General features: G+C 60.9%; 99 protein-coding genes and 5 pseudogenes (1 of these 104 cut by a window edge). 56 read left to right on the top strand and 48 right to left on the bottom strand.

The genetic code is table 11. The features are described 5' to 3' along the window. Positions 1–114: 114 nt before the first annotated feature. Positions 115–330, bottom strand: a pseudogene (locus PDMSB3_RS31475) (transposase); the annotation flags it as partial. 236 nt (positions 331–566) lie between these two features. Here PDMSB3_RS31475 and PDMSB3_RS31470 point away from each other — a divergent pair. Then, a complete protein-coding gene (locus PDMSB3_RS31470; RefSeq protein WP_165189696.1) occupies positions 567–1805 on the top strand; it encodes an IS110 family RNA-guided transposase in 1239 nt (412 codons plus the stop codon). Positions 1806–1824: 19 nt separating this feature from the next. On the opposite strand, the pseudogene PDMSB3_RS31465 reads toward PDMSB3_RS31470, so the two are convergent. Further along, positions 1825–2886, bottom strand: a pseudogene (locus PDMSB3_RS31465) (IS256 family transposase); the annotation flags it as partial. Positions 2887–2993: 107 nt separating this feature from the next. After that, entirely contained in the window at positions 2994–3881 is an 888-nt protein-coding gene (locus PDMSB3_RS31460) for a phytanoyl-CoA dioxygenase family protein (RefSeq protein WP_165188896.1), read from the bottom strand. 1413 nt (positions 3882–5294) lie between these two features. On the opposite strand from PDMSB3_RS31460, the gene PDMSB3_RS31450 reads away from it, so the two are divergent. After that, entirely contained in the window at positions 5295–6773 is a 1479-nt protein-coding gene (locus tag PDMSB3_RS31450) for a cytosine permease (RefSeq protein ID WP_165188892.1), read from the top strand. Positions 6774–6933: 160 nt separating this feature from the next. Here PDMSB3_RS31450 and PDMSB3_RS31445 read toward each other — a convergent pair. Both PDMSB3_RS31445 and PDMSB3_RS31440 read right to left on the bottom strand, forming a co-directional pair. Continuing rightward, positions 6934–7703 (bottom strand): annotated as a pseudogene (locus PDMSB3_RS31445) (SDR family oxidoreductase). A gap of 371 nt (positions 7704–8074) precedes the next feature. Next, positions 8075–9187, bottom strand: coding sequence for an AraC family transcriptional regulator (locus PDMSB3_RS31440; protein WP_165188890.1), 1113 nt, complete (start codon positions 9185–9187; stop codon positions 8075–8077). Between the two features lie 295 nt (positions 9188–9482). On the opposite strand from PDMSB3_RS31440, the gene PDMSB3_RS31435 reads away from it, so the two are divergent. From PDMSB3_RS31435 to PDMSB3_RS31375, 13 genes are all read left to right on the top strand, one after another. Beyond that, the gene (locus PDMSB3_RS31435; RefSeq protein ID WP_165188888.1) at positions 9483–10955 is read left to right on the top strand and encodes a TetR/AcrR family transcriptional regulator; all 1473 of its coding nucleotides are present in this window, start codon (positions 9483–9485) and stop codon (positions 10953–10955) included. A 361-nt stretch (positions 10956–11316) separates the two neighbouring features. Continuing rightward, a complete protein-coding gene (locus tag PDMSB3_RS31430) occupies positions 11317–12285 on the top strand; it encodes an aminotransferase class IV (protein ID WP_165188886.1) in 969 nt (322 codons plus the stop codon). A gap of 307 nt (positions 12286–12592) precedes the next feature. After that, on the top strand, positions 12593–13408 hold the full coding sequence (locus PDMSB3_RS31425) for an SDR family NAD(P)-dependent oxidoreductase (protein ID WP_165188884.1): 816 nt from the start codon (positions 12593–12595) through the stop codon (positions 13406–13408). A 38-nt stretch (positions 13409–13446) separates the two neighbouring features. Beyond that, entirely contained in the window at positions 13447–14253 is an 807-nt protein-coding gene (locus PDMSB3_RS31420) for an SDR family NAD(P)-dependent oxidoreductase (RefSeq protein ID WP_165188882.1), read from the top strand. Between the two features lie 121 nt (positions 14254–14374). Beyond that, on the top strand, positions 14375–15856 hold the full coding sequence (locus tag PDMSB3_RS31415; protein ID WP_165188880.1) for a flavin-containing monooxygenase: 1482 nt from the start codon (positions 14375–14377) through the stop codon (positions 15854–15856). A 48-nt stretch (positions 15857–15904) separates the two neighbouring features. After that, on the top strand, positions 15905–16924 hold the full coding sequence (locus PDMSB3_RS31410; RefSeq protein ID WP_165188879.1) for an alpha/beta hydrolase: 1020 nt from the start codon (positions 15905–15907) through the stop codon (positions 16922–16924). A gap of 107 nt (positions 16925–17031) precedes the next feature. Next, complete coding sequence (locus PDMSB3_RS31405; RefSeq protein WP_165188877.1) at positions 17032–18189, top strand: iron-containing alcohol dehydrogenase; 1158 nt, start codon at positions 17032–17034, stop codon at positions 18187–18189. Between the two features lie 54 nt (positions 18190–18243). Next, positions 18244–19725, top strand: coding sequence for an NADP-dependent succinate-semialdehyde dehydrogenase (gene gabD / locus PDMSB3_RS31400; protein ID WP_165188875.1), 1482 nt, complete (start codon positions 18244–18246; stop codon positions 19723–19725). 314 nt (positions 19726–20039) lie between these two features. Next, the gene (locus PDMSB3_RS31395) at positions 20040–21365 is read left to right on the top strand and encodes an aspartate aminotransferase family protein (RefSeq protein ID WP_165188873.1); all 1326 of its coding nucleotides are present in this window, start codon (positions 20040–20042) and stop codon (positions 21363–21365) included. A gap of 186 nt (positions 21366–21551) precedes the next feature. Next, positions 21552–22019, top strand: a complete 468-nt coding sequence (gene gloA, locus PDMSB3_RS31390; protein ID WP_165188871.1) for a lactoylglutathione lyase — start codon at positions 21552–21554, stop codon at positions 22017–22019. 51 nt (positions 22020–22070) lie between these two features. Continuing rightward, positions 22071–22529 (top strand): cupin domain-containing protein, encoded by a 459-nt coding sequence (locus PDMSB3_RS31385; RefSeq protein WP_165188869.1) that lies wholly within the window; start codon positions 22071–22073, stop codon positions 22527–22529. A 119-nt stretch (positions 22530–22648) separates the two neighbouring features. Further along, a complete protein-coding gene (gene gloB / locus PDMSB3_RS31380; protein ID WP_165188867.1) occupies positions 22649–23479 on the top strand; it encodes a hydroxyacylglutathione hydrolase in 831 nt (276 codons plus the stop codon). A gap of 194 nt (positions 23480–23673) precedes the next feature. Beyond that, positions 23674–25047: an aspartate aminotransferase family protein gene (locus PDMSB3_RS31375; protein ID WP_165188865.1), complete on the top strand. Its 1374-nt coding sequence runs from the start codon at positions 23674–23676 to the stop codon at positions 25045–25047. Positions 25048–25135: 88 nt separating this feature from the next. On the opposite strand, the gene PDMSB3_RS31370 is transcribed toward PDMSB3_RS31375, so the two are convergent. The 5 genes from PDMSB3_RS31370 to PDMSB3_RS31350 form a co-directional block, all read right to left on the bottom strand. After that, positions 25136–25768, bottom strand: coding sequence for a hypothetical protein (locus PDMSB3_RS31370; RefSeq protein ID WP_165188863.1), 633 nt, complete (start codon positions 25766–25768; stop codon positions 25136–25138). Between the two features lie 146 nt (positions 25769–25914). After that, the gene (locus PDMSB3_RS31365) at positions 25915–27153 is read right to left on the bottom strand and encodes an NAD(P)/FAD-dependent oxidoreductase (protein WP_165188861.1); all 1239 of its coding nucleotides are present in this window, start codon (positions 27151–27153) and stop codon (positions 25915–25917) included. A gap of 23 nt (positions 27154–27176) precedes the next feature. Then, positions 27177–28478, bottom strand: coding sequence for an MFS transporter (locus PDMSB3_RS31360; protein ID WP_165188859.1), 1302 nt, complete (start codon positions 28476–28478; stop codon positions 27177–27179). 186 nt (positions 28479–28664) lie between these two features. Further along, complete coding sequence (locus tag PDMSB3_RS31355; RefSeq protein ID WP_165188857.1) at positions 28665–29855, bottom strand: thiolase family protein; 1191 nt, start codon at positions 29853–29855, stop codon at positions 28665–28667. Then, complete coding sequence (locus PDMSB3_RS31350; RefSeq protein ID WP_165188855.1) at positions 29852–30265, bottom strand: Zn-ribbon domain-containing OB-fold protein; 414 nt, start codon at positions 30263–30265, stop codon at positions 29852–29854. Before PDMSB3_RS31350 ends, PDMSB3_RS31355 begins: the two co-directional genes overlap by 4 nt. Positions 30266–30431: 166 nt before the next feature. Here PDMSB3_RS31350 and PDMSB3_RS31345 point away from each other — a divergent pair, with 166 nt between their 5' ends. The 12 genes from PDMSB3_RS31345 (at position 30432) to PDMSB3_RS31290 (ending at position 43090) form a co-directional block, all read left to right on the top strand. Then, positions 30432–31127: an SDR family NAD(P)-dependent oxidoreductase gene (locus tag PDMSB3_RS31345; RefSeq protein ID WP_165188853.1), complete on the top strand. Its 696-nt coding sequence runs from the start codon at positions 30432–30434 to the stop codon at positions 31125–31127. Next, positions 31127–31651 (top strand): bacteriohemerythrin, encoded by a 525-nt coding sequence (locus tag PDMSB3_RS31340; protein WP_165188851.1) that lies wholly within the window; start codon positions 31127–31129, stop codon positions 31649–31651. The genes PDMSB3_RS31345 and PDMSB3_RS31340 overlap by 1 nt, the downstream gene beginning before the upstream one ends. Beyond that, the gene (locus tag PDMSB3_RS31335) at positions 31648–32655 is read left to right on the top strand and encodes a fumarylacetoacetate hydrolase family protein (protein WP_165188849.1); all 1008 of its coding nucleotides are present in this window, start codon (positions 31648–31650) and stop codon (positions 32653–32655) included. The genes PDMSB3_RS31340 and PDMSB3_RS31335 overlap by 4 nt, the downstream gene beginning before the upstream one ends. Further along, positions 32652–34973 carry a CoA transferase gene (locus PDMSB3_RS31330; protein ID WP_165188847.1) on the top strand — a complete coding sequence of 774 codons (2322 nt, stop codon included), beginning with the start codon at positions 32652–32654 and terminating at the stop codon, positions 34971–34973. The genes PDMSB3_RS31335 and PDMSB3_RS31330 overlap by 4 nt, the downstream gene beginning before the upstream one ends. Before the next feature lie 43 nt (positions 34974–35016). Continuing rightward, entirely contained in the window at positions 35017–35754 is a 738-nt protein-coding gene (locus tag PDMSB3_RS31325; RefSeq protein ID WP_197740293.1) for an SDR family NAD(P)-dependent oxidoreductase, read from the top strand. 36 nt (positions 35755–35790) lie between these two features. Next, positions 35791–37065, top strand: coding sequence for an acyl-CoA dehydrogenase family protein (locus tag PDMSB3_RS31320; RefSeq protein ID WP_165188845.1), 1275 nt, complete (start codon positions 35791–35793; stop codon positions 37063–37065). 21 nt (positions 37066–37086) lie between these two features. After that, positions 37087–38139, top strand: coding sequence for a phosphotransferase family protein (locus PDMSB3_RS31315; protein WP_165188843.1), 1053 nt, complete (start codon positions 37087–37089; stop codon positions 38137–38139). A 39-nt stretch (positions 38140–38178) separates the two neighbouring features. Beyond that, positions 38179–38949, top strand: a complete 771-nt coding sequence (locus PDMSB3_RS31310) for an SDR family NAD(P)-dependent oxidoreductase (protein ID WP_165188841.1) — start codon at positions 38179–38181, stop codon at positions 38947–38949. 15 nt (positions 38950–38964) lie between these two features. Continuing rightward, positions 38965–39795, top strand: coding sequence for an SDR family oxidoreductase (locus tag PDMSB3_RS31305; RefSeq protein ID WP_165188839.1), 831 nt, complete (start codon positions 38965–38967; stop codon positions 39793–39795). Between the two features lie 122 nt (positions 39796–39917). After that, the gene (locus tag PDMSB3_RS31300) at positions 39918–40943 is read left to right on the top strand and encodes an amidohydrolase family protein (protein WP_165188837.1); all 1026 of its coding nucleotides are present in this window, start codon (positions 39918–39920) and stop codon (positions 40941–40943) included. 110 nt (positions 40944–41053) lie between these two features. Then, positions 41054–41998: a Rieske 2Fe-2S domain-containing protein gene (locus PDMSB3_RS31295; protein WP_165188835.1), complete on the top strand. Its 945-nt coding sequence runs from the start codon at positions 41054–41056 to the stop codon at positions 41996–41998. Between the two features lie 132 nt (positions 41999–42130). Continuing rightward, complete coding sequence (locus PDMSB3_RS31290) at positions 42131–43090, top strand: aromatic ring-hydroxylating dioxygenase subunit alpha (protein ID WP_232064368.1); 960 nt, start codon at positions 42131–42133, stop codon at positions 43088–43090. Positions 43091–43146: 56 nt separating this feature from the next. On the opposite strand, the gene PDMSB3_RS31285 is transcribed toward PDMSB3_RS31290, so the two are convergent. The 7 genes from PDMSB3_RS31285 to PDMSB3_RS31255 all read right to left on the bottom strand — a co-directional run bounded on the left by PDMSB3_RS31285 (position 43147) and on the right by PDMSB3_RS31255 (position 49328). Beyond that, positions 43147–44016: an alpha/beta hydrolase gene (locus PDMSB3_RS31285; protein ID WP_165188834.1), complete on the bottom strand. Its 870-nt coding sequence runs from the start codon at positions 44014–44016 to the stop codon at positions 43147–43149. A 7-nt stretch (positions 44017–44023) separates the two neighbouring features. After that, complete coding sequence (locus tag PDMSB3_RS31280; RefSeq protein WP_165188832.1) at positions 44024–44629, bottom strand: thiamine pyrophosphate-dependent enzyme; 606 nt, start codon at positions 44627–44629, stop codon at positions 44024–44026. Continuing rightward, positions 44626–45162 (bottom strand): thiamine pyrophosphate-binding protein, encoded by a 537-nt coding sequence (locus tag PDMSB3_RS31275; RefSeq protein WP_165188830.1) that lies wholly within the window; start codon positions 45160–45162, stop codon positions 44626–44628. The genes PDMSB3_RS31280 and PDMSB3_RS31275 overlap by 4 nt, the downstream gene beginning before the upstream one ends. 120 nt (positions 45163–45282) lie before the next feature. After that, a complete protein-coding gene (locus tag PDMSB3_RS31270) occupies positions 45283–46761 on the bottom strand; it encodes an aldehyde dehydrogenase (protein ID WP_165188828.1) in 1479 nt (492 codons plus the stop codon). A gap of 40 nt (positions 46762–46801) precedes the next feature. Beyond that, the gene (locus PDMSB3_RS31265) at positions 46802–47575 is read right to left on the bottom strand and encodes a fumarylacetoacetate hydrolase family protein (protein WP_165188826.1); all 774 of its coding nucleotides are present in this window, start codon (positions 47573–47575) and stop codon (positions 46802–46804) included. Positions 47576–47595: 20 nt separating this feature from the next. Next, positions 47596–48315: an RraA family protein gene (locus PDMSB3_RS31260; protein WP_232064367.1), complete on the bottom strand. Its 720-nt coding sequence runs from the start codon at positions 48313–48315 to the stop codon at positions 47596–47598. 65 nt (positions 48316–48380) lie between these two features. Next, entirely contained in the window at positions 48381–49328 is a 948-nt protein-coding gene (locus PDMSB3_RS31255) for a LysR family transcriptional regulator (protein ID WP_165188824.1), read from the bottom strand. A gap of 188 nt (positions 49329–49516) precedes the next feature. Between PDMSB3_RS31255 and PDMSB3_RS31250 the strand changes: the two genes are divergently transcribed. The 4 genes from PDMSB3_RS31250 (at position 49517) to PDMSB3_RS31235 (ending at position 54084) form a co-directional block, all read left to right on the top strand. Further along, positions 49517–50947 (top strand): aldehyde dehydrogenase family protein, encoded by a 1431-nt coding sequence (locus tag PDMSB3_RS31250; protein WP_165188822.1) that lies wholly within the window; start codon positions 49517–49519, stop codon positions 50945–50947. A gap of 48 nt (positions 50948–50995) precedes the next feature. Beyond that, positions 50996–51910: an NAD(P)-dependent oxidoreductase gene (locus tag PDMSB3_RS31245; RefSeq protein WP_165188821.1), complete on the top strand. Its 915-nt coding sequence runs from the start codon at positions 50996–50998 to the stop codon at positions 51908–51910. 175 nt (positions 51911–52085) lie between these two features. Then, the gene (locus tag PDMSB3_RS31240; RefSeq protein ID WP_165188819.1) at positions 52086–53477 is read left to right on the top strand and encodes an aromatic ring-hydroxylating dioxygenase subunit alpha; all 1392 of its coding nucleotides are present in this window, start codon (positions 52086–52088) and stop codon (positions 53475–53477) included. Positions 53478–53517: 40 nt separating this feature from the next. After that, entirely contained in the window at positions 53518–54084 is a 567-nt protein-coding gene (locus PDMSB3_RS31235) for a 3-phenylpropionate/cinnamic acid dioxygenase subunit beta (RefSeq protein ID WP_165188817.1), read from the top strand. 87 nt (positions 54085–54171) lie between these two features. Here the strand turns inward: PDMSB3_RS31235 and PDMSB3_RS31230 are convergent, their stop codons facing one another. Then, a complete protein-coding gene (locus PDMSB3_RS31230) occupies positions 54172–54888 on the bottom strand; it encodes a DUF2889 domain-containing protein (RefSeq protein WP_232064366.1) in 717 nt (238 codons plus the stop codon). 144 nt (positions 54889–55032) lie between these two features. On the opposite strand from PDMSB3_RS31230, the gene PDMSB3_RS31225 reads away from it, so the two are divergent. After that, entirely contained in the window at positions 55033–55833 is an 801-nt protein-coding gene (locus PDMSB3_RS31225) for an SDR family NAD(P)-dependent oxidoreductase (protein ID WP_165188813.1), read from the top strand. Between the two features lie 99 nt (positions 55834–55932). Here the strand turns inward: PDMSB3_RS31225 and PDMSB3_RS31220 are convergent, their stop codons facing one another. Beyond that, positions 55933–57579 (bottom strand): ATP-dependent acyl-CoA ligase, encoded by a 1647-nt coding sequence (locus PDMSB3_RS31220; RefSeq protein WP_165188811.1) that lies wholly within the window; start codon positions 57577–57579, stop codon positions 55933–55935. Between the two features lie 140 nt (positions 57580–57719). On the opposite strand from PDMSB3_RS31220, the gene PDMSB3_RS31215 reads away from it, so the two are divergent. The 5 genes from PDMSB3_RS31215 to PDMSB3_RS31195 all read left to right on the top strand — a co-directional run bounded on the left by PDMSB3_RS31215 (position 57720) and on the right by PDMSB3_RS31195 (position 62902). Next, complete coding sequence (locus tag PDMSB3_RS31215) at positions 57720–58535, top strand: TetR/AcrR family transcriptional regulator (RefSeq protein WP_165188809.1); 816 nt, start codon at positions 57720–57722, stop codon at positions 58533–58535. 341 nt (positions 58536–58876) lie between these two features. Next, positions 58877–59959 carry an amidohydrolase family protein gene (locus tag PDMSB3_RS31210; RefSeq protein ID WP_165188807.1) on the top strand — a complete coding sequence of 361 codons (1083 nt, stop codon included), beginning with the start codon at positions 58877–58879 and terminating at the stop codon, positions 59957–59959. Beyond that, positions 59956–60813, top strand: coding sequence for a fumarylacetoacetate hydrolase family protein (locus PDMSB3_RS31205; protein WP_165188805.1), 858 nt, complete (start codon positions 59956–59958; stop codon positions 60811–60813). The genes PDMSB3_RS31210 and PDMSB3_RS31205 overlap by 4 nt, the downstream gene beginning before the upstream one ends. Before the next feature lie 14 nt (positions 60814–60827). Next, positions 60828–61730, top strand: a complete 903-nt coding sequence (locus tag PDMSB3_RS31200) for a 3-hydroxyacyl-CoA dehydrogenase (protein ID WP_165188802.1) — start codon at positions 60828–60830, stop codon at positions 61728–61730. After that, the gene (locus tag PDMSB3_RS31195; protein ID WP_165188800.1) at positions 61727–62902 is read left to right on the top strand and encodes a thiolase family protein; all 1176 of its coding nucleotides are present in this window, start codon (positions 61727–61729) and stop codon (positions 62900–62902) included. Before PDMSB3_RS31200 ends, PDMSB3_RS31195 begins: the two co-directional genes overlap by 4 nt. 127 nt (positions 62903–63029) lie before the next feature. Here the strand turns inward: PDMSB3_RS31195 and PDMSB3_RS31190 are convergent, their stop codons facing one another. The 4 genes from PDMSB3_RS31190 to PDMSB3_RS31175 form a co-directional block, all read right to left on the bottom strand. Beyond that, the gene (locus tag PDMSB3_RS31190; protein WP_165188798.1) at positions 63030–63575 is read right to left on the bottom strand and encodes a glutathione peroxidase; all 546 of its coding nucleotides are present in this window, start codon (positions 63573–63575) and stop codon (positions 63030–63032) included. Between the two features lie 97 nt (positions 63576–63672). Continuing rightward, complete coding sequence (locus PDMSB3_RS31185) at positions 63673–64089, bottom strand: nuclear transport factor 2 family protein (RefSeq protein WP_232064365.1); 417 nt, start codon at positions 64087–64089, stop codon at positions 63673–63675. Beyond that, positions 64089–65120, bottom strand: a complete 1032-nt coding sequence (locus tag PDMSB3_RS31180) for a hypothetical protein (protein WP_165188796.1) — start codon at positions 65118–65120, stop codon at positions 64089–64091. The genes PDMSB3_RS31185 and PDMSB3_RS31180 overlap by 1 nt, the downstream gene beginning before the upstream one ends. Positions 65121–65198: 78 nt before the next feature. Next, a complete protein-coding gene (locus PDMSB3_RS31175; protein ID WP_165188794.1) occupies positions 65199–66485 on the bottom strand; it encodes a cytochrome P450 in 1287 nt (428 codons plus the stop codon). A 231-nt stretch (positions 66486–66716) separates the two neighbouring features. Between PDMSB3_RS31175 and PDMSB3_RS31170 the strand changes: the two genes are divergently transcribed. The 5 genes from PDMSB3_RS31170 (at position 66717) to PDMSB3_RS31150 (ending at position 72400) form a co-directional block, all read left to right on the top strand. Continuing rightward, positions 66717–67694 carry a helix-turn-helix transcriptional regulator gene (locus PDMSB3_RS31170; protein ID WP_165188792.1) on the top strand — a complete coding sequence of 326 codons (978 nt, stop codon included), beginning with the start codon at positions 66717–66719 and terminating at the stop codon, positions 67692–67694. Between the two features lie 126 nt (positions 67695–67820). Beyond that, the gene (locus PDMSB3_RS31165) at positions 67821–69239 is read left to right on the top strand and encodes a long-chain-fatty-acid--protein ligase (RefSeq protein ID WP_165188790.1); all 1419 of its coding nucleotides are present in this window, start codon (positions 67821–67823) and stop codon (positions 69237–69239) included. Positions 69240–69246: 7 nt separating this feature from the next. Then, on the top strand, positions 69247–70701 hold the full coding sequence (locus tag PDMSB3_RS31160; RefSeq protein ID WP_165188788.1) for an acyl-CoA reductase: 1455 nt from the start codon (positions 69247–69249) through the stop codon (positions 70699–70701). Between the two features lie 51 nt (positions 70702–70752). Beyond that, positions 70753–71487, top strand: coding sequence for an SDR family oxidoreductase (locus tag PDMSB3_RS31155; RefSeq protein ID WP_165188786.1), 735 nt, complete (start codon positions 70753–70755; stop codon positions 71485–71487). A gap of 157 nt (positions 71488–71644) precedes the next feature. Beyond that, complete coding sequence (locus PDMSB3_RS31150; protein ID WP_165188784.1) at positions 71645–72400, top strand: TetR/AcrR family transcriptional regulator; 756 nt, start codon at positions 71645–71647, stop codon at positions 72398–72400. Here PDMSB3_RS31150 and PDMSB3_RS31145 read toward each other — a convergent pair. Next, a complete protein-coding gene (locus PDMSB3_RS31145; RefSeq protein WP_165188783.1) occupies positions 72356–74002 on the bottom strand; it encodes a phytoene desaturase family protein in 1647 nt (548 codons plus the stop codon). The two genes, PDMSB3_RS31150 and PDMSB3_RS31145, sit on opposite strands and share 45 nt — an antisense overlap. Positions 74003–74197: 195 nt before the next feature. On the opposite strand from PDMSB3_RS31145, the gene PDMSB3_RS31140 reads away from it, so the two are divergent. Then, entirely contained in the window at positions 74198–75475 is a 1278-nt protein-coding gene (locus PDMSB3_RS31140; protein WP_165188781.1) for a cytochrome P450, read from the top strand. A gap of 77 nt (positions 75476–75552) precedes the next feature. Here the strand turns inward: PDMSB3_RS31140 and PDMSB3_RS31135 are convergent, their stop codons facing one another. The 7 genes from PDMSB3_RS31135 to PDMSB3_RS31105 all read right to left on the bottom strand — a co-directional run bounded on the left by PDMSB3_RS31135 (position 75553) and on the right by PDMSB3_RS31105 (position 82924). Further along, positions 75553–75876: a 2Fe-2S iron-sulfur cluster-binding protein gene (locus PDMSB3_RS31135; protein ID WP_165188779.1), complete on the bottom strand. Its 324-nt coding sequence runs from the start codon at positions 75874–75876 to the stop codon at positions 75553–75555. A gap of 75 nt (positions 75877–75951) precedes the next feature. Further along, entirely contained in the window at positions 75952–77076 is a 1125-nt protein-coding gene (locus PDMSB3_RS31130) for an acyl-CoA dehydrogenase family protein (RefSeq protein ID WP_165188777.1), read from the bottom strand. 78 nt (positions 77077–77154) lie between these two features. Beyond that, positions 77155–77952 (bottom strand): crotonase/enoyl-CoA hydratase family protein, encoded by a 798-nt coding sequence (locus PDMSB3_RS31125; protein WP_165188776.1) that lies wholly within the window; start codon positions 77950–77952, stop codon positions 77155–77157. Then, a complete protein-coding gene (locus tag PDMSB3_RS31120) occupies positions 77949–79040 on the bottom strand; it encodes an acyl-CoA dehydrogenase (RefSeq protein WP_165188774.1) in 1092 nt (363 codons plus the stop codon). The genes PDMSB3_RS31125 and PDMSB3_RS31120 overlap by 4 nt, the downstream gene beginning before the upstream one ends. Positions 79041–79046: 6 nt before the next feature. Then, on the bottom strand, positions 79047–80195 hold the full coding sequence (locus PDMSB3_RS31115) for an acyl-CoA dehydrogenase family protein (RefSeq protein ID WP_165188772.1): 1149 nt from the start codon (positions 80193–80195) through the stop codon (positions 79047–79049). Positions 80196–80380: 185 nt separating this feature from the next. Further along, complete coding sequence (locus PDMSB3_RS31110) at positions 80381–81694, bottom strand: amidohydrolase family protein (RefSeq protein ID WP_165188770.1); 1314 nt, start codon at positions 81692–81694, stop codon at positions 80381–80383. A 381-nt stretch (positions 81695–82075) separates the two neighbouring features. Then, on the bottom strand, positions 82076–82924 hold the full coding sequence (locus PDMSB3_RS31105; RefSeq protein WP_165188769.1) for an IclR family transcriptional regulator: 849 nt from the start codon (positions 82922–82924) through the stop codon (positions 82076–82078). Positions 82925–83269: 345 nt separating this feature from the next. Here PDMSB3_RS31105 and PDMSB3_RS31100 point away from each other — a divergent pair, with 345 nt between their 5' ends. Genes PDMSB3_RS31100 through PDMSB3_RS31085 form a run of 4 tightly spaced genes read left to right on the top strand, consistent with a single transcriptional unit; the run spans position 83270 to position 86160 of the window. Then, on the top strand, positions 83270–83500 hold the full coding sequence (locus PDMSB3_RS31100; protein ID WP_097392617.1) for a ferredoxin: 231 nt from the start codon (positions 83270–83272) through the stop codon (positions 83498–83500). Between the two features lie 20 nt (positions 83501–83520). Then, entirely contained in the window at positions 83521–84279 is a 759-nt protein-coding gene (locus PDMSB3_RS31095) for an SDR family NAD(P)-dependent oxidoreductase (RefSeq protein WP_165188767.1), read from the top strand. A gap of 43 nt (positions 84280–84322) precedes the next feature. Next, complete coding sequence (locus tag PDMSB3_RS31090; RefSeq protein WP_165188765.1) at positions 84323–85273, top strand: VOC family protein; 951 nt, start codon at positions 84323–84325, stop codon at positions 85271–85273. 2 nt (positions 85274–85275) lie between these two features. Continuing rightward, entirely contained in the window at positions 85276–86160 is an 885-nt protein-coding gene (locus PDMSB3_RS31085) for a fumarylacetoacetate hydrolase family protein (RefSeq protein WP_165188764.1), read from the top strand. 120 nt (positions 86161–86280) lie between these two features. On the opposite strand, the gene PDMSB3_RS31080 is transcribed toward PDMSB3_RS31085, so the two are convergent. From PDMSB3_RS31080 to PDMSB3_RS31070, 3 genes are all read right to left on the bottom strand, one after another. Beyond that, on the bottom strand, positions 86281–87621 hold the full coding sequence (locus PDMSB3_RS31080) for an MFS transporter (protein ID WP_165188762.1): 1341 nt from the start codon (positions 87619–87621) through the stop codon (positions 86281–86283). A 176-nt stretch (positions 87622–87797) separates the two neighbouring features. Then, positions 87798–88652 carry an SDR family oxidoreductase gene (locus PDMSB3_RS31075; protein ID WP_165188761.1) on the bottom strand — a complete coding sequence of 285 codons (855 nt, stop codon included), beginning with the start codon at positions 88650–88652 and terminating at the stop codon, positions 87798–87800. Between the two features lie 124 nt (positions 88653–88776). Next, entirely contained in the window at positions 88777–90330 is a 1554-nt protein-coding gene (locus PDMSB3_RS31070; protein WP_165188759.1) for a DHA2 family efflux MFS transporter permease subunit, read from the bottom strand. A gap of 115 nt (positions 90331–90445) precedes the next feature. Between PDMSB3_RS31070 and PDMSB3_RS31065 the strand changes: the two genes are divergently transcribed. After that, positions 90446–90907 carry a MarR family winged helix-turn-helix transcriptional regulator gene (locus PDMSB3_RS31065; RefSeq protein ID WP_165188757.1) on the top strand — a complete coding sequence of 154 codons (462 nt, stop codon included), beginning with the start codon at positions 90446–90448 and terminating at the stop codon, positions 90905–90907. Positions 90908–90976: 69 nt separating this feature from the next. On the opposite strand, the gene PDMSB3_RS31060 is transcribed toward PDMSB3_RS31065, so the two are convergent. From PDMSB3_RS31060 to PDMSB3_RS31025, 8 genes are all read right to left on the bottom strand, one after another. Next, entirely contained in the window at positions 90977–91720 is a 744-nt protein-coding gene (locus PDMSB3_RS31060; RefSeq protein WP_165188755.1) for an alpha/beta fold hydrolase, read from the bottom strand. A 44-nt stretch (positions 91721–91764) separates the two neighbouring features. Then, a complete protein-coding gene (locus PDMSB3_RS31055; protein WP_165188753.1) occupies positions 91765–92622 on the bottom strand; it encodes an SDR family NAD(P)-dependent oxidoreductase in 858 nt (285 codons plus the stop codon). A 4-nt stretch (positions 92623–92626) separates the two neighbouring features. After that, positions 92627–93454: an enoyl-CoA hydratase/isomerase family protein gene (locus PDMSB3_RS31050; RefSeq protein WP_232064364.1), complete on the bottom strand. Its 828-nt coding sequence runs from the start codon at positions 93452–93454 to the stop codon at positions 92627–92629. After that, a complete protein-coding gene (locus tag PDMSB3_RS31045) occupies positions 93455–94432 on the bottom strand; it encodes a VOC family protein (protein WP_165188751.1) in 978 nt (325 codons plus the stop codon). It abuts the gene before it with no gap. 39 nt (positions 94433–94471) lie between these two features. Beyond that, positions 94472–96979: an efflux RND transporter permease subunit gene (locus tag PDMSB3_RS31040; RefSeq protein WP_165188749.1), complete on the bottom strand. Its 2508-nt coding sequence runs from the start codon at positions 96977–96979 to the stop codon at positions 94472–94474. A 31-nt stretch (positions 96980–97010) separates the two neighbouring features. Beyond that, positions 97011–98138 (bottom strand): WD40/YVTN/BNR-like repeat-containing protein, encoded by a 1128-nt coding sequence (locus PDMSB3_RS31035; protein ID WP_165188747.1) that lies wholly within the window; start codon positions 98136–98138, stop codon positions 97011–97013. 122 nt (positions 98139–98260) lie between these two features. Further along, complete coding sequence (locus tag PDMSB3_RS31030) at positions 98261–99628, bottom strand: DUF1329 domain-containing protein (RefSeq protein ID WP_165188745.1); 1368 nt, start codon at positions 99626–99628, stop codon at positions 98261–98263. A 108-nt stretch (positions 99629–99736) separates the two neighbouring features. Beyond that, positions 99737–101437, bottom strand: coding sequence for a DUF1302 domain-containing protein (locus PDMSB3_RS31025; RefSeq protein ID WP_165188743.1), 1701 nt, complete (start codon positions 101435–101437; stop codon positions 99737–99739). A 919-nt stretch (positions 101438–102356) separates the two neighbouring features. Between PDMSB3_RS31025 and PDMSB3_RS38245 the strand changes: the two are divergent. Further along, a pseudogene (locus PDMSB3_RS38245) lies at positions 102357–102983 on the top strand (NAD-binding protein); the annotation flags it as partial. A gap of 98 nt (positions 102984–103081) precedes the next feature. Here PDMSB3_RS38245 and PDMSB3_RS31015 read toward each other — a convergent pair. The 3 genes from PDMSB3_RS31015 to PDMSB3_RS31005 are packed head-to-tail and all read right to left on the bottom strand — an operon-like array spanning position 103082 to position 106063. Continuing rightward, entirely contained in the window at positions 103082–103777 is a 696-nt protein-coding gene (locus PDMSB3_RS31015) for a hypothetical protein (RefSeq protein ID WP_165188739.1), read from the bottom strand. A 16-nt stretch (positions 103778–103793) separates the two neighbouring features. After that, positions 103794–105002 (bottom strand): hypothetical protein, encoded by a 1209-nt coding sequence (locus PDMSB3_RS31010; RefSeq protein WP_165188737.1) that lies wholly within the window; start codon positions 105000–105002, stop codon positions 103794–103796. Further along, entirely contained in the window at positions 104981–106063 is a 1083-nt protein-coding gene (locus tag PDMSB3_RS31005; protein ID WP_165188735.1) for a hypothetical protein, read from the bottom strand. The genes PDMSB3_RS31010 and PDMSB3_RS31005 overlap by 22 nt, the downstream gene beginning before the upstream one ends. A 401-nt stretch (positions 106064–106464) precedes the next feature. Between PDMSB3_RS31005 and PDMSB3_RS31000 the strand changes: the two genes are divergently transcribed. Continuing rightward, the gene (locus PDMSB3_RS31000; RefSeq protein ID WP_165188733.1) at positions 106465–106737 is read left to right on the top strand and encodes a DUF1488 family protein; all 273 of its coding nucleotides are present in this window, start codon (positions 106465–106467) and stop codon (positions 106735–106737) included. Positions 106738–107753: 1016 nt separating this feature from the next. Here the strand turns inward: PDMSB3_RS31000 and PDMSB3_RS30995 are convergent. Together PDMSB3_RS30995 and PDMSB3_RS30990 are read right to left on the bottom strand one after the other, a co-directional pair. Beyond that, entirely contained in the window at positions 107754–109673 is a 1920-nt protein-coding gene (locus PDMSB3_RS30995; RefSeq protein WP_165188731.1) for an AAA family ATPase, read from the bottom strand. 72 nt (positions 109674–109745) lie between these two features. Continuing rightward, positions 109746–110108 (bottom strand): hypothetical protein, encoded by a 363-nt coding sequence (locus PDMSB3_RS30990; protein ID WP_165188729.1) that lies wholly within the window; start codon positions 110106–110108, stop codon positions 109746–109748. An 894-nt stretch (positions 110109–111002) separates the two neighbouring features. On the opposite strand from PDMSB3_RS30990, the gene PDMSB3_RS30985 reads away from it, so the two are divergent. The 4 genes and pseudogenes from PDMSB3_RS30985 to PDMSB3_RS30970 form a co-directional block, all read left to right on the top strand. Then, positions 111003–111437 (top strand): helix-turn-helix domain-containing protein, encoded by a 435-nt coding sequence (locus PDMSB3_RS30985; RefSeq protein WP_165188727.1) that lies wholly within the window; start codon positions 111003–111005, stop codon positions 111435–111437. After that, positions 111409–111633, top strand: coding sequence for a winged helix-turn-helix domain-containing protein (locus tag PDMSB3_RS38000; RefSeq protein ID WP_165189686.1), 225 nt, complete (start codon positions 111409–111411; stop codon positions 111631–111633). Before PDMSB3_RS30985 ends, PDMSB3_RS38000 begins: the two co-directional genes overlap by 29 nt. Positions 111634–111671: 38 nt before the next feature. Continuing rightward, complete coding sequence (locus tag PDMSB3_RS30975) at positions 111672–112034, top strand: hypothetical protein (RefSeq protein WP_154558535.1); 363 nt, start codon at positions 111672–111674, stop codon at positions 112032–112034. A gap of 103 nt (positions 112035–112137) precedes the next feature. Beyond that, positions 112138–112488: pseudogene (locus PDMSB3_RS30970) on the top strand (winged helix-turn-helix domain-containing protein); the annotation flags it as partial. A 19-nt stretch (positions 112489–112507) separates the two neighbouring features. Here the strand turns inward: PDMSB3_RS30970 and PDMSB3_RS30965 are convergent. Continuing rightward, on the bottom strand, positions 112508–113413 hold the full coding sequence (locus PDMSB3_RS30965) for a dihydrodipicolinate synthase family protein (protein WP_007177868.1): 906 nt from the start codon (positions 113411–113413) through the stop codon (positions 112508–112510). A 350-nt stretch (positions 113414–113763) separates the two neighbouring features. Between PDMSB3_RS30965 and PDMSB3_RS30960 the strand changes: the two genes are divergently transcribed. Together PDMSB3_RS30960 and PDMSB3_RS30955 are read left to right on the top strand one after the other, a co-directional pair. Beyond that, a complete protein-coding gene (locus PDMSB3_RS30960) occupies positions 113764–114720 on the top strand; it encodes a 4-hydroxyproline epimerase (protein ID WP_007177867.1) in 957 nt (318 codons plus the stop codon). Beyond that, positions 114717–115343 carry the 5' portion of an NAD(P)/FAD-dependent oxidoreductase gene (locus PDMSB3_RS30955; RefSeq protein ID WP_165188725.1) on the top strand. Its footprint extends 504 nt past the window's final position, so the window shows 627 of its 1131 coding nt (coding positions 1–627); it begins with the start codon at positions 114717–114719; its stop codon lies off the right edge, out of view. The genes PDMSB3_RS30960 and PDMSB3_RS30955 overlap by 4 nt, the downstream gene beginning before the upstream one ends.

Raw genomic sequence — 115343 nt, 5'->3', positions numbered from 1 at the left:
GGAAATGACCATGATGGGCGATGGTCGCCACCTATACACACATTGTTTCGCGTATTTGTCGTGTGTCGGAGGCGCGACGGGGGTGTCCGGAATTTTGTGTAAACGGGTTGAGGTTTAACCCGGCACCAGCCGCTCTTCGAACTGGATCGTGAAGCGGTTCAGTGCGGCCTTCCAGTCACGGATCGGCATCGTCCACTTCTTGCTGATGTTGTTCAGGGCCAGGTAAAACAGCTTGGTGACGGCCTCATCGGTCGGGAACGAGCTGCGGGTCTTGATCACCTTGCGCAGGCTCATGTTGATCGATTCTATGGCATTCGTAACCGGCATGATATAGCCGGTGCCTCACGGTCCCTCGCCGTGCAGTTCTGGCGTATGGTGTGACCATCCGGGACAAGGGGCACCGGGGAGCACTTCGGGTGGGCAGGCCGTTGTTATACGATGAGCCGCGAGCTCGTGTTAGTAGTTGGCCGCCCCTGCGACCCGCCCGGTTGCGCTGCGAGCGCGAATCCGTAGTTGTCGTGCTGTCCCACCCGGCTCCCAACATTCATCTGGATGGGAGAACGGTTATGCGAATCATAGGACTGGATGTTTCGCGCTCCGTGGCCGAGATCGCGTATCTGGAGGACGGCGTGCTGCATGCTGGTGGCCGTGCCGGGCTCAGACGCGACGAACTGGAGCGCTTTGCCGCAAGCCTGCGCAGCACCGATCATGTGGTGCTCGAAGCGACGGGCAATACCGCCGCCATCGTCAACGTACTGCGCCCCCGCGTCGCGCGTGTCGCAATTGCGAATCCACTGCTGGTACGGCTCATCGCCGAGGCACGCGTCAAGACGGACAAGATTGATGCGGCAGTGCTGGCCCAACTGTACGCAAGCCATTTCCTGCCGGAAGTCTGGATGCCCGACGAGAGCACCCTGGCGCTACGTCGACAGGTCTCGCGCCGGTCACAACTCGTGCGGCAACGCACGAGGCTGAAGAACGAAGTGCATGCGGTGCTGGCTGCGAATCTGATCGAGCGGTGCCCCGCTACTGATCTGTTCGGCAGGAAGGGACGCGTATGGCTCATGGCCCAACCGCTGCCGATGGACGAGCGTCTGGGCGTCGAGCAACGCTTGCGGGAGCTGGACCGTCTTGGAGAGGATCTGCAAGAGGTCGACAAGGCCCTGGCGCAAGCCAGTATCGGCGACGAGCGGTTGCGCAGGCTGCTGACCATCACCGGCGTCAATACCACTGTGGCAATCGGCCTGCTGTCGGCAATCGGTGCCGTTGAACGGTTTCCCAATCCGGAGAAGCTGGTGAGCTACTTCGGGCTGAACCCATCGGTCTATCAGTCGGGCCCAACGCCCGCCAGGCATGGTCACATCACCAAGCGGGGACGTTCGTACGCACGGGCATTGCTCGTCGAGGCAGCCTGGGGCGCAGCACAGGCGCCCGGCCCTCTGCGCGCTTTCTTCCTGCGGGTACGCGACCGTCGCGGCCAGCAGGTCGCCATTGTCGCGACGGCACGCAAACTGGCGGTCATCGTGTGGTACGTGCTCACGCGCAATGAGCCGTTCGCCTGGGATCGTCCAGCCCTGACCGCACACAAGCTGCGCGCCCTGGAGCTGCAATCCGGCATGCCTGCACAACACGGCTCGCGCAAAGGATCGGCTGCAGCTTACAGCCTGAAGAGCGTACGCGACCAGGAACGGGCCGTTGCCGAGCAGGCCGAGCGCACCTATCAACGGCTGTTCTCGAGATGGAAGCAGGCGCGTCCCAACAAACGCGAGGTACCACTGGTGTGGCCGGGAACGCCAATCTCATAAAAATATCAGGCAGGGGCTTGTCGATTTCATCCGTGGTGTAAATTACCTTCCTGATCTCCGGCGGGTAATCGAAGAACGGAATCACACGTGCCCAGTTGCGTCGCCAGCTCTGTCCGATGGACGGATAGTCCTTGTCCCACCTGGCCTCGAAGGCGCCCAGCATCTGTTCGGCCAGTTCGACGGTCGATGAAGTGTAAATCGTCTTCAGGTCGGCGGCGACTTCCTGCTGCATTTTCCACGGCACGAAGTTCAGACTGTTGCGCACCATATGCACGATGCACAGTTGCACGGCCGCTTTTGGGTAGACCGCTTCAATGGCTTCAGGAAAGCCTTTAAGCCCGTCGACGCAGGCGATAAAGATGTCCTGCACGCCGCGCGTCTTCAGCTCAGTGACCACCTGCAGCCAGAACTTGGCCCCCTCGGTCTGGGCGATCCACAGTCCCAGGACTTCCTTGTGGCCGGCCATGTTCACGCCGATGGCCAGGTACACCGCCTTGGTCCGCACCGCGCCGCTGTCGCGCACTTTGACGTGAATGCAGTCGAGATAGACAATCGGATAAAGCGCGTCGAGCGCACGGGCCTGCCAGACCTTCACCTCATCACTGACGGCGTCGGTGACCGCCGAGATCAGCGTCGGCGAGACCTCCGTGCCGTACATTTCTTCCAGGTGCCCCTGGATCTCACGCACGCTCAGGCCACGCGCATACAGCGAAATGATCTTGTCGTCGAAGCCCGTCCAGCGCGTCTGATGGCGCTCCACCAGCTTCGGCTCGAACGACCCCTGACGGTCGCGCGGGATATTGAGCGGCAACTCGCCAAACTCCCCCTGCAGCGTCTTGGCGCTATGGCCATTACGGGTGTTGCCCGTGGCATTGGTCACCGTTTCGCTTTTGCCATGGCCCAGGTGTTCGGACATCTCCGTCTCTAACGCACGCTCCACCAGCATCTTGGTAAGCTGCTTGAGCAGGCCGTTCTCGCCTATCAGGTCTTCCGGCTTCTGGTAATTCGCCAGCAGGCTGTCTGCCAGCTTGACGAGCTCAGCATCGGGTTTCTCTCTTTTATTGCGTTTCGCTACGGTCATCTATGCTCCTGTTGCTGGCAGTCTCCTGCCAAATGACCGTTTACACAAAACCTTTTACACCCTCGGCGCGACTGGAGACGACCTTACGCCGTCGTCTCCAGGCAATCCTAGACCGCTGTGACTTCCGACTTGTTCAGCTCGAGAAAATCGCCCAACTCAAGGTAGTCGACCTGCCAGAGACTTCCGCCGCCGAGCTTGGAATTGTGGAAGGACCGGAAGCCCATGAGTTGCTGAGCTCTCGCACTCATCGTGCGAGCGATCTCAATCGGTACGACAAAGGGATAAGCCTCTTCGGGAACCAGCCATCCACAACAAAATGCCAACGCGAGCGCACGTCGGGGCTTGGTGCTTCGGTTTGCGCCGCCGCCGTGCAGCATCTTTCCGGAGTACAGGAGTGCGTCGCCTTTCTCCATCACGGCCGCAATAGTTTGGGATTGTTCGCCTCGGTCTTCGAAGTCGGCCCACCTGTGGCTGCCCGGAATGACACGGGTAGCGCCCATTTCTTCCGTGTAGTCCGAAAGCGCCACCAGGCAGTTGCACATGACTTCAGGTGCTTCGGCTCCATATTTGCGAAATATCGGGTAATTCTCAAGATCCCGATGCAGCATTTGAACTTTCTCACCTGGCTGAAGTTCGATCACTTGAGCCGCATTCATCCAGTACGAATCGGAGGTTTCGAGCATCATGGTATCGACATACGAGAGCATGGTTTCGTCGTCGATCATTTGCTCACGAAACACCTTGCTTCGTGCAACTAGCTGAGTCAAACGTTTGGTCTGTCGGCCAGCGAACTCCTCCATCCATTCATTGCCTCGGACCCCTTCATGCCACTTCGAAATGATGGGGTCAATTTCGGCGTTCATCGCGTCGACTTGCCTGGCGAACAAGCCCTTGATTATGACGCCGCCGTCGGCATCGATAATTCGTTTCACTTCGGTCGCCGGTGTGCCAGCTGGGACTTCCTGGAGGCGTGTTGTATTCGAGGTTGAGGACATGGGTTGGCTCCGTGACAGATATTCAGATAGTTTCGTTACGCTGATTCTTGGGATCCGAGCATCGATACTGTTTTTGCGTTTAAGTTGGTTGGCAACTCGTAAATCGCGGGTTAAGTCTAGTCGGACACATATCAATAACAATGTGCGCAAGGGACATTTGAGTTTGAGCACGGGCCTCAGCTCACAGATGCCGGCATTAACTCATTGGATTCAATGCGGAGGCTTTGCGGGCGCTTCAGGTTCAGGTGGGAGAAGTTCGGAAACTCATCGGCCAGGTAGACGCGGAAAGGCCGCAGCACACAAGTGATTGTCCGTTTCTAACCTCGCCGTGTTGAGGTTGCATGCGCAGAATTGATGGTGATCTGTGGCGCTTCTTTTGTACATGTGCAACGTTCTAATCGCCCAACGTGTTTACGTTGGAGGCTAGCCTCCATCATTCCAGGCCACACTTATGAATATCATCTTTCCTTGTTTGGACGACGTATCGTTTGAAGACGGACACGCCGTATTTGACGCTATCGTCGACGGTGAGTCAGTGAGTTGCCTGGTTACTGAGAGTGCACTGAGTGCAGCATCACGTGTCGACCATATCATTCCGAAGAGGGACGCATTTTCTATTGGTCAGTCGACCATCTTTGAGGCGATTACCCGGCTTATCAGGACCACCCCGGGCGTGTCGGTTGTCCTCACGTGGGCGGATCTTCCCATTCCGTCGGGCTTATTTTCCTAGGCGCACTAGTGTGGTACATCCGCATGTTCAATTCCCGCGGGCGGAGTTTGTCCTCTCGAGCGCTGCAAAGGCGGGTGTCTGAAATACATCTGGATCGGAGGAGGAGCAGCGCGCTCACAGGAACGACGTGCGCTCCGCGGTTAAGCTGTTTGAGCGCGCCACGTCCGGACGCTGCACGGGACGGTATGCAACTGACCGTTAATCACAGCCGGCAGGCCTTCGTGCACATTTCGGCAAATTTTTGTTGGCGATAGTCTGGCGTTGCGGTGATCTCCAACAGGGTGAAGGCCGCATTCGTAGGCAGGGTTCCACCCGAATTGCAGAACCCTCGGGCGCGCACCATCCTGTTAGGTCGAAGAGGCTGCACGCGCTTTGACTATTGCGGAAGCGCCGGCAGGCTCGTTTACCTTACTAAATGGTTTCGATTATGAGTAAGTTTCATGAGATTGTAAGCAAGGAGCAGCATCATCTGCACGACTTTTTCGTCAAGCCGGATGCGGACCTGGTTCATCGAGACCTCGAAGACAGGTTGCGAGCATTGAGCAACGACGAAGTCGCCGGCGCTGAGTCTTTCGAAGGGAGTGGCCGCATAGCGTTCGAGTCACTGCTGTGGTTAGTTCTCGCTGCTGCCGTATATGTCGCGACGTGGGTGATGGCTACGAATTAAGGGCAGGAGAATTCTGATGAGCACAGTGACTGACAATATTTCCGGTGGCTCCGGTTCAACGAGTGATTCGACTGCAGCGCGGCTGCCGACTCGGCCAGGTGAGCGCATCTATAAAAGTTATTTCTCATTCTTGTGGAGTGGTGTGGCGTTCAGCGCGTCGACTCTAACTTACGCTATCGGCGGTGCGCTCCCATTTGTCGGCAATACGTCGTTGGCAATCATCGGGTATCTCTGTGGTTTGATTATCTGCATGGTGCCGACCGTGTTAGCCGGCATGCCTTCATATCGATACGGTATCGATACGATGGATGCAGTCAAAACCGCCTTGGGGGTGCGCGGTGCGGTCGTGATGCTCTTCGGCATTCTTGCCTCAAGTCTCGGCTGGACTTTTGTCCTGCTGGCTTTGTCGTCGCGAGGATTTGGTGTTCTTGTCCACTCGGTGTCCGGGGTGGGGGGCGGTGTCAATGAGACATACGTCGTGGTCTTCGCTTTTGCGATGCTCTTGGTGTTGTGGGCCTTGTCAAACCGTGGTGCAAGCGGAATGGAGCGAGTGACGGCCATGGTCGCGCCGGGCCAATTGATTTCGGCTGCGATTCTGCTTGGCCTTTTGATTTACAAGTTTGGTTTGTCGGAGCTGTTCCACGCGAACGTGCCTGCCGACAAAGCTTACACTCATGATCCGGCTCAGAGCCTGGCGTTAGCATTCGAATTTGGTTTCGCAAATGTGCTGACGTTTATCCCCTTTGTCGGGGGATTGACCCGTCTTGTATCAAGCCGTAAGCACGTAATGGGGCCTATGGTGACGGGCTGCGGAATCGTCGGCGCGGGATTCGTGTCGATGGTCGCTTCGCTCGCGGCAGTCCTTAGCGGGACTGCCGACCCCACCGTTTGGGTGGTGTCGGTCGGAGGCCGGTGGTTTGGGTCCGCGCTTTTACTCTTTATGCTGCTCGCGAACCTGGGCACGATGGTTGTGTTCGTGTATATCGGAGCGGTCGCGAGTCAGCAAATTCGTGTCCTGGCAGGTATCCGCTGGTCGTGGCTCATCGCAATTCTTCTATCGCCAGGTGTCTACCTCGCTTTTAGAACGGAGTGGCTGCTTGAGAAAGTTATCGCATTCATGACATACAACGGTTTGTTCTTTGTTGGGATTCTAGCTGTGGTGCTGACGGACTACTTTCTCCTTCGGCGTCAGCGAATCAATGCCGCGCACGTGTTCACGCATTCGCACAACGGCGCGTACTGGTTCTGGGGCGGAGTCAACTGGATTGGAATCCTGATGGCAGCGTTTGGATGCGCTGTTTATCTGTGGATGTATGACCCGGTTTCACTCAGAACAGTTGGAATGTTCCGCTATATCGGCGCTGGCGTGCCCGCATGCTTGAGCACCGCGGTTGGATATTATTTGCTAATGAAAGTTTTCGTCGTGCGTGGTCGGAGAGGCGGATACCCGGAAGGAACACGGTACGAGAGTTCGAAGATCGAGGTCACGCTTTAAGTTGTAGTCGAAGGAAGGGCACTGGCGGCCGGACAAGTTTCTCGCCGGCTGTTTTGTTCTACCCATGCGCGGCAGGCTCCTTCTGCTCGCGGATACTAGATATGATTTGGCAGGAGATCATTCGCGAGACGCGCCATTCGACTGTCAATGGAAAGCCCCACTACTTGCCACCGGTGACATCGAGAAACGTGCCGGTGATGAAGGAAGCCTCGGCGCTTGCAAGCCACGGGATCGCATGCGCAACCTCTTCAGATTGCCCGCCTCTTCCCAGGGGGATCGTGTCCTTGACGCGATCCACCCGTCCCGGCTCTCCACCGGTAGCGTGCATGTCAGTGTAGATATGCCCAGGGCGAACACAGTTGACGCGTATCCCATCTCGCGAGACTTCGTTTGCAAAACCAATAGTAAATGTCTCAACGGCGCCCTTCGACGTGGCGTAGTCGACATGCTCGTTCGGACTACCGAGCCGGGCCGATGCCGACGAGATGTTGATCACGGCGCCGTCGCGCCCGTTGTGCCGATAGGACATCCGCTTTGCCGCTTGTTGGCTTGTTGTGCACAGAGGATAGGGCCGATCGAATTGACCGCGAAGATACGCTGCATTCGCTCGAATTCGAGATCCTCTAGCCGGAACTGCGGCGCGAGTACCGCGGCGTTGTTCACCAGTACATCGATCCGGCCGAATTCCTGATCGATTGTCGCGAATCGCCGTGCGACCTGCTCAGGATTCGCGCTATCCGCACGCATCGTTAAAGCCCGGCGTCCAGCAGCTTCTACATCAGCCGCTACCGCAAGCGCGGCAGACTCGTTGGAGACGAAGCTTATCGCTACATCGTAGCTTTGTACGGCAGCGAGCCGGGACGTTGCGGCACCTACGCCACGACCTCCGCCCGTTATCAGAATGAGCGGTGCCTGGGGGACGGAATCCATTTAGCGAGCCTTCGGGTAGTACTGGGAGAAATAGTTGGGTGGGCCAACCTGATGCCGGCGGCTCACCGGCGGCTTTGGCCGATCCGCCTCAACACGGGCAGACACAAGGATAGCCGCGGTGTGATGTTGAGGCAAAGCAGATTAACTGGCGGTCCGAGTTAGAAAAACTCTTTCGATGAAAAGCAGCGCGAACGTCTGCTCGACCAGTTGTCGTTTGAATTCGCTCGGAACGTTCAGGCGCTACCCACTGCTTCGTTCTTGTCGTCCTCGAGCGCGGCCAATTTGGCTCCCACCAATACATTTGGTGAGAGCCAAAAAAGATAACTCCACTGGCTGCTACCCGGAGAAAGCCGTAGCGAGGCGCTCACACCTTAAGCAGCGGTCTGAAGCAGATTGAAACGATATGAGGTGCGGGGAATGGCGAGTTTCGCTGCCGGCTCATCGATCGGGTGGTTCGACATTGCCCGATACTGTCGCGGAGCCTGACCTGTCCATCGTTTGAAAGCGTGGCTGAAATTGGCCGCGTCACTGTAGCCAAGTTTCTCGGCGATCATTTCGGTGGTCAGGCTAGTGGATGCGATATAGCGAATGGCCATCGTCTTGCGGACATCGTCGAGCAACTGACTATAGGAAGTGTTCATCGTGTCAAGCCGGCGCCTGAGTGTTCGTGCCGACATACACAAGGTGCTAGCCACTTCGGGTAGTGTCGGTATCGACGCGGAGGCACTCGCCAGAATCGAACGCACGCTCGACGCAAGGTCGAACTGGCAACCATGCGCTTCGAGCAGTTGATCGCAGGCCTCGAGGCAGGCTTTATGAGTATGTGGATTCGACTGCGATAACGAATGATCGAGCCATCTAGCGTCAAAGCGAATTTGCGTGACTGTATGCTGAACGACGCTATCGCAGCGAAGCAGGACGCCTGCTTTGTTACGGTGCTCTGCGGATGCCGAGTGCAAATGCAGCGATGAAGGCTTGAAATGAGGGATTTGAAGGTCTCGCAGGAACGTCAGAACTTTTGCCAATTCGAATTCGAGGCAGTATTCAGTGTCCTCGCCGGACAATCCGCCCGGTTCCGCAAATGAAAGCGTTGCCGTCGAGCCGACAACCGTCAAAGTTGGGCCACATTTCAGATTCAGCAGTGGCGCATACTTGCGTGCAACGGATAGGGCCTCGCGCAATGTGTCACCGCTCCAGAGCGCATATCCGACGATGCCGAAAGTAGTAAGGTGCGCGCGCGTTCCCGCCTTCAGCACGAGCAGTCGGTCACCTGTGAGCGTTACAGCATTCGTGAGTGCGATCACATGCTGCTGGACGGAAGTTTTGCCCTTGCCTTGATGCATTGCGGCAGGCGCCAGCCCCGTACCCTCCAGGATGGCGGAAGCGGGAATGCCTGTCGATGATGCCGTATCTGCGATTAGCGAAATTTCCGCCGGGTTCAGCGCGGCGAACGCAACAGCCGAATCTATGTGTAACCGTTCCATGCTCGCTCCGTAGGCGCTTTCAGCATTGTTGTCGTTCGCCTGCAACCAAAGGTGCATCAAATGACAAATAATTTGGTGAAGTGACCTAAGTCTAGAGGTGCGACGACCAAGAAATCAAGGGAAAAATAAAAGCGCGGCACAGGTAGAATCCCCTATATACGGGGATTCATGCCCTGAAGCAGTGCGTAATGAGTATCGTACGTTGGTGCTCTGTAGGAACAGATTGTTTTTTGTAAGATTGAATAGAATGGGTGTTTTGACCTATAATGTCCATTGGACATAGGGGAATGGTTCCGTGAGAGACGCTCACTTGCCGGCGAAGTCTGGTGCTCAAGTCGATTCAACAGAAACCCAGGATGGTGCCGCGGGCGCCGGTTCGGTGCAGCGGCGCAATCGTGAACGCCGTATCGCCGAAATTCTTGATGCCGCGACTCAAATTTTTCGGGAGGAAGGTTATGCGGGCTTCGCTACGCGGAAGGTTGCTGCGCGTGCCGGTCTCACCCTTAGCAATCTTCAGTATTACTTTCCGGACAAAGACGAACTGCTGTCCATCATCATTGAGAGATTCCTGAGGGGCTACCTTGAAACGTACCTCGGCATAGCGACGCGTGTCGGAGTGACCGCTCAGCGCAGGTGCGCGGCACTCATTGAGCAGATTTTTGAGGACATCAACAAGTCGTCCGACGCGGAGAAGTTCCTCTTCGAAACGTGGGCATTCGCCCAGCACGAATCGTACGTATCGGTGCTGGTCGAACGAGCTTACGAGGAGTACAGGGGCATATTTGCGAAGCTGCTTGCGGAAATTAACCCTGACCTCTCGCCTGACGAGTGCAAAGCGCGGGCATCCGTGCTTACAGCGCAGGCGGAGGGCATGATGATATTTGCGGCGCGTAGTGACGATTCCGAGAAGGATTTCGAGGAGTTCGCGCGCACCACCAAGCGAAGTGTCAAGGCGATTGCCGGTCTCGCCGGTAAGGGCCCAAGCAGTGAGTTCAGCGAAAAGCAGAACATTGGACCGGCAAAGGATCTGCCGCGCACGCAGAACGTCGCCCGGGAAAGCTTGTTTGGCTCCGAAACGCACATCAGCCGAGGGCACTACGAAATTACCGTTAGACGGAACGCCTCGGAGCCAAGTTATCTTCGCCCGACTATGCAGAGTCGCAAGCGTGAGGCGAAGATAAATGAAATTGTGGCCGCAGCAGCCAATGTGCTCGCGTCCGAGGGATACGGGAATTTCACACTGGCGCGCATCGCGAAAGAGGTTGGAATGTTGGCTTCAGGGCTCCAACATTATTTCCCGACTCATGACGACCTTCTGAGCTCTACCATCAATGCGCTGTTTTCCGCCTACTACGACCGCTGGTCGGAGATGGGTAAGCCGAGCGACAAGAATGCAATCGATCGTCTGCGCGAAATTATTGAAGACGTTTTCGTGGAGGCTTGCGATCCGCGTGTGTGCCGATTTTCCTTTGAGATGTTTGCCTTGGCCGAGCACTCCGCGATCACCCACCAGCTTCTGAGCAGGTCCTACGCCGAATATCGGCAGATTTACGTCAGTCTCGTCCGTGAGATCGACCCCGAAGCGTCCGGGCGGGAGTGCTTTGCGCGGGCAACGCTTATCGCGGCACAGCTTGAGGGTTTGATGGTCTACACATACAGCGCCGGGCGGTTGACCCCCGCGCTGGATGCTGTTTTGGACCTGATTACGAGTGTGTCGTTGGAGATTGCTCGCGGAGGGGCGGGCAAGGTCAGAGGCGGCGCTCTCTAGCTATTTTGGCGTCCGCTACTTGAAGTGGAATTACCGCCGCGCGGGTGTCGATGCTGCAATGCTAAAAATAGAAATCTAAGGCCGACAACCGTGAAACTGGCCTGATCGTTTGCTGACGACGGAATCCTGACGACAATAAAAATACAATCTCTGCTTTCGTTCAATGCAAGGGTCGAAGCTGCAAGTGCGCGATGGCCGATTGAAGCGGTAGCTCGATACCGCTAACGTGGCCACGGCGCGTCACCAGTTGGCCTTTCCCGACATGGCGCCGGTTGATTGCGGCCCTATCATCTATCGGTATGCCGGCGCATCTCGGACGCGCCGGCAATTTATCCTGAGCAGCAGTATGGACACGATAGCTATGACAATCACCCCCGCCGCAAACATCATGCTGACCGATCCGTTGCATGCACGTGTCGACTACGCGCCGGAATTCGACCATGGTAGCGCATACGTCAACGGCAAGTTCTGTCCCATTGATGAGGCTAGTATTCCGATTACCGACGGCGGATTCATGCAGGCCGACGGTGCGTACGATGTCGTGAGCGTAAGCAAGGGCTTATTCTTCCGGCTGGACGATCATCTCGACCGTTTCGAAAGCGCTTGTGAAAAGTTCTATCTGCGCAATCCGCATGACAGGAATGCAACAGCAAAAATCCTGAGCGAGCTTGTCGCGCTTGCGGGCACCCGCGAGGCATACGTTTGGTGGGCGGTGACCCGTGGCCCGACGCCCGCAAAGCGTACGAATCCGGCTAGCTATGAAAACCGGTTCTATGCATTCGCCATTCCCTACCGGTTTATCGCAAGCGACGAGCAACGTGAGCGTGGGCTGGACTTGCTCGTGAGCAAGCGGTACATCCGCATTCCGCCGAATTCGGTGGATCCGACGGCAAAAAATTTCCACTGGATGGACCTGAAACTGTCATTGTTCGAAGCAGGGGAGCAGGGCCGGGAGTGGAGCGTTCTGTGCGATGCCGATGGGAATCTTACCGAAGGACCAGGGGTAAATATCTTCTTTATAAAGAACGGAGAATTGTTCACTCCTGACTCTGGCTGTCTTGAAGGCATTACCCGAAAAACCACGCTGGAAATTGCCGCTGAGCTCGGAGTCTCCATCCACATCCGCGCCGTCAACGCCAGTGAACTGCGGGAGGCAGACGAGGCGTTTTTAACTTCGACTGCAGGCGGCATTATGCCGGTCAACAGCGTCGACGGAGTTGTTCTTGGCGGAGAGAGCGGGCCTGGTCCTCTGACGACGAAGTTGCATAACCTCTACTGGTCGAAGCGCTGGGACGGTTGGCTCGGCACAGAAGTTAAGTACATAAAGTAGCCTGAAACCGTTGGTTTTCCAATTCCGGGGGCCGACTAATCTTTTCGAACGTGCGTGGCGACCACACATCTGGCGGGTGGGTGGTGCGGCACCTCCACGCGTGCTCGCATCGCAAACGTGCCTGGTCGTCCCTGCAAGTGGCCACTGGTCGAAACATATTGGCCGTCTCGAACATGTCTTGTGAGGTCGCGACTGAATAATATTTTTAAAAGATCGGCACGGTGACTCCAGCTTATCTTGCGAAACACTTAGCGCATTTAAATTCGTCACCGCGCATCCATGAAATCCCTTGCAGGAGCACTCGTTAATGACGTTGAAATTACAAGGCCGCGTAGCCGTGGTTACAGGCGCTAGCTCTGGTATCGGCCGTGCGGTGGCACTCGCGTTTGCAAGGGAGGGAGCGTCGGTTGTGTGCTCGGACATTCGTAAGTCGGCAAATGCGGATGGCTACGAGCCCGACCTAAATATCGACACGGATGACCTGATCGTGCAGCGAGGCGGTTCCGCACACTTCGTGTCAAGCGATGTGACTCGAGCAAATGACGTTAAATCGCTAGTAGCCGCTGCGGTGGAAAGGTTCGGGCGCCTCGACGTGATGGTGAACAACGCGGGCGTCGCGTTCGACTTCGCTACGGTGGTCGAGGAACGCGAAGAAGACTTCGATATCACTATGGCCGTCAATGTAAAAGGCGTATGGCTGGGTTGCAAATACGCAATCGAGCAGTTCTTGAAGCAGGAGCCGGTCAAGTTGGCCAATGGCGGCGTTCTTCGCGGACGGGTTGTCAATATGGCATCGATGGCCGGTCTCGTCGGACTTGCCAAGGAGCCCGCATATTGCGCTTCGAAGGCGGCGGTTGTCGGGCTCACGAAGGAAATCGCAATCGACTTTGCCGAACATCGGATCAACGTGAACGCTATTTGTCCTGGCTTTCTCGCGACATCCATGGTTCGTTCCGCCCTCGAGGATGAGGCGACGAGCAAGTGGTTGCATGGACTCACACCATGGCCTCGTTTGGGCACGGTTGAAGATGTTGCGAAAGCAGCACTCTTTCTCGCATCGGATGACGCGGAATGGATGACTGGCTCCATGCTTACCGTGGACGGCGGATTCGTTGCCCGCTAATGCGGCTAGCAGAAGGTATTGAACGATAAAAGGCTGATATGAGTCGACTCAACGACAAAGTAGCGATCGTCACCGGTGCGAGCAGTGGAATCGGGCGCGCAATCGCGGTCCATTTCGCGAGAGAGGGGGCGAAAGTCGTGGTCGCCGACCTCCATGAAGGCCGTAATCCCGGAGGATTTGAAGATAAATCCGCCGCGACGACGGTGGAGGAGATTGCGAAGAACGGCGGCGAAGCATTCTTTGCAACTTGCGACGTAACAAGGCGGCAGCAGGTCTCGGAACTGGTCGATCGCACGATTGAACACTTCGGCAAACTCGACGTCATTGTGAACAACGCCGGCATCTATCGCGCGGGGAAGTTCGTTCACGAGTTTGACGAGAAGGACCTGGATGCATGTTGGGATGTCAACCTGAAAGGGACGTGGTTCGGCTGCCAGGAAGCCATCAAGGCGTTTCTGAAAAGCGGCGGGGGAACGATCGTCAATATTGTTTCAACTGCTGGCATCAGCGGACATCCTAAGCAGTCGGTCTACAACATCTCGAAGGGTGCGGTGTCGAGTCTGACTAAATGCGTGGCGATCGAATACGGAAAGGATGGTATTCGGGCCAACGGCATCTGCCCTACGTATGCCAAAACCTCTATGACCCGCGGGCATTTTGACGACTCCAACTACGTAAAGGCATTCGCTGAATCCATTCCGCTCAAGCGGTGGGGCGAAGTGGATGACGTCGCGAATCTCGCGGTGTTTCTCGCAAGCGATGAATCGAGCTACATCCATGGTGCACTGATTCCGGTCGACGGTGGTGAGACGCTCGGGCGTTACTCCGTAGAAGATGAGTTGTGACGTCGTGAGTTCGTCGCGGTAACGCGGACGCTTGTCGGAAATCAACGCAACGAGCAGCGTGCGTTTCGCCTTCCGTGTGAATTTAAAAAAGCTTTGTAGACTTAAAGACTGGAGATGTTGCATGAAGAGCCACCTCGATGTCATCGTTTTGGGTGCCGGTTTCAGCGGAATCGGACTTGGTGTGAAACTGTTGGAAGCAGGGAAGCGCAATTTCGCTATTCTTGAGCAGGCCGATGACATTGGCGGTACGTGGCGCGACAACACCTATCCGGGCTCTGGATGCGACACGGAATCGCATCTTTATTGCTTTTCGTTCGCTCTCCATCCGACTGTCAGTCGAGTTTACGCGCGGCAGCCGGAAATCCTCGCTTACATGAAGCGTATTGTCGACGATAATGGCCTTCGTCCGTATATCCGGTTGCGAACGAAGGTCACATCGGTAAGGTGGGATGACGAGAGGCTCCTGTGGAGTGTCGAGCTTGCCGATGGCAGCGTGCTAACCGCTCGCAATTTCGTCGCTGCGTGGGGGCAGCTCAACCGGCCGCAAACTCCAGTCATTGAAGGGCAAGAAACGTTCAAGGGTGTTCAGTTCCATTCGGCCCGCTGGAGACACGACATCGACCTGGCCGGCAAGCGAGTTGCGAGTATCGGCAATGCCGCGAGTGCCGTGCAGTACATTCCGGAGATCGCACCTATTGTTGGGCACCTCGACGTTTTCCAGCGTAGTCCCAACTGGGTTGTTCCCCGCATGGACCGTCCTTATACGGAGAAGGAAATCAGGGACTATTGCACGATCCCCGACTACTTCGCGACTCATCGCGAGGAACTGTTCGAATGGCGCGAGACCACGTTCCTGCGGATGAAACAGGGTAGCGCAGAGGCTGAGGAGCTTGAGCGTATAGCGATCGAGCATTTGCGAAACCAGGTGCCGGACCAGGAACTGCGAAAAAAGCTCACACCCGACTATCCGCTCGGCTGCAAGCGAATTTTGCGGTCCGACGACTACTTCCCCGCTATCCTGCGCGATAACGTATCGCTTGTTACGTCAGGAGTTTCTCGCATCGAGCCGGAAGGTATCGTCACAGCCGACGGCGAATTGCGTCCGGTCGACGTCATCATTTACGGAACCGGATTCGAAACGCAATCGTTCCAGGGACCTGTCGATGTTTTCGGGCGCGAAGGGCACAGCCTCCGGGATACCTGGAAGGAAGGCGCGTATGCCTACCTCGGGATGTGTGTGAGTGGGTTCCCGAATTTCTTTGTTATGTACGGCCCCAACACAAACCTGGGTCACAACTCCATTTTATCGATGCTCGAGGCGCAGTTCGGGTACGTTATTCAGGCTCTGGCCGCACAGGAGAACCTTGGTGTTGAGGCCTTGGAGGTACGGCCGACCGTCGTTGCCCGTTTCAACGCAGAGTTGCAAAGTGAAATGGACGACGCGGCGTGGTCGGGGGATTGCAATAGCTGGTACAAAAATGCGTCGGGGAAAGTTATCAACAACTGGTCTGGTACCGTACACCAATACCATGACAAGACTCGCAGCTTCGTTAGCGACGAATTCATGGCTTTGTCCGCTGCCGAGGCCATCCGCCAAAGCTGATATTGGTGAGGAGCGAGGCTTCTCTGAACCTTCAAAGGGAGGAGATACATGAGCTTGGAGCCGGACGTCCTGGCCTATCTGGACCTGGTGGAACGCGCTAAGCGGCCGCCATTGTTCCAGTTGCCCGTGCCGGAAGCGCGAGTCGCATACGCGCTGGGCTGCGAAATGAACGGATTACAGCGCGACGCCTCGGTAGCGACAGCAGACATGGTCGCGCATACTTCAACGGGGCCGCTTAATCTCCGCTCATACTGGACAGTGGAATCGGAACGGTCTTTGGCACCGGGACTTGTTTTCTTTCACGGCGGTGGCTGGGTCGTTGGCTCACTGGACACGCATGATTCGATCTGCCGTGAACTTGCGCGCGCGTCAGGCTGCCGGATAGTGGCGGTGGACTACCGGTTGGCGCCTGAACATCCGTTTCCAGCTGCTATCGATGACGCGCTCGCTTCATACCAGTGGATCGCGCAGAATGCAGACGGGCTGGGCATCGACGCTTCCCGGTTAGGTGTTGTCGGCGATAGCGCGGGCGGCTTTCTTGCGACATTCGTCTCTCTGTCTGCCGGCGATTACCCGAAAGAGATCCGGCCGAAGCTACAACTGTTGTTCTATCCGGTAACTGACCTCGCGGCTGAATCCGCGGGTTATTCTCGCGTTGCGTCCGGCTTGCCCTTCACGTCCGTCACCATGCGTTGGTTCCGTGACCACTACGTACAGCGCGCCCTTGACGCAGACGATGTGCGCCTCGCACCCTTGAATGCTCTGGATCTGACTGCATCGCCCGATACGTTGATTGTCACGTCGGGTTTCGACCCGTTGTGTGAAGAAGGCACGGCATACGCACGCCGACTGCAGGACGCTGGGGTACGTGTCAACCACCTCCATCTCGCAGACCAGATTCACGGGTTCCTTACGCTCGGTCTTCGTATGAACACGGCGCGGACTGTGCTCGACTGGGCATCGGCCTACACGCGGCAGAAGTTCATGCTGAACGACGTTCCCGTGCGCTCGCCATTGCGGCGAGACTCCACCGACACTACGTCGTCAGAAGATCAAGTGCGAGTCTGACAAAGTCCTCCCGCCTGCTCGGCGAACTGTTTCACCTGCGCATTGGGCGAAATGATCGAACCGATACGCAGCGAAAGAAGCAGTATTTAAAAATTCTAGAGGCAAGAATGGATCCCTTCTCGTTTGAAACCACGCCATCAATCCGCTGCGGCTCCGGTATCAGCAAGGACGTTGCGACAATCGTTAAACCGACGTTGGGACAACGGATACTCATCGTTACCGACGCCGGTATTCGCAAAGTGGGATTGCTCGCGCCGGTGGAGGAGAATCTCCGCGGTGCTGGCGTCGAGGTCAGCGTCTACGACGATGTCGCAGCGGACCCACCTGAGGCAAACATTCTGGGTGGGCTTGCGGTGGCGAGGGAGAGAAGAGTGACTGGCGTGCTTGGCATCGGCGGTGGCTCACCGATGGACGTAGCGAAGGTCGTAGCTTTGCTTGCCGGCAACAACGGCCACCTGACCGAAGCGTATGGAGTGCGCGTTGCTAATGGCCCGCGCTTACCGCTTGCGCTCATTCCGACGACTGCCGGTACTGGATCAGAAGTCACGCCCATTGCCATCGTTACGACGGGTGAATCGGAGAAGAAAGGCATCGTCTCTCCGCTGCTTCTCCCCGACATCGCGATCCTTGACGGAGAATTGACGCTGGGTCTCCCCGCAGCGGTGACAGCCGCGACTGGTATCGACGCAATCGTTCATGCGCTCGAAGCCATCACTTCGGCATCCACGAACAACAATCCGATTTCGAAAACTTTGGCGCTCCAGGCTTTGAGATTGCTGGGGGCGAATATTCGTACGGCGGTTTTTGACGGCGCAAACGCGGCGGCCCGCAATGCAATGTTGCTTGGCTCCTGTCTCGCTGGACAGGCATTCGCGAATTCACCGGTGGCCGCGGTGCATGCGCTCGCGTATCCGGTTGGCGCGCGCTATCACGTGCCACATGGTTTGTCGAATGCGCTCATCCTTCCACATGTTATGCGCTTCAATCTGAGCCATGCCGATGGCATGTATGCGGAGCTCGCTGCGGAACTGTTCCCGGAGCTGTCGCGTTGTCCTTTGCGTGAGCGCGCGTCCTCATTAATTGACCAAGTGCAGGCATTGAGTCGCGAATTGGGTGTCGCACAGCGTCTTCGCGACGTCGGCATCCCAGAGGATGCACTCGCAACACTGGCGTCAGATGCCATGAGGCAGACGCGCCTGCTGGTCAACAATCCTCGCGAGGTCACTGAGCAGGACGCCCTTGCGATCTATCAGGCAGCGTTTTGAACGCCTCAGTACGGACCTACGTCTCTAACGACTCTATTCCAGGTTGAAATCAACATGTCGACTGCACGATTTGGTACTGCCGTTGCTCTGAAAGACGAGAGTCTGGTAAAAAATTCCTGCTTTATCGATGGCGAGTGGACCGGTGCCGATAGCGGCGACGTTATCGAGGTCAATAATCCCGCCACCGGCGAAGTGCTGGGCACCGTGCCGAAGATGGGGGCCGCCGAAACCCGCCGCGCGGTCGAGGCCTGCGATCGGGCGTTGCCTGAATGGCGCTCGAAAACAGGTAAGGAGCGCGCTGCCATCCTGCGGCGCTGGTACGAGCTCATGCTGGAGAATCAGGATGATCTTGCGGTCATCATGACCGCAGAGCAGGGCAAGCCGCTCTCTGAGAGCCGAGGTGAAATTGGCTACGCGGCGTCGTTTCTCGAATGGTTCGCGGAAGAAGGCAAGCGTGTCTACGGCGACACTATCCCCGCTCATGCGCGAGATAAGCGCATTATCGTTTTGAAGCAACCCATCGGGGTTTGCGCAGCGATTACGCCGTGGAACTTCCCGGCGGCGATGTTGACTCGCAAGATCGGTCCTGCTCTCGCGGCCGGCTGCACAATGGTCCTGAAACCCGCCAGTCAAACGCCGTTCTCGGCGCTCGCCCTGTGCGTGTTGGCCGAACGCGCCGGCATGCCGAAGGGCGTCATTGCCTGCGTAACCGGTGCGGCTAGTGCTATCGGCGGTGAACTTTCGAGCAATCCCATTGTGCGCAAGCTGTCCTTTACCGGGTCGACTGAAGTGGGCAAGCTTCTATTGGCGCAGTGTGCGAGCACGGTGAAGAAGGCGTCTATGGAGTTAGGTGGCAACGCTCCCTTCATAGTATTCGACGACGCGGATCTCGATGCGGCTGTGATGGGCGCCATCGCGTCCAAGTATCGCAATGCAGGCCAGACGTGTGTGTGTGCGAATCGGCTGCTTGTGCAGGATGGCGTGTACGACGAATTCGTGGAAAGACTTGCTCGGGAGGTGTTGAAGCTCAAGGTCGGCAACGGATTGGAGACCGGAACGCTTGTCGGGCCGCTTATCGACCATAAGGCGGTCGCAAAGGTCGAGGAGCATGTGTCGGATGCCGTTGCAAAAGGCGCCACGGTCGTGCTCGGTGGAAAGAAGCATGCGGCTGGCGAGAACTTCTACGAACCAACAATCCTTTCCGGCACCACGCCGGACATGCTCATTTTCCGTGAAGAGACGTTCGGACCGGTCGCGCCTGTGTTCCGCTTCTCTACGGACGAAGATGCGATCCGGTTGGCCAACGATACGGAATTTGGCCTCGCGTCCTACTTTTATAGCCGGGACATCGCGCGGGTCTGGAAGGTCGCTGAAGCGCTTGAATACGGCATCGTAGGCATCAACGAGGGGCTGATATCGACGGAGGTCGCGCCGTTTGGTGGCGTAAAAGAAAGTGGCTTGGGTCGTGAAGGTTCGAAGTACGGCATCGATGACTACCTCGAATTGAAGTACCTCTGTATCGGCGGCGTGCAGTAAATCGATTTCTGCCATTGCCTCGCTGTCCGCTGCCTGTATCACTTAGCCTGCCGCTGCCTCTGGCTATGCAGGCACACCGCTTAAAGCCATCAATTGTTTGGCCCGCAACCGCAGAAGTTTGGCCGTCTCGAACATGTGCGCACAAATCGCACGCATTCATCATTTGCTAAACATCTACTGGTTGCCTCACTCTGCGCCTCTGGTACGGGAACATCCACCGCAGCCTGGGTCATGGCATCACGTCCGTTGTCGCAGCAGCCGAATGGTTCAAGCGCCACCTCTGACAAAGCCCATTGATTTCGAAGGAAGCATTTATGTCCGCTGCAAAATGGCCGGAAGCACATAGCCAGTCCAAGGCCCTCTACGACCGTGCCAGCAAAGTTATGCCCGGCGGCATTACCCGCATCCTGCCATGGCAAGAGCCCTTCCCGGTCTATGCCGGAAGCGGCTCCGGAGCCTATGTGACGGACGTCGACGGCACGCGCCGGCTCGACCTCCTGAACAACTTCGCCTCACTTATCCACGGCCATGCTCACCCGGCGATCGTGGCGGCTATTCAGGAGCAGGTCACCAAAGGCACCGCATTTACCCTGCCGACGGAACCCGAGGTGGCACTGGCGGAGACCATTTGCGCGCGCGCCCAAGGCTTTGAGTGGATTCGATTCTCTAACTCCGGTTCCGAAGCGGTGATGTGTGCGATCAAAGCCGCACGCGCAATCACCGGCCGCTCCAAGATTGTCAAGGCCGAAGGCGTCTATCACGGCTCCTACGATTACGCCGAAGTCAGTCTGGACTCGTCACCGGAAAACTGGGGCGATGACCCCAAGTCGGTCGGATATTCAAACGGTACGCCCGAGGGCGTCAAGAACGACGTTGTGGTGATCCCGTTCAACGACGTCGAAGCAGCGGAGCGCATCATCCTGGCGAACCGCGATTCCATTGCTGCGATCATTATCGATCCGGCTCCGAGTTACTTCGGCTTCGTCCCGGTATCGCAAGCCTTTATCGAAATGATCCGGCGAGTTGCAACCGAAATCGGCGCTGTGTTCATTCTCGACGAGGTCATCACTTTCCGTGTGCACAGCGGCGGTGCGCAGACGCGCTTCAATATCAAACCCGACCTGACCGTGCTTGCGAAAATTATCGGCGGAGGCTTCCCTGTGGGAGCCGTGGCAGGCCTGCGCAAATTCATGCAGGTGTTTGATCACCGCGAGGGCAAGCCGCTATTGCCGTGGAGCGGTACTTTTACCGCCAACCCAATTACCATGACCGCCGGCAAGATCGCTCTGGACCTGTATACCCAGGCGGAGTCGGATCGCATGGACGCGCTGGGAGACCGTTTGCGTACCGGCGTGACCCGGGCTTTCGCTAATGCGGGTTTTCCGGGTCAAGTCACCGGCTTTTCGTCGATGTTCATGGTGTTCGGTCATCAGCGTGAAATTAACGATTATCGCTCCGGTTATTCCAGCAAGGATGAAATGAAGCGGGTGACCAGGCTGCAAAGAAATCTGGTACTCGAGGGTTACCACATCGCCAAGACGGGTAAAGCATTCTTGTCCACTGTCATGACAGAGGGGGACGTCGACGGGTTTATTGCCGCGACCGAGCGGGCAGCGAAACGAGCTATGGCCGAGGTCTGACCAGCTACAAGCTCGGGTCACCAAGCGCGGAGAATTGACAGTGGCCTCCCTGAACCAGGCTGTGTCCCGCAGCAACATGTTGCTATGCAGCGCTGGCGTTTAAGCTGAGTCAATTCGTAAGGCACAGTCATGCGTATGCGTGACTCAATATGAAGTCGACGTTTTTTATTTGTTTGGAAATCCGTTATGAGTATCGTCCTGAATCACACCATGTTGCGTGTTCGCGACCCGCAGATTTCGCTGCGTTTCTATCAAGAAAATTTCGGTATGAAACTGGTTAATAAGTTCGATTTTCCTCAGGGAAAATTCTCGCTTTATTTTCTTGCCCCCTCAGATTCTGAAGAGAGTTCTGGCAGTGTGGATTGGATCCCGAAACAGAAGGGACTGCTGGAGTTGACTCATAACTGGGGAACCGAAGCCGATGTTGATTTTGCTGGCTATCACAACGGAAACGCGGAACCCCGTGGGTTCGGCCACATCTGCTTCTCGGTACCAAACGTGAATACGTTTTGCGACGAACTGGTCGAGAAAGGCGTGACGTTCGTGAAACGGCCGAACGACGGTTCGATGAAGGGCATTGCGTTTGTCGCTGACCCGGATGGTTACTGGATCGAAATCATTGATCAACAGTCGTTTGCGAGCGTTGTCTCGTGAGGGGCGACCGAACCCGTTAGCAGTCGTTTTTCTGGAAATAAGGAAACAGCCATGGCCCTTCAAGATATCACTCCGCTCAACCCCGCATTGATGGACACACTGGTAAAACATAGCGACACGGAGGGTTGGTATCCAGATCCGAATGATCCGGAACGCTCCTTTACGAAAGTCCTTTGGGCCGGTCACGAATCGGGGCGTATCGCCCTGTTGTATCGGTGGTTGAAGGGATTTCAAGCCCCTCCGCACAAACACATTGGAGCGTCGCACACCTGGATCATCAAGGGAAAGCTGCAGGTGCGTGATGCGGTGCTCGAGAGTGGCGACTACGTCTACGAACCGAACGGCATGATTCACGGTGCGACGACGGCGCTCGAGGACACTGAATACCTGTTCCTCATGGAAGGGGCAATCATTTTCTTTGACGAGAACGGCCTCCTCGGATACGAGAGTTGGGAAGAATATATTCGTCAACTGCAGACTCAACCGCGCCTCAGCGAACAGCGTGCTTGAGGCGACGCGATCGGCGTCGTGAACTCGGCCCATAGTCGTGCGTGAGTGACTGCCTTAACTCAATGCGACTTTGGGCCTCAGTCGACGGACCGGCCGGTTAAGACAACGCGAAAAGCGACATGGCAAAAAGCCTGGAATATATCCCTGTGCCGTTTCTTGACGATAATTATGCGTGGGTCGTTACCGACGGCACCTTCGCGATTGTCGTCGACCCAGGAGTGGCCTCACCAGTCGAGCGGTTCTGCAAATCAAGAAATCTGCTTATAAAGGCAGTGCTGCTTACGCACCATCATCGCGATCATGTTGACGGCGTTCGTGCAGTGCTTCGCTCTTGCGGACAAGCAGATACGCCGGTTTTCGGCCCTGACCGGGAGCCGATAGCGTGCGTCACACGGCGAATGGGCGATGGGTCTGAAGTTGAAGTGGGCGAATTGAATTTTCGCGCTTCAGTCATTGCTACACCTGGGCATACGCACGGGCACATCGTCTTCTTCCAGAGTGGCGTAGACGGTCAACCGGGCCATCTTTTCGCGGGCGACACGCTATTTGCAAGCGGATGTGGGCGACTTCTCGAAGGGTCGGCCGAAGAAATGCTTGCGTCACTGGATAAGCTTGCCGCGCTACCGGCGTCTACGCTCTTGCATTGCGCTCACGAATACACTCTGTCCAATTTACGGTTCGCAGCCGTTTGCGAACCAGGCAACGAGCAGATCCTTCGCTGGCAAGAGAAAGCCGCCGCACTCAGATTGGCGGGGCGACCGACACTGCCTACAACCATCGGGCACGAGTTCTCGGTCAATCCATTTCTGCGGGTTCAGCAGCGTGAACTTCAGGGTGTGCTTATCCAACGATTTGGATTGCCGGTGCCTCATCGACTCGCGGCCTTCATACTGCTGCGCGCGTGGAAGGACATGTTTCAGGGAGAGTACCCAGACCTCATCAAGCGATGACGTTTGGAGTTTAACGACTATCTGAAGAGTCCGAGTTCATTCAAACGTGTACTGCGGGAACGCGCCTGTCTAATGACTATTTGGCGCAGGCGGACGTTAGTCGATTCTGCCCGGCTGGGCAATCTGCCGGTAACCGCGTACACAGGGCACTGTCGCCCTGCTATGTCGTCGTTGTCAGAAACTCATGAGAAACCATGAATAAGCCAATCAGTGCTCTGTCGAAGGCAGACATCGCTTACCAGTTCCACCCATACACTAACGCTCGTCTGCACGAGCAAATCGGTCCGTTAGTCATTACACATGGTGAGGGCGTCTATGTTTTTGACGAACACGGTCGCCGCTACATCGAGGCCATGTCCGGACTCTGGAGCGTGGGTCTCGGATTCAGCAATGAGCGCCTGATCAGGGCTGCAGAGACGCAGCTCCGAACGCTGCCGTTCTACCATCTTTTTTCGCACAAGTCCCATGCGCCAGGCACCCTGTTAGCGGAAAAGCTTATTGAGCTTGCTCCGGTTTCAATGAGCAAGGTCTTCTTTACGAATTCCGGGTCTGAGGCGAACGATACCGTTGTCAAGATGATCTGGTATCGAAACAACGCGCTGGGAATGCCCGAGAAGAAAAAGATTATCAGTCGTTTGGGCGGCTATCACGGCGTAACAGTCGTCAGTTCGAGCCTCACCGGACTGCAGGGAAATCATCGCGGTTTTGATATTCCGCTTCCAGGATTTCTACACGTCAGCTATCCGCATCAATACAGATTCGGACTGACTGGGGAGACTGAGGAGCAATACGCAGACCGGCTTGCGGCAGAACTCGAAAGTCTGATTCAGAAAGAAGGGCCGCACACGATCGCTGCTTTCTACGGCGAACCCTTGATGGGGGCCGGTGGCGTTTTTGTCCCACCGAAGACTTATTGGGAAAAAATCCAGAGGGTTTGCCAGAGACATGATGTTCTCGTGGTAGCCGATGAGGTCATTTGCGGCTTTGGGCGGACCGGAAACATGTTCGGTTGTGAAACATTTGGAATCAAGCCCGATGTGATGGTTCTCTCGAAGCAACTGTCTTCCTCGTATCAACCTATTGCGGCGGTATTGGTGAGTGACAAGGTATTTCAACCGATCGCACAGCAGTCGCACGATTTTGGTACCTTCGGACACGGCCTCACAGGTGGTGGCCATCCGGTTGCTTGCGCTGTTGCGCTTGAAAACATTCGGATTATTGAAGAGGATGGTTTGGTCGTGCACGCTCGCGAGATGGGTCACCGTCTGCACAGTGCCTTGTCTTCGTTGATCGATCATCCAATGGTCGGCGAAGTCCGTGGAGTTGGTCTTATCGCTGGGGTTGAACTGGTTCTGGATAAAGCTGAGAAAGTTGCGTTTGCGGAGAAAGGTAGGTTAGGCCGGGAGTTCCTGGGTAGAGCACACGCGAATGGGATGATCGTTCGCGGCGTTCATGACACGATTGCGCTGTGCCCGCCGCTGATTAGTTCGCCGTCGGAAATCGACGAGATTGTTGAAAAGTTTGGGCGTACGCTAAATGAACTCAGGCTTGCGCTTCATTCTGCGTAATCGAATGACAAACAGGGCATCAACTGAGTCCATCGATGGCGGCTCGGCCAGATCGAGGATCGAATCGCTCGCTGGTCCGACCGAATGCTCAGTTGCCTGATATGCAACCGGGGCCGCCGACGATCCTCAGCGTATAAACCGTAGACGCACCTAGTTGCTGTGGCGCGATCGGCTCGACCAGCCACGAAGGCAACTGATTCAGGTCCAATTCGCTTGGGCCGAGTTCGACTTTGGCAGCTGCCAGTGTGATGACCAATGTCGGAAGAGCGGCATGGTTGAACACGACAAAAAACGGATCGTTATAGGCCAGGCCGCCGCTGGCGGTCGTCTCCTTCTGCGTTGTCACCATGCGCTTGGCTTTGTCAGCCTCGACGGACCAGGCGTGCGCACGGCCTCGGGTCCGAACCGCGAGTTGCAGCGTAGCCGCATCGATCTGCTGTAACGCAACTGAGGGCACGTGGGCCGGATCGGTCGCATCGTCGTCATGCAGCGACGGGTGTGTGAGTTCATCACCGGCAGGATCTTCGATCCGGTACAGATGGCTGTCGACTTGTTCGCGCCGGCACGAGGGATAACAGCTTGCCTGCGGCACGTCGATACGCATGATCAGATGTCCATCGGGGACAAGGGTGGTTCGATCGACAAACTCGATCACTTCATAGTGGCCCGCATCGCCGGTGGCGCAACGGATGGCTTGATCCCACGCCGCGCCGCCGGCCATAGGCGCGCCGGCATGCGCGAGCGCGATAGGCAAACACGAAGCTGCAAAGGCCCGTGTGAAGGCTCTCATCGACGCTCCAGCATGTGACGTTGATCCGCCATGTCGTTGCGCGCTCGCAGCCTCGTTCGAATCAGATTCAGATCGGTTCAGACCAGTTCGCGTGTGGCGGCCTCGAATTCCTTCAGATCGAAACCCGGTGCCGCTGCTTGCGCGATCGTTGGCAAGGCGGCGCGGGCCAGCAACTTGCGCGATGCCATATGGTCACCCGGCCTGTTACACGACTCCACGGCGATCAGGCGGCCGGCGCGGAAGCACAACACGCTCAATTGCCGGCTCTCGCTCGAACCGAGCAAGACCGTTTCGTCATGACCATCGGAGAGTCCCGCGATCTGCAGTTTCAGATCGCCCTGGTCGCTCCAGAACCACGGCAGCGCGGAGTACGCCACCGGCTTGCCCATCAGACGCGCCGCGACATTGCGCGCCTGGTCGACGGCATTCTGCACTGACTCCAGGCGAATCGGCGCGTCGCTCCAGACCGACGGAAAATTCACCGCATCGCCAATGGCTGAAATCGACGGATCGCTAGTCAGCAACTGGGCGTCGACGCAGATGCCGTTCTGCACAGCGAGGCCCGCGTCGGCGGCGAGTTCGGTGTTGGGCAGCACCCCGGTCCCATACACGACCAGTTGCGCGGGCAACTGGCGGCCGTCGCCCGTTTCCACACCCACCACGCGACCGTTTTCGCCGACCAGTCGCGCGACGGTCTGTCCGAAGTCGAACTTTACGCCCCAGCCTGTGTGCGCGGCGCTGAACAGGGTCGACATATGAGCGGAAAGGGCACGCGCCATCGGCCGTGTGCCCAGTTCGACAACGTGAACCGATAAGCCCTTGGCCGCCGCAACCGCCGCGAATTCGAGGCCGATGAAACCGGCGCCGATCACGACCACGTCGCGCACTGCCGATACGCGTGGCGCGAGTGCGTCAGCATGCTCTAACGTGCGAATGCCGAACACACCGTCGAGTTCGATTCCCTCGATGGGCGGCACGCGGTTGCGCGCGCCGGTGGCGAGCACCAGATGGTCGTACGGCACAGGCTCGCCACTGGCGAGTTCCACACGCTGCGCCTCGCGATCGATCCGCGCGACCCGCGCTTCGATCCGCGCGACCCGCTGCTGCTCGAACCATTCGTGCGTGCGAAAGCGCAGGGCGGTCGTACCGATCTTGCCGAGCAGATAGGCCTTCGACAATGGCGGACGTTGATACGGCACGCCCGGCTCGTCGCCGATCAGCGTGATGCGTCTTTCGAAACCTTCCTGCCGCAGCGAGGCCGCGGTCTGATATCCCGCCTGTCCCGCGCCGACGATGACAACGTTGTTCAATGACATGAGAGGATCGAGAGTACGAGTAATCAGGCCAGATTCAGCGAATCGAATTTCGGGTAACGGCCAAGCGGCAGCAGTGTGATCGCGCCGAGCAGAAAGGCGCCGCCGCAGATCGTCAGCATCGTCGTGTATGAGCCGGTCACGGTGTAGATCCGGCCGAACAGCCACGGCGCTAATGCCGACGCGATGGTGATCAGAGCGACGTGCACGCCGAACAGGCGCCCGTAATCGCGCATGCCGAAATAACGCGCCATCAGATAGGCGGCAATGTCGAACTCGGCGCCGGCGCCTAGCCCGATCAGCAGCGTGGCGAGCGCGAGCGTGGCGGCGTGATTGGCGCTGGTGGTCGACAGCAGCAGACATCCCAGGGCGGGCATGGCCAGCGCGACGGCAGCGACGGCAGGTGCCCACAGCCGGTCGATCAGATAGCCGACCAGCAGACGGCCACCTATCAGCGAGAGCCCGAAGCTGCCGAATATATGACTGGCTTCGGCCGCCGACAGCCCCTTGTCGCGCAAGAGCGGTACGGTGTTGCTGACCATGGAGACCGTTGCGGCCACGACGAGCGAAAGCGCGATGTTGAGTGTCCAGAAGCGTGCCGAACCAATTGCGTCGCGGAACGCGAGCCCCGTGTGCGCCCGCACCGGCGGCGCGGCGCGATGGCCGGCGGCACGCTTGCTATGGTCTTCGTGGGCGTCGTGCCTGCTCGGCGTGTGCAGCCACATCAGCACTAGCGGCAACACCAGAACCAGCGGTAACGCCGCGAGTAAAAGAAACGCGGCTTGCCAATTCCAGCGGCCGATCACCCAGGTCACCGCCGAAGGAATCAGAATCGCCGAGAGGCCGGTACCCGACAGCATCACGGCCAACGCCAGGCCGCGATTGCGCTCGAACCACAGATTGACGAGATGCGTCCACGTAATGTGCATCGTGCCCATGCCCGCGATCGGCAGCAGAGTGCACATCAGATAAAGCCAGCCAATCGAGTGGCCCATCACCTGCATCAGCGACATCAACGCGTAGACCACGGCAAGTCCGATCAACGATGCGATCGTCACATGCCGCATCCCATAGCGTTCGTTGAGCCAGCCGACGATTTGCGCGCCGATTACCGCACCGCCGAACAGAAAGCTGATTGCCGGTTGCAATTCACCACGGCTCCAGCCGAACGCATGTTGCAGCGGAATCACGAGCGAGCCGAATGCATACAGCAGCGAAGCGTTGGCGGCCACGCCGAGCCCGAGCATCGCCATCAGCACGGGGCGCCAGCCGGCGCGGAATTCGGTGAGGTCGATGGCGGCGGATCGAGACGAGTCAGAAGCGGACATCGGCGGTTCCTTTACGGTTCGGCAGGCGGGCACTGTGCTCGCAAGAGGCGCCTGGAAAGCAGTCGGCTGCCAGTTTGATATTCCACGTACAGAAAATAATTCTACCTATAGATTGATTCGGATAACTCGGTATCTCCCCTGGGATGGCGCGCGGTTGGCCGCGCAATCGCCTTGAATTGAACCGCGTCATTGCTTGACCAGCAACACACTGGCGCCGAGTGGGCCGCCGCCAGCCGCTGCAATCGCCACCTCGTGCGGCGCGACCTGACGTTCGCCGGCGCGGCCCCAGAGCTGCGTACAGGCTTCGTGCACATAGCCGAGGCCGTGCGTGCGTCCGCTGGACAACTGGCCGCCGTTGGTGTTCAAGGGCAACTGGCCGTCGCGCGCAATACGCCGTCCGCCTTCGATGAACGCGCCACTCTCGCCGCGCGGGCAAAGACCGAGGCCTTCCATCCACAGCATCGTCAGGATCGAAAAGCCGTCGTAGAGCTGCGCGTTGCCGACGTCTTTCGGCTTCAGATCGGTACGCGACCACAGCATGCGGCCGACGTCGAAGCAGGCGATCTCCGTCAACGAAATCTGGTCCCACGACCACGGCTGATGCAAAGCGGAGCCGATCGCTTCGAGCCGGATCGGTGCATTGGGTCCATTTCGCGCAAGGTCGGCGCGTGACAGCACGATGGCCGTGGACGCGTCGCAATGCACGTCGCAATCGAACATGCGCAGCGGCGTGGAGATCATGCGCGACGCGAGGTAGTCGTCCATCGTCATGGCGCTGCGAAACACGGCTTTCGGGTTAAGCACGGCGTTGGCGCGACACGTCATCGGGATCTGTGCAAGTTGCTCAGGCGTCGTGCCGTAGTCGTGAAAGTGGCGTTGCGCATACAGCGCCATCAGGTTGATGCCGGAGACGACATTGAACGGCGTGTACCACTGCCAGAAATAGCTGCCGTCGCGGCCCACGGTCTTGTTGGTGAGAGCACTTGCGGTTTTGCTTTTGAGACGCGCGCTCGCCTCGGTAATGGTGCGAAACACCAGGACGTGCTTGCACAAACCTGCGGCAATCGCCATCGCGCCGTTCACCAAACCTGTAAGTGGCCCCGGCCCTTCATAGCCTGCTCCGTACCAGTTCACCTTCAGGCCGAGCACATTCATCAGCGCATTCGGCCCGACCGGCGAAAACGGATTGCCATTGTCGTTGTCGCCCGGCCAGCACGAAATTCCGTCGATGTCCTCACGAGTGAGGCCCGCGTCCGCAATCGCTTCGAGCGCGGCATCGACGCTCAACTGCATGGCGCTGCGATTCGACGGGCGGCCCACTTCCGACTGGCCGATGCCGCTAATCGCGACGTTCTTCTCGAACAGGTTTTCGCTCATGCCGCGCTCCGTTCGGGGTCGGCTTCGAAGAGCGGCAGCCACACGTCTTCCTGCTGTTCAAATTTCACACGGACCGGCATGCCGATATGCATGTCGCTGACTTCACCGCCGACGATATTCGTCACGAAACGCAGGCCTTCGCGCTCCGCGAGTTCGACGATCGCGACGACATACGGGACCGGAAGATCCGGCAGCCACGCCTGATGATTGACCGTGAAACTCACCACCTTGCCGCGCCCCGAAACCGGCTTCGCGCCGACCTGCGACGACATGCAGCGCGGACAGAGCGGCGCCGGCGGGTGAAACAGATGGCGGCATGCATCGCAGTGGTAGACGTTGAGCAGGCCGTGTTCACCGCCTTGCCAGAACGGCGCGGTTTCAGCAGTCAGAAGAGGAAGTTTTCTCGGCATGGATGCGCTTGATTTCGTATTGCCTGGCAGTTGACCGTGTGTTGATGTCACCATAATATATGAACAGAAACGCGAAAAATGTATTAAATTAGCGAGAACGGTGCAGGGTTTTCCCGGCAGGGAAATCACTCAGAAGCCCGCTCAAACACAGGAGACAGGCGTTCATATGCCGACCAATCAACTTATCCATCGCAGGGTCATTGTCACGGGCGGTCTTGGCGCGCTGGGGCGCCAGGTCGGCGCTGAACTCAGCGCACGCGGTGCCCGCGTCGCGCTGGTGGATCGCGCGGCAAGCGTGGCGATCGATGGTGTCGAAGCAGTGTTCGGCGGCGTCGATCTTGGCGACGCGGCCAGTACGTCGAATGCGTTCGGGCAGATCTCCGAGCGGCTCGGCGGCATCGACGCGCTCGTCAATATCGCGGGCGGCTTCGCGTGGGAAACGCTGGAGTCGGGCAGCATCGAAACGTGGGATCGTCTCTATGCGATGAACGTGCGCACGGCGGCGATCGCTTCGCGTGAAGTCCTCGCGTATCTGCTGCGTGAGACGAGTGCGCGCATCGTGAATATCGGCGCGCTCGCCGCATTGAAAGCCGGTGCCGGCATGGGCGCCTACGCGGCGTCGAAGGCCGGTGTCGCGCGGCTCACCGAAGCGCTCGCCGAGGAATTGAAAGACCGCAACGTCACAGTGAATGCGGTGCTGCCGAGCATCATCGACACGCCCGCGAATCGCGCGGATATGCCCGACGCCGATACGTCGCGCTGGGTCGCGGCGGACAAGCTTGCCGCTGTGATCGCATTCCTGCTGTCGGACGATGCCAGTGCGGTGACCGGCGCGTGTCTGCCGGTAGCGGGGCGCGTGTAATGGGCGCCGCGCTATCTCCCGACCTGGCCATACAGCGGCAGCCTCGCGTCGCACTAAGCTGGAACGACAGTTTCCTGCTCGGCTTCGCGCCCATGGACGACACGCATCACGAGTTCGTCGATTGCGTCGCCGCATTGCAGCGATGCGACGAGGCGTCCTTACCCGAGACGCTCGCGGCTTTCGAAAGGCATGCGGTCGCGCATTTCGAGCAGGAAGAGCAATGGATGCAGCGCACCGGCTTTCCCGCCGCGCAGTGCCATGCGGACGAACATGCGGCGGTTCTGAACTCGGTGCGCGAAGTTGCACAGATGCTGCGCGACGGCGCTGCTTGCCAGGTGGCGCGCGAACTTGCGGAAGCGCTCGCCGACTGGTTTCCCGGGCACGCCGATTACATGGACGCGGCTTTGTCCCACTGGATGAGCAAACGCACCCACGGCGGCCTGCCGGTGGTGTTGCGACGTGCCATGCCGGGACTTTCCGCCGCTGTGCCCGATTTATCTCTTCAAGCCGGAGCCATCCGATGAGACTCGTGACTTTTCAATTGGCCGACGGCGTGCAGCGCTCGGGCGCGCTGTTCGACAACGACCATGCGGTGCTGGATTTGCGCGAGGCAAGCCGCATCGTGCGTGGCGGCGACAGCGTCGCGTTGGCGAGCGTGCAGGCCTTGTTGACGGGCGGCGATCCGCTACTCGAAGAAGCCCGCGCGCTGCTGGCGCGTGCGCCCGCCGACGCAGTGCGCGAACGCAGCACCGTGAAACTGCTCGCACCGATCCAACCGCCCACGCAGATGCGCGACTGCTCGTGCTTCGAACTGCATCTGCGGCAGAGCTTCGCTGCGGCTCGTCGCGCACGCGCCCTGCGCACGCCCGATCCGGAAGCGACATTGAAGGCGATGAACACGCGCGCCGACGATCGCGTGATCGACACCTTCAACCGTCAGCCGATCTACTACAAGTGCAACCGCTTCGCCGTGATCGGTCCCGACGACGATGTGATCTGGCCGGCCTATAGCAAGCTGCTCGACTTCGAACTGGAATTCGGCTGCTACATCGGCCAGCGCGCCAAAGACGTCTCGCGCGAGAACGCGCGGGCTCACATATACGGCTACACGATCTTCAACGACATCAGCGCGCGCGACGCCCAGGCCACCGAAATGGGCGGCTTGCTAGGGCCGGCCAAAGGCAAAGACTTCGACACGGCGAACGTGATGGGTCCGTGTCTCGTCACCGCTGACGAACTCGGCGATCCCTACGATCTGACGATGATCGCGCGCGTGAACGGTGAGGAATGGGGACGCGGCAACACGCGCGACATGCGTTGGCAATTCGAGGACGTGATCGCCCATATCTCTCGCTCCGAGACCTTGCATCCTGGCGAGTTCCTCGGATCGGGCACGGTCGGCAACGGTTGCGGACTTGAGCAGCTTCGCTATCTGAAACCGGATGATGTGGTCGAGCTGGAAGTGGAGGGGATCGGCATTCTGCGCAGCAGGATCGTGCGGCCGGTCCTGCAGGAAGTCGAAGCATGAGCGCCTTTCCAGCCGACGCCGGGCAGCCGGTGCAAAACACACAGGCGGGTCTGTTAGCCGGTTTGAAGGTGATCGACTTCGCCACCGGACTCGCAGGCAGCGCCAGCGCGCTGTATCTCGCCGAAGCCGGCGCGGACGTCGTGAAGATAGAGCGGCCACGCCATGAGTCCGAGCGCGACGCGGCACTCTTTCATGTACTCGATCGCGGCAAGCGCCGGGTGATCGATGGCGACCTTGCCGCGCAGCGCGACCTGCTCGATAGCTTGTTGCCGGATGCGGACGTGCTGGTCCACGACCTCACACCCGCCGAAGCGGCCGCATGGTCGCTTGACGACGCGCGATTGCGGCAACGCTATCCGGCGCTCATCGTCGCGAGCGTAGGAGGGTGGCCGCGCCGTCACGCGCTTGCCGACGCACCGGTGCGCGAAACGTTGGTGCTCGCGCGTCTGGGCATCCTCGACGAACAGCCGGGGCATCGGCCTGGTCCCGTATTTATCCGCATGCCGTTTGCGAGCTGGATCGCGAGCTGGCTGAGCGCAATCGGCGTCATGGCGCGTCTGATCGCGCGTGAACGCGACGGGCATGGCGGCATCGCACACACGAGTCTCGCGCAAGCCGCGCTCGTGCCGATGACGATGCACTGGTCGCGCGCCGCTCAGCCTACGCCGGTATTCGCCAAGGGACTCGACAAGAGCGTGCCGATTCCGTTGCACTGCTGCGCCGACGGCCGCTGGATTCATGTGCACTACTCGCCCGACGCCGCGCCGTGGATGGCCGAGACGCTCGCCGCGATGGGCCCGGACGAAGTGGCGCGCGCCAATGCGCAGTGGCCACCAAGCCATGTCGCGCCCAACTTCGGCGCGAACCGGGAAATCATCGCCACGCGCAACGCGCAGGACTGGGTCGAACATTTCTGGGCACACGACGTTGCCGCGCAGATCGCCGCGCCATTCGGCGAGATCTACGCCGACGAACAGGCGCGCCTCAACGGTTATGTGGTCGGCGTGGACGATCCGGATTTCGGCAGCACGTCTCAACCCGGACCGGCTTATCACGTCGACCCACCAGCAAGTGTGCGTGGACCGTTGCACGTTCCGATTGCAGCACGCGCTATCGGCTGGTCGGATACCAATCGCTTTAGCGCCGCTGCTCGTGCAGATTCTCATGCCGCAACTGGCGAGCCCATGTCGTCACATGCTGCGTCGGCTGCTTTACGTCCGCCCCTCGACGGCCTCAAGGTGCTGGACCTCGGTGCCTATCTCGCCGGTCCGTTTGCCTGCATGGTGCTCGCCGACCTCGGCGCTGACGTGATCAAGGTCGAGCCGCCCGCCGGCGACGCGATGCGCCGCCTCGAGCGCGCCTTCGCCGGCACGCAGCGCGGCAAGCGTGGACTGGCGCTCAAGCTCGGCGCCGAAGGCAGTAAACCGGTCATCGAGGCGCTCGCAAACTGGGCCGATATCGTCCATCACAACGTGCGCTTGCCGGCGGCGCGCAAGCTCGGCATCGCGCCCAACCAGTTGCGCGAGATCAAGCCGGCGCTCGTCTGCGCGCATGTCAGCTCGTATGGCCCGCAAGGTCCGCGCGCCGATTGGCCGGGCTTCGATCAGTTGATGCAGGCGGCGGTGGGCTGGGAGACGGAGTCGGGCGGCGAAGGCAATCCGCCGAGCTGGCTGCGCTTTGGCGTCGGCGATCATCTGGCGGCCTTGTCTTCGGTGTTCGCGGTCTTGCTCGCGCATCTCGCGCGCATGCGGACCGGCGAGGGACAGGTGGTTGCATCGTCATTGCTCGGCGCGATGACGATGACGGCGAGCGAGGCTATCGCGATCGATCAGGAGCACGCGTTGACGTCGATGGCGCATCTCGACGCGGGGCAGCATGGTATCGCGTCTACGCATCGCCTTTATCGCTGCAAGGATGGGTGGATCGCCGTGGCGGCACTGAGCGCGGCGGAAGCTGACGCTTTCGCGAACTTAGCCGGCGAAGAGCCCGAAGCTACGTTTGCCGCGCTCGATGTAGCGGCGGCGCTGGCCGCGTTGCACGCGGCTGGCGTACCTGCCGAGCCCGCATTGGAAGCGCAGAGCGACGCCTTCCTCGACAGCGCCGAGCATGCCGCCGCCGGCCTTCATGCCACCTACGGCCACGCGGTCTACGGTTCGCTGCAGCAGATCGGCGCGCTGTGGGATTTCGACGACCTGCCGCTCGTCATCGAACGCGCACCTCCCGCGCTCGGCGAGCACAGCCGCGAGCTGCTGGAGATGCTGGGTTTCGACGCGCAACACATCGACGAGCTGGCCAATCAGGGCGTCACGCGCATTTGAGCGCCACATTTGAGTGCCTCATTCGGGCGCCACGGAGACACTGATGAACGAACTGGATTTCACCGGCAAGAACGTGCTGGTGGTGGGCGGCTCGAGCGGTATCGGCAACGGAATCGCCCAGGCGTTCCTGCAGCGAGGCGCGACGGTGCACGTGTGGGGCACGCGTGCTTCGGTCTCCGACTACGCCGATTCGATCGATTCGAATCTGAAGGGCCTGCATTACGCCCAGGTGGACGTATCGGAGTCGGCCAATATCGAGCGCTGCGAACTGCCATTCGACAGGCTCGACGTGCTGGTGCAGGCGCAAGGAACGGTGCTTTACGACCGTCAGGAGTTCAAGACGCCGGGCTTCAAAAAGGTGCTCGACATCAACCTGACCAGCCTGATGGCTTGCGCGGACCGTTGCTTCGAATCGTTGAAAGCGGCGCGCGGCGCGATGATCATCGTCAGTTCGGCCGCGGCGTTTCATTCGACGCGTGGCAACCCCGCCTACAACGCGTCGAAAACCGGCGCCTTCGGTCTGACCCGCACGCTAGGCGAAGCGTGGGCACGCGACGGCATCCGCGTGAACGGCATTGCGCCCGGGCTCGTGGAAACCAAGCTCACGCGCGTGACGACCGCGGACCCGAAGCGACTCGAGGGCGCGCTGCGGCGCATTCCGCTCGGCCGCCTCGGCACGCCCGCGGATATGGCCGGCGGCGCACTGTTCCTTGCGTCGCCGCTGTCGGCTTACATGCTTGGCCAGACCTTGCTGCTCGACGGCGGCATGTTGCTCGCCTGATCTTTCATTCGCATGCTTACTTCGAAAGGCAACCGCATGTCCTGGGACTTTGAAACCGACCCTGACTTTCAGGCCGAACTCGACTGGATCGAGCAGTTCGTACGCGATGACGTCGAACCGCTCGAACATGTTTTGGGCAGCCCGTGGAATATCCACGACCCGAAGTTTCAGACGCTCGTGAAGCCGCTGCAGCAGCAGGTCAAGAATCGCAAGCTGTGGGCGTGCCACCTCGGCCCCGAACTCGGCGGCCCGGGCTATGGGCAGGTGAAGCTCGCGCTGATCAACGAGATTCTGGGGCGTGCGTTATTCGCTCCGATCGTGTTCGGCTGCCAGGCGCCCGATTCGGGCAATGCGGAAATCCTCGCGCATTACGGCACTGAAGCGCAGAAGACGCGTTATCTCGCGCCGTTGCTGGCGGGCGATATCGTCTCCTGTTTCGCGATGACCGAACCGCAAGGCGGCGCCGATCCAAAGGTTTTCACGACTCGTGCAGTGCGCGACGGTGACGACTGGGTGATCAGCGGGCAGAAATGGTTTGCGTCGAACGCGCGGTTCGCGGACTTTTTCATCGTGATGGCGATCACCGATCCGGACGTGTCCGCCTACAAGGGCATGTCGATGTTTATCGTGCCGGCGGGCACCGCGGGCCTGAACATTCTGCGCAATGTCGGCATGGCCGACGAGCCCGAAGCGACGCACGCCTATCTCAGCTTCGATCAGGTGCGCGTGCCGGCCGATCATATGCTCGGCGCGCCCGGCGAAGCCTTCGTGGTCGCGCAGGTGCGGCTCGGCGGCGGCCGCGTGCATCACGCGATGCGCACCATCGGCCTCGCGCAGAAAGCGCTCGACGCCTTGTGCGAACGCGCGCTGTCGCGCCACACGCAGGGCAGCGTGCTTGCGGACAAGCAGATGGTGCAGGAAAAAATCGCGGACTCGTGGCTCGAACTCGAGCAATTCCGTTTGCTCGTTATGCGCACCGCGTGGCGCATCGACCGCTATCAGGATTACCAGAAGGTGCGCAAGGACATCGCAGCCGTGAAGGCCGCGATGCCGAAGGTGCTGCACGACATTGCGGCGCGTGCGCTGCATGTGCATGGTTCGATCGGTGCTTCGTCGGAGATGCCGTTCGCCGGCATGATCTCGCGCGCCTTCCAGATGGGTCTCGCCGACGGCCCGACCGAAGTGCACAAGGTCACCGTCGCTAAACAGTTGCTGCGGGAATATGAGCCCTGCGAAGACCTGTTCCCCGCTTACCACCGGCCGACCGCGGCCGCGGCCGCCGAGCGCAAATTCCGCGCGGCGCTCGGCTAACTGCTCAAAGGGGGGGAAGTGATGACGAATTCCGGCTGGCAAGCGGCCGTCGACCTTGAGCGGCTCACGCAATGGATGGACGCGCGGCAACTCGAAAGCGGGCCGATCGTCGACGCGAAGCCGCTCACGGGCGGCACGCAGAACATCCTGTTGCGTTTCCGGCGCGGCGCGCGCGAATTCGTTTTGCGCCGGCCGCCTTTGCATGCGAGACCCGAAGTGTGCGCGACTATCGCTCGCGAGGTGCGCGTGCTGGGTGCACTGGCGGAAACGGCGGTGCCGCATCCGAGGTTGTTCAGCGCGTGTGTCGACGATTCCGTGCTCGGCGCACCGTTCTATCTGATGGCGCCGGTGGAAGGGTTCAACGCTTCGGCGGCCGCGTTGCCGGAATTTCATGCGCAGCCGCACGCGCAGCAACGCATGGGCTACTCGATGGTGGATGCGCTGCTGCGGCTTGGCGAAGTCGATCCATTGGCCTTCGGTCTCGGCGACTTCGGCAAACCGCAAGGCTTTCTCGAGCGCCAGGTGGCGCGTTGGCGAGGGCAACTGGAGCACTACCAGGTGCATGCGGGTTGGCCCGGTCCGGCTTCGCTGCCGGGCGTGGTCGAGGTCGCGGAGTGGCTCGAAGCGAATCGCCCCGCGCCGTCGCGCACCGGCATCCTGCACGGCGATTTCCATCTGGCCAACGTGATGTTCCGCAACGACTCGGCGGAACTCGCGGCGATCATCGATTGGGAACTGGCCACCGTCGGCGATCCGTTGCTCGATCTCGGTTGGCTGGTGGCGACATGGCCGGATGCCGAAGGCCGGGGCGCGGGAACGATACGCGTCGCGCCGTGGCTCGGTTTTCCGGGCGCCGCCGAACTGGTCGACTATTACCGCGAGCGCAGCGATCGTGATTTATCCGCGATCGATTGGTACGTCGTGCTCGCGCGCTTCAAGCTCGGCATCCTGCTCGAGGGGAGTTATGCGCGCTCGTGCGCGGGTAAGTCATCGGCGGAGTTGGGTGATAAGCATCATGCGTCGGCGGTGCGCCTGCTTGGACAGGCCAGAGACCTGATTGCGCAGCTCGCGTAGCGCAATCCGTACGAACAGAACAGAAACACGGAGACAGGTATGGATATCCACAACAAACGCGTGATCGTGACGGGCTCGGCGAGCGGTATCGGCGCGAGCGCCGTAAAAGCGCTGGTCGCCGCGGGCGCGAAAGTGGCGGCGCTCGATCTGAACGACGAAGCGGGCCGCACCATCGCCGCTGAAGCGTCCGCAAAGGGCCCCGGCGAGGCGCATTATTTTCGCTGCGACGTCAGCCAGCGCGTGCAAGTCGATGACGCATTCAGCGCGGCCGTGGAGCGCATCGGCGGGCTCGACGCGCTCGTGAATATCGCCGGCGTCGAGCGCAAATCGCCGGCTGAGTCGATTACCCAGGAAGACTGGGACCTGATGTTCGACGTCAACGCGCGCGGCACGCTCAACACCAATCAGGCCGCCTTCGCGCATCTGAAAGAACGTGGCGGGCACATTATCAATTTCGCGTCGGCGGCGGGCGTGATGGGCGTGCCCGGTCTCGCGCACTATTCGGCGGCCAAGGCGGCGGTGCTCGGCTGGACGCGCACTGCGGCCAAAGAGTGGGGCAAGTACGGTATTACGGTCAATGCTTTGGCGCCCGCCATGTGGACGCCGATGTACGAGAAATTCCGCGCCCGGCTCGATACCGAACAACTCGCGGCGCACGACGCTTTCATGGCGCAGCAGATTCCGCTCGGCGGGCGCCTCGGCGACCCCGACACGGCGATGGCGCCCGTGCTGCTCTTTCTCGTCAGCGACGGCGCGAACTTCATCACCGGACAGACGCTGGCGGTCGACGGCGGCCTGATGATCCCTTGAGCGCGGCGGCACGCCATGACTAAACGTTTGCAAGGCCAGGTCGCGTTGATTACTGGCGCGGCCAGCGGGATAGGCGCGGCGACGGCCGGGCGCATGTCGGACGAAGGCGCCTCCGTCGTGCTTGCCGATATCGATGCCGAGGCCGGTGCTTCGTTAGCACGGGAACTGGCGAACGCTTCGTTCGTAGGCACCGACGTAAGCATTGAAGCGCAGGTTGCTCAGGCAGTCGAGCATGCACTGCATATGCATGGACGGCTCGACTGCATGGTGAACAACGCGGGACTGGTGGGCGCCTTCGGCTCGATTCTGGAGACCGACGCCGCTGCCTGGCACGCCACACTCGCTGTGCTGCTTGATAGCGTGTTTTACGGCATCAAGCACGCCGGCCGCACGATGGTGCGGCAAAAGAGCGGCTGCATTCTCTCGGTAGCGAGTACCGCCGGCGTGATCGGCGGCCTCGGCCCGCATGCGTACACCACGGCCAAACACGGTGTGATCGGTCTCACACGATCAGCGGCTTCGGAACTCGCTCCGCACGGCGTGCGGGTCAACGCGGTAGCGCCGGGGACGACCGTCACCAACATGATCGTGCAGGGTCGCGCCAGTTTTGATGCCGCGCTCGATGCAGCGGCCGCGGCGTCGCCGCTCGGCACGCCGCTGATGCCGGAAGAAATCGCCGCCGCACTCGTCTACCTTGCAAGCGACGACGCGCGTCATGTCACCGCACACACACTGGTGATCGATTCCGGTGTGACGGTGGCGGGGGCATCCGGCAGCGGCCAGTTTCATCAGCGCGCGGCAGGTTTCATGGGCCGCATGCCGGAAGCAGCAGATCGATCCCATTGAGCAAGGCGTAGCGTAATGACGCGCCGTGCACGCATTTCGAACATCGCGCCCCAGCCTGCACGACATTCGCGTAGCGACGGCGTCCACAAACGGCCATACCCCGCCATACAGGAGAAAGACCCATGCTGATCGACGTCCACGCCCATCTGTTCACCCCCGCGATGCTCAAGCGCCACGAGTTCTGGGGCCCATTCATGAAGACCAAAGGCCTGACGGTCGGTCATTTTTCGCTCGGCACGACGCAACCGTCGAAAGCGCGCGATGACGACGAAGCCGAAGCGAATCTGCTCGCGCGCATGACCCATGACGCACGCCGCAAGCTGATGACCGAGCGCGGCGTCGACAAGCTGGTGCTGTCCACGCCGTCGCATGCGTTCATGTACTGGGCCGGCGAATTTGGCGACGAATATGCGCGCATTTGCAATGACGAACTGTCCGCGTTCTGTGCAAAAGATCGGGATCACTTCGCGTTCTGGGCGCATGCAAACCTCGCCAATCCGGCCGAGGCCGCACGCGAAATCGAGCGCGCGGTGACGCAACTCGGTGCCAGGGGCGTGTGCGTGGGCGGCGCGAATTTCAATGGCCTTGAAGCGCACAGCGAGGAACTGTTCCCGGTGTGGGAGCAACTCGAAAAGCTCGACGCACCGATCATGGTGCACGGCTTCAACCAGTCGATCTACTGGGGTGAAAAGCATACGGACGACAAGTTCGAGACCACCTCGATCGTCGGCGACTGTTTCGACGAAACGCTGTTCTTCTGGAATCTGATCAACGGCGGCGCGCTCGATACGTTCCCTGGCTTGAAGACTTACATCACGCACGCAGGCGGCATGGCGATTTTCCAGCTTGGACGCCTGAACGATCTCAACCGCGTCATGGCGCCGGATTCGCGCAACAAGCGCCCGGTGATGGACTATCTGCCGAACTTCTACTTCGACCTCGATGTGCATGCAACCGGCTTGCGACGCGGCGTGGTGGAGGTGGTCGGCGTGGATAACCTCCTGTACGGGACGAATTTCGGTGGTGCGTATGAGCACGGCGATCTCACAGAAGGCCTCGGGCTGTCCGAAGCGGATCGCGAGAAAATCCGCAGCGGCAATGCGATCAAGCTGCTGAAGCTGGATGTCAACGAACAGGTCGCCGCCTAAGCAGTAGCGCGGGAAAAACACAACGCGCAAGGAAGTCTGCAACGCGAGCCGGTGCGATGCCCTGTTGCATCTCGCCGGCGAGCCTCGATAAAAAATACGGAGACACGCGCATGACGACAGGCAACTGGTGGGCGGCGGCCCTTCGCGAATCGGTGAACGGCGAGAAGCCTCTCGCGGTGGTGTGCAACGGCGAGGCACTCGCGTTGTTTCGCAATGCGGCTGGCGAATTGTGCGCGCTGGAGGATCGGTGTCCGCATCGGCGTGTGCCGCTTGCACTCGGCACGGTTACGCCGAAGGGGCTGCAATGCGGCTATCACGGCTGGACCTTCAATGGTGCGACCGGCATGTGCACCACGATTCCGAATCTGCGCGAGGACGAGCGCGTGCCGTCGCGATACGGCGCGCGTGCGTATCGGGTGGCTGAAAGTGGAGGCTTCGTGCACGTATGGCTAGGCGAAGGAAGTCCTGCCGACTCACCACTGCCGGGCGCGGATTATCAGCCGCACGGCTCCGAGTTCAGCGGTACGGCGGTCGTCAACACCGCGCACGACGAGTATCTCGCGGCGATGCTCGATGGTCCCGAATGTCTGCTTGAATTCGGCAGCGTCCGTATCACAGATTTTTTTCTTGGCGATCCACGCATGGAAGCAGGGCGCCTCGTGGTCGATCGCGGCGCGGTATGGAAGACGCAGATGTTGCCGCCGGCCTTCGTTGTCGATCATCCGCTGATCGTGCGCACGGCGGTGCCGCTCGAAGGCGGCACGATCCGCGTCGAGCTGCTGGATGCGGACGAAGCGCCGCTCGTGACCTTGTGCATCGCCGCCAGTGCTAACCGGCGTGGCACCACCAGCCTGTGCTGGCGCGGCTTCAGGCACGACACGCGGGTGGCCGGCGCGCCGCTACGCTGGCTTATCGCGCGACGTCGGGCACGCGCACCGTTCCGGATCCATCCGATGATCGACGGTGCCGCGCTGGCCGCGTTGCTGGTGGCGCCGTCGCGTGACCTGGCCGCGGCTCGCGCCGCGCGGCGTGCGCCATTGAGCGAGGCCGCCTGAATTGCTTTCCATTTCGACAAGGAGCATCGCACGATGAATGCCGTCACCGAAACACTCGCCGACGACGTGGCCAATGCCGCCGCTACACCATCCAGATCCGCGCGCCGGGACTGAACACCGCTCAACTACGATTTGCGCGACGCCTGGTTCCCGGTCTCGCATAGCCGCGACGTGACGGAAAAGCCGATTCGCCGCATCGTCCATTCACAGCCCTATTTTCTGTGGCGAGACCACACGGGTCAGCCGTTCGCCGCCGAGTTTCGCCCCGAGCAACTGGAACAGCATCGTGCACAGGCTAGCGCGTTCACTGGCGGCTCCGGCTTCTATCCGGTGGTGGAACGCTACGGCTATATCTGGGCGTGGTACGGCAATCCGGATCACGCCGATGCGCAATTGCTGCCGCACATCCCGTTTCTGCCGCTCGACGGCAGCTTGCCCGGTTATACGCAGCGCACGGTGCGCTTCGATTCGACATCGGCGCTCTCGATCGAAAATCTGATCGATCTCACGCACGCGGATTTTCTGCATGCGAACACCATCGGCGATGGGACCTCCGAGTCCGACATTGTCGAAACGGAATGGACTTCGGAGACGGTCACGCGCACCCGCATCGTGACGCGGAAGTCAGTGGCGCCGATCATGCGCTGGGTTGGCGGCGTGCGCACGAAGTACCAGGATTTTCGTGCGGTGCTGCACGTGCATTTGCGCAGCAACGTATGCATTTCTTATCCGCGTTTCCGGCCCGGCTACGACGTGCCGAATCTGCAACCGTTCGTGCCGGTGGGTCGCCATCGCTCGCGCTGTGACGTCACGTTCAATACGACAGCCGCGCCCATTCCTTTGCGCTATGTGATGCCGCGAATCGCGTTCGTAATCCAGCCGCAGGACAATTCGGTGATCCGGCCGCAGAACGAACGCTATTTCGATCCGGCCGACCGGCTCGATCTGCATTCGCGTTTCGATGCGCCAGGCACGCGCTTCCGCTTCCTGATGGATCAACTGGTGCAACGGCAGGCGCGCGGCGACTTCTCCTACGGATCTGACGCGGAGCCGGGACGCGATATCCGTGCGCTGCTTGGCATGGTGGACTGACTCGGCTCCGGCTATCGCTGAAGAAAAGGCGGGCGTGCATGACGCCCACAAATCCGCTAGCGAGCGTGGATGAAATCGCGGCATAGTTCGAAGAATGGATGCGCGCGATTCGCGAGCGCCTGTACCACGTCGAAATGATCACAGTCGTCGATCCGGTAGTGCGGCATGAAACGCTGCACATTGCCGAATGCCGTTTCATAAGCGCGGGCCTGCTGATTAAATGCTGGGGTTTCGGCGCCGCCCACCGCGATCAGTTGCGGCGCGTCGGTCGCGGGCGGATGCCTGAGCGCGCTCACGGCCCGCGCCTGCTCGCGGTCGAGCCGCAGTCCTTCGTTGATCGACGTGTCGCACAGCGGCTCCAGGTCGAACAGCGCTGAGATCAGGATCGCGCCGGCGAGCATTCGCTTTGGCAACTCATTGCCGAACGTATCCCAGTGCGTGGCCATCATTCGCGCGGCCAGATGGCCGCCCGCCGAATGGCCGCTAACGAACCAACGCTCGCGCGAACATCCCAGTTCGCCGGCATGACGCCATAGCCATGTCAGCGCCCGCTGCGACTGAGCGACGATCTCTTCGACCGAAACCGCCGGGCACAGCGTGTAATTCACCAGCACGACCGACACATCTTCGGCTACGAACGGCTCGGCCACGAAGCTATACACTGACTTGTCGCCGCGTTGCCAGAACCCGCCGTGAAAAAAGATCAACAGCGGCGCGTCGGCGGACGCAGCGGGAAAGTAATCCAGACGATCCCGTTCGCCCGGGCCATACGGCACATCCAGTTGCGCGCCGGGCAGGCGCCTGAAAGCGGCTGAACGAGTCAGCCATTCCTGCAGCAGGCTGGCCTCGAAATCGGGGCGCAGCAGACGCATGTTGTATTGCGCTTCTAGTTCGGCGGACACCGGAGTCGTTGTGGACAGCATCATGGCGCGATCACAGCGGAGCGAATCCGAGCGCATGACGGAAACGATTCTTCACGAAGACACCATCGCGTGAAGGCAGCGCGCGTGGCAGCTCGTCGGCTTTGACATGCACCTGCGCGAAGCTAAGGCCGCCTCGCGCATTGATCCGTGCGGCTAACGTTTCGACGTCGTCGAGCGAGTGAATTTCCGCAGCCTGTTCGATGCCGCATGCGCGCGCCACCTGCGCGAGCCGGGTGCCGAGACTGCTATGGCTGCGCTGCATGCCCGTCTCGCCGAAGTGCCCGTTGTCGAGCACGACCACGGACAGATTGGGCGGTTGCTGCGCGCCGGCGGTCGCGAGGCTTCCGACGCCCATCAACTGTTCGCCGTCACCGGTAATCGCCAGCACGGGGCGCTCGGGTTGGGCGAGTGCGAGACCTAGTGCGATCGAGGTCGAGCCGCCCATTGCACCCCACAGATAGAAGTATCGGTCCGAATCGCCGGAAGCGAAGACGTCATAGGTCGGCGAACCGAGACCTGTCACCACCAGCGCGTTCGGGCACAGCGCGAGCAGACGCGCGACGAATTCGCGCCGATCGATCGACGCTGAAAAAGAGATCGAGGATGAGGCGTTCATTTGCGTTCCCACTTTTTGCGTCCGATGAGGCGCTGCGACAGCAGCACGGCAACTTGTTGGCCGCCTTCGAAGGCAGCGTCGAGACCGGCGGACACCATGTCTTCGACTTCTTCCGGCGTGGAGGCGCGCAGGACGGTGATCCCCATCAGTTCGAACGCCGCCTGCGTTGCCTGACCCATTGGACATTGCCACGGATTGAACTCGGCATACTCGCCGCGCATCGTCACCAGCGTCAGGAATGGGAAGCGGCAGCTCTGCAGGAGCGAGAGCATGTTCACGCAATTGCCCACGCCGCTGCTTTGCATCAGGAGCACCGCGCGTTGGCCGCCGAGCCATGCGCCGCTCGTGAGCGCGACGCCTTCCTCTTCGGTAGTGAGCACGATGTCGCGCATCTGCGGGTCCTGCTGGACACGGCCAATCACGTGGGCGTGCCCGGCGTCGGGTACATAAGCGACCTGGCGCACGCCGCCGCTTTTCAGAATGGAGAAAATGTTCTCCTGCCAGTTCGATACTGGCGACTCGGTTGTGCTCATGTCTCCTCGTGAATCCGTAAATGAGTAACGCTATGCTAGGGCGAGAGGCGGGTGCCACGCCAATAACAAAGGTTGCTGGTGATATCAGCTTTTGGCATGGACGCGTGGCGCCGTATGCCCTCAACGCATCACGAACGGATTGGCGCTGCCTGCGCCCGTGTTGATCCACACGCTTTTGGTTTGCAAGTACTCGTGGATCGCCTGGGCGCCGTTTTCGCGCCCCAGGCCCGAATCTTTATAGCCGCCGAAGGGCGACATGAAGCTGACCGCGCGATAGGCATTGACCCAGATCGTGCCTGCCTGCAACCGCTCCGACACACGAAACGCGCGGCCGATATCCGAGGTCCAGACGCCCGAGCCGAGTCCGAAGCGAACGTCATTGGCAATGCGCAGCGCGTCGTCTTCGTCCTTGAAGCGAATGATCGAGAGGACCGGGCCGAATACTTCTTCCTGGGCGATGCGCATGCCGTTGTCGACGTCGCCGAAAATAGTCGGCTCAACGAACCAGCCGCGTCCGCATTCGGGCCGTGTGCCGGCGCCGCCGCCGAGCAATAGCGTGGCGCCTTCGCTTTGTGCGGTATCGATGTAGCGCAGCACCTTGTCGTATTGCCGGCGTGTCGTGATCGGGCCGACCTGCGTATCCATCGACATGGGATCGCCCATGCGCGCGGTGCGAGCGAGCTGCAGCAAGCGCTCGACGAAAGTGTCGTAAATCGAGTCCTGCAGCAGTAACCGTGAACCGGCAATACAGGTTTGCCCAGTCGCGGCAAAGATGCCGGCGACCGCGCCGTTCACGGCGTCGTCCAGATTCGCGTCGGCGAAGACGATGTTCGGCGACTTGCCGCCCAACTCCAGACTCACATGCTTGAAGTGCCGCGCGGCGGTCTCGTTGATCGCGCGGCCGGTGCTGTCCGCTCCGGTGAAGGTGATCTTGCGCACCAGCGGATGCTCGACGAGCGCCGCGCCCACCTCGCGGCCGAAACCGGTCACGACGTTGACCACACCCGGCGGAAAGCCGGCTTGCGCAAACAGCTTGACGAATTCCAGCGTGGACGCCGAAGTGAATTCGGACGGTTTGATCACGACCGTGCAGCCTGCGGCGAGCGCCGGTGCAATCTTCCATGCCGTGAGCAGCAACGGCGAATTCCATGGCGTGATCGCGGCGACTACGCCGAGCGGTTCATGGCGCGTAAAGTTGAAAAAGCCCTTTTTATCGAGCGGAATCACGCTGCCTTCGATTTTGTCGGCGAGACCGCCGAAGTAATAGAACCACTGCGGAATGTAGTTCAGTTGCCCGGCCATTTCGGCGAGCAGCTTGCCGTTGTCGCGCACTTCGATGGCAGCGAGCTTCTGCGCGTCGCGTGCGATCAGATCACCCAGACGGCGCAACAGTTCGCCGCGTTGCGTCGCGCTCAGATGCGGCCACGCGCCGCTGGTAAAGGTGCGGTGCGCGGCCTGAACGGCCCGATCGGCGTCGACGGCAGAGCCTTCCGCGATTTCTGCCCAGGCGTCGCCCGTATAGGGGTTGTGTGACTCGAACCAGCGTTGGCTTTGCGGCGGCGCATCCTGGCCGTCGATGTAGTGCACATAGCGTTGCATGTCGATTCCTGTTTCTAAAGAGGGCGCGGTGGTGAGCCGGTCAGGCGGCTTCGTCGACGACCGGATTGCTCAGCGTGCCGATGCCTTCGATCGTAATCTCACAGATATCGGCGCCATTCAGCGGGCCGACGCCGGATGGCGTGCCGGTGAGAATCACGTCGCCGGGCAGCAGGGTGACCGCCTGACTCAGATAGGAGACGATGAAGGGCACGGAGAAGAGCAGATCCGAGGTGTTGCCGTCCTGCCGCCTCGTTCCGTTGACGCTGGACTGCACGCGCAAATTGCCGGCGTCGAGTCCTGTGGCGATTACGGGTCCGAGTGGACAAAAGGTATCGAAGGCCTTGCCGACCAGCAAACACCCGTAGCCCATTTCGCGGTTCTGGATCACGCGTTCGCTCACGTCGTTTGCGCAGGTGTAGCCGAACACGTAGTTGAGCGCATTGGTGACATCGATACGGCGGCCCTTTTTGCCGATCACGATCGCCAGTTCTGCCTCGTGATGAACCACCTGGGCCTCGCGCGGCCGCACGATCGCTTCGTTCGGGCCGATTGCCGCCGTGGTTGGCATCATGAAAAATTGCGGAATCTCGGGCGTCTTCGCGCCAGCCTCGGCAATGTGACCGATGTAGTTCATACCCACCGCGAACAAGCGTGGCGCGGGCAGTGGGCAGAGGAGTGTCGCATCGGCGAGCGCATCCGTCTGGCCGGCCGACGCGATGTCGTCGAAGGGCGAGCCGCTCAGGCGCTCCAGATGCTCGCCTTCGAGCACGCCGTAGTGAACGGCATCACGTAATTGATAGCGGGCGATTTTCATGTGGGTCTCCTGAGGTTGTGCTACAGCTTGCCGAACTCGAGGAAGGCGTCATACGGATCGCGGCCGCTGCGGATGGCCATACGCATGCGCGAATCCGTGCTCATTGTCTTGACCGTTTCGGTGATGACGAACTCCGCATGTTCGCGCTCGATCAGAAGCGTGCCGTCGCGATCGCCGAGCACATAATCCCCAGGCGACACTTTCACGCCGCCGATGACCACGGGAACCTCGATGGCCTCCAGCCGCCAGCTGCCGACGATATCGATCGGGCTGGTATAGCGGGCAAAAACCGGAAATCCGATGGCCTCGATTTCTTCGGCATCGCGTGACCCGCCGTCGATGTAATAGCCGCGAATGCCACGCTGCTTGAGCGCCTCAGCGGCGAGATCGCCCATTGCCGAGCGCGCATGGTCATGCGGCTGGCACACGACAACGTGGTCGCGCGGCGCGCCTGAAAGCACTTTGGAAATGAACAGTTCAAGCGATTCGCTAACCGAAATTGTGGGATCGGCGCGGCCGGTCACGGTAAAGACCGGTCCGGCGAGTTTCATATTGGGTGCAAGACCTTTGATATCGCGCGGCAGTTCGTGGACCGGCAGGCCGTGAATGCGCAGGACGTCAAAAAGGCCGGGCGTGTTACAGGTGGCCAGTTGATCGGCGAGTGATGTCATTGGAGTTCTCTTTGCCAAAGGGCGGATAACGCGGATGTGTGTGCAATGCCTTGTCTCCTGGCGGCGCATCCGCGGCTAAGGGATTCTAGGAGCGGCATCCGCGGCATGTCGAATCACAAAAGCTGATGCTTCGATCAGTCAGGCGCATGGCTGGGTCCGATCCAGCGCGCGCCTTCCCACGCGCCGCTGCAAGCAATTTCTCTCACACAGTTCTGTAGTACGGTGGTCGCGCATCTAACCGCGGTGGAGGACCTTCTTGTCGTCGGAATGGCCAGATAAATCCGCCGTAGAAAGGCTTCTGCGTCGATTCGTGCGGCGCTGAACTCTCCACGTTCGATTTCCTGCTGAACAGCGACGCGAGGCATCACTGTCGCGCCGTATCCCTGCGCAACCAACGCTTTCTGCACACTCAGAGCGTTGGTCTCGGCAGCGAAGGTGATTCCGACTCCGGCCACCGCGCAGGCATGTTCGACGAGACTGCGCAGCCGATGCGGCGCACTCGGCAGAACCAGCGGCGCTTCTCCAAGTGCCGCGATGGAAACCGGATAGTCGTCGCTCAAGCCGATCGAAGCCAGGCCGACCAGGCTCAGCGACTCTTCGACCAAAGGCTTAACGTCCAGAGCCGGCGAAGCCGCGGGGTCGTACAGCAGCGCGGCGTCGATCTCGCCACTTTCAAGCCAGCGCAGTAGATGGTCGGTATAACCCACCGACAGCGAAACCCGGATCTGCGGAAATGCTCGCTGTAAGGCACCCACCAGCGGCGCGGTCAGCAATTCGCCGCTGCTAGGCAGCAGGCCCAGACTCACCGCGCCTGACACGAGTCCAGGCGTGGGCCGGATCTCCTGCTGTGCCGACTCCAGTTCACGCAATGCGCGTCGCGCACGATCGAGCAGGATATGTCCGGCTTCGGTCAGCTGCATGCCGCGGCGATCACGCTCGAACAACGGCGCGCCCACATCGTCTTCGAGCAACTTCAATTGCCGCGATACCGCGGGTTGCACGATGTGCAGTAACTCGGCGGCGCGCGTCGCGCTGCCTGTGTCGGCGATCGCGAGGAAGGTGCGAATCTGACGGATATCCATAGCAAGTCCAGTAGTTCAAAACCATGCTGCACGCAATCGGCAACCACGCATGACAGTGCGTGATACGCCGATCAGTTTTTGTCATTCGACAAGGAATTGCACGCAATCCTAAGATGACTCCCTGCCAAAACACCATCGCGTTCAGCCGAGCGTTTTCGCGAGTGCTGCGCATATCGGAGACGAGTCACATGACAGTGAAGCCCAACCTCATCGGCGGGGAATGGCGCGAAGGATCGAGTGCGATCGAGAGCATCAATCCGTCGGATACACGCGAAAGCATCGGGCACTATGCGCTTGCGGATGCGGCGCAAATGCGCGAGGCGGTCGTTGCCGCGCGCGCGGCACAACCTGCGTGGAGCGCGACGACGACACAGGTGCGCAGCGACCTTCTGCTGAAGACCTCGATCGAACTTGCTGTCCGCAAGGAGGAAATCGGCGAACTCGTCTCGCGCGAAGCGGGCAAGACGCGTGCTGAAGGTATCGGCGAAGTGTTGCGCGCCAGCCAGATCTTTCAGTTTTTCGCGGGCGAGGCCGTGCGTTATGGCGGCGAGAACCTGCCTTCGGTGCGTCCCAACATCAACGTGCAGATCAGCCGCGATCCGGTGGGTGTCGTCGCGCTGATTACGCCGTGGAATTTCCCCATTGCCATTGCCGCATGGAAGCTCGCGCCTGCGCTCGCGTTCGGCAACACCGCCGTGCTCAAGCCTTCGGAGGAGACGCCTGGCGTGGCGTGGGAACTGTTTCGCGTGCTGGAGCGCAACGGCTTGCCGGCTGGCGTCGCGAATCTGGTCAACGGACGCGGTGCGGATGCCGGTGAGGCGCTCGTCGAAGGTGTCGACGCATTGAGTTTCACCGGCAGCGTGCGCACTGGCAGAGGTCTTGCGCAGAGCGCAATCGCCAACATGGTGCGCGTTCAGCTGGAAATGGGCGGCAAAAATCCGCTCGTCGTTCTCGACGACGCGGACCTCGGCGTCGCGGTCGAATCTGCGCTCAACGGTTCGTTCTTTTCGGCGGGACAGCGTTGCACCGCATCGAGCCGCCTGATCGTGACCGCGGCGATCCACGACCGTTTCGTCGACGCACTGCGCAAGCGCATGCGTTCGCTGAAGATCGGTCACGCATTGACGGCCGGTACGGACATCGGCCCGCTCATCAATCAGCGTCAACTGGACACGGTGCAAGGCTATCTGCAGACCGGGCGCGACGAAGGCGCGGAACTGGTAGAAGGCGGCCAGTTGCTGCAAGCTGGTACGCCGGGATTCTTCATGCAGCCAGCGTTGATGACGGAGACCTCGAACAGCATGCGTATCAATCGCGAGGAGGTATTCGGTCCGTTCGCGACGGTCATCCGCGCAGCCGATTACGACGAAGCGCTGGCGCTCGCCGACGACACCGAGTACGGCCTCTCGGCAGGGATTTGCACGACCTCGCACAAGTACGCGAGCCACTTCCGCCAACATGTCAAAAGCGGCCTCGCAATGATCAACCTGCCGACTGCGGGCCTCGACTATCACGTGCCGTTCGGCGGCACCAAGGCATCGAGCTACGGTCAGCGCGAGCAGGGCACCTACGCAGTGGATTTCTATACCAACAGTAAGACGGCCTACGTCGGTTACTGAACCGGCCCGGCACCTCGGATAACGATGGACGACGACAGGACCTGAGTGATGGAAAAGATCGGATTTATCGGCCTCGGCCGTATGGGGAAGCCGATGGCGGCCAACCTGCGCAAACACGGCTTCGAACTGGTCGTGATGGATTTGAACCGCGCAGCCGTGGCGGAACTGGTGGAGCTGGGTGCGCGGGCCGGCGAAAACGTCGCGCAGATCGCACGCGATTGTTCGATCGTCGTGACGATGCTGCCGAGTTCGGTGGAAGTGGAGCAAGTCGCGCTCGGCGCTGACGGCATCTTTGCCAACGCCGCACGCGGCAGCGTATTGCTCGATATGAGCACAATCGATCCGCTCGCCACCGACCGGCTGGAAGCGCAAGCGCGCGAGCATGGCCTCTCGGTGGTCGATGCACCGGTGGGCCGTCTCGCCGAGCATGCGGACCGCGGGGAATCGCTCTTCATGGTCGGGGCGAGCGACGCGGATTTCGCCCGCGTCAAACCCCTGCTCGACGCGATGGGCACGACGGTCTATCACTGCGGCGCCGTCGGCACAGGTGGACGCACCAAGCTCATCAACAACTACGTGGCCGTGACGCTGTGCCAGGTGAACGCGGAGGCGCTTGCTTTGTCGCAGCGCTTCGGCCTCGACATTAGGAAGACTTTGCAGGTGCTCTACGGCACCTCGGCGAGCAATGGCCAACTGCGGATGAACTTCCCGAACAAGGTGCTCGCCGGCGACACCACGCCGGGCTTCACGATCGACCTCGCGCACAAGGACATGGCGCTGGTGCTCGGCGCCGCGCACGCGGCGAAAGTCCCGATGCCGGTGGCGGCGGCCGTGTTCGAGTCGTTCAGTCTCGCGCGGGCGAGCGAGTACGGCCGCATCGATTTTTCCGGCATCGCCGATGCGATCTGCGATCTGGCGAAGATCGACAGGGCGCGCGTGCCGAAGGGCTGGACCGCTTCCTGAACGTAAAGACATAGCTTGCTGCCTCGTGGCGAAAACCGGATGAGGGCACGCATGAACGTGCGCGCTTTGCATCCCTAGGGATTATCCGGAGCAAAAACTCAAAATATGTACACAGAGCGTAAAAGTGTTTATATTAACAATTCAACCCCACGAAGGGTAAGTCAAGGAGACAAGCATGCTGACGCAGACCAGTCCCACACTGGCGGACGGCACCAAGGTCGCTGATCTGGTGAACGTCGAAACGCGAGAGGTGCAAATGCGCACCCTCTCGGACCCCGAACTTTATGAACTGGAGATGGAGCGGATTTTCGGCAAGACGTGGCTGTTGCTCGGCCACGAAAGCGAAATTCCAAACTCCGGCGACTTCATGGTTCGCGACATGGGGTCGGACTCGGTGCTGGTCACGCGGGACAAGACGGGCGAGATTCACGTCATGCTGAATGTCTGTCCGCACCGCGGTATGCGCGTCTCCACGCTGGATGCCGGCAATACGCAAATCCATACCTGCATTTATCACGGCTGGGCGTTTCGTCCGAACGGCCAGTTTCTGGGCGCGCCGGTCGAGAAAGAATGCATGCACGGCAAGATTCGTACTAAAGACGAGCTCTCGCTGAAAAAGGCGCGCATGACGCTGTACGGCGGCCTGATCTTCGCGACATGGAATCTGAACGGCCCCTCGTTCGAAGAATTTCTCGGCGACGCCAAGTGGTATTACGACATGCTGTTCAAACGCAGCGACAAGGGCATTGAAGTGCTCGGGCCGCCGCAGCGCTTCATCGTGCGCGCTAACTGGAAGGCTGCAGGCGAGCAGTCGTCGGGCGACGGGTATCACACGCTGACCTTGCATCGCTGGCTCGGCGAAGTCGGCGCGTATTCGAAGAAAGACGAAAAAGGCGGCGATCTGAGCCCGGAGATGTACGGCGTCGAAATCAGTTCACCGCATGGGCACGCGCTGCGTTGCATCGACCTCGGCCGCAAGATTCGCCGCCTAACCGGGCTCGATCCGGATCAGCTGACGGTCGAACAGAAACTCGACGTGCTGCCGCCCGCCGGCATGACAAAGGAAATGGTCAGCCAGCTCAAGCGTAATCTGAACGAAGGCCAATTGCAGGTACAGACCTCGATGCCGCCGCAAGTGGGCGGGATGTTCCCGAACGTTTTGTTCGGTTTCCTCTATATTCCGCAGGCCGACGGTTCGGTGATCGGCTCGATCACGCTGCACGCGTATATTCCGCGCGGGCCGGACAAGCTCGAGTTCGTGAACTGGATTTTTGCGGAGAAGGACTGTCCGCCCGAGGTGCGCGAGCAGATGCTCAAGCAAACCATCCAGTTGTTCGGCACGTCGGGCATGGTCGAGCAGGACGACTCCGACACATGGCCGCACATGACCCTCGCCGCGAAGGGCGCGCAGGGCAAGAAGCAGACGCTCAAGTATCAGGCGATTTACGAAACCGGCGCGCCGGCGGGCTGGCCCGGTCCGGGCATCGTCAACGAAGGCTTCACGAAAGACGACACGCAATGGCACTGGTGGCTGCACTGGCGCGAACTGATGACGTCGGAAAGCTGAGCGCCGCGCATCAATCAAAGCCATTCAAGGAGACAGGGTGATGAGCGAAGTAAAAGAAGCTGTGGACCAGCCGGCAGCGCCGCAACGCGCTCGCGTGCCGCTCGGTTCAACCGTATATAACGCAGTGGTCGAGTTCCTGTACGACGAGGCGGTGCTGCTCGACGAGATTCGTCTGGAAGAATGGGGCGCGACGCTCGCCACCGATCTCGTCTACGCGGCGCCGCTTCGGCAAACGCGGCCGTATGCGCAGCACGCGTCGTCGGTGATTCGGACGATGCAGCACTATCACGACAACTATCGCTCGATCATGGGCCGCATCATGCGTCTCACGGGCACCAAGAGCGCGTGGGCAGAAGACCCGCCGTCGCGCACGCGCCGGCTCGTGACCAACGTGCTGGTGTACGAGGGCGATGCGGCCGGCGAATATGTGGTGCGCAGCAATCTGCTGATAACGCGCAGCCGTTTCAACTTCGATGAACTGGATCTGATCAGTGGCGAGCGTCATGACGTACTGCGCCGCAGCGGCGACACGTTCAAGCTGGCGCGCCGCGAGATCATTCTCGACCAGGCCGTGCTCGGCACACCGAATCTGGCGATCTTTCTCTAGTCGCCGTGGTTTCTTGAGGCTTCGCGAGCCAAGGAAGTTGCCCCCTGTTTCAGGGGGCTTTTTTTATTGTGCGTGGCCTCTAGTGGCTCATTCGTCGAAGGCTAGCCACGCCTTGTCGTCGGCGCACAGGTCGGCGGGGCGCGTTGCAAAGTCGAGCGTGGATCCGACGATACGAATCGCCTGTTCGGCTCGCACCGGCTGTTGTGCAAAACAGTTGCCGCTGGGGCGCGCATGCGCCTGAGCGTCCAGATTCATGCCGCGTCCTTTGGCGATGCCCGTCGCGCGTCTGAGCACCAGCGCTGCCTCCGCATCCTCGCTCGGTAGCGTTGTCAGTGCCCAGCGCGCCATACCGTGATACAGATCGATGCCCGCATACGGCGGCGGACCCTGAATCACCGTGCCTAGAACAATCCATTCGAGTAACGGGACGCCGTCACGCGCGAGTGTCGAATGCATGTGATCGTTTACCCGCATTGGCACCTCGATGTCGTACTGACGCCGCAGCGTACCGCGCGCAGCCGCGGCGATCGCCAGGCCGGAAAGTTCGAAGAGATGCGTGCACTGTTCGCTGGCGTCCGTGATGCGCGTCACCTCGTGGGCCGTTTGCGTGAGGGCCATGCCGACCAGCGCCTGCAATCTTTCTGCCGCTTGCGCGCACAGTGTATAGGGGCGGCGCGGCGACGCGGCCTCGATGGAACTCACCTGTCCATGCGCGCTCGCGACTTCGACACGGAAGTGATGAAAGTCGTCTTCGAGTGCCGCGCGCGTCACGTGCTGTGACGTCCCGGTGCGACTGCGGATCACGATGCGGCGCCTGAACATGAAGAAACCCTCGAAAACAACGTGAAAACATCAACGACGCCCGATTGCGGCATGCAAAATACTGACACCTGAATTCTTAAAGTGTACGATATCGCAAATTGTGTTCAACAAACAAGAGGCGTCGGCATGGCTTTGCTTAAGGAGAGGGTGAGTCTCGTCACAGGTGCCGGCGGCGGCATCGGCCGTGGCGTCGCGCGGGCATTTGCGCGAGAAGGCGCGGCCGTGGTGATTGCCGAGATCGACGAGCAGACCGGCTTGCAGGTCGAACGCGAAATCAGGGAACTGGGCGGTCGTGCGCTGTTCGTCAAGACCGACGTGACGAGCAAGGCTTCGATAGAGGTAGCCGTGCAGAGCACGGTAGCGCACTTCGGCAGCATCGACATTCTCGTGAACAACGCCTTCATTCCAACGCCCAACGTGCTCTTCGAACACAAGACCGACGAGATGTTGCAGCAGACCCTGACCTCGTCGCTGTGGGCCACCTGGTGGGCGATGCGTGCGGTGATGCCGTCTATGAGGGAGCGCCGCTGGGGCCGCATCGTCAACTTCTATTCGATCGATACCGAGACCGGCGCATGGCTGCATGCCGATTACAATACCGCCAAGTCGGGCATCGTGGGGTTGACGCGCAGCGCGGCTTCGGAATGGGGACGCTTCAATATCACCGTGAACGCGATCGCGCCGACCGCAATGGGGGCGACCTTCTTCAAGCTGGCCGAAGAGAATCCCGGCTTTGCCGAACGCTCGGCCGCGGCGCGTCCGCTTGGCCGCTGCGGCGATCCAGAAGAAGATATCGGACCGGCCGCCGTGTTTCTCGCGTCGGAGATGTCGCGCTTTATAACCGGCGAGACGCTGCACGTGGACGGTGGACTGCATTTGCCAGGCTACAACTCGCGGCCGGCCAATGTGCCTGTGCGTGAGTACTGAAGGATGTAACGGGCACGGGGCCGAGTCCCTGGCCGTATATGAAACGAAAGGGGCTCCGCGGGCCCCTTTACTGCTAATCACCGGTGAAACAGAACACGATCAGCGTTTGGCCACCTTGATGTCGGTTGCCTCGATATCCCAGGTGGATGCCGTCTTGCCCTCATCGCGCAACTGATACTTCAGAATGCGGCCTTGCGGGTTCTTCGGCAGCGTGACGCGAAACTCGATGTAGCGCGGCAGGGCGTAATATGGAACGGCGTCGGTGGCCCAGTGGAACAGGGCTTCGGCGGTTAGCGCGGCACCCGGATTCAGAATGGCGGTGACTTTGACATCGTCCTCGCCTTTATCCGATGGCACGGCATGGACCGCGACCTCGGCGATATCCGGGTGGCGCGCAAAGGCCGATTCCATCTCGAAGCTGGAAATATTTTCGCCACGGCGGCGCAAATAGTCTTTTTTGCGGTCTACGAAATAGAAGAATCCATCGTCGTCGAACTTGCCTATATCTCCGGTATGGAACCACATGTTGCGCATCAGCTTCAGCGTCTCCTCTGGGCGGCGCCAGTAGCCCATGAACATGACGTCCGGTCGCAGCGGACGGCAGACGATTTCGCCCGGCGTATTGGCTGGCAGTTCGCGATCGAGATCGTCGACGATCCGCACGTCGAAGTCGGCAATGCGCTTGCCGGACGAGCCGGGCGCCGCGTATTCGCCGCCCGGCAGCGAGGTGATCACGCACGCTTCGGTAAGACCGTAGCCGTTGCCGCCCACCTGTCTGGCGCCGAAGCGCTCGCGCCAAACCCGCTTGTTTTCTTCGGTGAACGGATTGCCACGTACCGTATGAATCTGCCCGAAGCAGCGCTTTGCCGCCTCATGATTCGGCGCATTCGCGAGCAGGCCGCCCATGCCGCCGAGAATCGACGCGATGGTCGCGCCGCTGCGCTCCACTTCGGGCCAGAAATTGGACACCGAGAAACGCGGGATGATGGCCACGCGCGCGCCCACCAGAATATTCGACAGAATGCCCACCGCCAGCGCGTTCATGTGAAAGAGCGGCAGCGGCGTGATCGTGACGTCGTTGGCATTGGCGGGGCCGGCGCGCAATTGCAGACGCGCCAGATTGCACATGAAGTTGTAGCTGATCATGCAGCCCTTGGACGGGCCGGTGGTGCCCGACGTGTAGATCAGACTGGCGAGGTCCCAAGGGTTCGGCTTGCGCTCGAACGGCGTGTCGTCATGGCCACGGCGGGCGTCGAGCGGTGCGAGCGGCAAGGGTCCGCAGGTGGAGGCCGTCACAGCCGCGCTCGCCTCGGCACTGCGGTACAGCACCTGTTTCACTTCGGACAATTGGGCCGCAACTGCGGCGACCCGCTCGAGATAATCGGCTTCGCAGATCACGAGCGGCGCGCCTGCATCGGCGATCTGATGCCGCAGGAATTCGCCGCGCAATGCCGTATTGATCGGCACGCTGACCGCGCAGAGTTTGTTGACGGCGAGCCACGAGATCACGGCGTCGATATTGTTGTCGAGCATCGTGACGACGGTTTGCCCGGCCTGAATGCCGAGCGACGCCAGCGAGTGGGCAAGGCGGGTGGAAAGACGATCGACGTCCGCATAGGTGTAGAGCGCGCCCGAAAAGTCGAGCAGAACCCGGTCCGGATGCGCCGCGACGGCGCGTTCGAGTGCGGCGATGACGGTGTCCTGTTCGCCGAGCGACCACGTCTCTGCTCTTCCCATACCAGCCATATCAACCTCTCCGAAAATGAACCGGGCATGAATCGGGCAGCTCGCCCTCAAATTCTAACCCCAGAATTGAATTCTAGTGTTTGTATTCCGATCCTGATCTGCGGGGAAACCCGCACACTTTTCTAAAAACTGATCAACTTATGGCTAAACAGACCGCTTCATCGAAAACCGGCACGTCGAAAGTCGCTGTCAAACAACCGGCGAAGAAACGCACCGTCGCCGAGAAGAGCAGCAAGAGCGCGGCGCAGGCCGTGGCGCCCGTGCCGAAAGCACGCAAGAGCCGCACGCCTGCCGTGCAAGCCCCGGCTGCAGCGACTTCGGCGCCGGCGGTCGGAGCTGTTGCAACGCCCGCTGCTCCGCGCCGCCGGCGCAGCAATCGCCGCTCCGAGCAGACCATCGACAACATCTTTGAAGCGACGGAAAAGGTCGTGCTGGAATCGGGTGCGGACCGCATTTCGATTCTTGAAGTGTGCGAAACCGCGGGCGTGTCGCGCGGCACGTTCTACCGCTATTTCGCCTCGCAGGACGAATTGCTCGAAGCGTTTTCACGCCACAAGCGCGAGAACTTCCATAAGACGCTGGCTGAACTGCTGGTGCGCTACCAGGATCCGGACGAGCGCTTCGACATGGTCATCAACTACCTGCAGGACTACCTCGATGCGGGCAATTCGCGGCGCATGCTGCTGGTTGCACCGGAGTTCGCGCTGCGTTTCTTCAAGCGCATCTTTCACGACGCCGTGGTGCGCTTTCAGGACTTGCTGGCGCCGGTGTTCGACGCCTGGGACGAACGTCTGGGCGTCAAACTCGACCGCGAACTGATCTGCGATCTGCTGATCCGATTCGTCATGAGCGAACACCTGGTGTCGAACGAATCCGAACGGGGCGCAATGCAACGCCGCATCGGCCGTCTCATCGACTCGATTCGGTTTGGCGGCGTCACGCGCGCGCGCCGCTAAGTGCCTGGTGTCCATGAACGCACGCACGCGCGCCCGCATGCAACGGTCTTGCGGCCGGTCCTATGGCCGGTCCTATGGCCGCAGCCAGCGCGTTGCGATGAGTGTGCGCTAGTGTGCGGCCGCAGCGAAAGGCAAACCGAAGACAGGCAATGAAGAACCGGAAGAGCCGAGAGAAGAGTCGCGTAAACGTTAATTTGAACACATTTGCATTAAGTGACTAACATTGGCATGATGGCGAACAGTCTGATCTGCTTCGCGCATCTGGCTTTCGTACGTCCGGGTGTCGGTGAACTGCAGACAGGTCAATCCCACATCTGCGCCGTCGAGCGCCAGGAGACGTCATGCTCATCGACCTACACGCCCACGCGCCCCACCCGGGCTACTACAACCAGCATCCCCATTGGGGCCCGTTCTTCGAACAGCATGAGGACGGAGACGTCAAGCTGCGCGTCGGCGACTGGATCCTGACACTAGGCTCGCCGGAGCGCAAAGCAGCCGTGCGTTCAGGCAAAGGACTGAAGCTCGACGAGTACTTCGCGCGCTGGGCCAATCCGAGCGTTCGCCTCGCCGGCATGGATGCCGCCGGCCAGAATGCTCAAGTAGTCTCCGTGCCTTCGCATTGCTACATGTACTGGGCGGAAGCGGACTTCTCGGTGCGCTACGCGAAGAAGGTCAACGACACGCTCGCCGATTACTGTTCCGCCGCACCCGATCGTCTGATGTTCTGGGCGCATGCGCCGCTGAATGTGCCGGACGAGGCCGCAAAGGAAATCCGCCGTGCGTGCGGCGAACTCGGGGCGAAAGGGCTCGTGGCCGGTGGCGCCAATTTCGGCGGCCTCGAATTCGATTCGCCCGAACTCGATCCGGTCTGGCAGGCGCTGTGCGATCTCGACCTGCCGATGTTCATCCACGGCTACAACCAGTCGGTCACGTGGGGCAAGAAGGCGAACGAGGACCGCTACGAGACCACGGCGATCGTCGGCATGCAGTACGACGAAACGCGCTGCTTCTGGAATCTGGTCTGCGGCGGCGTTTTTGACCGCTTTCCCGATCTCAAGGTGTACATCACCCACGGCGGCGGCTATGTGCCGTATCAGCTTGGCCGCCTCGCGCAGTGCAATACCAATCTCGACTTCGCGCACAACAAGAAACCGGTGCTCGACTATCTGAAGAACTTCTATTTCGACGTCGAGTTGCATGAAGTGCCAATGCGCCAGGCGCTGATCGACATCATCGGCGCGGACCGGATTCTCTATGGCAGCAACTTCGGCGGTAGCGATGCGGTGCGTCACGATCTGACCGACGGTTTGCGTTTGTCGGATGAAGACCTGCAAAAGATCCGCTGGCAGAACGCCTGCAAGCTGCTGCATCTCGACCCGGCAAAAATCGGCGTGCCTGCGCCGAAGCAGGCGGTGAGCGCATGAAGCTCGCGCGCTGCACGGATGGTGGCGCGCCATTCTGGGCCGTGGTGGATACGAAGCGTGGCGAAGCGACACCGATCGCCGGGGCGTTCGCAGAATGGGCGCCCGCGCTTACGGCGAAACCGGAGAACGGTTCGGACGCGCTCAAGCTAGCGGGTGCGCCGCGCAAGCTGGCTGAGTTGCGCCTGCTGCCGCCCATCGAGCGCGGCAACCGCGTGGTCGTCGCAGGCGCCAACTATGCGAAGCATCTGAACGCCGACTTCGGCATGAAGAGCCACAGTCAGCCGGTTGCGTTCCTGAAAGCGTACGGCGCGCTGATCGGCGCGCGCGATCCGATTCGTTATCCGCCGCTCACCACGGAACTCGACCATGAAGTCGAACTGGTTGCCGTGATCGGCGCGCAGCGGGTGGATCGAAACAATCCGCTCACTAGCGTGCTGGGTTACACGGTGGGCAACGACGTCAGCGCGCGCGATCTGCAACGCAGCGGGCCGCCGGGCGTCGGAATGGATTTGTTCGCCGCGAAAAGCCAGGATCGTTCGACGGGACTCGGCCCCTGGATCGTCACGCGCGACGAATTCGCATCCGGCAGTCCGGCGTTGCGAATGACTCTGAAAGTGAACGGCGATACGCGGCAGGACGCATCGTCGGGAGAGATGACGTGGGACGTGGCAGCGCTGGTGCGTTTCGTCGACGAACGCTCGAGCTTCGAAGCGGGGGACGTGTTGTTCACCGGCTCGCCGGAGGGAACAGGCCAGGGCACTGGCCGCTTCCTGAATCCCGGCGACGTGGTGGAAGCCTCGATCGAAGGCATCGGCGCCTTGCGTAATGTCGTATCGGTAAAAGAATCAGCGTGAAGGGAGACAGCGGCATGACTCTGAGAAACAACAAGGTGGTGGTGGTCGGTGCGGGACTGATGGGCACGGGCATCGCGCATGCGTTCGCGAGCTCGGGATTTCACACGGTGCTAGTCGATACGGATGAAAACGCCTTGGAACGCGCCCATAAGGGCATTGGCAAGATTCTCGATGACGGTGTGCGCCTGGGCAAATTTCAGGTCACGGCGGCCGATGCCGCCAAGGCGCGTCTTGCGATCAAAACCGATCTCGCCGCCGCGGCGAATGGCGCGCATCTTCTGATCGAAACCGTGTCGGAGAAACTCGCAGTCAAGCAGGCGGTGGTCGCGCATGCGGCAGACGTGATGGCCGACGGCGCGGTGTTCGCGACCAACACGTCGGCGCTCAGCGTGACCGAGATCGCCACCGCGGTGGCGCACCCCGAACGCGTGATCGGCATGCATTTCTTCAACCCCGTGCACAAGATGAAGCTGGTCGAGCTGGTGCGCGGCCTTGCCACGAGCGACGAAACCGTCGCGCTGACTCGCGAGTATTCGGACGCGATCGGCAAGACATCGATCATCGTCAACGAGTCACCAGGATTGACGACGAGCCGCATGTCGGCGCTCGCCGGCAACGAGGCGATGTGGATGCTGCAGGAAGGCGCGGCCAGCGCGGAGGATATCGACACGGCGCTGCGTCTCGGCTTCAATCATCCCATGGGGCCGCTGGAACTCGGCGACCTCACCGGCTGGGACACGCGCCTGTCGGTGCTGAGGTATCTCCATCAGACGCTCGGCGACAAGTTTCGCCCGTGTCCGTTGATCATCAAGATGGTGGCCGCCGGGCGCCTCGGCCGTAAGACCGGTCACGGCGTATATCGCTACGAAGACGGGCAGCGGGTGCCCGGGTCGGGTCTGAAGGGGAGTTCGCTATGAGCAGCGATGTCGTGATCGTCGGTGCGGTGCGCACGCCGATCGGCAAGTTTCGCGGCTCGCTCGCCGGTGTGCGCGCCGATCATCTTGGCGCGCATGTGATCGATGAACTGGTCAAACGTGTCGGACTCGCGCCGGATGTCGTGAACGATGTGATCTTCGGTTGCGTCACGCAGATCGGCGAACAGTCGGCCAATATCGCGCGCACGTCTTTGCTCGGCGCGGGTTGGCCGGACAGCATTCCGGGTCTCACGATCGACCGCAAATGCGGCTCGGGCGAAGAAGCGGTGCACGTTGCCGCCGGCCTGATTGCATTCGGCGCGGCCGACGTGGTGGTGGCCGGCGGCGCGGAAAACATGAGCCGCGTGCCGATGGGCAGCAATCGCGATCTGCATGGCGAAGCGTTCGGCTGGATGGCAAGCGAAAGCTACGAACTAACGAGCCAGGGCGAGGCCGCCGAGCGTCTGTGCGACGAGTGGGAACTTGGACGCGAACAGCTCGATGCATTAGCGGTTGAGAGCCATCGGCGTGCGGCGGCCGCGGCGGCGGAAGGCTGGTTTGCGCGGGAGATCGTTCCCGTGCCGGTGCAGCGTCTGCGTGAGAAATCGATCGAGGGTGATGCACCGCTTTTCTCCGCGGATGAAACGATCCGCCCCGGCACGCATGCCGAAAAACTCGCCACGCTGAAGACCAGTTTTCGCAGCGAGGGGCGTCTGACTGCGGGCAATTCGTCGCAGATTTCGGATGGCGCTTCGGCGTTGCTGCTGATGTCCGCCGCCAAAGCGAAAGCACTAGGCGTGAAAGCGCGGGCACGTGTGCGAGCGGTCGCCACCGTCGGCGCCGATCCGACGCTGATGCTCACAGGCCCGATCGCCGCAACGCGACAAGTGCTGGCGAAAGCGGGCCTTGGCATCGACGACATCGATCTGTTCGAAGTCAATGAAGCATTCGCTTCGGTGCCGCTCGTGTGGATGAAGGAACTCGGCGTGCCGCATTCAAAGGTGAACGTGAATGGCGGGGCGATCGCGCTCGGGCATCCGTTGGGCGCGAGCGGGGCGCGCATCATGACCTCGCTGCTGCACGAGCTGGAACGGCGTGGCGCGCGTTATGGCTTGCAGGCGATCTGCTGCGCGGGTGGTCTCGGAACGGCGACCATTATCGAGCGGCTAGACTGAGTCGCGAGTCGGCCTGTCGAAGAAGATGCTGGAAAACAAACGGCGCGCTAGAAAAACAGCGCGCCGGTTTTTCACGCGACAGAAGCAGGTGACCGAAATCAGCGAGTGAAATCAATCAGCCTCACATTCACTTCGCGAGTTCCGCGTCAATTGCCGCCACGAGGCGCGGATCGTCCGCGGCCACATCCGGCGCAAAACGCGCGACCACATCCCCGTTACGATTCAGCAGAAACTTTTCAAAATTCCATAGTACTTCGACCGGATCACCCGACTCGATCCCATAGCCTTTCAGACGCTCACGAAACGGACCATCGCCGATTGCCGACGGCTGCGCCTCTGTCAGTGCCGCATACAGCGGGTGCTTGTCTTCGCCCGTCACCGAGATCTTCGAGAACAGCGGGAAGTGCACGTCGTAGCTTGTCGAGCAGAACGATTTGATTTCTTCGTCCGAGCCGGGCTCCTGGCCCTTAAAGTTGTTGGCCGGAAAGCCCAGTACTTCAAGCCCGGCTGCGCGCTTGTCCTGATAGAGGCTTTCGAGCCCCGTGTATTGCGGCGTTAGCCCGCATTTCGACGCTACATTGACGACCAGCAGCACTTTGCCGCGATACTGCGCGAGGTTGGCGGGTACGCCGTCGATAGTATTAACGGGAATGTCGTAGATCGGTGTGCTCATTGCGAGTCCTCTGGTTGCAGACAGATGAAAAAGCGCTGACTTGCACTGTACGTGATTCTGCTCGATCGCGTGCGGCGTGCCTTCGTGCAAATGCAGCTTACTGTTTGATGAAGTAGCGCACGAATAACTGGCCGGCCGTGAAGCGAAAGAGTTCGATTGTCTCGATCACGCGCTCGGTGCCGGCCACGACGTTTCGCACGTAGCAGGCAGCTTCGTTGCCGTTAATGATCTTCGCTACCGGTTCGGCGCGGATATTCGCTCGCTGGCTCTCCCACATATGTTCGAGGACGGGCCAACCGTCTTGCGGCGGCCGGCCAATATATTCAATCGTGAGCCCTGCCGGCGCGACGCGGCGGTAAGCATCGAAGAACGCAGACTTGTTGCCTGCGTTCCAGTGCTCGGTCTGGTCGTGCAGGAATGTCGCGATGGATTCGGCAGTTTTGTGAGTAGTGGACATGGTCGTCTGTTCTGGAAGGAGCGCACCTCTTGGTTCAAGGATGCGTTCGGAAGGCATCAGAGATCCGCACCGCGCACATTGCGCGCCGTGCCGTTGCGTCGATCGGATTCGCCCCAGCCGAGCCAGCGGTCCGGCTCGCGCGTATCGCCGACGCGACGCCAGCGGCCTTCCTGCTGCGCGGTAATGGGAAAGCCGCCGACGAAGTCGATCATCTCGCCCTTCGGACAAGGCAGATATTCCCATTCTTCATGCCCGTCGAGCACAATGCGCGCGCTGTCCACGAAGTAGCTGCCGTCCTTGTGCTTGACGCTGCCTTCGATATCCGTGGTGGTGCGGATTTCGCCCTTGTGGTTCTGGAAGATCGCATAACCGAGGTTGTGGTGACCGACCATGAAGGAGCCCGCATCCCAAGTGCCGTCTTTATAGACGGTCGCGAACGACCACCAGATCACGTGCATCTTGTTGTTGACGACCAGATCCTTCCTGAAGTGGATCGCGCCGCCCTCGGCCATATACGCCTGGTCGAAACACATCAGGCCTTTGACCTTGCGGCCGTCGCAGGTGCCGGCGATATCGTAGATTTGCGAGACGTAGAAGGTGCCCCATTCGGACCCCGGCAGATACCACTGCATGCCCTGGCCCAACAGCGGACCGCTCAGATCGAACAAACCGTCTTCTTTCCAGCTCAGCCGTTCGGCGGATGCAGTCAGTCGCCACGCCGCGCCTGGTTCGCCTTCCAGGCTCGACCAGCACGCGGTATCGCCTTCCAGCCAGCGCTTCGGAAATAGCGTCATCGCGCGCGGTTCGATACGCGACTTGTCGATGCGTAAGTGCTTGCCGTCCACCTGCGTCGACAGGTAGATGAATTTGGTCGGGTTCGGCGTGCTGCCGGGTTCGTTGACAGCCCGCACAAACGCGTAGATTTCGTCGTCTTCATCACGCACGCAACCGAACGGCATGCCCTTGGTCAATTGCAGTCCGTAGAAGCCGCGCAGGTCATGCATTGCACGGCCACTCACTTTATGCGGCGCGACCAGTGTCTGATAGGTGAAATCGCCGCGCCCGGGAACAGTGTCGAAGTGCTTCATGGTTTATTCGAGAGAATTCGTGCTGTAAGGATGCGCAAAAGTACAAGCGCCGGTATGAACGCGATATCAGATCCGGAATCAGTCCCACACGACCGGCACGGACTTCGCACCACGCAACTGGGCGCCGGCAATTTTCGGCGCCGGTTTGTCCGGGTCGAGCCGTACATTCGGGAACAGATCGAGAATCGCGTTCACCGCGCACTGCAATTCCACTTTGGCGACAAACTGGCCGATGCACATATGCGTGCCGAAACCGAAGCCGAAAGAAGGCTTGGGCTTGCGGTCGATATCGAAGGTGTCGGGGTTGTCGAATGCATCTTCGTCGCGGTTCGCGGAAATCACCATGCACTGCACCAGCGCGCCTTTTGCCACCTTCACGCCGCCGATCTCGACGTCGCGCGCCGCCTGTCGAACCTTGAAAGTCGCGACCGGTTCGAAGCGCACGGCTTCGTCGATCAAACGCGGGATCAACGTGCGATCGTTGCGCACGCGCTCGACCAGTTCGGGACGCTCGAGCAGCAGCGTCATGACCGAGCTGAAGGTGCGCGTGGTGGTCTCGCCGGCTGCGGGCAGCAGCGAGCGCACGAAGGTGGTCACCTCGTGGTCGTCGAGCATGTGGCCTTCGTGTTCCGCGCGCATCAGGCGGCTGATCAGATCGTCGCCATTGGCGCCTTCGGCGCGACGTTGCACCACCACTTCTTTCACCGCGTCGTAAAGGTGCTTGACGGCGGCGCCCGCGAGCGGCCCATAGATCTTGATCTTCTCCGGGTCGATCTGATTGCCCGCCACCATCGAAAGCGCCCACGTGGCGTATTGGTTGAAGCGGGCGGCGTCGTCGGTGGGGAAACCCATTAACGCGTACATCTCGCGAATTGGAAAGTACAGGCCGAAGTCCATCAGTTCGGCCTGTTTGTTCGGCACTAGCGGTTCGAGAAAGTCTTGCCGAATCACGCGGTCGAGTTCGGGCCGCCAGCGGTTCACCGTTTCCGGCATGAAGACGGGCTGCAGCAGGCCGCGTGCGCGGCGGTGCGCGTCGCCGTCCATCGCCAGCACGATCAGCCCGTCGAAGAATGCACCGAGGCCCTCGGCGATGAAGCCGCTGGTGAAGGTAGCGGCATCGCGCATGACAGCCATCACGTCCTGATACTTGAAAAGCGTGACCGCGCATTGCGCGGCATTGGCGCCCGCGTTGGTCGGCACGCCGAGGCGGGTGGCGACGAAATCTCCCGGCATTACAGGCTGCGTACGGCGCATCTCGCGGTACAGCGCCTGCAGATCAAGGTCAGGGCCGCGGAAAGTGTCGGAGACGGCGTGATAGGCCGCCTCCAGATCGAGCGTGAAGCCTGCTTGCGTGGGTGCGTTCATGTGTCTCCTCATGGGTCTGTCCGGTCCGGCCGCACGATCGGACATTGCGATGTGAGCGGACGTGATATCGGTGTTGTTGTGCAGCTTAGCGAGCAACGGCTGGACTGTCCGCTGACTTCGTTTGACGCGCTGTCAAACTCGAAGCGATACGGGTTCGTCGCTATTGGCGTCCCGACACAAAGCAGCTTATATAGACACATTATCGGTAAATGTTCATGTCGAGGACGCAAAATGTCACACGTTCAGACGGCGAACCCAAACGTCTCCGACCTCTACACGGTGGCCGGCAGCGGCCGTCTGGTGCGGCGCGAACGGATGGCGTCCGCGCATCTATCGGTGGATGCGCATCTGACGACGCCCTCGGTGGAGGTCAACGTGCGCACCTTCACGCTCGCCCACTCGCTCGACGCGGTATTCCGTCCGTCGCTGGGCTATCTGGATCTGTCGCTCGATGCACGCGAGCGCGGCGCATGCGGTGCATTTCGTGGTGGCGCCGGGCAGACAGCATTCGGCCGTCTCGGCGAGAGCGTGCTCGTGCCGGCCGGTCAGACCTTTCACGTGCGTTGCGATCAGATGCAACGGCGTGTGGTGTGCTGCATGTTCGAGCCCGCACGCTTCGATCAGTTTCGTGACTGGCAATGGGATGCTGCCCGGCTGGAACGGTGCCGTGATTTAAGGGTGCCCCAGGTGCGCGACCCGATGCTGCAACTGGCTGCCGAGGCGCTCAGTCCGGGCTTCGCCAGCGCGGCGCTCGCGGAAAGTCTGTTGATGTCGATGCTCGTGCAGATCGCACGGCACGTTCGCGGCGCCGATTTGCGTGCCGACGAAGGCGAGGGGAGCAAGCTCGCGCCGTGGCAGTTGCGCCTGATACGCGAGCGCGTCGAGGGCGCATACGGACCGTCACCGGGTGTGATCGAGCTGGCGCAGGCATGCCGTATTAGCGCGCGGCACCTGTCGCGCACTTTCAGGATCAGCACGGGCATGACATTGAGCGCTTTCATTGCCGACGCGCGCATCCGCCAGGCCAAAGCACGGCTGGCCGATGCCGACGTGCTGGTGAAAACGGTCGCGTACGAGTGCGGCTTTGCTAATGCAGCCGCATTCGGCGCGGCGTTTCGCAAGCACACCGGGCGCACGCCGCGCGGCTACCGGCTCGATATGTTGGGCTTACAAACAGCGCCGGAGCACGACATGTCCGTTCAACGATAGTTTGACCGCGCGGCGCGACAACTGGCGGTTCTGTTCGGCGGCTCGTTTTCATAGCATTCATGACACGCACCGCGAACCTTTGCCGCGAGCGGTCCGAATAGTGCAAACAGTCCGAACGGAGACACCATGTCCACGCTGTACCAGCAGCTCCTTGCCGACCCCGCCGCGCTCGTCACCGCCTGCTATGACGACGCCTTCCGTTTCACCCCGCAGCAGATCCTCGATGTCCAGCTAAGCGGCGCGCGCCGGCGCTTCGGCGAAATGCGCGCGAAGATTCCCGTACTCGATCGTCTCGCCACGGAACAGGGCATCGAGACGATCGAGAGCATCGACGACGTCGCGCCGTTGCTGTTTGCGCACACGGTGTACAAGTCGTACCCGCTGTCGTATCTCGAACGCGGCCAGTTCGACAAACTCACGCGCTGGCTCAGCGGTTTGACCACGGAAGATCTAAGCCACGTCGACGCATCAGGCATCAAGCTGATAGACGACTGGATCGATCTGCTCGACGCGCAAACGAATCTGCGCGTGTTCCATACTTCCGGCACCACGGGCAAGCTGTCTTTTTTGCCGCGCACCGATCGGGAGTGGCGCCAGAACATCACGCTATCGGCCAGCCGCGTTCGCGACTGGCGCGGTCCGGGCACCGGTCCCGATCTGATCGCCAACCCGCGCCCGTTGATTGCGCCGACTTATCGCAAAGGGGCGAGCGCGGCGGCTCGCGGCAGCGGTTATCAGGTCGAGATGTACGCAGGCGGCGAGCACAACGCATTGTTCATGTATCCCGACGCGCGCTTTTCCGCAGATGTCGCCTCGCTATCGGGCCGTCTCGCGGCAGCCGAGGCACAAGGAGAACTCGGCTCGCTGCATATCTCCGAGGCGTTGCTGGCCAAACGCGACGAACTCGTGCGAGTGGAGCGCGAACGTCCGGAGCAGTTGCGCAAGTTCTTCGCCGAAGCGATCAGCCGATTTGCCGGTCGCGACGTCTACATGGGCGCGGTCTGGACGATCCTGTACGACACCGCCGCCGAAGGTCTGGCCCGAGCCGCCCGTCAGGTATTCGGCAATGGCAGCGTCCTGCACACGGGCGGCGGCAAGAAGGGCAAGAACATGCCGGATAACTGGCGCGAGCAACTGGTCGAGTTTCTCGGCTTCGATAACTTCTACGAGTTTTACGGCTGCAGCGAACAGATGGGCTTTTGCATGCGCTGCGAGGAAGGCCACTATCACGTACCGCCCACCACCATCGCATTCCTGCTCGATCCGGCGACCGGGAAACCGCTACCTCGCAAAGACGGCTTGACGGGGCGCTTCGCTTCACTCGATCTGCTACCGGGCACGTACTGGGCAGGCCTCGTAACCGGCGACGAAATCACCCTGCACGGTTACGAGAAAGCCTGCACATGCGGCCGTAGCGGCCCTTATCTGCTGGCCGCGATTCGCCGCTATAGCGAGAAGGAAGGTGGCGACGACAAGGTGATCTGCGCCGGCGCGCCGGCGGCGCACGATGAAGCACTGAACTTCCTGACCGAACTTTCGGAGTAAGCCGATCATGAGCACTTCCTACAACGTGCCGCTGATCATTCGCGGCAAGCTCATCGAAGGCGACGAGCTGACATTCGGCGGCCGACGCGGCGGCGTTTCATTCACGGCGCCGGACATAACGCGTCACGTCGACGAACTCACGTTGCGCGCGCCATCGCAGATGGCCGATTTGTACACGCTGAGTCTCGACCAGATCGTCGACTATCTGGTCGAGCTCGGCCAGCACCTCAATTTCGCCGATAACCGTCACTTGCAACAGGCCTTCGAATTGTCGTGCGCCACCTCGGGTTTGTCGGAAAGCATTTTGCGCTTTCACTACACGCGCACGCCACGCCTCTTTCAACGGGAAGAGTTGTACAACATCGTCGCGCGTTCGGTCGGCGCCGAGTATCTGGAAGGCTGGGTCGAGCAACCGGGCAGTCTGCCGGGCGTGACCGCGCGCACGCGTGCATTCGGCGCGCGCTGCGTTCACGTGATAGCGGGCAATGCGCCGGTGGTTGCGGTCCTGACGCTGATTCGCAATGCGCTCACGCGCTCCGACGCGATCATCAAGGCGCCGTCGAACGATCCGCTGACCTCGATGGCCCTGGCCCGTACGATGATCGACATGGCGCCGGACCACCCGTTGACGAAGCATCTGAGCGTCGCATACTGGAAGGGCGGTGATGAAACGGTCGAGCGGCATATCTACGATCCTCGCAAGGTCGAGAAGCTGATTGCATGGGGCGGCTTCGATTCGGTCAAGCACATCACACGCTATCTGCAGCCGGGGCTCGATCTCATCACGCTCGATCCGAAACTGAGCGGCACGATCATCGGCCACGAAGCCTTCGCCGATGAGCCGACGCTGACGAGCGTCGCGAGGCGCCTCGCACTCGACATCGGCGCGCAGAACCAGGAGGCCTGCGTAAGCGCGCGCGTGATCTACGTGCAGTCGGGCACCGATGAAGCCGGCCTCGCGCGGTGCGCCAGGCTCGCCGAACTGACGTTCGCGGCACTGCAGGCGCTGCCTGAAAATCTCTCCACGCCTCACAAGGCATTCGATCCGCAACTGAAGGAAGAACTCGACGGCATCCGCATGATCGGCGACGACTACACGGTCTTCGGCGGCAGAAGCAATGAGGGTGCGTTGATCGTTTCGCACGACGGCGCACCGGTCAGCTTTTCGCGCATCCTAGGTTGCCGCGTGGGCAATTTGGTGCCGATCGATGAGATTGATACTGCCGTGCGCTCGGTCAACGCCTATACGCAGACTATCGGCATTTTTCCAGAGGCACTCAAACACGCTTTGCGCGACCGGCTCGCGTATCAGGGCGCGCAGCGGCTGGTGTCGCTCGGCGCGGCGGCCACCTTGCAGCACAACCTCGATCGGCAGGACGCGATCGAACCGATTCGCCGCACCGTGAAATGGGTCACTGAAGAGACGGCCGATCCTGTGCTGGTGGAATCACTGGCGGGTTAGCGCGGTTGGGGCGCCTTTTAACAATCAACCTTAAAAGAAGGGATGTAGCGTATGAATTCGCTTGTAGGAAAGGTGATCATGATTACCGGCGCGAGCAGCGGCATCGGCGAAGCGACGGCCAAACGGCTCGCGCAGCAGGGCGCCAAACTGGTGCTGGCCGCACGGCGCGCGGACAGGCTGAAGCATCTGGCGGAGCAACTCGGCGGCGAGGCCAACGTGTTGTGGGCCGCTACCGATGTCACGCAACCGGCCGAGTTGCAACAACTCGCGCAGAAGGCGCGGGAGCGCTTCGGCCGCGTCGACGTGCTGGTCAACAATGCCGGCATCATGCCGGTATCGATGATCGCGCAAGGCTGCGTGGACGACTGGAACCGCATGATCGACGTGAACATCAAAGGCGTGCTGTACGGCATCCACGCGGTGCTCGGCGGCATGCTCGAACAGGGTGCGGGACATGTGATCAATATTTCGTCGGTGGCGGGATTGACGGTAGGGCCAGGCGGCGCGGTTTACTCGGCCACGAAGTTCGCGGTGCGCGCGATCAGCGAGGGCTTGCGTCAGGAATGCGCGGGCAAGGTGCGCGTGACCTCCATCTGCCCAGGTCTCGTCGCGAGCGAACTCACCGACAGCATCACGGTGCCGGCTTTCCGCGAGCGCGCCCAAAAACTTTTCGAGGGCGCGATGTCGCCGGACGTGATCGCCGACGCTATTGTCTATGCGATTACGCAACCGGAGCAGGTTGCAGTCAATGAGATCGTCGTGCGCCCGCTCTCGCAAAGTTTCTGAGGCAGAAAATGACCGGCGGCGCAGCAGCGCGACGCTTTTTGCCGCCGATCGGCACTACAATGCACTAGCCGAACACCACCGCGGATTGCGTTCGAGAAGGGCGCATTCAATTGCATCAGCGAAGCTTCGTTTTCCCTGCATTGTGTGCTGCCTATCCATGCCTTCGACGCTTACCGATACCGCCGCGCCAGCTACGTGCGCGGCACCTTCCTCTCCGTCACGCAAACGCGCCACACTCGGCCGCCTGCTGAAAGAGGCGCGTCTGGCTTTTTCGGAAAAAGGCCTCGCCGGTGCTCGCGTGGACGATATTGCAAAGGCAGCTGGGGTGACCAAGCAACTCGTCTATCACTATTTCAGCAGCAAGGAACAGTTGTTCGCCAGCGTACTGGACGAGTCAGCGCAAGACGTGCTGGCCGATTTGCTGGCGCTTGAACTCGATCACCTGCCGCCGGTGGAAGCGCTGCGAGTGTTTCTGCAACATGCGATCGATCAATACCGGTCCGATCCCACGCTCGGCGCGTTGGCGCAGGAAAGCTTGCGTTTTCATGAGCATAACGCGCATCCCGTCGAACGCAATCGCTTTGTCGATCTGGCGCCCGCGCTGGTCAGTCAGATGGAGCGCATCCTGCGGCGCGGGGCGGCGAGCGGGGAGTTCCGCGACGGCGTGGATGCGCGCATGTTCTACGCCGCGTGCGCGCTGCTCACTACTGGCGGTTTCACCAATCACTACACGGTGTCCGCAGTCGCGGGTTTCGATACCACATCAGCCACGGGCGCGGCGGTATGGCGTGAATTCTCGGTGGACTTCGTGCTTTCCACCGTGCTTGTCGACGGCCGGCCGCCCTTGAAGCGGCCTGCGCTGACAGCGTTAGCAGACCCCCCACGCGGCGAGAATAGCCGTCACGAAGCCTGATTTCGCCGTGCCGCGGCGCGCGGTTTGGCCGAGATAGCGCTGCACCCGCTGCGCGGCGATGCGGCCCGGCATGCCGTTCACACCACCTCCCGGATGAATGCCCGCGCCGCCGAAGTACAAGCCACGCACGGGCAACGTAGCGCCGCCCAATCCATAAGCGGGCCGAAACTTGTTCGAACGCATTGTGCTGGTGTCGATATGCACCACACAGCCGTTGACCGTGTTCAGGCGCTGAGTGAAGTCCGGAGCCGCTTCCATGCGGCGCGCAATCTCGAACTCTTTCAGACCGTCCACATACTCGCTCGCCTGGTCGATCACCTGCTGCGTGAGGCGCTCGCGAATCGCATCCCAGCCCTCGCGCGGCTGGGTCGGCATGGCGGGCGGGTACAGATAGACCGAGTCCTGTCCAGCCGGGGCCTGTGACGGATCGACCGAACTGGGCGCCGTGATCGTCAGATAGGGCAACGTGGGTACCTCGCCACGCGCCGAAGCCCGGAAGTTTTCCAGCACCGCTTCCGTCGTGCCGATCAGCAAGCAGGTCTTGCGCAGATCGAGACCGTCGCCACGTTTCGCCTCGAAGCGCTTGAGCGAAATCTGGCCACGCAGCGCCATGTCGACCTTCAAGGGCGACGCGCCGTGCGCATTGGCCGGTGCATGCGCAATGCGCGTCAACAGGCGCCTGTCGACCCGGCCGGGTGTCACCAGTTCCAGCGCGACCTTCGGATGGCAACTCGCGATGACCGCGTGCGCATAGAACGTGCGGCCGTCGGCGAGACGTACGCCGCGCGCGGCGTAGTCATCCGCGATGATCTCCGCGACACTCGCCGAGGTCATCACTTCACCGCCCAGTTCGCTTAGCCGCGCGGCCATCGCGTTGGACAAGGTCTGCATGCCGCCCACCACGCGGCCCACGCCGAAGCGGTGCAAAAAGCCGAGCAGCGCGTAATAGATGCCGCTGCCGTCAGCTGTAATCGGACCGGCGAGACCTGTCAGGCAGCACATGGCCGAGATTGTGACCGGATGCTCGAAGTGCTCCTGCGCGGCTTGATAAGCAGAGCCGGTGAGCAGCGCCATGAGTTCGGGTTTCAGCTTGCGATTGCGCAGCGCCGCCCTGAACGCCTCGAATTTGGCTCCGAGGTTTTTATCGGCGGGGTCCACGCGCATCATCGGAATCGCCATGTCGATGAATGCGAACACGACCTTGATGAAGGAAAGAAACGCGTCGGCGTCTTTCGGACTGTAGCGGCGAATCTCGGCCGCGGTCTTCTCCGGGTCGCGCCAGAACACAAGAGAGGTGCCATCCGGATGCAGGTACACGTAGCCGGGCGTCAGTTCGATCTGGCGAAAGCCGTGCCGCTCCAACTGCAATTCGGCCGGCACGCGCGGGTGCACGCGCATCGACATCATGTCGAGTGCGCATGGATGAACCATGTGCTGCGGCGCGCCATCCAGCAGATAACCCGACGAGGCCATGCCACCCACCTTGTCGAGAGCTTCGAGCACCAGCACCTTCTTGCCGGCCTCGGCGAGATAGCAGCCGGCGGATAGTCCGTTGTGCCCGCCACCGACGATCAACGCGTCGTAAGTCGCTTCTGTTGCCATGTGTCTCCGCCCTTTTTTGTTGTCAGGGTGCAGGGGCGTTTGCGTCGATCGCAGTGCGCGCCTTTTGTCTTGCCTCCATGTCTTAAGTGGATCACAATCTGCAAATCTGTTCAATATAATGCGCTGACCTTGGGTCAAACGGTTATCGGGCCGATCCCTGAGACGGCGCGCCGAATATCAACGATGGAGACAGGCATGAGCACACCCGCCGCAGCAACTTCGCTCGAGAGCGCCTTCGCGGGCGTTGCGGACAATTACAAAGGCAGCGACGTCGACCTGCATGCGATTTATCGCGACATGCGCCGCAATTCGCCGGTGATCGCGGAAGACTTCATGGCACGCCTGGGCGTGCCGAACATTGCCGGTCTCGATGCAAACCGGCCCACGTTTACGCTGTTCAAGTACAAGGACGTGATGTCGGTGTTGCGCGATGCAACGAATTTCACCAGCGGCTTCATCGCCGAAGGACTCGGCGCGTTTTTCGACGGATTGATCCTGACCGGCATGGATGGCGAAGTGCATCGCCGCGCCCGCTCGCTATTGCAGCCGGTGTTCATGCCGGACGTGGTGAACCGCTGGCGCGAAACGAAAATGGCGCCGATCGTGCGCAACGAATATATCGAGCCCATGGTGCCAAAGCGCCGCGCCGATCTGATGGATTTCGGCCTGCATTTTCCGATCCGTTTGATCTATTCGCTGATCGGCTTTCCAGACAACCGCCCCGAGCAGATCGAACAATACGCGGCGTGGGCGCTGGCGATTCTGGCGGGTCCGCAGGTCGACGCGGAAAAGGCCGCTCAGGCCCGCAAGGCGGCGATGGAGGCCGCTCAGGCGCTCTATGACGCGGTGAAGCTCGAAGTGACCGAAGTGCGCAAGAACGGCGCACAAGGCGACGATCTGATTTGCCGGCTGATCCGCGCGGAATACGAGGGCCGTCATCTCGACGATCACGAGGTGGCGACCTTCGTGCGCTCATTGCTGCCGGCGGCCGGCGAGACCACCACGCGCACGTTTGGCTCGCTGATGGTGGCGTTGCTGGAGCGGCCCGAACTGCTCGCGCGGGTGCGGGCGGATCGCAGCCTTGTGCCGAAGGCAATCGACGAAGCTGTGCGTTTCGAACCGGTGGCGACGTTCAAGGTGCGTCAGGCGGCGCAGGACACCGAGATCGGCGGCTTCAGCATTCCGAAGGGCGCGATGGTGCAATGTATCGTGTCCTCGGCGAATCGCGATGAAGAGGTGTTCGAGAACAGTGAGAGCTTCGATATCGACCGCAAGCTCAAACCGTCGTTCGGCTTCGGTTTTGGTCCGCATATGTGCATCGGACAGTTCATCGCCAAGGTGGAACTCTCGGTGGCGGTGAATACCATCCTTGACTTGCTGCCGAACCTGCGGCTCGATCCGGATATGCCGAAGCCGCAAATCGTCGGTGCTCAGTTGCGCGGACCGCACGCGCTGCATGTGATCTGGGATTGACCAGAAAAGGCATTGACGTAAGAAAAAGGCGACCCATACCGGATCGCCTTTTTACTGCCGCAAGCAAGGCTGTTCGCCTAGATTTGCGAAGCGGGCAGGTGCACGACAAGACCGTCGAGGTCCGCATTCATGGTCAGCATGCACGACAGGCGGCTATTGGCCCGGCGCGGCTCTGCCGTGCTGTCGAGCATCGCGTCTTCCATATCGTCGACCGGCGGTAATCTGTGTTGCCACGTTTCCTCAACAAACACATGGCACGTGCAGCATTGGCATGCACCGCCGCAGTCGCCACTGATGCCGGCGATGTTGCGTTCAAGCGCGCTTTGCATCACTGTCGCGCCGACGGCTGCGTCGACGTCGACACGCGTGCCGTCGTGCGCGATGTATGAAAGTTTGGGCATGGTTGTCTCCTGATAGCGTTGTTGAAGCGCCGGTGTTCGAGTGGTGTGGGTCCGCGTGCGGCGTAAATGGCAGCCCTACAGCGACCGGCTGATAATTTCCTTCATGATTTCCGACGTGCCGCCATAGATGCGCGCGACGCGTGCGTCAACCCAGGCCTTGCCGATCTTGTACTCGCTCATATAGCCGTAGCCGCCGTGCAGCTGCAGTAGTTCGTCAAGCAGCTTGCCTTGCAATTCCGAGCCGACCAGTTTGCACATGGCACCGACTTCGGCCGTCAGCTCGCCGCGCATTGCCTTGCCCAGACATTCGTCGACGAAGGCGCGCAGCATGGTGGCTTGCGCCTTGACTTCAGCCAGCTTGAAACGGGTGTTCTGAAAGTCGAACACGGGTTTGCCGAAGACGCGCCGGTCGCGCGTGTATTGAACGGTTTCGTCGAGCAAGGCGTCGACCGAGGCGGCCGCGCGAATCCCGATGATGGTGCGCTCCCATGCAAGCTGATGCGTCAGATAGCTGAAGCCCTGGTTTTCTTCACCGAGCCGGTTGCGGACCGGCACGCGCACGTTGTCGAAGAAAAGCTCGGACGTGTCCTGACCTTTCAGTCCGATCTTCTCCAGCAGCTTGCCCTTGGAAAAACCTTCGGTGTCTTCTTCGACGCAAATCAGCGTGAGATCGCGCGATTGCGGATCGAGCTTGGTGGCCGTCACAATGAGACCAGCGTTGCCGCCATTGGTGATGAACGTCTTCTGCCCGTTGATCACGTACTGATCGGCTTCGCGCCGCGCGCCGGTGCGCATTGAACGCAGATCGCTGCCGATGCCCGGCTCGCTCATCGCGATCACGCCGATCAGTTCGCCGCTCGCCATGCGTGGCAGCCAGCGTTGTTTCTGTTCTTCGCTGCCGTACGCGACGAGATAGGGCGCGACGATCTCCGAATGCGTGGTAAAACCGATGGCCGTGGCATTGACGCGCGCCAGTTCCTCGATCATCACCGCGGAATGGCCGAAGTCGCCGCCGCTGCCGCCGTACTCCTCGGGCACGGTCGAGCACAGCAGTCCGATTTCCCCCGCTTTGCGCCACAGCGATTTCGGCACGATGCCGGCGTGTTCCCATGCGTGCAGATTCGGCACGATCTCGGTTTCGATAAAGCGCCGGGCCTGCTCGCGAAATAATTCGTGGTCTTCCCTGAAAACGGTCCGCATGGTCATGTCCTGCGAGAATGTTGCTGTGCGTTTGGTGGAATGAATGCATCTATTGCGCGTGACTTGTCACGCGGTAGATCATCTGTCCGTGTAGCGAGGCGGCCGTTTGTCGAGAAACGCGTTGACCGCTTCCAGATGATCCTCGCTGTGATGCGCAAGCGCCTGATACGCGGCAGATAACTCCAGCAAGGAATCGAGCCGCATATGCTGCCCCTCGCGCAAAAGCCGTTTGGTCAGGCGCAGTGCATGTGACGGGTTGGCGGCAATGCGGCGCGCCATGGCCTGGGAATGCGCGAGCAGATTGTCGGCGGCGACCACATCGGCCACCAGGCCCCATTCGAGCGCTTTGGCCGCATCGATCGTGTCACCCGTGAACGACATCACGCTTGCGCGCTGCATGCCGATCACGCGCGGCAGCAGCCATGCGCCGCCATCACCGGGCACGATGCCGACTTTCACGAAGCTCTCGGCAAACAGCGCCTTCTCCGAGGCGATGCGGATGTCGCACATGCACGCGAGATCCAGCCCCGCGCCGATCGCCGGACCGTTGACGGCGGCGATCACCGGCACGTCGAGCTCATACAATGCGAGTGGAATGCGCTGGATCGTATTGCGGTAGCTGTCGCGCACCTCGTGCGGCGAGCCGGCGAAGATCCCGCCGCGCTCGCGCATGTCTTTCACGTTGCCGCCGGCGCAAAACGCGCTGCCTGCACCGGTCAATACGAGTGCTTTGATGCTGCGGTCGCGGCGCACCTGCTGGCACACGTCGACCAGTTCATCCATTTGTGCGGGTTCGGACAGCGCGTTACGCGTCTCGGGACGGTTCAGCCACACGGTCAGTACGGCGCCGTCGCGTTCGACCTTGAGAAAGCTCATGCCGCGACTCCTTGCAGCGGCGCTGCCGTTACGGGCCGATCGAGTGGCGCGAGGCGTCCCGCAGTCAGCGCCGGCCATAATCCTGCGGAGCCCGCTGCGCACACGGCTGTGCCCAGCCGTTGCGCCCAGACGGTCGCGTTGCCGAATTCGCTGCGCCACGACCAGAGCCGCCGTGTCGAGTGATGCAATGCGTGTTCATGGGTGAAGCCGATCGCGCCATGCACGGTGTGCGCCACGCCCGCCGCGAAACTCGCCGCCTCGGCACTGCACACTTTGGCAGCGGCGATAGGCAGTGCCGCGAAGCCGCCGGCGCCGTCGAGCGATGCGCTGAATGCGCATTCCGCAGCCACCGCAGAGGCGGCCACATGCTCGGAGAGCACGGCGATCTGCTGTTGCAGCGCCTGGAACGCGCCGATGGGCTTGCCGAACTGCACGCGCTCGGTGGCGTAGAGAATCGTCAGGTCGAGTACCGCTTGCAAGGCGCCTGCAATCTGCGCGCTGCGCAGCATCGCTGCGCCCAGTTGCAGCGCGTCGGCCTGCAGATCGCCCGGCAAAGGCATGCAACTCACGCAGGCGGCGCGCTCGAAATGCAGATCGTCGCGCGGTTCGCCCGCGATGTTCTGGCGTAGTGTCGTTTGTGCGTCGGCCGTGTCGAGCAGCACGAGGGTCGGTTCCTTGCCCGCGGTGATGGCAACAACGTGGCCCACGTGGCGGCCCCATGGCACGTCGAGCAGCGTGCCGCTCACGCGTCCCTGTTGCAGCGTCACCGAGCCGCCGCCTGCGATGCCGAGCGGCGCGTTGATCGCTTCGAGCCCGCATTCGCCGAGAAGCGCATTGGCGAGCAGTGTTTCGGCGAGGGGCAAGGGCAGGTTATGACGGCCAGCCGCGCGCGCTACGACAAATAGATCGGCCCAGTTCGCGCCGGCGCCGCCTTGCGCCTCAGAAGCGGCCGCGACGGCGAAACCGGATTCTTCGATGGCGCTCCATAATGACGCCGGCCAGGCGCCTGCTTCGCTGTCGCGCAGCACTTCGGGCGTGACGATGTCACCGAGCAGTCGCTCGATGGTGGATTCGAAAATTTCTCTCATGGCGTTTTACCGCAGTCCAAGTCCGCGGGCGATGATGCCGCGCAGGATTTCGCGCGTGCCGCCGCGCAGGGAAAAGGAAGGCGCCATCTGCATCAGGTAGGCGAGTACTTGCGTGTGATCGCTGCCGCCGCCGGTACTAGGCAGCGTATCGAGCAGCAGTTGCGCGACTTCGGGAATCTCCTGTTCGAAAGTCGTGCCGAGATCCTTGACGCATGAAGCAGCCCACGCGGGGTTTTGTCCGGCGACCAGTTCCGCTGTGACCGAGAGCGACATCTGCCGCAAAGTGAAGAGCCGTGCTGTCAGACGGCCAATTTCCCGTGCTTGCAAGGCGTCGGGCCGGCGGCCGATCGCATCGATCAGCGTATGCATCAACGCGATGCTGCTGAGAAAGCGCTCGGGGCCACTGCGTTCGAAGGCGAGTTCGGCGGTGACCTGGTCCCAACCCTGGCTTTCGGTGCCGACCAGCGCGTCGGAACCGAGTTGCACGTCATCAAAGAACACTTCGTTGAAATGCTCTCCGCCGGCCAGATCACGGATCGGGCGGATCGTGACGCCCGGCGCTTTCAGGTCGATGATGAATTGCGACATGCCTGCGTGCCGCGCGCTGGATTTATCGCCGGTGCGCACCAGCGCGATCATGTAGTGCGAGTAATGCGCGTTGGTGGTCCACAGCTTATGGCCATTGAGCACCCAGCCGTCGCCTTTGCGTTCGGCGCGCGTGCGGATCGACGCGAGGTCCGAGCCGGAATTCGGTTCGCTCATGCCGATGCAGAAATAGCTTTCGCCGCGGCAGATCGCCGGCAGATAGCGCTCGCGCTGCGCTTCAGTGCCGTAGCGCAGAAGCAGCGGACCGCTCTGGCGATCGGCGATCCAGTGCGCGGAAACAGGTGCGCCCGCCGCGAGCAGTTCTTCGATCACGACATAGCGCGCAAACGGCCCGGCCTCGCTGCCGCCATAACGTTTGGGCAGCGCCATGCCGAGCCAGCCGCGCCGGCCGAGTTCGCGGCTGAAGGCGGGATCGGCGCCCATCCACGATTCGGCACGCTTGAGCGGCGGGCGCGTCTTCAAGGCCTCGGCGAGGAACGCGCGCACCTGCTCGCGCAGCGGTTCGGCGTCGGCGGGAATGCGGTGATAGCGAAAGGCGGTAGCGGACATAGTTCGGTAGGACGCAAAGGAGCGGGCACCGGGCTGCGCCGACATGGCCGTGGATGTCGAGCGTTTTACGCAAGCCGCCCCGGCTGCATCGCTCGCCTGTACCACGAAGCCAATAATGTGCAGCGCGGCCCGGTCTGTATTGCCGACGCCGTGGCGATGCGCTGCCACGGCGTGAGTGGACCGCTTTACAACGCGGCCTGTGCGTCGGCCGCGGCGAACATCCGGTTGATGTCGCCGGACGTCACCGGCTTGTTCGGATCACGCACCGGCGCGGCGCCGCCCATGCCGAGCGCGGGCTCGATGCTTACATGTTTCGCCTTGGCGCGCAGCGCACCGACCGTGCAGTTTTCGCGGCCGAGGATCGAGAACGGGTCGTAGGAAAACTCGCGCATTGCATTCAGGTGGGTGATCTTGTTGATCACTTCATCGGAGACGTTTTGGGCTTGCGCCTGCTCCCAGAACACGTCGGCGGAATTGGGCCACGTGCAGTCGGAGTGCGGGTAGTCGCATTCCCAGGTGACCTTGTCGAGGTTGATCGAATCGAGATTCTTCAGACCGAACTGATCTTCGATGAAGCAGGTGATGATGTGCTCGTTGAAAATATCGCTCGGCATCTTGCCGCCGAAGTTCGACATGGTCCACGCGTGATGGTGACGATGCGTGAAGTCCGCGCGTTCGAGCAGGTACGGAATCCAGCCGATGCCGCCTTCCGAGAGCGCCATGCGCAGCGTCGGGTATTTCTTCCACATCGGCCCCCAGATCCAGTCGGCGGCCGAATTGGCGATCGAGATCGGCATGGAGGTAATCCATGCGTCGATCGGCGATTCGTCGGAGGCGTGGTCGGCTTTCGCACCGGTGCCGATATGGCAGCAGATCACCACGTTGTTGTCCGCACAGGCTTTGTAGACCGGATCCCAGTGATCGTTATGGATCGACGGGTAGCCGTGCAGCGAAGGGTTGTCCGAGAGCGACAGAGCGTGCACGCCTTGTTTGGCCATCCGCTCGATTTCTGCCGCGGCGGCTTGCGGGTCCCACCATGGCGTGATCATCAACGGCATGAAGCGGCCCGGCGCGGCGTTGCACCAATCGTGCAGATGCCAGTCGTTATAGGCCTGGATCGCTGCGAGCGACACGCCCCGATCTTCATAAGCCTGAAACCGCTGGCCTGCGAAGCCAGGGAACGTCGGGAAGCAGAGCGAACCAAGAACGCCGTTGGCGTTCATGTCATCGACCCGGGCTTTGATGTCCCAGGTGCCGCGGCGCATGTGCTCGTAACCGAGCGGCTCCATGCCGTACTCTTCTTTCGGCCGGCCCACGACGGAATTCAGGCCCATGTAGCCAGTGGCCTTTTCTTCGAATTCCCAAACATCGCGGCCACTGCGTTGCACGACTTTCGGTTCGCGGCCCTTGTATCTGGCGGGCATGTGGCGTGCGAAAGCGTTGGGCGGCTCGATCGCGTGATCGTCTACGCTGACGAGAATGAGGTCTTCCAGTTTCATCGGGGGTCCCCGTAGTGAAGGGCTCACCTGCGACTCTGCGAGCCGGGTTTGGAGCAAGTTGGTAGTGAGATAGTAGATAACAAGCTGAACACAATCAACGATAATGTTCATTTAAACGTGTGTGACGAGGCGTTTTTAGGGTTTACAGGGAGAAGGGCGGGGAGTTTTTGTGAGCAGCGCACACTTGCCGCACGTCCTCGGCGCAGCGCGTCGCTGAGTTTGCGTGCGGAGAGGGCCGCGGATCGATACTTCGAAAAGAAATGCTGATGCCTCGAGCGAACGTCGAGACTGCAAAGGCGCGTCGGCCTATGAACATAGCGTAACGCGAAAAATGCCAACGCTCCGGGCGCACGACCACCGCGCCCAAATGAGAAGAGAAAATCAGAAGAGCACTGACTCCAGCCGGTGAGCCAGGTCGCGAACGGCCTCGCCTAGCGCATCGACTTGCGCCTCCCCGCGGTCGCCCCGAATCATGACCGTGGACACGGTAAACGCGATGTTGTCGCTCTTGTCGCAGACAGCGGCTGCGATCGCCATGACGCCCGTGGCAAAGTACCCATCATCACTAGCCCAGCCACGCCGCCGCGCTCGATTCACTTCGCGCACGTAGGCCTCGAGCGAAATGGGTCGCGCCCAGCGCAGCTGTTCGAATTCTTCGCGCAACTGTTCATCGGTGAGGCCGAGGCGCGCGGCAAACAGGCGTCCGCTGGCGCCCATCAAAATCGGCAGCCGCTGTCCAGCGGGCATATCGATGTGCAAATCCGTCGGACTCGACTCAGAACTCACCAGCACGATCCGGTCCGCGCCGAGCCGGCGCCACAAGGTCACGGTAACGCCGAATTCGGCGGCGAGATCCTGCATCAGCGGCGCAGCCAGTTGCAGCCGCTGCCCTTGCGTGACCAGTTGCTCCACCAGTCGCGCCAAACCGAGGCCGGCTGAATACGTCTTCGACAGCGCGTTGAAATCGACCACGTCCTCAGCAACGAGCGTGCGCAGAATGTTGAAGCAGGTACTCGGATTGATCGACAGATGCCGCGCGATATCGGCGGCTCGCTCCGGCGCACCTGTGTGCGTGAGATAACGCAGGATACGGATGGCATTCGCAACTGGCTTCACCGTCACCGCGCTGGTTGCGCCACGGCCTCCCGGCACTCGATCAGCAGAGCGGCGCGCCACGCTCGCTCGGGTTCCTACCGACTCGCTTGCAGCAATGTTCTTCTTCGTCGTCATGGGTGGCGGTCTCTTGGTTGCCGTCCGGGCACTGGCATGTGCCCTTCATTTTCTGTCCTCGCCCGTACGAAACGCGGCGCCAAAGGGTGTTCACTGTGTTCTGAAATCGTTCTACGGGCAGTGATTATATTCTGTAGCCAGAATAGTCCCGGCGCAAAGCCTTTGTTCATAGTGGCTTACCCGATCAAAGGCGCACAGTCGACGACGCTTCCGCCCGCAAACAGGCCTCCCCGTGGAGACACGTCGCCAGGGTCAACCCGGACCATAAAATAAACACATTCGAATAATCTGTGCATATAATTTCCAGCCAATAGCCATGCATGGCCACGCACTCAAGGAGGAGACATGAATTCGGAAATCAAGGCATCAGTGGTGCTGCGCGTAAGCGCGGATCGGAGCCGCTGCTGCGGTTATGGACTGTGCGCGCAGTTGTGTCCGCAGGTCTACAAACTCGACGAGAACGGCCTCGTTTATCTGGAAGCGGAAACGATTCCCGCCGAACTCGAGGCAGATGCGCGCGAAGGCGCGGCCGCCTGTCCCGCTGAAGCGTTGAGCGTGGAAGCAATTGCCGGCTGAGCCAACGGGAGACCGATCGTATGGGACGGTTCGAAGGAAAGGTTGCGCTGATCAGCGGCACGGGTGGCGGCCAGGGCAGGGCGGCTGCGTTGCGCTTCGCGCGGGAAGGCGCCAAAGTGTTCGGTTGTGATCTGAACGCGGCGGCGCAGGCGGAAACCATCGCGTTGCTGCATGACGAGGGTTTCGACATGGCAGGCGCGGGCAGCGTCGATCTGGGCGATCCGCAGGCGGCACAGGCGTGGATCGAAGACGCGGTCGCTACTTACGGTCGCATCGACATTCTGTACAACAACGCATCGGCGGCGCGCTTCGGTCCGATCGGTGAGATGTCGGTGGACGACTGGCGCTACACGCTGCGCAACGAGTTGGACATCGTGTTCTATCCGACGCGCTTTGCCTGGCGTCATCTCGCGGTGGAGGGCGGCGTGATCGTCAATATCTCGTCGGTGGCGGCGTGGGGGGCGTCGGCGGCGACCGGCATCGGTGCGCATTCGGCGGCAAAGGCCGGCGTGATCGCGCTCACGCGGCAACTTGCCGTGGAAGGGGTCAAGCATCGGATTCGCGCCGTGTGCATCAGTCCGGGCGTGGTCGTGACGCCCGGCACCAAACCGTTCCTCGATAACCCGGCCACGCGCTCCATGCTGCTCGCCGGCATTCCCATGGAACGCGCGGGAGAAGCGGAAGAGATCGTCGCTACGGCGCTGTTCGTCGCGTCGGACGAGGCCTCGTACATCACCGGCACCGACATCGTCGTGGACGGCGGCATGCTTGCGCTGTAACAGCGCCAGGCATGCCTGACAGATCACTATTTCAGGAGACGTCGTGGATATTATCGGAATCGGCTACCTCGGCTTCGAGACGGCCAACATGGATGAGTGGCGTACCTACGGACCCGAAGTGCTGGGTCTGCAAATCGGCGCATCGCCGGAAGCGGACAGCGATTCGCTGTACTTCCGCATGGACGACCGGCGTCACCGCTTTGCGTTTCATCCCGGCAAGGTCGACCGGCTCGCGTATATCGGCTGGGAAGCGCGCGGCAAGCTCGAATTTCAGGCGGCTGTGGCGCGGCTGCGCGAAGCCGGCGTCGAAGTGACGCAAGGCGACGCAGAACTGCGCGGTGTGCGTGACGTGGTGCGTTTTCGCGATCCGGTCGGCTATCAGCATGAACTGTTTTACTCGCAGAAGTGGATGCCGCGTTCGTTCATCCCGGGCCGCCCGCACGGCGGCTTCAATGCCGGCGCGCGCGGCCTCGGGCATATCGTGGTGATCACGCCGGAATTCCCGCCGGAGCTGGAGCATTTCCTGACCGTCGTGATGGGTTTTCATTACTATGGCGCGGGAGCGGGCAAGGGCAAAACCGCGTTCTATCGCTCGAAGCTGAACACGAGCACCAGCCACGATATTGCCTACGGCCTTGGGCCGAACAAGATGGGCATTCAGCACATCGGTATCTTCGTGAACAATCTTCGTGACGTGGGCGAAACCTACGACATCGTCAAACAACGCAAGCTGCCGATGATGATGACGCTCGGCCAGCACACGCAAGACCCGCACGTGTCGTTCTATCACTTCTCGCCGGGCGGTTTTGCGTTCGAGATCATCACCGAACTCGAGCCATGGCACGGCGACGGCTTCGAGCTGAATCCGGAAAAGTTGAGCACGTGGGGCCACGAACTGGTCGGTCCGATTCTCGGACCAAGCGTGCGCACGCCGGAAGAAGTCATGGACGGCGAAGGCCTTGCGATTCTCGCTGCCAGACGGCAGCCGGCCTAGCCATGAAGCTCGCGAGAGTCCGCGACGCGGCGGGCGAGAGTTTCTGGGCCCAAGTGGACGAGAGCGCGCGCGAAGTGCAGCGCATTCGTGCGCCTTTCGAAGTGTGGGCGCCAGTGGTGGCGGAAGGTGGCAGTGCGGCACTAGAACTCGATGCGTGCCGCCTGCCGCTCGCGGAACTGCAGTTGTGTCCGCCGGTGAATCCAGGGGCGCGCGTGTTCGGCGTCGGTCTGAACTATCTGTCGCACCTGGTGCGGCTCGGCCGCAAACAGGCGCCGCCGCATACGCTCGCCTACATCAAGCCCGCGTCGGCACTGGTGCCGCCGGGCGGCGAGATTCAGTATCCCGCCGTCACGAATCAGCTCGACTATGAAGTCGAACTGGTCGCGGTCGTCGCGCGTGCATTCGGTGACGAACCGCAGGCGAGCGCATGTCTGCTCGGCTATACGGTCGGCAATGACATCAGTGCGCGCGATGCCGGCAAGCAGCTCGGCTCGCTCGATCTGTTCACGCAGAAAGCGTTGGACAGCACCGCGCCGATCGGTCCGTGGATTACTACGCTCGATGAGTTTGGCGGCCCTGGCCAGCCATGCGTGACGCTGAGTTTGCGCATCAACGGCGAGGAGCGTCAGCACGATACGACCGACCAGATGATTTTCCCCGTCGACGAATTGCTGAACTACGTGGATGCACGTATCGCATTGCGGCCTGGGGATCTGGTCTTTACCGGCTCGACGTGCGGCGTAGGCCTCGAAGATGGCCGCTTCCTGCAGCCAGGGGATGTAATCGAGGCGCAGATCGAGCGCATCGGTGTGCTGCGTAATCGGATCGGCGCGAAACGCGTGCTCTCGCCGATGCGCGCGATCGGCAGATTGGGGCGTGCTGAATAATCAGCAGCTTCGATTGACATGCGCGATTCGCGGATCCGAATGGCAAGCGCGGATGGTTGACCTTACGCACTAGAGTCACACGGCGGCTGAGCACCCAGGCTCCGCCGCCGTTTTTATTATTCAGCGACGCTGCTGCGCAGCGTGCAAAGCGGCAAGCGTGCGCGCATACGGCTTCACGCCCGAGCCGATCAGCCACAATCCGAACAGCGCAGCGGGCGCCGCCGTACACGCCAGGGCATAGCGCAAAGCGCCGTCGTGATGAAAGACGTGATCAGTGACGAGCGCAACGGCGGTCGGCCCCAGGCCAATGCCAAGCAATCCCGCCAGCAGCAGATACACGGCAATCGCCTGTCCGCGCATCCGGTTAGGGACGACCGCCTGGATCGCTGCGGGCGCCGCCGACTGCGCAATGCCCAAACCGAACACGCTGGCGAACAACAGCGCGAATGCAAGGCGCGCATCCGGCATCAGCGGCCACAGTACGCACGGCAGGGCGAACACCGCTGAGCCGAGCAGCGCGACTCGAAAGCGCGCCGCGGTGACGCCGCGCGCGCTCCACGCGTCGCTGAGATAACCGCATACGAGCGTGCCGCCCGCGCCGGCAACGGCGATGATAAGGCCGAGCACCGGCCCGGAATGCGACGGCGGCATACGGAAGCTGCGCTCGAACAACGCAGGCGCCCAGGCAAGCGCGCCATAGCCGATGATCGACAGCAGGGCCGGATAAGTCAGCACGCGGGAAAACGTCGCGGAATGCAGGCGCAGATAACGCACGAAATCAGCTGCAGAAGCTTGCTCGCTCGCATCAGGTTCGGCGCTTGCCATGGCCACTTCCTTGCGCGCAGGTTCGCGTACTGTCGCGACCAGAAGCAAGGCGAGGGGCACGGCGGGCAGCGCGGCCAGGACAAAGGCGACGCGCCACGCCGGCATGCTGCCGAAGCCCGCAATCGCGAGACCGTGCGACGGAATCGCAGCAAGCAACCATCCACCGAGCAGCAATGACGCGCCTGAACCGATCGCGATGGAGACGTAATAGACCGCGATTGCGCGGCCACGCTGCGTCGGCGCAAAGTAGTCGGCGATCAGCGAATAAGCGGCCGGCGCGAGCACGGCTTCGCCGATTCCGACGCCGACCCGCGCGAGCAGCAGATGCATATAACTCTGGCCGAAGGCGAATAGCGCGGTGGCTACGCCCCAGAACAGCAGTGCGACGAAGATCAGATTGCGGCGGTTGCGGCGATCGACGAGACGGCCAAGCGGCAAGCCGGCCAACGTGTAAAAGATCGCGAAGGCATAACCTTGCAACAGACTGAATGCCGTATCCGAAATGCCGAACTCTTTGCGCAAGGGACGCACCAGTAACGCGGGCAGTTGACGGTCGAGCTGGGACAGCAAAGTGGCCGCGAATAAAACGGTGATGACGTACCACGCGTAACGTGCTGATGGATAGCTTGACGCCATACCTGAAGCCGTCGCAGTAGGCGAGGCGTGCTGCGTCCGTGGCGTGAAAGCGGTGGGCAAAGTGGAACTCCTCGAGGCACATGGACGACCGCCCGCGCGAGGCGGGCGGTGTCATACATCATGGAATGCAGTGTGTTGAAGCCTATGCTGCGAAAGCGCGCTGCTTCGCCGCCCGCTTACTGTTCGACCACGGCCTCGCCACGTGCTTTCACCGCTTCGTAGAAGTCGCGTTTGAGCGTCGGATAGTAGGCAATCTGTCCACCCATGCCGCCGGCGATATCGATCGATGCCGCGCTGATGAAACTCGCATAATCGCTCGACAGAAACAGCGTCATGCCCGCGACGTCTTCAGGCTTGCCGAAGCGGCCGATCGGCACGACCTTTAGCACCATCTGGTCGAACTCCTCGCGCGTGCAGCCTGCCGGCATCTCGCGATAGTGGCGGTCCCATTGACCCGTATCGATCCAGCCCATATTCAAGGTATTGACGAGAATGTTGTCTTTCGCGAGCGACATGCCGAGCGATTTCGACATCGCCACACAGGCCGCGCGATTGACGACAGACGGAATACCGTCTGGTGTCGGCACCACGCCGGCGAGCGCATTGATCTCGATGATGCGGCCCCAGCGCTGCTTACGCATGTGCGGCACGACAGCCTGCACGAAACGGAAATGCCCCATTTGCAGGATGTTGGCGTGTTCGAGGATCTGTTCGGGTGTCAGTGTTTCGAGGTTGCCGCCGCGGCCCTGGCCGGCATTGTTGATCAGCACGTCCACGCCGCCCCAGCTTTGCGCCACATGTTCGACGAACTGTTTGACGCCTTCGGTATCGGTCACGTCGACCGATTGCGCGATCACGGCTGACGCGCCGCGAGCCTTCAGGTCTTCCGCCGCCGCCTCGACGTCGGCGCTGGTGCGAGCGCAAATGGCGACGCGCGCGCCTTCGGCTGCAAAGGCCCGCGCAATCGCGCGGCCGATGCCGCGTGATGCGCCGGTGACGATCACGCGCTTGCTGCTCAGGTCGATCTGCATATGTCTCCTCATGTCGGGCGCCAGGATAGGCGGCCCGCTGAATGGTTTCTGGTTTTTATAATCTAAACAGAAATTTGATAAATGTACAGATAAACCTTCCGCGCCAAACTGTCCACACGACCAGCTAGTCCATCGCGACATGAGCGTCGGCGGGCGTGGCGCTCGAATGACGGGCGGGGCGGATGATGGCTAGAAGGGGAATCACCAGCAAGGTGGCAATGAACATCAGCTTGAAGTCATCGATATACGCGATCATCGAGGCTTGCTGGGTAATCTGCATGTCCAGTAGCGCAATGGCGCCTGATGAATGCAGATCGACCTGGCTCCGCACCACGGGGTCGTACACGGACACATGCGTGGCCAGCGATGCATGCGCCACCTGGGTATTACGCGTAATGAAGGTTTGCACCACCGAAATCCCGATACTGCTGCCGATATTGCGCATGAGGCTGTAGATGGCGGTGCCGTCGCTGCGCAAATCGCCGGATAGCGTGGAGAAGGTGACGGAACTGAGCGGCACGAACACAAGGCCGAGACCGAAGCCTTGTACGACCCCCGGCCAGACAATGTCCGATTGCGACAGCACCAGCGTGTAGTGCGTCATTTGCCAGAGCGCGAATGCCGAGATCAGAAAGCCGGTAACGAGCAGCACGCGCACGTCGAAACGGCCGATCAGCCGGCCGACCACCATCATGGCGACCATCGTGCCGACGCCGCTCGGCGCACTGACGAGGCCAGCGGTGGCGGCGTCGTAGTTCATCAGCGATTGCAGCATCGGCGGCAACAGCGCGCGCGTGGCGTACATCACCGCGCCCACCACGAAGATGAAGAACACGCCGGTGACGAAATTGCGGTCTTTCAATAATTGATAGCGGAAGAAGGAGCGCGGTCCAGCGGTCGCCGTATGGGCAATGAAGAAGGCGAAGCTGATAACGGCAAGTAACGCTTCAATACGAATTTCCATCGAACTGAACCAGTCAAGCTGCTCGCCGCGATCGAGTAACGCCTGCAATGCGCCGACGGCCAGGCTGAGTGTGGCAAAGCCGAAGAAATCGAAACGCTCGCCGAGCTTGCGGCGGTTCTCTGGCAGATAGGCAAGGGTACCGAACAGCGCGAAGGCGCCCACCGGCAAATTGATGAAGAACACCCAACGCCAGTTGTAGCTTTCGGTCAACCAGCCACCGAGCGTAGGTCCGAGAATCGGCCCCACCATCACACCCATGCCCCACACGGCCATCGCCTGACCCTGCTTTTCGCGTGGATTGATATCGAGCAGGATGGACTGCGACAGCGGCACCAGCGACGCCCCGAAGATCCCTTGCAGCAATCGCGCAATGATGATTTGCGGCAACGAATCCGCGAGTCCACACAACCCCGAGGCGATCGTGAAACCCGTAATCGACGCGGCCAGCAGATGCTTGACGCCGAAGCGGGTTGCAAGCCATCCGGTGAGCGGTGTGGCGATTGCCGCGGAAACGATATACGAGGTCAGTACCCACGTGATCTCGTCCTGCGATGCGGATAGCGCGCCCTGCATGTGTGGCAGCGCCACGTTGGCGATCGTGCTGTCGAGCGATTGCATCAGCGTGGCCAGCATGATCGACACGGTGATGAGCGGCCGGTTGAGCCCGGCGCCGGGTTGCAGCGGCTGGGCGGCTGCCGTGGAATGTCCTGCCATAACGTAGAGGTCTCAGTCGCGTCGCGCACAAAATTGATAAGCGTGCTTATTGTAATTGATACAGATATCGCCGTCATGTTCACATTTGTCCGAATGGGTTCGTATAATTGCCGGCATGGAAAACGGCCATGACAATCGCCTGGGCTTTCTGATCACCGACGCGGGTCGTTTGTGCGGCCGGCTTTTCGATGAGCGGGCCAAGGCTCGCCTCGGCTTGACGCGCGCGCAGAGCCGCGTGCTCGCTTACCTGTCGTGGTACGGCGAAACGAATCAGGCGAGGCTTGCCGAAACGCTGGAGATCTCGCCGATTTCGTTGACGCGGCTACTGGACAGGATGACCGAAGGCGGCTGGGTGGTGCGGGCCGCGGATGCGAACGACCGCCGGGCTTACTGTGTGCAAGCGACCCGCAAGGCGCGCGCAGCGCTCGCCCAGGTGCTGGACGTCGGCGATCGGGTTGCCGACGAAGCTTTAACCGGCTTCGACGCTCACGAACGTCAGATGCTGATCGGCTTGTTGCATCGCATAAGGGCGAATCTGGCACAGGCGTTGGCAAGCTGCGGCACTGAGCAAGCGTGAGGTGGCCTTGTTCGCACCCAGCCTCTGACCATGCGTAGAGAGCTACGCGCTGTGCGCCCAACTTTACAGTCAACACCGGCTCAACAGAATCTCCGCCAGCTTCACCGGTTCGCTGATCATTGCGTTGTGGCAGGTATCGAGCTCGATCACTTCATCCACGCCGCCCAGATTGCCGATGAACTCGCGCTGCACTTTCGGCCGTAACGCGCGGTCGCGTTGTGTCAGCACCCAGCTCGTCGGCACACGCGGGAACGCGGAACGATCGACGGGTTCGGTCGTCACCCGTGTGCTTTCGGCGCACAGACCGGCCACGACGCGTAGCTTCTGTTCCCGCGTCATGCCGTTGGCAAATACGAAGCGCGCGATGAACGCGGGTAAGGGCGCGCTGACGGCCGTGCGCCGTGCGGCTCGCGAGGCGATTATGTTCATCGGCGCATGCAAAGTATCGAGCACCGTCTTGCCGTCCGGCGGAATGCAGCAGGCGATGAAAACCACCCGTTGCACGAGCGCGGAGCCGAGCCGAGCCGCCACACCGGGCAACGTGATGCCCGCCATCGAATGGCCGACCAGCATCACGCGACTTGGCCGCGTCGACAGAATCTGCGAGGTCACGCTCTCGACGCATTGCGCGATGGTCAGCGTCGCGAGGTCGCCCGGTTCGTTACCGTGGCCGGGCAGGTCGACGGCGAGTACCTGCGCTGAAGGATCGAGCGCCCGCAATGCATCGACGGTGGGCTGCCAGCACGCGCCGCTGTGCTGCCCACCATGCACCAGCACGATGGTCGGCTTGTCGGCGGTCTGCAGCGTCGCCATTGAAGCATCGACGCCCGAGCGCGCCTGAGACGACGGCAGCGCGCTCAATATGCTTCTCTACCGCGCGCGGCAAACAGCGCACGCATAGGCGCAAGCGTCGGCGCATGGCTCGTGAAGCCGCCATCGACGGGCAGGGTCGCGCCGGTGATGAACGCGGCTTCGTCCGAAGCAAGAAAGCACACCACGTCCGCGATATGCTTCGGCTCGCCGAGATAGGGCGTGAGGTGGCCGTCGAGAATCACCGCCTTGATGTCGTCGGGCAGCGGATGCGCGCCACCGTTCTCCGCGACCACGAGACCGATCTGGATCGTGTTCGAGCGGATGCCTTGCTTGCCGTACTGCGCGGCAATCGACTTGCTCAGGATCGTCAAGCCGGCCTTCGATGCCGCATACGCGCTCAAGGTGAAGTCGCCCTGCGCGCCGAAGCCAGACGACGCATGAATGACCGAACCGCCGCCTACCTTCAGCATGGCGGGAATCGCGTGCTTCGAACACAGCATCGGCCCGCGCAGATTCACCGCCATGGCGCGATCCCAGGCTTCGACATCGACGTTGCACACGTCGCGGTCGCCGCTGCGCTGCGCGGCGTCGAGCACGGCCGCATTGTTGTGCAGGATGTCGATGCGGCCAAAGCGCTCCAGCACCGCCGCGATCATCGCCTTGACATCGGCCTCGGAGGAGACATCGGTACGCAGCCCGATCGCCCGATCCCCGATTGACGCGGCCACCGCCACCGCCGCGTCGCCATTGATATCCACCACCGCCACGCACGCGCCTTGCGCCGCGAGACCGCGCGCGCAGGCCGCGCCGAGTCCGCTGCCCGCGCCCGTGACGATAGCCACTTTGCCTTCGAGCTTGCCCGTCGCCTGCGTACCGCCGTTGCCTTCAATACCGCTAGTCATCTGCTCAGTCTCCAGTGAAAACAGGGGTGCGCTTTTCCTTGAAGGCCTGCGCCGCTTCCTTCACGTCGTCGCTCGGCGCGAGCAGCGCGAACAGATCGAGCTCGCGATCCAGCCCGCGGCGCAGATCGAGTTCGAGCGCGGCGCGCGCGGCCTGCTTGACGTAGATCGTCGCCGCCGGCGATTTCGCGGCGAGCCGGTCGGCCAGCGTCTGCACTTCGACGATCAGACTCTCGGGCGTCGTTGAAATGCGCGTGACGAGGCCAATTTCCTTCGCCTGCTGGGCGCTCATGCGGTCGCCGGTCAGGAGCACGTCGAGCGCGCGGCCGTGGCCGACCACTCGCGCGAGGCGCTGCGTGCCTCCGCCGCCCGGAATCAGGCCGAGGCCGGTCTCCGGCAGCGCGAGCACGGTATCGGGCGACGCGAAGCGGATATCGCAAGCGAGCGCGATCTCCAACCCGCCGCCCATGCAGAAGCCATGCAACGCCGCGAGCACCGGCTTTTGCACCTGATCGAGTGCTTCGATCCAGCGCGAGCGTTCCATCCGCCGCCGCACTTGCAGCGACGATTCGGGCCCGCGCTTTTCCTTGATGTCCGCGCCCGCGCAGAAGCCGCGCGGGCCTTCGCCGCGCAGCACGATCACGTGAACGTCGGAATCGGTGTCGAGGAGTTGCAGCGCCTGCGGCACGCCACGACGAATCTCGTCGTTGATCGCATTGATCTGTTCGGGCCGGTTCAGCACGATCCATGCGGTCTTGCCGCTGCGCTCGATGCGTACAGTGGGGTTGATCGTCAGCCCATTCATGGTTGGAGTCCCCTTGTCGGTAGTCAGCATTTAGCGGGGTGCCTGAAATTCTTCGAACTCGAATAGCTGGCCGTCCAGCTCGGCGGGGTGGATGCGGATCAGCGATCGGCCGCCGACGGCTTCCGACGATTCGATCCAGTCGAAGCCGATGCCGCGCGCCTTCAGTTCTTCCGCCTTCACTTGCAGGCCGTTCACGGCGATGCGCACGAAGTAGGGGCCCGGGCCCCAGCTGTTCAGATAGCGGCCGGCCTCGCCGTCCCAGCGGGTCGCCTCGAGCACGTCGAGCGAGGCGCTGTTGGGCAGCGTGAAGCCCATGCGCGCGCGCCGGTAGCCTTCGCCGACCAGCGTCTCCACCGCGCCGGCTGGCTCCCAGTCGAGATTCGCCGAGCAACGGCGCAGGGTGTCGTCGAGATCGCGCACGAGAAAGCCGCGTGCGCTCACGCGCACCAGTTGGCCCGGCTGCAGATCGCGTGGTTGCGGCGCGGGCGTCGCGAAGGTTTCCGGCGGCAGTTGCAGCGGCTCCATCGGCATGATCTCGATGCACAGGCCGCCGTCCACGGAAGGTTCGTATTCGGGCCGCTCAGGCGTCACGCCGACCCACAAACGGTCGAAGGGCATTTCCGGCGTGCGCTGCGCCATCCGGAAGGGCAGGCGGCGACGCATCAGGCGCTCGACAGTCTGCTCGAACTTCGGACCATGCGCGGCCACCACGATCGAATGCGTGAGGATCGGCCGATGCTTGCCCTGAAACGCTTCAAGGCTCTGCAGGAAATGATGGAATGACGGGTCGCCCGGGTTCGGACGATCCAGATGCACTTGCGGCTCGACGCGCGTCGGCGCCACGGCCAGCGACTTGTGCACACGCAGAAAATGGGCGATGTACGGATGGTTGTCGAACGCCTGGCGCCAGTTCGGGTGTTTGTGAATCCCCAGCTTGTTGACCAGCAGTTCGGTCATCCCGTCCGGGTCCGGAACCATCATGTCGGCGGTCATCAATAGATCGAACATATCGGCGAATCTCCAAAGAGTGTTTGAATGGACGGCGTGTCAGGATGCCTGGCGGGCCGCTGGCGCGGCGGCGCGCAGGCGGGCGGCCGAAGTCGCGGAAACCGTGTTCTGCGTGGCCTCGGCGGGTTCGCTGCCGGAGCCGCCGCGCAGGCGTTCGGCTTTCGGCCGCAGCAGGAAGTACGAAAGCGCTGGAATCAGCACGAGCGCGCCGACCATGTTCCACAGGAACATGAAGGTGAGCAGGATGCCCATGTCGGCCTGGAACTTGATCGGCGACCAGACCCACGTGACGACGCCCCCCGCGAGCGTGAAGCCGACCAGCATCACGACCTTGCCGGTGAACATCAGCGCGTCACGGTAGGCCTCGCGCAATGTGGCGCCGGCGCGTTGCCGCGCGAGTTGCACGGAGAGCAGATACAGCGCGTAATCGACGCCGATACCCACGCCGAGTGCGATCACCGGCAACGTGGCGACCTTCACGCCGATGCCGAGCAGCACCATCAGCGCTTCGCACAGCACCGAGGTGAGCATCAGCGGAATCAGCGCGACGACCACGGCGCGCCACGTGCGGAACGTGATGAAGCAGAGGATCGCCACCGACGCGTACACCAGCAGGAGCATCTCGCGATTGGCCTGTTCGACGACGATATTGGTTGCGGCGTCGATGCCAGCCGAACCTGCGGCTAGCAGAAAGTGCCGCTCGGGCGTGTCGTGCACGGCGGCAAAATCGTTCACCACGCGCACCACGCGCGTCAGCGTCTCGGCCTTGTGGTCGCTCAGGAACACCAGCAGCGGTGCGACCGTGCGGTCGGCATTGGTCAGCTCGGGCATGGCCACCACGACGTTGGAAAACGCGTCGCCGGAGACGAATGGGTCGCGGTTCACCGTCAGCCACTTGGGCGAGCCTTCGAAGTTGCCCGCCGTGTATTGGCGCACCACGCCGGCCGCCGATACCGTGCCGCGTACGCCTTCGGTCTCGCGCAGCTTCGCTTCGAGGCGGTCCATTTCGGTCAGCGTCGGAAAGCTCTCCACGCCACCGGCCGGCGTCTTGACGATCACGGCGAACACGTCGCTCGAGAGGTTGTAGTGCTGGTTGATGAACGCGTTGTCGCGGTTATAGCGCGAGTTCGCTTTCAGTTCGGGCGCGCCGGAGTCGAGATCGCCCACCTGCAGATGCGTGCTGATCGCGAGGCCGCCGATGAACAGCAGCAACGCGCCGACCATCGCACCAATCGCCCATCTGCGAGTGGAAAAGCGGTCGAAGGCCTGGTAGCTGCGCACCACGAAGCCGCGCTTTGCGTGCGGGTCGGCGCTCAGGCGAGCGCGGCGCACCGCGGAGCGGCTCACGCCGGTGTACGACAACAGCACCGGCAGCAGCACGAGGTTGGTGAAGATCAGTACGCCTACGCCGATGCTGGCGGCGAGCGCGAGGTTGCGAATCACGGGCACGTCGATGATCATCAGCACCGCGAAGCCGACCACGTCCGCGAGGAGCGCGGTCAGGCCGGCGAGGAACAAACGCCGGAACGTATTGCGCGCGGCTGCATAGCGATGCACGCCGCGGGCGACGTCGCGGGTAATGCCGTTCATTTTCTGCGCGCCATGCGACACGCCGATCGCGAAGACAAGGAACGGCACGAGGATCGAATACGGATCGATCGAGAAGCCGAGCCACTGCACGATGCCGAGTTGCCAGATCACCGCGGCGGCTGAACACAGCACGACCAGACCGGTGCTGCGCAGACAACGCGTGTACGCGTAGAGCGCGAGCGCGGCGATCAACGCGGACACGCCGAAGTAGATCAGCACGCCGTCGAGCCCGTCGATCAGATCACCCGCCAGCTTGGCGAAGCCGACGATGTGAATCTTGACGTCAGGCGTTTCGAGCGAGCGGATCTGCTTTTCCAGATCGTGCGAGAGCTCGCGGTAATTGAGCGGCGCACCGGTAGCCGGATCCTTGTCGAGCAGCGGCACGAACACCACGCTCGAACGCTCGTCGTTGGCGACCACCGAACCGCCGACGCCGGCACGCGCCACGTTGCGGCGCAATTCGCCGAGGCTTTTTGCGGAGCCGTCGTAGGCTTCGGGCATCACCGGTCCGCCGCGAAAACCGTCCTCGGTGATTTCGGTCCAGCGCACTGACGGCGTCCACAACGACTTCATGTAGGCACGGTCCACGCCGCGCATCAGGAACACCTTGTCGTTGATTTTTTGCAGCGTGCGCAGATAGTCGGCGTCGTAGATCGAGCCGTGGGTGTTCTCGACCGAAATACGCAGCGAGTTGCCGAGCGCGCGCAATGACGCGGCATTGTCGAGATAGTTGCGCACGAACGGATGTGACTGCGGAATCATGTTCAGGAAGTTCGCGTTGACTTCCAGCCGCGTGGCGCGGGCGCCGAACAGCGCCGTCAGCAGGATACAGACGATCACGATGAGCGCGCGATGATTGAAAATCAGCCGCTCGACGGGACCGCCCGAGCGCCGGTCGAATGGCTGCGCCGGTTGGGCTTGATCCTTCGCTGCCGACGGATCGTGGGGGTTATGCATGTTGAACACCTCTAGTGATGCGATTCAATGCTCAGCGACGCGCGCCGATCGCTTCGACACTCATGCCGCTCGACCCGCCCAGCGCCACGCGATCCGCGCCGTCCGCGGCAATGCCGGCGAACAGCATCGGCGTATCGGCCGACACGCGCTGGAACACGCCGCTGACCGGGTCGGCGACCAGCAGCATGGCGCGGCTGCCGCAAATCACGATGCGGCCGTCGCCGAGCACGGTGGCGCCGTTCAAGGTGGAGTCGGTGCCCGTGTCGGCCTTTTGCCAACTGGCGCCCCGATCGGTGCTTTGATAGACCGTGCCGCGCAGACCGAACGCAAAGAGCCGCTTGTCATTGCCGACAATGCCGAAGAAGCTGCCCGTGTAGCCCGATTGCAGCCGCTTGAATTGACCGCTCGCGCGATCGAGTTTGAACACCGTGCCGCGCTCGCCCGCGATATACACCTCGCCGCCCACGCCGCGAATGGCGTTCAGGTTCAGAAAGTCCGGGTTGTCGATATGTTCGAGGCCCGGTTGCCAGGTCTTGCCGCCATCGCTCGTGACGGCGATGGAGCCGAATGAGCCGACCGCGTAGCCGTGGCTTGCGTCGTCGAACCAGACATCCAGGTAGGGCAGCGAGGGGCCCGCCTTGGCGTTGTTTTCTTCCTGCTTCAGATAGGTCTGCGAGACTGCCGCATTGGCATCGCCTCGCGCAACGGCGGCGCGATAGTAGGCGACGAAGCGTTCGTTGGAGATGCGACCGTCGAGCTGTTTGGTCCAACTCGTGCCGCCGTTGGATGTGTGCAGGATTACGCCGTCGTGGCCGACGGCCCAACCTTCGGTCGCTGTGGGAAAGGTGATGGCCGTCAGGTCGCTTTGCACGGGGCTGGCGACCTGGCGCCAGTGTTGCCCGTGGTCGTCCGATACGACGATCACACCGCGCTGACCCACGCCGACGAGGCGCTGACCCGCGCTCGCCACTGCGGTCATGGGGCGGGTGGCGGGTGAGACGGCGGCTTCGGCGGGCGCGTCGAGCGGATCGATAAAGCGCGCCGCGCTCGCCGTCTGGGGGCCGGCGCCAGTCGCCGCGGCGAACGCCGGCGGGCACGCGAGCGCCGCAACGAGCGCGGTGACACTCGCCGTCATGCATTGCACAGACCGGAAAGTCATGGGTAAGTCTCCGCGGACACGGGTTGACAACCTCTCGTCGAAACTCGTGATGAAAACGCATCATCAAAATCGGTGACGCGCCGGCCGGACCGAATCGGTCCGGCCGGCGCGGCCGTACCGCTTTAGCGCACGCCTGCGCTCTGCAACGCTTGCGGCGTGTAGTACGCCTGATTCGGCAGTTCGTCGTACGGGATCATGTGAGTGGCTGGATCGCCCTGGTCCGCGATCACCGCGTAGTTGCCCTTCGTCAGGTCGTAAGCCACCTGGATCGGCTGGCCCACGCGAGGCTTGTCGTAGGGAATGATGTCGAGCGTATAGGCGGTGCGGTAGAGCGCATTGCTCTGGTCATACGCGTCATACGCCACGATCAGCCACGTGTCTTCGTCGATGTAATACGTGCGATGGCTGTAGACATCACGTTGACCCGGCTTGAGGGTCGCCTCCACGACCCAGACCCGGTGCTTTTCCCAACGCACGACATCCGGATTGGCGAACTTGTCGCCCACCAGATTCGGCGACTGGTAGGCGCGATAATTGTTGTACGGCACGATCATTTCCTTCTCGCCCGCGAGCTTGAAATCGAAGCGGTCCATGCGCCCCTGGAAGCCGCCGATTTCGTCGAACAGCAGCGTGCCGCCGATCCCGGCCATCGGTGTGTCGTATTTCAGTTCGGGCGCCACGCGCACGCGCCGCTGTCCCGGCATGTAGATCCAGGTGGTGTCGTCCTGGTCGCCGTTGTTGGAGCTGTATTTCGCCAAATACAACTGGCCGACCTGCGAAGCCGGACCGAAGAAGTTCGTGTAGGTCAGGCGGAAGTACAGGTCGTTCAATTTGCTCGCGTTGCGGTCGTAGAACGGATAGATGAACTTGGATTCCTGATCGCCCATCAGCGTCTTGTGGCCCGCTTCGTCGACAAAGATGGTGCGGAAGCGGAAGTCGGTGCGCACGCCCTGATAGCGCATGTTTTGATTCCACATCACCTCGTAGCCGTCTTTCGGAATCGGGAACGGAATGCAGCCGAACGCACCTTCCACGCCGTCGCCCTTGACCTTGCCGACAAGCTTGGCCGTGGTCGCGCAGCCCACCGTGTTCTTCAGCACCCAGTCCGGATAAGTCATGGTGCGGCGCGTTTTGTACACGTCGACGCGAAAGCCCGGGAGGCGGTCGAGCAGTGCCTTGGTGCCGGGCGTCAGTTCGTCGGCATACTTGGCCTGATTCGCTTTGGTGATCGATTCGATCGGCTTGTCGTCCTTGAACGGATCGGGATAGCGGCCGCTGCCGGGTTTGAAGTCGGCGGGGATCGCGAGATCCTTCACGCCGCCCGTGTAGGCGGGGATCGAACCGTCCGCGTTGCCGGCCTTCTTCGCGCCGAATTCGGTGAGCTTGCCGGCGCCCAGCTCTTTGGCTTCGTCGGCGCTGACCGCCGCGAGCACGGGCCCACTGGCGGCGACTGCCGTCGCCATCGTTGCCAGTACCATTGCGAGTTTCATGCTTGTCTCCAGAATATGTGTCGGAAAAACCCGTCGGGTGCGGACGGATTTCTTATCCGGCCGCTCATGACGGCGTCCGTGACGGAAAGCGGCCAGCACCCTTGCCGGTCAGAATGAAGAAGAAAACGTCAGCGAAACCCAACCTTTGTCGTTGTAGAAATACGGACCGTTGCCCGTTGCGTAATACGACGGACCTCCGCTCGGCAAACCGTTGGCGAGACCGAAGTTGGTCTGGCCGCCTGCGTGCGAGTGATAGCCGTTGTATTGCAGCGTGACGTTGTATTTGTTCTGAATCAGCGCGTGCAGGCCGAAGGTGTAGATCATCGACCCCTGGTTGGTGCCGCCCAGACTCGGTGTATTGCCCCATAGGCCGTACTGGATGAACATCGGCGCGTCGATGTCGACGCCCGGAAATACCTGCAGCCATTGCGGATCGAACTGAACTGCCAGCGCAACCGAATTGTTGGTGGAGCAACCGGACCACTTGCTGCCGCTCGGACATTCGACCGAGTTGCCGACGCCGTTGTAGAGCGCGCCGTTGCTGGTGGTTTTGACCTTCTGGGTGAATGCGATTTCAGCCAGCGCGCTACCCGTGTTCCAGAACGGCGTGCGCGACAATCCCGCCAGCACGTTACCGATTACGTTGATGACGTCGCCGCGCGCGCCTTGCTGACCGCTCAGGTCGCTCGCCAGCGGGCCGGTGCCGCTGTTCAACGCCGTGTTATGCCGGTAGGACACTTCGAAGCCGGTGCTGAAATCGCCGATCTGGCGATCGAGACTCATGCCGTACAGCTTCACGTTCGAGCCGTAGGCCAGGTGATAGTTGGGCGCACCGGTTGCCGGATTCACGCCGAGCAGCACCCACGGCTGCGTTTCCGTGAGATTGCGGTAATAGAAGCCGAACGTGCCGCCGAGCCATTGCGGAGCCCAGGTGACTTTGGCGCCGTAGTCGTTATGAAAACCATTGTTCGGCATCACGTCGTTCCCGCGTGGAACCACGCCCTGCAACAGGTTCGGCCCCTGGAAGCCGAAGCCGACCGTGCCCAGATAGGTGCCGCCTTCAGGCAGGCGGGTCGGCATGTATTCCGCGAAATACTGCGCGGCGAGGCCGACCGTCGGTGTCAGCTGCGTCTCGAACAGGATTTGGGCGCGCGGGATCGCCAGTTCCTTGGCCTGAGTGCCCGGCGAGGCCGCGCCCTTGATGTTGTCCGAGGCGCCTTGACCGTAGTTGATGCCCTCGCTGCCGAAGATCAGCGCGTTGCCCCAGTACTGCGTCAGGCGCCCGACCTTGATCGCGCTCGGCTGGCCGTTGATCTCGAACTTGTAGAACACGAACGCATCCAGCAGATCCGCGCCTTGCTGGTAATAGCGCTCGGTGTAGCTGCTGTAGTGATTGCCGCTGTACGAGTTCAGACTGGAATACGGCACGCCGGGGTAGGCCATGCCCGGGTTGTTGTTCACGCCGCCGCCGTACGCAAAATCCTTCCATAGCGACGCGCTGATCCGGAACCCGAATTTGTCGCGGTACACGGCATCGAACTCGCTCAGGTCTGACACGCGGTTCGTCACGATGTCGCCTGCGTGCTTGAACTTGTATTCCGATTCGCTGTAGAGCGGGTTATTGCCGATCGAGTCATTGGTGCCTTGGGCGCGCATGCCCAGGTTGTAGCTGATCGTGTTGTCCCAATTGATGTTCAGATCGGGGTTCGAACTGAGTTGCATGGCGCCGGCCGTTGCAGCCCAGCATCCCAGAGCCATCGCAATACCGAGGCTCATGCGGTTTTTCTCGAATCTGGCGCAGCTGCTCATTCCCTTCATCTCCTTGTCTCCGTGGCTCCCTGGCGGGGCTGGGTTTTTGTTTGACGCTGGCGACGGCACGGTGCTGCTGGCCTCGTGGGTTCCACGCTGCCGCCCAGGGAATTAGACACAGTGTTCAACTCTGTGCAGTCTGCTCGTCGGGACTGATTGGATTCGCCTGGATTCGGAATTGAATTCTATAGATAGAATTTCAGCTCCGACTCTCTCGTTTTCCCTTATTCGAAACAAAAATAAGGAACATGTTCATATAAGAGCCGCTGACGTGGACGAAGATCCGATGTGGCGCAGACTCGGGCTGAGGCGGGCTGAGCACGGCCCAGCATATGGCGCAGGGTGGTTCGACGTGTGGAATAGCCCGCTGGGACTGGAATGAAGGGTGGGATTGCATGCTCGACCGTCGGGAGGTGACACCGGCCAGTCGGACCGTCCGCTGGCTCTTTATTAAGTTGATCACCAGAATCAAACCTGTTCAACTTATCCGCTATCAGGAGTTACCCGGCCTTTTGGGCGCCCCTGTACAGGCACTATCCAGAGATACCCTGGAGATGTGACCAAATAACAGACACATTTAAGCTATATGTTCATAATCTCCGGGAAGTTGACGACGGTGTTCGATGGCGCGCGGCCGTCGGCGACGGATAAACCCGTCAACTCGTCACAGGAAGGATCGATGGCGTTTCGTGAGCATTACGACTATGTGATTGTCGGAGCAGGCTCGGCGGGCTGTGTGCTGGCCAATCTTTTATCGGCGGATTCAGGCGTATCCGTGCCGCTGCTCGAAAGCGGTCCGCCGGATCGCAGCGCGCTGATTCACATGCCGCGCGGCATCGGCAAGATACTGAACCCGGGCGGCTCGCTCGTCTGGAGCTATCGGGCCGCTCAGCGCAGCGGCCGCGATTCGGAAGACTGGTCCGCTCGAGATGCCATGGGCAGGAAGAGGATCCGGGCGCTGGCCGATCGCGGATACTTCAATGCAACGGAAATCAAGGCATGCGACGACGCGGGAATTGGTGCGCTGTTGCCGAAAACACAGACATCAGGTGCGAAGGCGGATGGCCGATTCGATCGGGCTGACTTCATCTACATTGCCCGGGACGACCAGTACCTGTGCCCAGCGGGGCAACGGGCGATATACCGATACACCTCCTTCGAAAGCGTTAATCTGCTGGAGCTGCGAACGTACTGGAGTAGCGCTTGCCCGAAGTGCCCGATGAAAAGCCAGTGCACGCCCGCTGATTATCGTCGTATCCGACGATGGGAACATGAGGCAGTGCTTGAGGTGATGCAGTCACTGCCCGGTAGCCGTCCTTACCAGACCTATTCTGGCAATATCATCCGGAGCGAGTATCGGCCAGGTTTCAAGGCCTCGCTTGGCTTAACTGATCTTCATCTCGCCTCCGAAGCAGCCGAACAGGCTGGCCGCACACTCCCGATGCTCGCTGCCGTCCATGGTCAGATGGCTGAACCTGTCGAGGCGGGCATGGGCTCTCTCGACTGGTCAGCGATCGCGGCTTTGAGGGTAGTTCCGTCAAAGTAGTCCAGCGTTAGGGGTTTGCGCGGGGACCTGCGGTCTGCGATCGGTTTAAGGACGCCTTGCCTGAAGTGAGCGGATCGGTTCTCAAACAGTTACTCGATTCAGAGCTCGTCGTCACGACCGAAACACTTGATAAACATTGGTGTTATTACGGGAAGCAGTGACAAGTCTGTGGTTAAGGAGCCCGTTGCCGTGAGTTCTACGTTTCGCACAAGACCATCGAGATGAAAATCTACACTAGCCTTTTCCAGAACAGCCTCACCGAGTTCAATTGTCTGTGTAAGGTCATCAAACGCGTCAGCGGCCGACGTGATCTCGACTCTCGCCACCGATCTCCCTGCAAATCGTATCTGACCTGCTCGGATTTTCTTGACACGGACTAACTGAAAACCCTTAGCGACTTTAAGCATTTTTAAAAACGCGGCCACGTCTACGACGATAGGCGAAACCGCTAGGCCAAACCCGATTGCGTCCGATAAAAATTGCACAAAGCTTCGAAGGTTGCGAGGCCCCGCCGTTATACGGAGCAGGTAATGCCCTTTCCTAACGCGGAAGAGAACAAATGCGAAGATAGAAAATCTACGGACCTCATTCCGAATTTCATCGCCAAATGGGTCAACATAAATTTCGGTATTATGGACCTCCTCGATAAACTTACCTTCGATTTGTCGGTCGCTTACCGAAATAAGCTCGACACCAGTAGACGCACCGCGTCTAAACCGATGCGTGGACAATGCGTCGGCAATCACGTTGATTCGCTCTTGGGTCGAAACTTCAAACCACTTTGTCTTTATCATGTGCCGCCAACGATTATTATTTAGTTAGCGCCGTTTGTGATTCTTCTAAAGAAGCACCGGAGCTTTCAATTACGGGTTTTTTTGCAGAGACAGCTGGTCTCTTTTTTGTCGACGGTAGCTTCTTTGCGACACCTTGCGAATTGACAGGCAAAGCTGATCGAGCCGCCGCCTCAATCAGCTTGCTTAACTCCCGATCTTCTTCAAGCGTGCATTGTGTTCTGCTAACCGCATATTCATTTGGCCCCATATATCCATAGTAGCCGCGCGGGAGGTAAGAGAATTTTGTGCAGGTCTCTGGCTCAGAAAACTGAGCTTCGAATTCAAATAGATCGGAATCGATTTCAGAATTCCGAGTCGCTTGCCAAATAATTTTTGAGATATAAAACCCACGCTGTGTGAGCGTTTGAAGTTCAGCAGACTGAAGGACACCTTCACCGCGTAACGATGCCCGGGAAATATGTACACCGAGTTGTACGTCTTTCGGGTCCGATTCTTCGGACTCATCAAGCTCCTTTATTTTTACTTTCGGCTTGAATACGTATACATCCGTAACATCATGGCGCTTAAAGCCCGACATCGCGTTTATCAGATCAGCGAAAAATTTCGATCGGACAGAGGGCAACGGCTCATTCTCTAAACTAATTTCGTCAATTTCCAAAACGCCGTCTACTTGCGCCTCTACATTAGAGAGCAGCGTCCGGCACCAGCCGTCGACCTTATCATTTTGAGGGCCGCGCAAAACGAGGTCTTTCCCGGATGTCTCGACCGTAATAATTGCACTCTTGTTGACGACCTGCTTAAATTCACTCTTGTCGAAGTGCATTGTCTTATACCTGACAGAGATCTGGAGAGTACCGTCCTTTTGATAGGACATTGTTGCAGAGTCGTCTTCTTTCTTGATCTGTTCGATGACTGCATGCGCGGCAGTCTCAAAATTCTGCATCTTTGCTTTCGAGATGACGCGGAACGAGGCGATACGCTCTGTTCGGGCCTTCGTGCCGAACAGGCGAGCGAGCAGCTGAAAATCGTTGTAATCGTGCATCAGGCGAGAAAAATGCAGCGCAAGTGCCTCGCGTGAGGTCTGGTGCGAGACGACGATGCCTCTCGACATGAAAAGCTGTCGGAGATCAGAACGCGTCACTTTCGGCTGGTTGAGCGCTTCAAACAACGCCTTGTCGCTTGCGCTATAAATCGACCCAGTTTTCATTTTTCGATCCGATCCCATTTGATGTTTTCCTGCGAGAACGTTGTCTTGCGAACCTCTATCAGCTCAAGTTCGATTTGCTCGAGTCGATGCCGCTTGTACTCGTCGAATTTCCAATCGCTGATGTACATCTCGATGGCGCGCTGAAAATTACTACGGATGCTGGTGTGTGGTGAACTGTGTGCAACCCGGACCCGCAGTGGATGAGATCCATCTAGAATCTGAAAACTCGATAACGTATCGAATAGGTACATGAACTCGTGGTGTGTCGAGCCTGCGCGGTTGTAGTAGATCACGTACCCGGCTGGAAAACGTTCTTCGACTTCCTCGGTTTTCTCGTTGTATTTCTTTACAATCTCGTGGCCAACGATCAAATAAGGGCCCGCGATCATCTCGACCGTGGCAGCCCGCGATTGCTTACTCCCATGAGTTTTATGGAGTTTGAGATCCGGGTAGTGAAAGAAGTAATCTGAAGTGGGAAAAGTGCCTTCCGAATGCAGTCGGTGGGTGTCTGCGATCACAGTCGTCATGTAGGCAATCATCGACGGATCAACGATGTGCAGCACCTGGTTTAGTTCAAGCGGCAATGTTTCTGTCGTTACACCGGGTTCTTCATCTAAGGGATTTTTTGCCTTGGTTTTTTTCTCTTCAAGCATAGCCATGAAGTCGCTGTCATACTCGGCGTCATGGTTGTATACGAACAACATCCCACGCACATCGAGAGATTCGTTTGTCAGGTCATAGCGGCCTGACCATTCCTCGCTCACGCATGCGCAATCTATAGTTTGGGCGAGTGACCGCAGTGCAGATCGGATCGCGCTAGAGGAAATAGATCCTTTCGCGTAGCTCTTCAAGTCAGTATTGAGCAACACGCGGCGACCCAAATAAGGGTCCACGTAATGGAAAACGACGTCTACTGGATGTGTGTGATCTGTTTTTTTCCTTGGCGCATGTTTTTCTTGCTTTACGCACCGGAAGTTTTGGTCGAGTACCGGCACCCGTTCCCATCTAAACCATTCGAATAGCTCTTTCGATATTTTGTTCGCCAACTCAGCGATGCCCGCTGTTTCTCCGCCGCTCATTTGCCCCTCAGTCATAATTTTTATCCGCTTTCAGATCGTATGTCGATCTGATCCCGTTGCGAATGATAGCGAGGGCATGCGGCGGGCACAACGCTTTCTAGGGGGAGACGGTATTGGCGACGCAAGCGTGCGCGGTTCCTGCGATGGTTTGCTTTCGCCTCCCGTAAGATCTCACCGCTACAAGCCGCTTTCAAGTTGCAACAATGTAACTAACTGTCAAGCACAAGTTCATAACCCACAAAACGTCAAACCCAAGTCTGCAAGGGCCGGGGCTCCACTTGGGCGCACCTGAAGCCGCGGCCTGTGGTGGCAATCGTAGTTAGCCGCCAGACGTGTTCTGGTAAATTGCAAACAAGCGGCAGCAACTCAAAAGTTCGCCGATGAATTTGCGAGGTAATGTCATGGACGTTCTTGATTTCGTCCCAACCGTGTCGGCAGACGGAAGCAGAATCACTTTCCGGTTGTCCGATCGGATTGGCTCAGTCGAGTGTGCAATCACACGTGAGGCACTTGAAGCGTATTTCTGGCTGCCGCTAGGCGCCGGCGAAGTCCGCATGCTCAAAACGTTTGCTGATGGCCGAGAGCGCATTATCGCGGTTGCGGAAAGAAAAATGCGGGCGCGGCCCGATCAGCCCGTCCGGCTCACAACCGCTGACTTCCTCGACAAGCGCTAGGCCGCCCGCGGACGACGTTTGCACCGCAAACCGCAAATTGCCCCTGCATGGGCACCGGGATGACGAAGGACCGGTACCACCGCAATAAAAAGCACGATCGTTCAGATGTTGCTAATTTCTTTTATGGAAAATCCGCGAACGACAGGGAACCCCCCGGTTCTCTGTGCCGTGCGGTCACCAAATGGTACAGGCTTCGACGCAGGCCATTGGACGGCATGGACCTATACCAGCAGCGACCATGGCACGGAGACCTCAACGGCCCTCGTAGCGGTTGCGGTGCGAGGAAGAGGTGGCAGGCGCAGCGGCGATAACACCCGTTGAACGAAACCGCCTCTTGACGGGAGCGGCAGATTCGGTCGGGCAGGGAGGCGTCTGCCGGCTTCTCGGCCTTATGGAAAGCGTCGCATAAGGCCGAGAACCTGCCGTCGTGTCTGAGCATCGTTGGCGGGTTAGCTGCTCGACATTGAGCGACGGGAAAATCGACGTTCAACCGGCATCGGGTTCGCCAGCCTGATCATCGCCAGACCCGCTGGGTCGAGCGCGCACGCGCCTGAGGGGCCCGGCCAGCACCGTGACGTGCTCGGGAAACGGGACCTTGCGTGGCTTCATCGCGCTTTCACGCGTTGCGAGTGCATAGGCCCGCAGGCGCACTTGGAGTTGCTCAGATGTCTCTACCGGCGGCAGCGCCGCTCTTTTACGTCGGGTCATTGGTTAATCCCTCACCAGTTCTCGCGACTTGCTCTGCCACGATTGTGGCACACTGGCGAGGCACTCCCCATTTGTGGTCGTCACGTTAGATCGACAGCATAGCTTCCTGCATGGTCGGGCAGTTGTCATCTGTCATCTCAACTCATCGAGGGAGCGCGGGCCTTGGCTGATAGGCTCTCGGCCTGGCCGGCCTGTAATCCTGGAACTTATCACACCGGAAACGCAATGCCGATACGAATCGGTCGTGGGCAAGGAGACGCTCAGGCTGTCGGAGCTCAGTGCCCTATCGCGAGTGTGCCTCAGACGGTTCAACCAACGGAAATATCCAGTGTTGAGAGCGCTGCGCGCACATCGGCAGTCGTAATAGTGGAGGCTCCCGATTCGATATGGTGTGCCGCAGCCTCGTCGATGAGCCGCTGCAATGCGGCGTCCGTGTCGGCAATCGAGCAGCCCTCAAGCGCCGTGATCACGCATTCCACGGTGTGCCGCGAAATTGCAAAGGTGTCGCCTACTTTGAGCTTCAGCCGGGAGCGGATATAAACCGCGAGCGACTCGCGTGACGGCACGTCAAAGCGGATCTTCTGCTCGAGGCGGCCGCCACGCAAAACCGCCGGATCCAGCGCCTCCGGATGATTGGTAGCCGCAATCACAAGTACGTCAGGCACACGGCCGTCGGCGCCGTCGATCGACGCAAGAATGCGGTTGGTCACGGCTACAGCCGCAGACATGCTTCTATTCCGGAAGACATCATCCGCTTCGTCGACGAACACGATGCACGGCCGCAGGTCCTTCGCCTGCCGGTATAGCTGGCTCCACGCGGAATGGCTGGCGAGAAGCTCGGCGCCGGTTGTCTTGAGAACCACCCATCCGCTGGCTTTTGCGATGGCCATTGCGGCCTGCGTCTTGCCGGTGCCCGGTGGGCCGTAGAACAGTACGCCGCGGGGAAGTGCGCCGCCGAGCTGTTCCATGCGGTGAACATGGCGCAGGCGCAGCGCAAGCCGTTTAAGTTCATCACGCGAGCCCTCGGGCATGATGATTTCGTCGACCGTCTTGACGTTCTCCGGCAGGTGGCCCTTCGACCCCTGGATGCGACGCATGGCCCGCATCGCAATATCGAACGAAACGGGTTCGTTCCCGAAAAGGCCTTCGCGCCGCATGTCGGCAAGTTGAGGTCCCACGGCCATCAGACGGGCAGCACTGAACCCTTCCCAGCGGGCCGCGAGACTCTTAAGCACTGGCATGCTGAGCGCCTTCGGTCCGAACGCATGGAAGACGGTACGCGAAAGCAGCGCTTCGCGTGCTGGCGCGTCTGGCGGTGGCACCTCGATCTTGAAGTCGAAGCGACCTTCGCGCACCGCGGCCCCGTCGAGCCAGTCGAGATCGTTAGTGGCGGCGACCAGGATAATTCGGGTGCCGCGCAGACGGACGATCTCGGTGAGCATCGTGTTCGTCAGATCGCGATCCATGTGGTGGGCGTCGTGCCTTGCCTTGATGAATCCGTCCACCTCGTCAATCAGGAGGACAGCCTGACCTAGCTGGGTGGCCTGCGCAAAAGTGGCCTTCAGGCGCTCAGGTGTTTCATTGACCCACTTCGAGGCGATGTCCTGATAGGCAATCGAGAAGAAGGGGACCTGTAACTCTCCGGCGAGTGCTTCGGCAAACATGGTTTTTCCATTGCCGGGTTCGCCGGACAGGAGGATGCCGTTTCTCGCCTGAGCGGGGTTGGCAAGGATGTCGCGCGCCGCGTTGAGTAACCTGTTCTTTGTGTCAGCCATGCCGGTGATGGCGTCAAGGGCGAACCGGGCGCGCAGTACGCGGTCGTCCAGGGCGTATGCCCGCTGGGGTGCCGGTTGACCTGGTGCATCCTGTGCCCCCGAGCGTGGGACGGGCTGTTGTACGGGGCGCTGGGTGGGTTGGCCGGTCCTGCCGTACCCGCGCCCGGCACACAATGCCATCCACAGTACGATTCCGACGCCGAGCAGGCCGGCGCTCGGCACGGAATACTGACCGATCGCAAGCATAAGGATGGCGACGGTCCCGGTGACCATCAGCCAGCGGGCAGCGCGGACAAAGTGATGAAGCGCGAGCGTCAGGCCCGTGCAGGCCAGCATCGCGAGCAGCCGGTGCCCGTCATGGAGGTGAAGAACCGATCCAACGCCGGCGCCCATGAGGGTGCCAGTCAGGATCGAAGGGAACAGACGGGCCGTGAATACGATGGCATCCTTCATGGATGACTCTCCGTACAAGCAGGTGGGTTACAGGGAAGAGACTGAATTGGGGCGTGGAAGAACCCGGAACGTCTAGCGGTACATGGGCATGATCTCGTCCTCGATCATGCTGTACAGGTCGTCGCGGATGAACTGCGCGAACTGCGCGCGTTCGAAGAAAACCGCGGTGAGGAGAAGGGCCGTGAATCCGATTGAGCAGCCCTTGATCATGTCGATGACCCCGAGGGCAAACCCGTGTGCCAGCGCCGGACAGGCATCCTGAAGTCCACCTAGGCCAAGCAGGATTCCAAGACACGAAGTGCAGGACATGAAAACCGGCGCGAAGAACATCAGTGTCGCAAGGGTGTTGCAGAATGCCCTGACCGGACGGGGGAGGCACGCATGGTCCGGATGGATGAAGGAAAACAGTGACGTTTGTCGCTGATGGTTTTGCATATGGAGCTCCGTTTAGATAATGAACTGGATCTGTTGGTCCCGTCGCGACGGCTCGTCGTGCGGCAACAGATCCAGGTTCCCATGGACCAGAGGAAAAGCAAGTTGACGCGGACTAGCGAAGCACGATGAGTGGGCGACCTCGTCTGGGCAGCCACTGACGAGGTGCCGGATGCCGACGGCGCGTACATTTGCGCATCGGCCTGGTTGTGCGACGCCGGTTCTGCCGCAGCATGCGTCGCGAGTGCGAGATAGGGCGCCTGAGGTCAGCACTCAGGCGCCTGTACCAGGCTTCAATCGCTTCGGGCGGGATGCTGCCATCGATATAGCCGGTGACGCGCGAGTCGGTCACGACTTTGATGACCTCGCGGCCATTGGCCGCGGTAAAGCGTGTGGTTTCCAACTGGTATCTCCTTGCGTGTGCCGTTGACATGTCACTTGCGCGTGCGGCGTCGTAACCACCGTGCGAGGAGGATGAATGGCGAGAAGTAGTCAGCGAGGCACTGTCGGCATTCTTCGACGAATACCTGCCAGAGATTCTTTTGCGGATTGCCCATGGGGATCCTTGAATAGGTTGGTTTGCCGGAGTAATCCGCCTTTGGAGACAGAAGCCGTCCGACCGCTGGCCTCGCACGTTGATGCTTTGTGAGGACAAGTCCAGAATCACATGGAGTTCCGCAGATGCAAGGCAGGGCGCGTGGCACCAATTCGTCTCATGAGCGCGCCGCCGCCCGGGAGCGGTTAATCTTTAGACTGTGGGTAAGCGAGCGAGCCAGAGAGTGCCCGTTGATCAGTTAAGAGGAGGGCCGGGAAGCCGCCGGATGCAGAACCGACGGTCGCGTCTTCGGAAATTGCTAACCTGTGCAAGAATGGGTTATCAGATCACGCCTATCTCTCATGAGCTCCACCTCCAAACTAACGCCGACTGCCGCGAAGAGAATTCAGGCGGCCCAACTGCTGGCCGGCGGTGGTAGCCCCGAGAGCGTCGCGCTGACAGTAGGTCTATGCGTCGAGTCGGTCAAACGACATAAGGCCGTTCTCGACATGAGAGGCGTTGCGGCTCTCGACAAAATGAGCGTGGGTGGGGGAAAGTCCGCTTTGGACGAGGAGGCACGTGCGTGGATCGTCGACGCCGTTCGTGGGTCTCCGCGCCGTCATGGCTTCGAGGTTGATCGGTGGTCAAATCCGGTACTGCAGGCAGTTATCGAACGCCAGTTCGGCCAGCGGTTTTCCATCGTCTATGTCAGACAGCTGACAATCAATCTAGGCGTGCACGACCGGGATGCGATGATGCAAAACGCCCATCCGGCGGGCTCCGGGCATAGTCGATGATCAGGCGCTTTCATGGATCGCTGCGGCACTTCGACACTCGCCCAGGCTGCACGATTTCGACTCCGATCTCTGGACCAACCAACGTCTCGGAACGATCATCGAGAGGAAGCTCGGCGTACGCTACTCGCGCAGTCACGTCTGGAAGATCGCAACGGACCTGGGGCTGTCGCACCTCCTGAGCAAGGCCCGCAAATGACGGCATCGCAAGGTTCAGGTGTCCCACCAGCCGGAGGCGTGGGCGAAGAAGCCCGCGCCGAACTGCTCTGCTATCTCGTCGTTGCCGAGCTGGTCGCTCGGGCGCGCACCGGCGAATGGCTGCGCACGGACCATCTGGTGGAATCAGGACGCATCTGGTGCAAGGCAAACGGAGCGCACCTTGATTGGCAGGAACGCATCCCGCTCGGACAGATGGCGCCCGGGCTCGCACCACAGGTCATGGAGACGTTTGGCCTCGTGATGGAGCGATCGCTGGTGCCGCTCTTTATCGACGGCTGGATGCTCGACTACGCGTCGCCGGTGGTTTGCGGCATCCACGAGGTATGCGCGGCCCGGCTGAGCCGCAGATACGCCGTTTTGCCTGTTCAAAACCCCTCGTAACTCTTTGATTTTATTGGGACGCTATAGGACGTTTTTGCACCTGAAAACAGGTGCAAAAAACTGGGCTATGTCATTGAATACGTGTGGATTTTTTGATTCGCCGGGGATGTACCATTTCGATACGCGCCGCCAGCTCGTCATGCTGCGCGGCCAGCCGGTCCAGCTATCCGGCACCCAATACCGGCTGGCATCGCTGTTCTTCTCCAACATCGGCCGCGTGCTGTCGCGCGATCACATCTTCGCGATGGTATGGGGACGCGAGTTTCGCGAGTTCACCCGCACGATCGACAGTCACGTTTCGCGGCTGCGCCTGCTGCTCGAAATCGAGCCGCAAAACGAGTTCCGGCTGCAACCGGTCTACAAAAGCGGCTACCGGTTGCTGCATCTGCGCCACGGCGAATCCGCCGATGCCGATGCCAGCGCCGGCGCTGATGCCGAGAAGCAGGCAGCCTGAGGCCAGTCCGGCCGTCAGATCAGATCTGCGGCAGCGCCGGCCGCGTTTCGAGCGCCTTGCGAATCAACGCTTCGACGGCCTTGCGTTCGTCGCCGGCCAGCGGCAGACGCGGCGGGCGCACCGGCTCGGTGCCCAGTCCGACGATTGCTTCGGCGAGCTTGATGTTCTGCACCAGCTTCGCCGAGACGTCGAGCGCGAGCAGCGGCGCAAACCAGCGGTAGATCGCCCGCGCTTCCTCGAAGCGCCCCGCCTTCAGCAGCTTGTAGATCACCACCGTCTCACGCGGAAACGCGCACACGAGACCGGCCACCCAGCCATGCGCGCCCATCAGTATCGCTTCCATCGCGAGATTGTCGACGCCGCAGAGAATCGCGAAGCGGTCGCCGACCGCGTTGATCAGGTCGGTCACGCGCCGCACGTCGCCACATGATTCCTTGATCGCGACGACCTTCTTCTCGTCGGCGATCTCCGCGAACATGTCGGGCGTCATGTCGACGCCATAGGCGAGCGGATTGTTATAGATCATCAGCGGCAGCGCGCTCGCGTCGGCGACACTGCGGAAATGGTGCAGCGTCTCGCGGCGGTCCGACAGATACCGCAACCCCGGCAACACCATGTAGCCGGCCGCGCCGTGACGGCTGCCGGCTTCGGCCTGGCGGCACGCGTCGAGCGTGCTGTTTTCGGCGATCGTCAACAGAACGGGTACACGGCCGCGCGAGGCCTCGACGGCGATGTCGAGCACACGCAGCTTCTCATCCAGCGAGAGCGTCGACGCTTCGCCCAGCGATCCGCACACGATGATGCCGTCCACACCCGCGTCGATCTGCGCCTCGATATTCTTGCCGGTCCATGCGCGGTCTATGCTGAAATCCGCGTTGAATTTGGTGGTGACTGCGGGCAATACGCCTTCCCAGATATGCGCCACGACTGCTCTCCTGAATGTGATGTGTTCAAGCGCAGTGTAAGCAGGGAAAATCCTGCCGTCTTGCGCGAATCGCGCGCAGCGAATGACGATTTCAGCACAGCCGTTTTGCTTGAAGCATCGCTGGATCAAGGCAGTCGGCCCGTTCCGATATGTGGGATGGGGTGCGTCCAAAGCGCATTGCAAGCGCGACCCGATGCGTTCTGGATAACCTGCTTCAGGCGCCAAACAGACGTTCCCAAGCTATGATCTGCGAGGAGTAAAAAAGCCACCGCAGCATCGCCTCGCTATGCCGAAATCGTCACAATCCGCGCGCAAGCACACCAAGACTCGGCCGTGCGCGGTTTCTTACCATGAGCACCATGAAAACCTTGGACATCATCGACTCGCACACCGGCGGTGAACCGACCCGCCTCGTGGTGTCGGGCGGCCCGGATCTCGGCGGCGGCACGCTGGCGCAACGGCTCGACGTATTGCGCACACAGTTCGACGACTGGCGCGCGGGCGTCGTTACCGAACCGCGCGGCTCGGACGTCATGGTGGGCGCGTTGCTCTGCGAGCCGGACGACCCGACGTGCGCCGCCGGCGTGATCTTTTTCAACAACGTCGGCTATCTCGGCATGTGCGGACACGGCACGATCGGTCTCGTCGTTTCGCTGGCGCACCTGGGACGGATCAAGCCGGGGCGTCACCGGATCGAGACGCCGGTCGGCGTCGTCGAAGCGACGCTCAACGAGGACGGCAGCGTGGCCGTGCGCAACGTGCCGGCCTATCGCTATCGCGAGTCCGTGCGGGTGGACGTGCCGGGCCACGGCGTGTTGACGGGCGATATCGGCTGGGGCGGCAACTGGTTCTTTCTCGTGGCCGACCACGGCTGCGCGTTGGACGCATCGCGTATCGGCGAATTGACGGTGTTCAGCGGGGCGATCCGCGACGCGCTGATCGCGCAGCGCATCACCGGCGCGGAGGGCGCGTTGATCGATCACATCGAGCTCTTCGGCCCCGGTTCGCGCGACGGCATCGACAGCCGCAGCTTCGTGCTGTGTCCCGGCAACGCGTATGACCGCTCGCCATGCGGCACGGGCACGAGCGCCAAGGTGGCCTGTCTCGCGGCCGACGGCAAACTGGCCGAAGGCGCGGTGTGGCGGCAGGAGAGCATTATCGGCAGCGTGTTCGAGGCGAGCTATCGCCATGCCGGCGATGGCGTCCATGTGATTCCCACCATTACCGGCCACGCGTACATCACCGCGCAGGCGCGCCTGTGCTTCGACGAGCGCGATCCCTTTGCCTGGGGCATCCGCACGGCATGACGGCGGACGTGGTGGTCGTCGGGGCGGGCATTGTCGGCGCGGCGTGCGCGGCGGAACTGGCGGCGCTCGGCATGCGGGTCGAAGTGCTGGACGCGCAGGGCATTGGCGGCGGCACGACGGCGGCGGGCATGGGCCACCTCGTCGTCATGAACGACTCGCCGGCGGAGTTCGCGCTCAGCCGCTATTCGCGAGACTTGTGGCTCGACCTCGCGCCGCGGCTGGGAGCGCGCGACGCGTTCGCGCGCTGCGGCACGCTCTGGGTCGCCGCCGACGAAGAAGAGTGGCAAGCCGCCCGCGCCATGCACGCCGCGTTCGAGGCGCAAGGCATTGCCGCGCAACTGCTCGATTCGACGGCGTTGCGGACTTGCGAGCCGGCGCTGGCGGCACCAATGGCGGGCGGTTTGCGCATCGAGCACGACAGCATCGTGTATGCGCCGACTGTCGCCGAGTGGCTGCTGACGCAATCGCCGGCCGCCGCGAATATTCGCGTGCGCCTCGGCACGACGGTGACGTCGATCGGCGCGAGCGGCGTTACGCTTGCCGATGGCGGGCGTGTCGGCGCGGCGCATGTCGTCGTCGCCAACGGTCTCGGCGCGCGGCAGCTGGTGCCGTCGCTGCCGCTG

Source organism: Paraburkholderia dioscoreae, from assembly GCF_902459535.1.
In the GTDB taxonomy this organism is placed as follows: domain Bacteria; phylum Pseudomonadota; class Gammaproteobacteria; order Burkholderiales; family Burkholderiaceae; genus Paraburkholderia; species Paraburkholderia dioscoreae.
This window is presented reverse-complemented; position numbering and strand designations above follow the sequence as displayed.

Bases quoted from the DNA above. Each gene is read 5' to 3' on its own strand.
- PDMSB3_RS31420 (WP_165188882.1), top strand. From the start codon at position 13,447: ATGAGTCGACTCAACGACAAAGTAGCGATCGTCACCGGTGCGAGCAGT.
- PDMSB3_RS31095 (WP_165188767.1), top strand. From the start codon at position 83,521: ATGGGACGGTTCGAAGGAAAGGTTGCGCTGATCAGCGGCACGGGTGGC.
- PDMSB3_RS31215 (WP_165188809.1), top strand. From the start codon at position 57,720: ATGGCTAAACAGACCGCTTCATCGAAAACCGGCACGTCGAAAGTCGCT.
- PDMSB3_RS31145 (WP_165188783.1), bottom strand. From the start codon at position 74,002: ATGGCAACAGAAGCGACTTACGACGCGTTGATCGTCGGTGGCGGGCAC.
- PDMSB3_RS31370 (WP_165188863.1), bottom strand. From the start codon at position 25,768: ATGGCCGGCGGCGCGGCGTGGGATCAAGCCATCCGTTGCGCCACCGGC.
- PDMSB3_RS31045 (WP_165188751.1), bottom strand. From the start codon at position 94,432: ATGTTCGATCTATTGATGACCGCCGACATGATGGTTCCGGACCCGGAC.
- PDMSB3_RS31310 (WP_165188841.1), top strand. From the start codon at position 38,179: ATGGATATCCACAACAAACGCGTGATCGTGACGGGCTCGGCGAGCGGT.
- PDMSB3_RS31210 (WP_165188807.1), top strand. From the start codon at position 58,877: ATGCTCATCGACCTACACGCCCACGCGCCCCACCCGGGCTACTACAAC.
- PDMSB3_RS30995 (WP_165188731.1), bottom strand. From the start codon at position 109,673: ATGAAGGATGCCATCGTATTCACGGCCCGTCTGTTCCCTTCGATCCTG.
- PDMSB3_RS30960 (WP_007177867.1), top strand. From the start codon at position 113,764: ATGAGCACCATGAAAACCTTGGACATCATCGACTCGCACACCGGCGGT.
- PDMSB3_RS31425 (WP_165188884.1), top strand. From the start codon at position 12,593: ATGACGTTGAAATTACAAGGCCGCGTAGCCGTGGTTACAGGCGCTAGC.
- PDMSB3_RS31330 (WP_165188847.1), top strand. From the start codon at position 32,652: ATGAGCGCCTTTCCAGCCGACGCCGGGCAGCCGGTGCAAAACACACAG.
- PDMSB3_RS31200 (WP_165188802.1), top strand. From the start codon at position 60,828: ATGACTCTGAGAAACAACAAGGTGGTGGTGGTCGGTGCGGGACTGATG.
- PDMSB3_RS31270 (WP_165188828.1), bottom strand. From the start codon at position 46,761: ATGCAACGCTATGTGCACTACATCGACGGCCAGGATGCGCCGCCGCAA.
- PDMSB3_RS31430 (WP_165188886.1), top strand. From the start codon at position 11,317: ATGACAATCACCCCCGCCGCAAACATCATGCTGACCGATCCGTTGCAT.
- PDMSB3_RS31185 (WP_232064365.1), bottom strand. From the start codon at position 64,089: ATGCCTTCCGAACGCATCCTTGAACCAAGAGGTGCGCTCCTTCCAGAA.
- PDMSB3_RS31140 (WP_165188781.1), top strand. From the start codon at position 74,198: ATGAGCACACCCGCCGCAGCAACTTCGCTCGAGAGCGCCTTCGCGGGC.
- PDMSB3_RS31130 (WP_165188777.1), bottom strand. From the start codon at position 77,076: ATGCGGACCGTTTTCAGGGAAGACCACGAATTATTTCGCGAGCAGGCC.
- PDMSB3_RS31065 (WP_165188757.1), top strand. From the start codon at position 90,446: ATGGAAAACGGCCATGACAATCGCCTGGGCTTTCTGATCACCGACGCG.
- PDMSB3_RS31225 (WP_165188813.1), top strand. From the start codon at position 55,033: ATGGCTTTGCTTAAGGAGAGGGTGAGTCTCGTCACAGGTGCCGGCGGC.
- PDMSB3_RS31275 (WP_165188830.1), bottom strand. From the start codon at position 45,162: ATGAGCACAACCGAGTCGCCAGTATCGAACTGGCAGGAGAACATTTTC.
- PDMSB3_RS31050 (WP_232064364.1), bottom strand. From the start codon at position 93,454: ATGCTGACTACCGACAAGGGGACTCCAACCATGAATGGGCTGACGATC.
- PDMSB3_RS31460 (WP_165188896.1), bottom strand. From the start codon at position 3,881: ATGTCCTCAACCTCGAATACAACACGCCTCCAGGAAGTCCCAGCTGGC.
- PDMSB3_RS31235 (WP_165188817.1), top strand. From the start codon at position 53,518: ATGAGCGAAGTAAAAGAAGCTGTGGACCAGCCGGCAGCGCCGCAACGC.
- PDMSB3_RS31360 (WP_165188859.1), bottom strand. From the start codon at position 28,478: ATGTCCGCTTCTGACTCGTCTCGATCCGCCGCCATCGACCTCACCGAA.
- PDMSB3_RS31105 (WP_165188769.1), bottom strand. From the start codon at position 82,924: ATGACGACGAAGAAGAACATTGCTGCAAGCGAGTCGGTAGGAACCCGA.
- PDMSB3_RS31195 (WP_165188800.1), top strand. From the start codon at position 61,727: ATGAGCAGCGATGTCGTGATCGTCGGTGCGGTGCGCACGCCGATCGGC.
- PDMSB3_RS31150 (WP_165188784.1), top strand. From the start codon at position 71,645: ATGCCTTCGACGCTTACCGATACCGCCGCGCCAGCTACGTGCGCGGCA.
- PDMSB3_RS31085 (WP_165188764.1), top strand. From the start codon at position 85,276: ATGAAGCTCGCGAGAGTCCGCGACGCGGCGGGCGAGAGTTTCTGGGCC.
- PDMSB3_RS31055 (WP_165188753.1), bottom strand. From the start codon at position 92,622: ATGACTAGCGGTATTGAAGGCAACGGCGGTACGCAGGCGACGGGCAAG.
- PDMSB3_RS31205 (WP_165188805.1), top strand. From the start codon at position 59,956: ATGAAGCTCGCGCGCTGCACGGATGGTGGCGCGCCATTCTGGGCCGTG.
- PDMSB3_RS31220 (WP_165188811.1), bottom strand. From the start codon at position 57,579: ATGGCTGGTATGGGAAGAGCAGAGACGTGGTCGCTCGGCGAACAGGAC.
- gloB (WP_165188867.1), top strand. From the start codon at position 22,649: ATGGCAAAAAGCCTGGAATATATCCCTGTGCCGTTTCTTGACGATAAT.
- PDMSB3_RS31385 (WP_165188869.1), top strand. From the start codon at position 22,071: ATGGCCCTTCAAGATATCACTCCGCTCAACCCCGCATTGATGGACACA.
- PDMSB3_RS31165 (WP_165188790.1), top strand. From the start codon at position 67,821: ATGTCCACGCTGTACCAGCAGCTCCTTGCCGACCCCGCCGCGCTCGTC.
- PDMSB3_RS31355 (WP_165188857.1), bottom strand. From the start codon at position 29,855: ATGAGCGAAAACCTGTTCGAGAAGAACGTCGCGATTAGCGGCATCGGC.
- PDMSB3_RS31280 (WP_165188832.1), bottom strand. From the start codon at position 44,629: ATGAACGCCTCATCCTCGATCTCTTTTTCAGCGTCGATCGATCGGCGC.
- PDMSB3_RS31450 (WP_165188892.1), top strand. From the start codon at position 5,295: ATGAGCACAGTGACTGACAATATTTCCGGTGGCTCCGGTTCAACGAGT.
- PDMSB3_RS31350 (WP_165188855.1), bottom strand. From the start codon at position 30,265: ATGCCGAGAAAACTTCCTCTTCTGACTGCTGAAACCGCGCCGTTCTGG.
- PDMSB3_RS31245 (WP_165188821.1), top strand. From the start codon at position 50,996: ATGGAAAAGATCGGATTTATCGGCCTCGGCCGTATGGGGAAGCCGATG.
- PDMSB3_RS31325 (WP_197740293.1), top strand. From the start codon at position 35,017: ATGAACGAACTGGATTTCACCGGCAAGAACGTGCTGGTGGTGGGCGGC.
- PDMSB3_RS31000 (WP_165188733.1), top strand. From the start codon at position 106,465: ATGGACGTTCTTGATTTCGTCCCAACCGTGTCGGCAGACGGAAGCAGA.
- gloA (WP_165188871.1), top strand. From the start codon at position 21,552: ATGAGTATCGTCCTGAATCACACCATGTTGCGTGTTCGCGACCCGCAG.
- PDMSB3_RS31110 (WP_165188770.1), bottom strand. From the start codon at position 81,694: ATGAAACTGGAAGACCTCATTCTCGTCAGCGTAGACGATCACGCGATC.
- PDMSB3_RS31240 (WP_165188819.1), top strand. From the start codon at position 52,086: ATGCTGACGCAGACCAGTCCCACACTGGCGGACGGCACCAAGGTCGCT.
- PDMSB3_RS31300 (WP_165188837.1), top strand. From the start codon at position 39,918: ATGCTGATCGACGTCCACGCCCATCTGTTCACCCCCGCGATGCTCAAG.
- PDMSB3_RS31415 (WP_165188880.1), top strand. From the start codon at position 14,375: ATGAAGAGCCACCTCGATGTCATCGTTTTGGGTGCCGGTTTCAGCGGA.
- PDMSB3_RS31180 (WP_165188796.1), bottom strand. From the start codon at position 65,120: ATGAAGCACTTCGACACTGTTCCCGGGCGCGGCGATTTCACCTATCAG.
- PDMSB3_RS31395 (WP_165188873.1), top strand. From the start codon at position 20,040: ATGTCCGCTGCAAAATGGCCGGAAGCACATAGCCAGTCCAAGGCCCTC.
- PDMSB3_RS31345 (WP_165188853.1), top strand. From the start codon at position 30,432: ATGCCGACCAATCAACTTATCCATCGCAGGGTCATTGTCACGGGCGGT.
- PDMSB3_RS31160 (WP_165188788.1), top strand. From the start codon at position 69,247: ATGAGCACTTCCTACAACGTGCCGCTGATCATTCGCGGCAAGCTCATC.
- PDMSB3_RS31375 (WP_165188865.1), top strand. From the start codon at position 23,674: ATGAATAAGCCAATCAGTGCTCTGTCGAAGGCAGACATCGCTTACCAG.
- PDMSB3_RS31010 (WP_165188737.1), bottom strand. From the start codon at position 105,002: ATGGGATCGGATCGAAAAATGAAAACTGGGTCGATTTATAGCGCAAGC.
- PDMSB3_RS31005 (WP_165188735.1), bottom strand. From the start codon at position 106,063: ATGAGCGGCGGAGAAACAGCGGGCATCGCTGAGTTGGCGAACAAAATA.
- PDMSB3_RS31260 (WP_232064367.1), bottom strand. From the start codon at position 48,315: ATGCGCCGCCAGGAGACAAGGCATTGCACACACATCCGCGTTATCCGC.
- PDMSB3_RS31135 (WP_165188779.1), bottom strand. From the start codon at position 75,876: ATGCCCAAACTTTCATACATCGCGCACGACGGCACGCGTGTCGACGTC.
- gabD (WP_165188875.1), top strand. From the start codon at position 18,244: ATGTCGACTGCACGATTTGGTACTGCCGTTGCTCTGAAAGACGAGAGT.
- PDMSB3_RS31285 (WP_165188834.1), bottom strand. From the start codon at position 44,016: ATGATGCTGTCCACAACGACTCCGGTGTCCGCCGAACTAGAAGCGCAA.
- PDMSB3_RS31175 (WP_165188794.1), bottom strand. From the start codon at position 66,485: ATGAACGCACCCACGCAAGCAGGCTTCACGCTCGATCTGGAGGCGGCC.
- PDMSB3_RS31305 (WP_165188839.1), top strand. From the start codon at position 38,965: ATGACTAAACGTTTGCAAGGCCAGGTCGCGTTGATTACTGGCGCGGCC.
- PDMSB3_RS31320 (WP_165188845.1), top strand. From the start codon at position 35,791: ATGTCCTGGGACTTTGAAACCGACCCTGACTTTCAGGCCGAACTCGAC.
- PDMSB3_RS31030 (WP_165188745.1), bottom strand. From the start codon at position 99,628: ATGAAACTCGCAATGGTACTGGCAACGATGGCGACGGCAGTCGCCGCC.
- PDMSB3_RS31035 (WP_165188747.1), bottom strand. From the start codon at position 98,138: ATGACTTTCCGGTCTGTGCAATGCATGACGGCGAGTGTCACCGCGCTC.
- PDMSB3_RS31170 (WP_165188792.1), top strand. From the start codon at position 66,717: ATGTCACACGTTCAGACGGCGAACCCAAACGTCTCCGACCTCTACACG.
- PDMSB3_RS31295 (WP_165188835.1), top strand. From the start codon at position 41,054: ATGACGACAGGCAACTGGTGGGCGGCGGCCCTTCGCGAATCGGTGAAC.
- PDMSB3_RS31075 (WP_165188761.1), bottom strand. From the start codon at position 88,652: ATGCAGATCGACCTGAGCAGCAAGCGCGTGATCGTCACCGGCGCATCA.
- PDMSB3_RS31335 (WP_165188849.1), top strand. From the start codon at position 31,648: ATGAGACTCGTGACTTTTCAATTGGCCGACGGCGTGCAGCGCTCGGGC.
- PDMSB3_RS31265 (WP_165188826.1), bottom strand. From the start codon at position 47,575: ATGAAAATCGCCCGCTATCAATTACGTGATGCCGTTCACTACGGCGTG.
- PDMSB3_RS31125 (WP_165188776.1), bottom strand. From the start codon at position 77,952: ATGAGCTTTCTCAAGGTCGAACGCGACGGCGCCGTACTGACCGTGTGG.
- PDMSB3_RS31190 (WP_165188798.1), bottom strand. From the start codon at position 63,575: ATGAGCACACCGATCTACGACATTCCCGTTAATACTATCGACGGCGTA.
- PDMSB3_RS30985 (WP_165188727.1), top strand. From the start codon at position 111,003: ATGAGCTCCACCTCCAAACTAACGCCGACTGCCGCGAAGAGAATTCAG.
- PDMSB3_RS31365 (WP_165188861.1), bottom strand. From the start codon at position 27,153: ATGTCATTGAACAACGTTGTCATCGTCGGCGCGGGACAGGCGGGATAT.
- PDMSB3_RS31410 (WP_165188879.1), top strand. From the start codon at position 15,905: ATGAGCTTGGAGCCGGACGTCCTGGCCTATCTGGACCTGGTGGAACGC.
- PDMSB3_RS31015 (WP_165188739.1), bottom strand. From the start codon at position 103,777: ATGATAAAGACAAAGTGGTTTGAAGTTTCGACCCAAGAGCGAATCAAC.
- PDMSB3_RS31080 (WP_165188762.1), bottom strand. From the start codon at position 87,621: ATGGCGTCAAGCTATCCATCAGCACGTTACGCGTGGTACGTCATCACC.
- PDMSB3_RS31120 (WP_165188774.1), bottom strand. From the start codon at position 79,040: ATGAGAGAAATTTTCGAATCCACCATCGAGCGACTGCTCGGTGACATC.
- PDMSB3_RS31315 (WP_165188843.1), top strand. From the start codon at position 37,087: ATGACGAATTCCGGCTGGCAAGCGGCCGTCGACCTTGAGCGGCTCACG.
- PDMSB3_RS31470 (WP_165189696.1), top strand. From the start codon at position 567: ATGCGAATCATAGGACTGGATGTTTCGCGCTCCGTGGCCGAGATCGCG.
- PDMSB3_RS31440 (WP_165188890.1), bottom strand. From the start codon at position 9,187: ATGGAACGGTTACACATAGATTCGGCTGTTGCGTTCGCCGCGCTGAAC.
- PDMSB3_RS31025 (WP_165188743.1), bottom strand. From the start codon at position 101,437: ATGAGCAGCTGCGCCAGATTCGAGAAAAACCGCATGAGCCTCGGTATT.
- PDMSB3_RS31115 (WP_165188772.1), bottom strand. From the start codon at position 80,195: ATGTCCGCTACCGCCTTTCGCTATCACCGCATTCCCGCCGACGCCGAA.
- PDMSB3_RS30990 (WP_165188729.1), bottom strand. From the start codon at position 110,108: ATGCAAAACCATCAGCGACAAACGTCACTGTTTTCCTTCATCCATCCG.
- PDMSB3_RS31070 (WP_165188759.1), bottom strand. From the start codon at position 90,330: ATGGCAGGACATTCCACGGCAGCCGCCCAGCCGCTGCAACCCGGCGCC.
- PDMSB3_RS31060 (WP_165188755.1), bottom strand. From the start codon at position 91,720: ATGGCGACGCTGCAGACCGCCGACAAGCCGACCATCGTGCTGGTGCAT.
- PDMSB3_RS31155 (WP_165188786.1), top strand. From the start codon at position 70,753: ATGAATTCGCTTGTAGGAAAGGTGATCATGATTACCGGCGCGAGCAGC.
- PDMSB3_RS31100 (WP_097392617.1), top strand. From the start codon at position 83,270: ATGAATTCGGAAATCAAGGCATCAGTGGTGCTGCGCGTAAGCGCGGAT.
- PDMSB3_RS31040 (WP_165188749.1), bottom strand. From the start codon at position 96,979: ATGCATAACCCCCACGATCCGTCGGCAGCGAAGGATCAAGCCCAACCG.
- PDMSB3_RS31340 (WP_165188851.1), top strand. From the start codon at position 31,127: ATGGGCGCCGCGCTATCTCCCGACCTGGCCATACAGCGGCAGCCTCGC.
- PDMSB3_RS31250 (WP_165188822.1), top strand. From the start codon at position 49,517: ATGACAGTGAAGCCCAACCTCATCGGCGGGGAATGGCGCGAAGGATCG.
- PDMSB3_RS31255 (WP_165188824.1), bottom strand. From the start codon at position 49,328: ATGGATATCCGTCAGATTCGCACCTTCCTCGCGATCGCCGACACAGGC.
- PDMSB3_RS31405 (WP_165188877.1), top strand. From the start codon at position 17,032: ATGGATCCCTTCTCGTTTGAAACCACGCCATCAATCCGCTGCGGCTCC.